This is a genomic window from Streptomyces tsukubensis, from assembly GCF_003932715.1.
GTDB lineage: Bacteria > Actinomycetota > Actinomycetes > Streptomycetales > Streptomycetaceae > Streptomyces > Streptomyces tsukubensis.
Window position 1 is genome coordinate 6,612,364 of record NZ_CP020700.1, and the last position, 114,024, is coordinate 6,726,387.

Consider the following 114,024-nt stretch of genomic DNA (forward strand, 5'->3'; position numbering starts at 1 on the left):
AACGTCTTCATCGACACCATCACCGTGATGTACGGCCTGGACGGCCACCGGGGCATCGTCGCGACCCGGCTGCTGGCCTTTCTGCTCTATCTCGTCGCCCTGGTCATCGGGGCGGTGGTGCTGCCGCTCGCGGCCGTCGGCCCGGACCGGGTGGTCGAGCTGGTGCCCTGGGGCACCACCCTGGTCATGATCGTCTACTGGCCGGTCGTCATCCTGCTGAGCGTCGCCTTCCTGACGACGCTCTACCACGTCTCCGTACCCGTCCGCTCCCCGTGGATCGAGGACGTGCCCGGCGCGCTGGTCGCGCTCGCCATGGGCGTTGCGGGCAGTGCCCTGCTGCGCGTCTACATCACCAGCACGGTCGAGGGCCCGACGATCTACGGCTCCCTGGCGGCGCCCATCGCCGTCCTGCTGTGGATCGGCGTGTCCGCCTTCGCCGTGCTGGTCGGTGCCGCCGTCAACGCGGCCATCGACCGGGTCTGGCCGTCCGTGGCCACGGCCGCCGCGCGGGCCGCCAACGAACGGCTGCGCGAGGCCCAGGCCGTGGAGGTGCTGGCCCGGGCGCAGGCGGCGCGGTTGTACGACAACGACAACGACTACGCGTCCGAGTCCGACGACGATGCGGACGGCGGGTCCGGGGACATGCCGTCGGAGTTCCCGGAGCGCTGGTCCCGCTTCCTGCCGCCGGACGATCTGCGGGCCCGGCTGCACACGGCCAAACCGGCGCCCGGCGGGCGGCCGGGGGCCGCGGAACCGAAGGCGGGACCGGCGTACCCGGGGGAGCGGCCGTCGTATCCCGACCGCCCGCCCTATCCGGCACGGCCGCCGTACCCCGCGGGCCGCCCCTATCCGGCCAGGCCGGAGCGGCCGCCGTCGGCGGGCAGCCGGGGCAGCGGCCAGGACGGGCCGCCGTACGAGGGCCGCTCGCCGTACGGCGACCGCGGGTAGCCCCGTGCCCATGTACCCCACGTACCCCACGTACCCCACGTATGAGGAGCGGGCCTCGGCGCTGGCGGGTGCGGTCGTCTGGGCGAAGTCGCCCGCGCCCGGAGCTGCGGCCGCGGCGGTCCGGCCGGTTCTGCCCGACGGGTGCATGGACCTGCTGTGGACCCCGGGGCGGCTCTTCGTCGCGGGTCCCGACACGCGGGCGCAACTGCCGCAGGGCGGGCCGGGGGACCGGTTCGCGGGCATCCGGTTCGCCCCCGGCACGGCGCCCGCCGTCCTCGGGGTCCCGGCGTACGAACTGCGCGACCGGCGGGTGGAGCTGGCCGACCTCTGGGGCGCGGCGCGGGCCCGGCGGCTCACCGAACGCGTCGACGCCGCCGCCGACCCGGTGGCCGCACTGGAGTCCGTGGCGCTGGAGACGGCCGAGCGCCGGGCCGCCGACGGCGTACGCCCCGATCCGCTGCTGACCCGGGTGGTACGGCTCCTCGACGGCGGCGCTCCGGTGGCCGCCGCGGCCGATGAGGTGGGCCTCGGCGCCCGTACGCTCCACCGGCGGGCGCAGGCCGCCTTCGGCTACGGCCCCAAGACCCTGGCCCGGGTGCTCCGCCTCCAGCGGGCCCTCGCCCTCGTCGGCCGGGGCGCCCCGTACGCGTCCGCAGCGGTCTCGGCGGGCTATGCGGACCAGGCGCACTTCACCCGGGAGATGCGGGCCCTGTCGGGGATGACGCCGAGCGGATACGGGGCGGGCGGGGCTCCGGCGTAGGCCGGTCGGGCCGATGGCGCCCGGTCCGCGCCCGGCTGCTTCCGGAAGGGGCGGTACCGGGCCCCGCGGCGCGTTCAGGCGGCGGCGAAGAGGGAGACGCCCATCCCGTCGGGGTCGAGCACCACGGCGTAACGCTGCCCCCACACCGCGTCCCACGGCGCCAGATGGGTCCGGTGCCCGGCGGCGATCAGCGCGTCGTGGAGTGCGTCCACGGCGGCCGGGCTCTCGCAGAGGAAGGCCAGCCCGATCCGCTCGCCGCCGTTCGGGCGGGTCCAGGACGGATCGTAGGAACGGATGACCTCCTCCGTGTCCCACAGCACCCGCAACCCGGACGGAAGCGCCGCCTCCACATGGGGGGCGGTATCCGCGTCCGCGGGGATGTCGAGGCCGAGAAGGCGGTAGAAGGCGAGGGATGCGGCCATGTCGGAGACGACGAGGCTGATGGCGTCGAGGCGTACGGTCATGGCGTCACGGTAAGCGGGAGCCCGGCCGCCGGTCTTGAAGAAATCGGACACCCGGACCGGACCGCTCCCCGAACGGGTGATCCCACGGCAGACGGCCGCGGCCCCGGGACCGCCGTTACGGTGCCGGGGGCCGCGGCCCGCACGGACCTGTCCCGTACGGGCCGCGGCGCCCGGAAGCCGGTTCAGTGCGCGGGCACCGCCTCCGCCCGGGCCGGAGCGGACGCCCGCCCCGGAGTCAGCAGCCGCTCCGTGAGATGGCCGAAGACCAGGCCGAACACCGCCCACAGCGCCGTCTGCACGGCGAGCGTCGCCAGCCGGAATTCCCAGAGCACCGCCGCCGGGAAGCCCTTCGGTACCTCGTCGAACGACGGCAGGAAGGCATAGCCGACGGCCGTCACCAGTACGAACCCCGCCACCACGGCGACGGTCGCGTTCCAGTTCCCCCAGCGGACCGCCAGCCGCCGGCCGACGATCACCGCCGCCACCGTCAGCAGCACGCTCGCCAGCACCATCAGGAAGTAGAGCGTCGTGCGCTGTCCGATGGTGTCGGGGTCCCCGACGGCGGGCGGGTTCGGCGGGTACTTGAGGTACGGGACGAGATATCCGCTCACCAGCGCGCCGCCGGCCACCAGCAGGGCCGTGGCGCGCGGTCCGAAGCCGCCGATGCGGCCGAGGGCCGCGCAGAGGACGAGCGCCGCGATCCCGCCGACGGCGACCCCGTACACGAGGACGCCGGTGGCGAGTCCGGCCGTCGACTGGACGGCCCGGCTGACGAGTTCCTCGCCGCCGTCGTGATGGCCGTGCGCACCCGCCTCCTCGAACGCGATGGCCGCGTCCACCGGCCCCTCGCCCAGGAAGTACGCCACGGCGAGGGCGAACACCCCGGCGATCAGGCCCGCCAGCATGCCCCGTACCAACAGGGCCCGCACGGCGGCGGGACCGGTGGGCACGGGGGTGTGGTGATGTGTTGTCATCCGTGCTCTTTCTCCCTGTGCGGTCGGGTCAGTGGCACGGGAAGCCGAGCAGATGACGGCCGTCGTGCACCCATTCGTGCACGGTCTCGCCGGAGAGTACGGCGACGGCGCCCTGCTCGGCGCCGACGAAGTAGAGCAGGATCAGCATCAGGATTCCGCCGAACACGGCCCAGGGGGCTATCTCCTTGAGGGAGATGGGGGTGAGGGCCTCCGGAGCGGCGGCCGGAGCCGACGGAAGCGGAGCGGCGGGTACGGCCGACTGGGCCATGACAACCTCCAGAGGGAACGACGCGTCCCGGTCGTGGTGCCTGAGACGGAGATGCCGGGTCTGACTTCCCGTGGAGATACGGGTACACAGTGGCGCGACCGTGCCGGATTCACACCGGACTTCCGTCACATCTTCGTCATGTCCACGCGACCGTACCGCTTAGTCGGGTCCGCCGCCATGGCGCGTATCCGACCCGTCCGGCCGGATCGTGTGCTTGGGTACGGGGGCGTCCGGGACACCGGCGCGGGCAGAGGCGGATGGCCGGGAACGTCCCGGCGGGGCAGGGGAGTCGAGGCCGGGATGACCACACGGGTGCTGCTGCTGACGGCGGCGGTGACGGCCGCGGCACGCGCCGTCCGGTTCGACTCCGGGGCGCCGCTGGACGAAGCGGGCCGGGCGGCGGCGCTGGCCGCGGCCGGCCGGACACCGCGCGCCGCACGGGTGCTCACCGCTCCCTCCCGGCGCTGCCGCGAGACCGCCGCCGCGCTCGGGCTCGGCGCGGAGCACCAGGTCGAGGCGGCCATCGCCGACTGGGATCTCGGCCGCTGGGAGGGGCGCGGGCTGGCCGAGCTCACCGGCAGCGATCCCGCGGCGGTCGGCGCCTGGCTCACCGACCCCGCCGCCGCGCCGCACGGCGGCGAATCGCTGCTCGCGCTCCGCGACCGGGTCGGCGGCTGGCTGGCCGAGCTCGCCGGGCGGCCCCCGGAGCGGATCCTCGCGATCGCGGAACCCGCCGTGGTCCGCGCCGCCGTGGTCCATGCGCTGGCGCTGCCCCCGGAGGCCTTCTGGCGGTTGGACGTCCCGGCGCTCACCGTCACCGAACTGTCGGGGCGCGAAGGCCGCTGGAACCTCCGCCTGGGCACCCGGCCGGTCCCGGAACCGGCCGAGGCCGCGGAACCGGTGGTGGCCGCGGAACCGGCCGAGGCCGCGGAACCGGTGGTGGCTCCGGCTGCGGCTCAGGCTCAGGCCGCGGTCCCGCGGTAGCCCACGCCGGTCCTCGAACAGCCCGCGGCCCGGACCCGGCTTCGGAACAGCCCGCGCCGGTCCCGGCCGGATTTTTTCCGTGGCGGGACCCGTGCCCCGGCTCCTACGCTGCGGCCCATGAGCGAAGCGACCCGCCTCCCCGAGCTGTACGTCGCCGTGGACGTCGAGGCCGACGGGCCCATCCCCGGGCCGTACAGCATGCTCTCCCTCGGCATGTCCGTCGCGGGCCGTCCCCACCTGGCCTTCTACACCGAGCTGCGGCCGATCTCCGACGAGTTCGTGCCCGAGGCCCTCGCCGTCTCCGGGCTCGACCGCGACCGGCTGCTGCGCGAGGCCCCCGCGCCCCAGGCGGCGATGGCCCGGGCCGCGCAATGGGTCGAAAGGCTGCGGACCACCGGCCGGCCGGTCTTCCTCGCCGCGCCCGCGGTCTGGGACGGCATGTTCGTGCACTGGTACTTCGTCCGGTTCACCGGGCGCAGCCCCTTCGGCGCCACGGGGGCCGGGATCGACCTGCGCAGCTACTGGATGGGGCGGACGGGCTGCGAATGGCGCCGCTCCCACAAGAGCACCATCAAGGCCGCGACGGGCCTGAAGGACCTGCCGCACACGCACCACGCCGGTGAGGACGCGGCGGAGCTGGCCGCCGTCTTCGACGCCGTGCTGAAGGGCCGCGCGGGGGAGTAGCGGGCCGCCCGGGGCCGTACCGGGCCGTCGCCGCCCCGGCCGTACCCGCTCGCCGGGGACCGCGTACCTTCGGTGGGTACCCAGGGGACGGCGAGGAGAGCTGACGTGTGACCGAGGAGGAGTTCACGGACTTCTACACCCGATCCGTTCACCGCCTCACCGGCCAGCTCTATGTGATGACCGGCGATTTCCACGAGGCGCAGGACGTGGTGCAGGAGGCCTTCGTCCGGGCCTGGGGGCACCGACGCCGACTGGAGCAGGACCTCGGCCCGGAGGCCTGGGTGCGGACCGTCGCATGGCGGCTCGCGGTGAGCCGCTGGCGGCGCATGGTCAGGGGGCAGCGCGCCTGGCGGCGGCGCGGCGATCCGGAGGTCAGCGAGGGGCCCGACGCCGGAGCGGTCGATCTGGAGCGGGCGCTGCGCGGGATGCCCGCCCGGCAGCGGCAGTGCGCCGCGCTCTACTACGTCTGCGATCTGCCGGTGGAACAGATCGCCGCCGAGACCCGTCTGTCCACGGGGACCGTGAAGACCCACCTCCACCGGGCGCGCGCCAGGCTCGCCGGACTGCTCGACCGGCAGGGCAGGGTACGGACGACGGACGGGGGACGGCTGTGAGGACCGACCACGACGAGCTGATGGCGGACCGGCTGCGGACCGCCGCCGACCGGGCGGCCGGGCGGGTACGGCCCGTGGACGCGAGCGTCATCGCGGGGCGGGCGCGCGCCCGGGGGCGCCGCAGGGTGCTGGCGGTCACCGGGGCCGGGGCGCTGGGTGCGGCGGCGACGCTGGTGGCGCTGGCGGTCACGGGAGGCGGGGCGGGGACGGCGCCCGGACCGGTGACGCCCGCCGATTCGTCCGGCGGTACGACGGCCCCGGCCGTCCCCGGGCCGCTGCTCACCCGCCCCCCGGGAGCCACGGGGGACGGGCCGGGAACGCCGCCCGCCGCGGCCGCCACGGCCGGCCTGCCGCCGGAGACGGGCGCCACCGCTCCCCGGCGCAGCCCGCTCCCGGGCGCCCCGGTACCTCCGACATCCCCGGTACCGAGCTTCTCGCCGCGGTAGTTCGTACCGTTCGGATCAGGTGGGGCTCGCGTGCGTCCTCCGCCTGCCGCCGGGCTGCCCCGGGCACCGCGCCCTGCGCCTGGCGGGCAGGGGTTGGCAGCCCGGGGGCGTACCGCCGAGCCGCGCTGTCGTCGGTCGCCGACGGCCCCGGGCCCGAAGGGCGCGGGTGGGGTACCACCGGGCGAGCCCAGGGGGCGTGCCCCCGCCCACCGATCCGGGCTGAGCCGCAGGACAACCCCCCAGGCGCGGGCGCAGCCCAAGGATCCGTACCCCCTGCGTACGAGGACCATCGGCCCCGGCCGCGCCGCGGCGCACCGCATCCGGGGGCCCGCCCGGCCGTAGGGCCGGGGAGAGCCGCGGGCCCGGCCTCCTGGAACGTCCGGACAGGCCCTGGGGGCAGCCCGCTGCGAGGCGCTCCGCGGGTGGGCTCTCCCGGAGCACCCGCCCTCGGCGGCCGGGGCCCGCGGCCGACCCGCGGTGATCCGGATCACACCCTGTCAACCTACGGGTGACGAACATGCGTATGGGCGGTGAGTACCATCCGACCGTGCGAGGAGCCCGATGGCCGACCCGACCCTGACCGACGCCCGAACGTCCGCCGTCGGTCCGCTGCCGGTGCCCTCCCCCCGCGGCGGGCCGGGGGCCGCCGCGGCGCTCCGGAGCGCGCGGGGGTCCGGCGACGGGGCCCGGCAGCCGTCCCGCGACGAGGCGGACGCGTCCGCCGGGCACCACTGGGACGCCCGCCGTGCGGTCGCGCCCGTGCTCGGGGTCTCCGCCCTGAACACGCTCGTCCATCTGCTCGTCCTCACCGCGATGCTGCCGCCCGGCTGGTCGCTGCGGGACCGGCTGCTCTCCTGGGACGCCGCCCTCTACCGGGACATAGCGACCGAGGGCTATCCGCTCGGCCTCAGCTACGGCGACGACGGCGAGCCGACCGGCAACAACCTCGCGTTCTTCCCCCTCTACCCGCTGCTGATACGGGCCGTGCACGGGCTCACCGGCCTCGACGCGGGCGGGGTCGCCGTCGCGGTGGCCCAGCTGTCCCTGCTGGGTGCCCTGTTCGCCGTACACGCCCTGCTCACCCGGTTGTACGGGCCGCGGACCGCGCTCGCCGGGATCGTGCTGGTCGCAGGGGCGCAGCCGATGGCCGTCACCTTCCTCATGGGCTACAGCGAATCCCTGTTCCTCGCCCTCGCGGCGGGGGCGCTGCTGGCGGCGCACCGGGAGGCCTGGGCCGCCGCCGGTGTCCTCGGGCTGCTGGCAGGGCTGACCCGGCCCGCGGCCTTCGCGGTCGCGGTCGCGCTCGCGGTGGCCGCCGTACTGGCGATGCGGCGCGGCGGTTTCTCGTGGCGCCCGGTCGGGGCGGTCGCCCTGGCGTGCACCGGGACCCCGGCGTATCTGCTCTGGGTGGGCTGGCGGTCCGGGCAGCTGAACGCCTGGTTCGTGATTCAGGAAGCCGGCTGGGGGACTCGCTGGGACAACGGCGCCGCCTTCTTCTCCTTTCTGGCCCACACCTGGGAGCACGCCGACGGCTGGGTGCCGGTGAGCACCGCAGTCCTGCTGCTCGCCGCCGTCGGTGCGACGGCGGTGGCCTGGCGGCGGGGCACCTGGCCGCCGCTGCTCGTGTACGGGACGGTGATGGTCGTCCTGACCCTGGCGCAGAGCAACTACTACCACTCCAAGCTGCGGCTGCTGGTGCCCGCGCTGGTGTTCCTGCTGCCGTTCGCGGTGGCGCTGGGCCGGGCCCGTACCCGTACCGCCGTCGCCGTACTGGCCGCCGCCACGCTCTTCGGCAGTTGGTACGGCGCCCATATGCTCACGGTCTGGCGGTACGCGATCTGACCGGCGGCCCGGAGAACGGGCCGCCCGCCGGACCCTGTTGATCGTCCGCCCGGTCAAACACCCGCACGAACGGCCCCCGTCGGCGATGATGTCCCCGGCACCTCTCGTACGCCCGCACCGCCCGCACCCCCATGCAACGCCCCGTACCGCCCCGCACAGAACGGCACCACGGCACCTCCCCGGTAGAACAGGGCCCCGACAGCGACGACGGGCACCCCTCGACGGCGTCACCCCCACGACGGCACCCAGAGGAGAACCATGATCACCAACCCCCGGCAGCCCCGCCGCACCCCCCTCCCCCTCCGCGCGGCCGCCCCCGCCGCACTCGCCTGCGGTCTGGCGCTCGTGTTCGGGACCGCGCAGCCGGCCGCCGCCCACGCGGGCGTGACCGCCTCCGACCCCCGCGCCCTCGCCAAGAACGTGACCGTGACCCTCACCTCCGAGGCGGAATCGGCGAAGGCGGGCATCACCAAAATCCAGGTCGTCCTGCCCCAGGGCCTGTCGCCCGCCGCGGTCACCCTCAAGAACGCCCCCAAGGGCTGGAAGTTCATCCACTCCCAGGGCGGCTACACCGTCCACGGCACCGCCCTCCCGACCGGCAAGGACGCGGTGCACAGCATCGCCGTCCAGCAGCTCCCCGATGCGAAGGAGCTGATATTCCGGGTCCTGGAGACCTACAGCGACGGTTCCGTCTCCCGGTGGATCGAAGACCCCGGCGTGGACGGCTCGGACAATCCGGCACCCGTGCTGAAGCTGAAGGCCAAGGCGCCCGGCGCGGTCCGGGTCCCGATCGACCCGGCGCGGGTGGAGACGGACCCGCCCACGGCGCTCACTCCGGCACCCGCCCCCTCGGCCGCGGCGCCCTCGGCCCCCGCCGAGGCACCCACCGCCACCGCGTCGACGCTCCCCTCCGCACCCCCCACCGACGGCGGCAGCCCGACCGGGGTCGCGGTGAAGACGTCGACCGGGGACGACGACGGTGGAAACGGGCCGGTCATCGCCGTCGTGGCGGGTGTTGCCGCCCTGCTGGCGGCCGGTGGGTTCGTGGCGTACCGGCGCCGCTCCTCCGGGAGCTGAGCCGGGGCCCGGCCCCCCGGTCGGGCCTTACGCCCCGGTCAGGGGCTGTTCCGTCCAGATGACCTTGCCGTCCGGGGTGTAGCGGGTGCCCCAGCGGTCGGCGAACTGGGCCACCAGGAACAGCCCCCGGCCGCCCTCGTCCGTGCTCGCGGCCTGGCGCAGATGCGGCGAGGTGCTGCTGTGGTCGGACACTTCGCAGATCAGGGCGCGGTCGCGGATCAGCCGTACCCGGATCGGCCCCACCGCGTACCGGATCGCGTTGGTGACCAGCTCGCTGAGGATCAGCTCCGTCGTGAACGCCTCGTCCTCCAGCTCCCACTCCTTCAGGGTGCCCGCGACCCGCGCCCGTACCTCGGCCACCGCCGACGGGTCGGACGGGACGTCCCATTCGGCCACCCGCGAGGCGTCCAGGACCCGCGTCCGCCCCACCAGCAGGGCGATATCGTCCCGCGGGCTCTCCGGCAGCAGGGCCCGCAGCACCGCCTCGCAGGTCTCGTCCGGGGTGCGGCCGCCATGGCCCGAGAGGGTGTCGCGGAGCAGCGTCAGGCCCTCGTCGATATCCCGGTCGCGGTCCTCGACCAGCCCGTCGGTGTACAGCACCAGGGTGCTGCCCTCGGGGAGCCGCAGCTCCAGGGTTTCGAACGGCAGCCCGCCCAGGCCCAGCGGCGGACCGCCGGGCACGTTCGCGAACGCGGCCGTCCCGTCCGGATGGACGACCACGGGCTGGACATGGCCGGCCCGGGCCATCGTGCACCCCCCGGTCGCCGGGTCGTAGATCACGATCAGACAGGTGGCGCCGGTGACCCCGGCCTCCGCCGCCGCCTCCGCCTCGCTGTCCTCCTGGTCGATCCGGACCACCAGCTCGTCCAGATGCCACAGCAGCTCGTCCGGCGGCAGGTCGAGGGTGGAGAAGTTGTGCACCGCCGTCCGCAGCCGGCCCATGGTCGCCGCGGCGTGCAGCCCGTGGCCGACGACGTCCCCGACCACCAGCGCGACCCGGGAGCCGGGCAGCGCGATGATGTCGAACCAGTCGCCGCCGACCCCGCCGAGCCCGCCCAGGCCCGCCTGCGCCGGACGGTAGCGGAACGCCGTCTCCAGGGCGCTCTGCTCCGGCAGCCCGCGCGGCAGCAGACTGCGCTGCAGCGTCACCGCCATGGTGTGCTCGCGGGAGTAGCGGCGGGCGTTGTCGACGCTGACCGCGGCCCGTGCCACCAGCTCCTCCGCGAGGGAGCGGTCCTCCTCCTCGAAGGCCTCCGGCCGGTCCGAACGCCAGAACATCGCCACCCCGAGGATCGCGCCGCGCGCCCGCAGCGGTACCGCGATCATCGAGTGGAAACCCGCCTCGACCAGCCGCCGGGCCCGGGCCTGGGACTGCTGCTCCCAGCCGGTGTACGCGCCCAGATCGGTTTCCAGGACGCCCTCGCCCTTGCCCAGGCCCTCACCCAGCGGTGTGCCGGGCAGAAAGCGGATCGTCGTCCCCAGCGGGAACAGCGCGGTGTCGTCCCGCGGACCGCTGAACGCGGTACGCCGCATATCGGCGCCCGCGCCCGTGGCCGTCGGCTCCTCACCGCGCAGCACCGTCTCCACCAGATCGACCGTCGCGTAGTCGGCGAACCGGGCGGCCGCGAACCCGGCCAGCTCCTCGCAGGTGCGGACCACGTCCAGGGTCGTGCCGATCTCGTCGCCCGCGTCGTACAGCAGCCGCAGCCGCTGCTGGGCCACGTCGACCCGGCCGCTGAGCGCCGCCAGCTCGGTGGTGTCGCGGATCGTCGCGACCGTACCCGGGGGCCCGCCGTCCTGATCGGTGGCCCGCTGGTTCACCGCCAGCAGCCGCCGCCCGACCCGGTAGACCTCGTCGCTGGCGATCCGGCCCGACGACAGCAGCCGGGCCGTATGCGGGTCCAGGTCCAGCTCGTCGACCGTACGGCCCTCGACCTCGGCGGGCAGCCCCAGCAGCCTGCGCGCCTCGTCGTTGACGAGCAGCAGCCGCCGCTCGCCGTCCAGGATCAGAACGCCTTCCCGCACCGCGTGCAGCACCGCGTCGTGGTGTTCGTACATCCGGGTCATCTCCTCGGGACCCAGCCCATGGGTCTGGCGCCGCAGCCGCCCGCTCACCAGGGCCGTGCCGACGGTGGCGAGCAGCAGAACGCCCGCGGCCACCCCGAACAGCAGCGGGAACTGCTCCTCGACGACCCCGCTCACACGTTCCAGTGTCACGCCTGCCGACACCAGACCGATGACCGAGCCGTCGGCGCCGTGCACCGGAACCGTGGCCTGCACCAGCGGGCCCAGCGGCCCGCCGACCTGCTCCTCGACCACCCCGCCGCGGAGCGCGGGCCCGGTGTCGCCGGTGAACTGCTGACCGATCAGACCGGGCAGGGGCGAGGTGAGCCGCCGGCCTTGGGTGTCCAGGACCACCACGAAGTCCACGCCCGACAGCTTGCGGGCCGTCTCCGCCTTCGGCTGGAGCACCGCCGTCGGATCCGGGCTCTTCAGCGCCTCTTCGAGACCGGGGGCGTTCGCGAAGGTCTCGGCCACCGCGAGGGAACGCCGGGTGGCCTCCCGCTCGCTGTCCGAATGCGACTGGAGCACGAGCGCGGCCATCCCGGCGGCCACCAGCAGGATCACAATGACGACCTGGAGGAGGAAGACCTGGCCCGCGACGCTGCGCATATGGAGCGGTCCCTGCGCCCGGCGCGTACGCGGGTGGCGGGGCGGGCGACCGGAGCGTGCGGTCATGTCCTCTTTCTACACCCGTCGGATGGGGCGGGCTATCCGCGCACGGCAGAGCGCGCGGTGCGGTGGCGCCGGGCGTTCGGGGGCACCACGCGCATGACCCGGCGCACACCGGAGGGCCCGCACGCGGTCGGCCCGTCCGGGGCCGCCGCCGTACGCTCCCCGGCCTGCACCGGCACCCCGCGCGCCGGGCGCGCGCGGGGGACACCCGGTGGCGGAGGCACCGCGGTCATACGCCCGACGGACTCGGGTCCCCGGCCTGCGCCGGGCCCTCCGGCGCGGCGGGCGCCGCCGGACGGGCGGCCCCGTCCAGCATCCGGGCCTCCTGCTCCGGGCTGCGGGTGTCCAGGCTCAGGACCGTCGTCAGCGCCTCGGCCACGGCCGCCCCGGGTGCCGGTACGGGCCCCTCCGCCCGCCAGGCCACAAAACCGTCCGGGCGCACCAGCAGCGCGCCGCCCGGCTCCACACCGTGCGCCACCGACCAGTCGGCGCCCTCCTCCGGCACCAGATCGGCGTCCGGGCCGCGGCCGAAGGTGAGCACCTCCAGCGGCACCGACAGCCTGGCCGCGTCCTGGTGCGCCACCTCCCGCCAGACCGACCCCTCCGCGCAGAGCAGCACCGGCACCCGCTCGTAGAGGTCGATGGTCGAGATCCGCTCGCCCGCGCGGGTGACCCACAGATGCGGCGCCCGGGTGCCCGGCGCGCCCGTGATCCGCATGGCGTCCGGGACCACCGGCGCCCCCGGGTCGGCGCCCGCGACCGCGCCCTGCGGATAGCAGTACCCCATCGCCACCGTCAGCACATTGCCCCGGCGGGTCGTCGCCGTGGGCCCCGGGGCGTACCCCGGATGGCTGTGCTCCGCCGAACGGGCGGACGCCCGGGCACTGGTGGCCCGGGCCACCGGCAGCCGCTCGGCGCCGTAGGTCTCCAGCAGCCCGGGACCCGCCCAGCCCTTGAGGACCGCGGCCAGCTTCCAGCCCAGGTTGTGCGCGTCCTGGATGCCCGTGTTGGAGCCGAAGGCGCCCGTCGGCGACATCTCGTGCGCCGAGTCGCCCGCCAGGAACACCCGCCCCGACGAATACCGCTCGGCGACCCGCTCCGCCGCATGCCACGGCGCCTTCCCGGTGATCTCCACATCCAGCCCCGGCACCCCGACCGCGGCCCTGATGTGGTCCCGGCACCGCTCGTCCGTGAACGCCTCCAGCGGCTCCCCGACCTCCGGATGCCAGGGGGCGTGGAAGACCCACCGCTCCCGGTTGTCCACCGGCAGCAGCGCCCCGTCCGCACCCGGGCTGGTCAGATAGCAGACGATGAACCGGCGGTCCCCGACCGCCTCGGCGAGCCCGTGCGAGGTGAACGTCATGCTCACGTTGTGGAACAGCTCGCCGTTGCCGCTCTGGCCGATGCCGAGCGCCTCCCGCACCGGGCTGCGCGGACCGTCCGCCGCGACCAGATAGTCCGCCCGTACGGAGAACCGCACCCCGGTCGCCCGGTTCTCCACCAGCCCCGTCACCCCCTCATCGTCCTGCTCGAACGAGACCAGCTCATGGGAGAAGCGCAGATCGGCGCCGTACTCCCGGGAACGGGCGTCGAGCACCGGCTCGATGTCGTTCTGGCTGCACAGACACCAGCCGCTCGGGCTGATCGCCCGGTGCCCGCCGCCCGGGTCGATCTCGCGGAACAGCCACTCCCCGTCGTCCCCCAGCAGCCCCCGCGCCTGGAGGATCCCGTGGTTGCCCGCCAGGACCGCCGACGCCTCCCGGATCTCGGCCTCCACCCCGGCCACCCGGAACAGCTCCATCGTGCGCAGGTTCATCCCCCGCCCGCGCGGATGCTCCGAGGTGCCCGAATGCTTCTCGACGAGCAGATGCGGAATGCCGTGGCGGCTGAGGAACAGAGAGGTCGACAGGCCCACCAGGGACCCGCCCACGACAAGGACCGGGACCCGGAGCGCGGGGGCCCCGGAATGCTGTGCTGCGGTTGCGGTCGCGGAGTGCTTCACGGGCTCGTCCATGGCTTCTCTGTGCCCGGTGCAGGAACGGTTCCCCCGCTCATTCACCCGCATGGTGCCCATCTCTCGCGCCACTTGCGCGGGCCGACCACGATCGGATCACGGGAGCGCCCCGCGCTCCGCGGGACCGGCCGGTGCGGCCGGACGGACCGGGCCGGGCCCGGCCCGCCCGGCTCGTCGACCGTCCCCGGCGGGCCGGCCGGAGCATCCCGTACCGAATCCGGAAACGGAACATCAGCCAAGGCACAGGCGACGGACGTGACGACGGAGCGGCGGGCCACCGCGCCCGCGACCGCCGGGCGTGGTCGCGAAGGAGTGTGAACACCGATGACCACCCTGTCGGAACGCATATCGCAGTCCGTCTTCGACGGCTCCCGGCTCCGCGTGATCCTCCTGCTCGACCTCTACGAAGGAGCCCAGAAGGAGTTCCTGGAGGCGTACGAGCACATGCGCAACAGCGTGGCCTCGGTCCCCGGCCACATCAGCGACCAGCTCTGCCAGTCCATCGAGAACCCGTCGCAGTGGCTGATCACCAGCGAATGGGAGAGCGCACCGCCCTTCCTGGCCTGGGTCAACAGCGAAGAACACGTCCAGACCGTCCAGCCGCTGCACTCCTGCGTCCGCGACACCCGGTCGCTGAAGTTCAACGTGCTGCGCGAGACCGGACAGGCCTTCAGCATCAGCCCCGACCAGCGGCGCAAGCCCGCCGACGCCCGGGCGTCCGTCCGGGTCGGCGACGGCGTCGTCCGCCACGCCCTCACCTTCACCGTGAAGCCGGGCAGCGAACAGACCGTCGCCAAGATCCTCGCCGGCTACAGCTCTCCCGCCGCCCGCGTCGACGACCACACCAGGCTGCGCCGGACGTCCCTGTTCATGCACGGCAACCGGGTGGTCCGGGCCATCGAGGTCCAGGGCGATCTGATGGCCGCCCTGCGGCATGTGGCCAAACAGCCCGAGGTACGGGCCGTCGAAGAGGCCATCAACCCGTATCTGGAGCAGGACCGGGACCTCGACGACGCCAACTCGGCCCGGGTCTTCTTCACCCGGGCGGCCCTGCCCGCCGTCCACCATGTGTCGGCCGAGGGCAGACCACCCGCCGAAGTCAACCGGCACGCCCTCTTCTACCAGGCAAAAGAGGGCTGCGGACTGGCCGTGGCCCGGCTCCTCGCCCAGCAGGACGAGGAAGCCGCGGAACACGACCGGGACCCGATCGTCTCCTCCACCGTCTTCCACCGCGACGACGTCGTCGTCCGGCTGATCGACGTCAGCGGGCCGATCGCGGACCACACCGTCCTCGCCCTCGGAGTCCAGGGCGCCCGCAAGACCGCCACCCTCGCCAAGCTCCTCGCCGACGGCGACGAGCTGCCGCACACGGCGGCCGAGATCGCGGAGGGCGACCCGGGCGTCGCCCGCTTCGTCAACCGCGCCGATATGCAGCTCATCACCGACCGGTTCGCCCCGGACGAGACCTGACCGGCGCCGACCGCACCACCTGCACGCAACGCCCCGGGACCGGCCCGGGCGGCGCGCACCGGCCGACGCGCCCGGAACGCCCGGACCGGCACCCCCATCTGGAGGAAGACAGCATGACCACGCACAGCCCACGCATCGTGGACCTCAGCGAGACGCAGCCCAACACCCGGCGCGGCGGCGATCTGCGCGCCATGCTCACACCCACCGCGGTGGGCGCCACGAGCGGCTTCATGGGCGTCGCCATCGTGCAGCCGGGCGAGTTCATCGCGGAGCACTACCACCCGTACTCGGAAGAGTTCGTGTACGTCGTGAGCGGACTCCTCGAAGTCGATCTGGACGGCGAACCCCACCCCCTCCGGCCCGACCAGGGGCTCCTCATCCCCAAGGAGCTGCGGCACCGCTTCCGCAACGTCGGCAATGTCGAGGCCCGGATGGTCTTCCACCTCGGCCCGCTGGCCCCCCGCCCCGACCTCGGCCATGTCGACACGGAGGTCAATCCGGCGGGCGCCCCGGCCGGCGGCCCGCCGGAACGGTCCGGAGCCGTCTCATGACCCGGCGGGTGGCGGTCACCGGGGTCGGCGTCGTCGCCCCCGGCGGGGTCGGCGCCCCGGCGTTCTGGGACCTGCTCGCGAACGGGCGTACCGCGACCCGCGGCATCACCCTCTTCGACCCGGCCGGGTTCCGCTCCCGGATCGCCGCCGAGGTCGACTTCGAGCCCGCGGCCCACGGGCTCAGCCGCAAGGACACCGAACGGCAGGACAGGTACATCCAGTTCGCGCTGGTCGCGGCCGCCGAGGCGATACGCGACGCGGGGCTCGACCCCGACCGGGAGGACCCCTGGCGGACCGGTGTCTTCCTCGGCAGCGCGGTGGGCGGCACCACCCGGCTGGAGCACGACTACGTTGCCGTCTCCGCCTCCGGCACCCGCTGGGGCGTCGACCACCGCCCCGCCGCACCCCATCTCCACCGGGCGTTCTCCCCCAGCACCCTCGCCTCCGCCGTCGCCGAGCAGTGCGGCGCCAAGGGGCCGGTGCAGACCGTCTCCACGGGCTGCACCTCGGGCCTCGACGCCGTCGGCTACGCCTTCCAGGCCATCGAGGACGGCCGCGCCGACGTCGTCGTCGCGGGCGCTTCGGACTCCCCGATATCCCCGATCACCGTCGCCTGCTTCGACGCCATCAAGGCGACCTCCCCCAACAACGACGACCCCGAGCACGCGTCCCGCCCCTTCGACGCCGACCGCGACGGATTCGTCATGGGGGAGGGCGGCGCCGTCCTCGTCCTGGAGGAGCTGGAGCACGCCAGGGCCCGTGGCGCCACCGTCTACTGCGAGATCGGCGGGTACGCCACCTTCGGCAACGCCTACCACATGACCGGGCTCACCCCCGAAGGCCTGGAGATGGCCCGCGCCATCGACACCGCCCTCGACCACGCCCGTATCGCCGGCACCGCCGTCGACTACGTCAACGCGCACGGCTCCGGCACCAAGCAGAACGACCGCCACGAGACCGCCGCCGTCAAACGGTCGCTGGGCGACCACGCGTACAAGACGCCGATGAGCTCCATCAAATCCATGGTGGGCCACTCCCTCGGCGCGATCGGCGCCATCGAGCTGGTGGCCTGCGTCCTCGCGATGGACCGCCAGGTCGTCCCGCCGACGGCCAACTACAACACCCCCGACCCCGAGTGCGACCTGGACTACGTGCCCCGCACCGCCCGCCCCCGGAAGCTGCGCACCGTGCTCTCCGTCGGCAGCGGCTTCGGCGGGTTCCAGTCCGCGGTCGTCATGACCCGGCCCGGCAGCCGGACCAGTGGGAGGACCTGATGGGCAGCGCGAGCAGGCCGGCGAACCGCCGCCGGACGGCACCGGAGCGCCGGACCGTCGTCACCGGCATCGGGGTCGTCGCCCCCAACGGCATCGGCGCCGACGTCTTCTGGAAGTCCACACAGGAGGGCATCAGCGTCCTCGACCGGGTGACCCGGGAGGGCTGCGAGCAGCTTCCGCTGCGGGTCGGCGGCGAGGTCCGCGATTTCGAACCCGGCGCCATGGTCGAGGACCGCTTCCTCGTCCAGACCGACCGCTTCACCCATTTCGGGATGGCCGCGGCCGATCTCGCCCTCGCCGACGCCCGGCTCGGCCGCGCCGACTACGAGAAGTTCCCCTTCGGCGTCGGCGTGGTCACCGCCTCCGGCTCCGGCGGCGGCGAGTTCGGGCAGCGCGAACTCCAGCAGCTGTGGGGCCGCGGCTCCCGGTTCGTCGGCCCCTACCAGTCGATCGCCTGGTTCTACGCGGCCAGCACCGGCCAGATCTCCATCCGCGGCGGCTTCAAGGGCCCCTGCGGGGTGGTGTGCAGCGACGAGGCGGGCGGCCTCGACGCCATCGCCCATGCCGCCGGGGCCGTCGTCCGCGGCACCGACGCCGTCGTCGTCGGTTCGGCCGAGGCGCCGCTCGCCCCGTACTCCGTCGTCTGCCAGCTCGGATACGAGGACCTGAGCCGGGCCGACGATCCGGAGCGCGCGTACCGCCCCTTCACCGCCGAGGCCTGCGGTTTCGCCCCCGCCGAGGGCGGCGCGATGCTGGTGGTGGAGGAGGAGAGCGCGGCGCTGGCCCGCGGGGTGCGCCCCCGGGCCCGGATCGCCGGGCACGCCGCCACCTTCACCGGCCCCGGGAACTGGGCGGCGTCCCGGGAGGGGCTGGCCCGCGCCGTCCGGGGCGCGCTGGAGGCCGCCGGAGCCGCCCCGGAGGAGATCGACGTGGTCTTCGCCGACGCCCTGGGCACCCCCGAGGCCGACCGGGCGGAGGCCCTCGCCATCGCCGACGCGCTCGGCAGCCACGGCACCCGGGTGCCGGTGACCGCCCCCAAGACCGGTATCGGCCGGGCCTACTGCGGCGGTCCGGTGCTGGACGCGGCCGCCGCCGTCATGGCCATGGAGCACGGCCTCGTACCGCCCACACCGAACGTCTTCGACGTCTGCCACGACCTCGACGTCGTCACCGGGAAGGCGCGGCGGATGCCGCTGCGGACGGCGCTGGTGCTCAGCCGGGGCCTCATGGGGTCGAACGCGGCGCTGGTGCTGCGCAGCGCGGCCCCGGAGTGACCGCGGAGGCCGGCCTGTCGCGCGGGGCCGCGCACGGGCCCGGAGCGGCCGGCACCGGCTGAGGACCGGCCCCGAACCACCGGATTTCCCCACAGCACGAAGGAGTACCCCCATGGACAGCCTGACCTCCGGCGCACTGGCCGAACTGATGCGCAAGAACGCCGGTGTGAACGTCGACCCGGAGACCTTCGCCGGCGCGCCCGACACCCCCTTCGAGGACTACGGCCTCGATTCGCTCGGCCTCCTCGGCATCGTCGCCACGCTGGAGAACCAGTACGGCCGCCCGATGCCGCAGGACGCGGAGCGCTGCAGGACCCCCCGCGAGTTCCTCGCCCTCGTCAACGACACCCTTCTCAAGAGCGGAGCCTGAAGTGCCCGGACACACCGAGAACGAGATCACCGTCGCCGCACCCCTGGACCTCGTCTGGGACATCACCAACGACCTGGAGAACTGGCCGGAGCTGTTCAGCGAATACGCCTCGGTCGAGGTCCTCGACAGGTCTGGCGACACCACCACCTTCCGGCTGACCATGCACCCGGACGAGAACGGGAAGGTGTGGAGCTGGGTCTCCGAGCGCACCCCGGACCGGGCCAACCGGCAGGTGAGGGCCCGCCGGGTGGAGACCGGGCCGTTCCAGCACATGGACATCGAGTGGGAGTACACCGAGGTCCCCGGCGGTACGAAGATGCACTGGCGGCAGGATTTCGCGATGAAGCCGGACGCCCCCGTCGACGACGAGTGGATGACCGACAACATCAACCGCAACTCCAAGATCCAGATGGCGCTGATCCGCGACAAGATCGAGGCTCGCGCGCGGGCGGGGGCGCGACGATGAGCGCGGGCACCGGCACCGGCACCGGCATCGGCCGGACGGCAGCGGAGGCGGGTACGGGCTCCGCCCACCGGGCGCTGATCGTGGCGCGGATGGCGCCCGGTTCGGCGGACGGGATCGCGGGTCTGTTCGCCGCCTCCGACCGGGGCGAACTGCCCCATCTGGTCGGCGTCAAGCGGCGCAGCCTCTTCCAGTTCGGCCCCGATCTGTATCTCCATCTGATCGAATCGGACCGGCCACCGGGCCCGGAGATCGCGAAGGTGACCGAGCACCCCGATTTCCGCGAGCTGAGCGACCGGCTCCAGGCGTACGTCTCCCCGTACGACCCGGCGACCTGGCGTTCGCCGAAGGACGCGATGGCCCGTCAGTTCTACTCCTGGCAGAGCGACTGACACCACCGGTCCGCGGATGCGGTACGGCCCCGGGAACCCGTCGGACGGGTTCCCGGGGCCGTACCTGTGCGCCGCCGGCGTCGTGCACTATTCGGCGCGTTCGGGCACCACGGACTCGAAGGCGTGCAGATAGGCGTTGACGGGCCGGATCTCCCCGACCGGCAGCCCGGCCTGCGTCATCCGCTCCACCATGCTGTCGCGGGTGTGCTTCGCGCCGCCCACGTTCATCAGCAGCAGCAGGTCCATGGCGGTGGTGAACTTCATGGACGGGCTGTCGTCGACGAGGTTCTCGATGACGACGACCCGGGCGCCCGGCCGGGCTGCGGAGATCACGTTCCGCAGGGTCGCGAGCGTGCTGTGGTCGTCCCACTCCAGGATGTTCTTGATGATGTAGAGGTCGGCCGAGACCGGGATCTCCCGGCGGCAGTCCCCGGGCACGATGTCCGCCCGGTCCGCCAGCTCGCCGCCCTCCCGCAGCCGGGGATCGGCCTTGGCGACGACATCGGGCAGGTCCAGCAGGGTGCCGCGGAGCTGCGGGTGCTTCTCCAGCAGGCTCGCCAGGACGTGCCCCTGGCCGCCGCCGATGTCGACGACGGAGGAGACCCCGGTGAGGTCGAGCAGATCGGCGACCTCCAGCGCGGACTGACGGCTGGAGGTGGTCATGGCCCGGTTGAAGACATGGGCCGATTCATGGGCGTCCTGGTGGAGGTACTCGAAGAAGCCCTTGCCGAAAAGCTCGTCGAAGACGTTGTCCCCGGTGCGCACCGCGTTGTCGAGATGCGGCCAGGCCGCCCAGGTCCACGGTTCGGTGCACCACAGGGCGATGTACTTCAGCGACTGCGGATCGTCCTCGCGGAGCATCCGGGACATCTCCGTGTGGACGAACGTGCCGTCGGGGCGCTCGGTGAAGATGCCGTAGCAGGAGAGGGCCCGCAGCAGCCGCCGCAGCGGCTTGGGTTCGGCGTGGACGACGGCGGCGAGCTTCTCGACGGTGGTGGGCGCGTCCCCGAGCGCGTCGGCGACGCCGAGCCTGGCGGCGGCGCGTACGGCCGCGGCGCAGGCCGCCCCGAAGACGAGTTCGCGCAGCCGCATCGCCGGTGGGGGCAGTGCGGTGGCGTCGGCGAGCTGGGTGGTGGGTCTGGTGCCGAGGGTTGTCATGGCGTTCGCTCGTTCTCCTGCTCTCCCGGCGCGGGGGTGCGGCGGGTTCGGCGGTTCGGTACGGAGTCGGGGGCGGGGGGGCTCGTAACGTGGGCTCAGCAGAGGCCCGCGGGCTTGGACGAGGCGCAGGAGTTCTTCCGGAACGTGTTGCCCGTGCCGTTGCCGCGGTCGACCAGATCGGCGGCGACGTTCTCGGTCACCGTGTTGTGCTCGATGACGTTGCCGGTGTTGGTGGCCCCGACATAGCTCTCGGCCAGCACGATCCCACCGGCCAGCAGGGTGTCGCTGTGGTGGCCGCGGACCGAGTTGCCCTTGATGAGGGTGGCGTCCGAGCCGGTGAGCACGATCCCGGAGCCCTGGATCGCGGGCAGCCGGGGCGTCGCCGCGCAGAACTTGTTGTTCTCGTGGATGGTGTTCGAGCGGATGGTGATATCGCCCGAGCCCGGCTTCGACTCGTCGCTGACGACGAAGATGCCCGCGCAGTTGGCGGTGATCTCGTTGGAGTGGGTGGAGACGTTCCTGATCCGCTTCAGCATCACCCCGAGCCGGTTGTCGGTGAGGGTGTTGTCGGCGACGACCGTGCCGAGGCTGTCGGTGGCCGCGGCCTCGTGCCCGACGATGTTCGTGAGCATGATGCCCGCGTCCTTGTTCTCCCGCGCGGTGTTGCCGCGGAAGACGGCCCGGGTGGACTTCTCCTGCCCCAGCCCCCAGGTGCCGTTCTTCTCGGCGGTCACTTCCCGGACGGTGAGCCGGTCGGTCCTGGACGCCCACAGACCGCCCTTGGCGGACCCGGAGATCGTCAGGGAGCGGATCGTGACCCCGGTGACCCCGGCGCTCTCCGTCCCGGTGATACAGACCCCGTTGCCCGCCTTCGCGCAGGCACTCTCGGCCCGGTTCTTCGTCTCCGCGGCCGCCGGGGGCGCGATCACGGTGCCGGGGCCCGAGCCCCGCAGGGTGATACCGGAGGTGGTGATCTCCACGCTCTCGCGGTACGTCCCCGGGGACACCAGGATCACATCGCCCGGTGCCGCGGCGTCCACAGCGGCCTGGATGGACTCACCGGGCCGGACCGTGTGACGGCCGCCGTGGTGCGCGGGGGCGGCGGCAACCCCCGCGACGACCGCGACGACCACGCCCGCCACGACGGCCGGCGCACCCGCGCGTCTCCGGTACTGATGGAGTGAATGGTGGTTTTTGTCAGGATTGTTCATACGGCGAAGCTAGGGGGCATCGCAGGGGCCTGCCACACGGAGTGAGCCGATGGTTTCCCGGTGTGCTGCGACCGGGTTGTTTTCGGCGCACCCCCGGCCGCCGCGGGCCGGCTCCGCCCGCGTCCCCCGATCGGCGCCGGCGGGCTGCGCCCCCGGCGCCCGCGTGCTGATCCTGGGTCATGAGGATCTATGTGACCGGCGTATTCGTCGACGACCAGGACAAGGCCCTGAGCTTCTACACGGATGTCCTGGGCTTCGTGAAGAAGACGGAGATCCCCCTGGGCGCGGCCCGCTGGCTGACCGTCGTCTCCCCGGAGGACCCCGACGGAACCGAACTGCTCCTGGAACCCGACGGCCACCCCGCGGTGAACCCGTATAAGACGGCCCTGGTCCGCGACGGAATCCCGGCCGCGTCCTTCGCCGTGGACGACGTCCGCGCGGAGTACGACCGGCTGCGCGGCCTCGGGGTCCGCTTCACTCAGGAGCCGATGGCGATGGGCCCCGTCACCACGGCGGTCCTGGACGACACGTGCGGAAACCTCATCCAGCTCATGCACACCGACTGAGCTTGTCGGCGGCAGACAGGCCGCGAAAGGGATTCGCTCCGTCCCGGCCGGCTGCCGGGGCGGAGCGAAGGGGGTTTACCGGGCCGGGATCAGCGGGTGCTTGCGATCCGGCGCCGGTAGAGCACGGCGGCTCCGCCCGCGAGGACGAGTGCCGTGCCGGAACCGCCGGCAAGGAGCAGAGGGGAGGGTGAGGAGTCGTCCGCCGGGTGGCGGAGGCCGTAGCCGCTGGAGTAGCCCGTGGTGTCGTACTCCGAGCCGGGGAGCTTGTCGGCGTAGCGGGCCTTGACCAGTTTCTGGTAGTCGCTGAGCGACACCGACGCCTGGCCGCCCAGCCCTTCCCGGGCCTGTTCGTTGAGCGGCTCGACGGTGGAGAGCTTGAGCTGGTACCAGCCGCGGATCTGCGGTTCGGTGAAGACCAGCGTGCCCAAGGTGGCCTTGCCGGCATAGGCGGCGTCGCTGTCGCCGTCGCGCACGCCCGCCAGATGCCAGCCGCCGCCCTGGGTGGGGGCGAGCATGACGGTGGCGTTGCGGCCGTTGACGGTGGTGCTCAGCGAGGACACCAACTGCGTCAGCTTGACCGCCTCGGAGGGCAGCGGCCGGGCGGTGCCCGCAACGAACTCGGGGGTGATCTCGTTCCGGGCCACCGGGTCCTTGATGGTGAAGACCGGGAGGTCCTGGCAGGGCTCGGCCGTCTCGGGGAGCATCTGAACCGGCTCGCCGGCGTTGCCCGAGGGCAGCGGAGTGCGCAGGAAGCGGCAGACGGCGTTGCGGACATCGGTGGACTTCACCGCGTTGAGGGCGGCCTGGTAGTCGGGGATATCGGCCGGGAGAGGGTCCTTCGCCGGGGCCGCGTGCGTCGGACCCACGACGGACAGCAACGCGGATGCACTCACTGCGAGGACGATGGACAGACGGGAGAACCGGGAGGCTGCCCGCTTGCTGGACGTTCTGGTGTCGCTGGTGTCGCGCATGTCGCCTGCCTTAGCGGGAGATCCCGATGCGGGAGTGGGTCCACTTGGACGAGCTGTTGCTCACGTAGTCGTTGTAGTTCCACCAGGTGTACGTGGTGGTGTCCGGCCAGGGGTCGGCCACGGCGATCGTGTTGTTCGACGTGTCGAAGCCGTAGACCACGTTCATATGGCCGCCACCGGACGACCAGCCGATGCGGGCACCGATCGGCCGGGCCGCCTTGACGTCGGTGTACACCTGGTTGAACGTGGCCGCGCTGTTCAGGCCCGTGCCGGTGCGGGTCAGGCCCAGGCTGCTCCAGCCCTTGGCCATGTCGTCGAGCGTGGCGGGCTGGTTGTTGCAGCCGTAGTAGGGCTGAGCCCGGTTGCAGAAGTCCGCCTGTGTGGAGCCGAAGCCTTGGAACTTGGCAATGGTCAGCCCGGAGGCGACCCAGCACCACTGGGTCTTCTCCTGCTTCAGCATGGTGATGGTGTCCTGACCCGCTTCCGCGTGGGCCGTGCCTCCCGCGGACGCGAGTGATGCCAAGGCAGCCAGCGCGATGGCCGACGCCGAGGTTCCGTACCTGAATCTGCCCATTTTCCTGCCTTCCCCTGATGGGTGCAACGAGATGAACGGGGCAATCTGGCAGATATATGGCAACGCATAATGATGACGGGCAGATATGTGACTTGCGGAAAAGTGCCCCGTACTGATGAGGCATAGGGCAATTGTGCGAATCGGCCTCGTGTGCGAGGCCGCCACAAGCCGGGTGCGGGCACCGGGCCGGTAAATGGCTGGCGCGCCCTCGTCGAGCGGGTCTACTCTTCAACCCGTTCCGCCGGGAGCGCCGCGTGCGCCGCCCGGAGTGGGCACAGGTTGGTCGGTTCGTCGAGGAAGCAGGAGGTGAGGACAGTGATGACGGTCACGGTATCGGGCGCTGCCCGCACTCAGGAGTTCATCCATCCCACCCCTGTGGCCTCCGGCTGATACCCACCTCACCCGCGCGCACAGAGCGCGCCGCCGGGGCCACCCTTTGAAGGGTTTCCCCACCTTGTCCAGCAGTCTGCTCGACTCCTCTTCCGATGCCCACGGTGTCCTCGCCTCGTACGGCTGGGACGACGACTGGGACCACGCGTTCGCCCCGTACGCCGCCGAAGGCCTTCTGGCGGGCCGGGTCGTGCGCGTCGACCGGGGCATGTGCGATGTCGTCACCGCCGACGGCACCGTCCGTGCCGATACCGCGTTCGTCACACCGCACGACCCGCTCCGGGTCATCTGCACCGGCGACTGGGCCGTTCTCGAACCCCCCGGCGGCGACCCGCGCTACGTCCGGACGTACCTCCCGCGCCGTACCGCCTTCGTCCGCTCCACCTCCTCCAAGCGCTCCGAGGGACAGATCCTCGCGGCCAACGTGGATACGGCGATCATCGCCGTGTCGCTCGCCGTCGAGCTGGACCTCGGGCGGGTCGAGCGCTTCCTCGCGCTGGCCTGGGAGAGCGGCGCCACCCCCGTCGTCGCGCTCACCAAGTGCGACCTCGTACCGGACGCGACCGGGCTCGGTTATCTCGTCTCCGACGTCGAGGCCGTCGCGCCCGGCGCCCAGGTCCTGACGGTCAGCTCCTTCACCGGCGAGGGCATGGACGTCCTCGCCGCCGTTGTCGCGGGCGGCACCAGCGTGCTGCTCGGTGTCTCCGGCGCCGGGAAGTCCACCCTCGCCAACGCCCTCGTCGGCGAGGACAGCATGCTGGTCGAGGCCGTCCGTGACGTCGACGGCAAGGGCCGGCACACCACCACGACCCGCAATCTGCTGCCGCTGCCCGGCGGCGGTGTGCTCATGGACACCCCCGGACTGCGGGGCGTCGGCATGTTCGACGCGACCACCGGCGTCAACCAGGTGTTCTCCGAGATCGAGGCGCTGGCCGCCGACTGCCGCTTCCACGACTGCGCCCACCAGGCCGAACCGGGCTGCGCGGTGCTCGCCGCCGTCGACGAGGGGACGCTCGCGGAGCGGCGGCTGGAGAGCTTCCGCAAGCTCGTACGGGAGAACCGGTACATCGTGGCGAAGACCGACGCGCGGGCGCGCGCCGAACTCCGCCGCGAATGGCGGCTGAGGGGCGCGGAGGGACGCGCCGCGATGGAGGCCAAACGCGGCCGGCAGGGGCGCTGACCCCGAGGGCCGGGCGGCGGACGACCGCCGCCCGGCCGCCCCCGCGGCCTCGTGGCCCCGCCCGGTCACTTCTCCTGGTCGAGGCCCCAGCTGTGGATTTTCTTCGGGTGGATCCGGATGAGTTCCTCGCTGAAGTGCGGCCCCAGGTCGTGGGGCCCGGTCAGCAGTTCGGCCTCGCCCCGGATGTCGACGCCGCGCACCCGCCACGGCCGTACGCTCACGATGTCGTCGACGACCAGCCCGACCTTGGGATTCGACTGCAGATTGCGCCACTTCTTCGTCGTCGCGAGGGCATGGCCCCCGATCAGGATCGTGCCGTCCTCCTGCGGGAAGAATCCGACGGGATTGGCCTGCGGCTGCCCCTTCGGATCCACGGTCGCCAGCCGGCCCAGGCGCTGGGTCGCGAGATAGGCGCGCTCGGCCTCGGTGAATTCGGTCATGATCACAGCCTCACACGAGCTGGGCCCCTGCTGAACCGCCGGGCGACGTGCACCGGGTCAGGAACCGCCCGCGATGACGGCGCCCAGCCACGCCCCCGTGATCAGCAGACACCCGAAGAGCTCCACCAGGACGCTCGCCCCGGCCGCGCGCATCAGCTGACGTGTCGCCGCCACCGCCTGGCCGTGGCCTCCGAGGCGGCGGCGTTCGCAGACGTAGACGCCTGCCACGAATCCCGGGATTGCCCCGATCACCGGCACCAGGACGAACCCGGCCACCGCGCCCGCCCCCGCCCACACCGCGGTACGGCCGGTGGCCCCGGAGTCGTGGATCCGGCGGGTGGGCATCAGCCAGATCGCGACCTGTACGAGCAGGAGTACGGCGGTGGAACAGACCAGCAGCGTCCAGGCGAGGCCCGTCTGCTCGTGCAGCGACCACCAGAGCATCGCGGCCCAGACCAGCCAGCGGCCGGGGATCCCCGGCACCAGCACCCCGGCGCACCCGAACGCAAAGACGCACCCCAGGAGCACCTGCTGCCACACACCACCCACGTTCACCAGGTTCCCTCATGGTGTGCGGCCCCGCCTGTCGTGGGTCGGGGCCGCTTTTCGGAAAGCCCCGTTCCGCCGTCCCGCCCGGGGTGGAACATAGGGGCATGAGTCAGCAGGGGGAGACACCCGCCGCCACGGACGACTGGTGGAACCGGCTCTACGAAGAGCCCCCGCCGCCCCCGGAACGGCCCGCGGGGAGCCCGCCGCCGGTGGACGGCGACAGCCTCGACGAGCACTTCGCCACCGCGACGCAGGCGGTGTCGGACGGGGTGCCGGAAACGGCCGGTCCGCCCGCGGTGCCGGAGCAGCAGTCCGTACGGCCCCGGGCCTGGTGGGAACCGGAAACGGAACCGGAGCCGGAGCCGGAAGCGGATTCCGGTGCGGTACGGGACACGGGCGCACCCCCACCGGACGCGCCGGGGGCACCCGTACCCGTACCCGCTCCGCTTCCCCGGCGCGAGCCCACCGAACGCCCCGGCCCCGCCACCACCGGCCGGTCCCGGCCGAGGACCGCCGAGTGGGTGCAGCCGCCGGATCCACGCGCGGCGCCCGCCGGAGCGCCCGAGCTCCGCCCCGGCCATATCGGCGACGGGCCACCGACCTACGAACCGGAGCCCACCGCCCTGCCGCCTGCCGACCCCGAGACCCTCGGCGATCCGGTGGCCGACACCGTCGCCGACGGCGCCCGGTACGGCCGCTGGACCCTGCGGGCCGCCTCCGTCCGCGGCGATTCGGCACGCTTCCGTGGGGAGCACCGCAAGGACGCCCTGCTCACGGTCCGATTCGGCGCCGGGGACGCCGCCCTGGTGCTGGTCGCCGTCGCCTCCGGCGGCCGCGGCGCCGACGACGCCCACCGCGCCGCCGCCGACGCCTGCCGCCGGGTCGCGACCGCCGTCGGCCGGGCCCGCACGGGACTGGCCGAGGACATCAGGGCCGGACGGCACGGTGTCCTCGGCGCCGGGCTGCACCGGCTGGCCGACCGGGGCGCGGGCCCGCTCCGGGCCTTCGGCCCCGGCGCGGAGACGGCGGGCCTGCGCTGTCTGCTGCTCCTTGCCGACCCCCTCTGCCGTACCAGGGTGTCCTTCGGCACCGGACCGGGCGGACTGTTCCGGCTCCGGGACGGCATCTGGACGGACCTCGACCCCGCCGCGACCGCCGACCCCGCAGCGACCGCCGAGCCGTTCCGCTTCCACGCGGCGGAGTCCCTGCCCGGGGACACGCTGCTGCTGGCCGGTCCCGGCTTCGCCGCACCCCTGCGCGGAGCGCCCGGGCTGGCCGGCGAACTGGCGCGCCGCTGGCACCCGGACGGCCCGCCCGGACTGGCGGCCTTCCTCGCCGACGTACAACTGCGGGCCAAGGGGTACGCGGACGACCGCACCGCCGTCACCGTCCGCGAGGACCCCGGCTGACCGGGCCGGCCCACCGGGGCTCCAGAGGAGGCGGGAAACGGGCTTCCGTGGGTTGATGGATTCTTGAGGACGTCAGGAGAGCCGAGAGCGCTGAGGACGTCACGACGCAGGAGGGTGTCCGTTCCATGGCGAAGCAGAACGTGGCGGAGCAGTTCGTCGACCTTCTCGTCCGCGCGGGAGTCCAGCGGCTCTACGGAGTCGTCGGTGACAGCCTCAACCCCGTGGTCGACGCCATCCGCCGCAATTCCGGTATCGACTGGATCCAGGTCCGCCACGAGGAGACCGCCGCCTTCGCGGCCGGGGCCGAGGCGCAGATCACCGGGAAGCTCGCGGCCTGCGCGGGCTCCTGCGGACCCGGCAATCTCCATCTCATCAACGGGCTGTACGACGCCCACCGCTCCATGGCCCCCGTACTGGCCCTCGCCTCCCATATCCCGTCCAGCGAGATCGGTCTCGGCTACTTCCAGGAGACCCACCCCGACCAGCTGTTCCGTGAGTGCTCCCACTACAGCGAGCTGATCTCCAACCCCCGGCAGATGCCGCGGCTGCTCCAGACCGCCATCCAGCACGCGGTCGGGCAGAGCGGGGTCGCCGTGGTCGCCCTGCCGGGTGATGTCGCGGCCGAGCAGGCGCCGGAGAAGACCGCGCAGTCCGCCCTGGTCACCTCGCGCCCGTCGGTCCGCCCCGGCGACGGCGAGATCGACAAGCTCGTCCGGATGATCGACGAGGCCGACCGGGTGACCCTCTTCTGCGGCAGCGGCACCGCGGGCGCCCATGCCGAGGTGATGGAGTTCGCCGAACGGGTGAAGTCGCCCGTCGGCCACGCCCTGCGCGGCAAGGAATGGATTCAGTACGACAATCCCTTTGATGTCGGTATGAGTGGTCTGCTGGGCTACGGCGCCGCCTACGAGGCCACCCACGAGTGCGATCTGCTGATCCTGCTCGGCACGGACTTCCCGTACAACGCCTTCCTCCCCGACGATGTGCAGATCGCCCAGGTCGATATCCGCCCGGAGCACCTGGGCCGCCGCTCCCGGCTCGATCTCGCCGTCTGGGGCGATGTCCGGGAGACCCTGCGCTGTCTGAATTCCCGGGTCAGGGTCAAGAGCGACCGGCGCTTCCTCGACCGGATGCTGAAGAAGCACGCCGACGCCCTCGAAGGGGCCGTCAAGGCGTACACCCGCAAGGTCGAGAAGCACGTACCGATCCATCCCGAATACGTGGCTTCGGTCCTCGACGAGCTGGCCGACGACGACGCCGTCTTCACCGTCGACACCGGGATGTGCAACGTCTGGGCCGCCCGTTACATCTCGCCCAACGGCCGCCGCCGGATCATCGGCTCCTTCAGCCACGGTTCGATGGCGAACGCGCTGCCGCAGGCGATCGGCGCCCAGTTCACCGACCGCGGCCGGCAGGTCGTCTCGATGTCCGGCGACGGCGGGTTCACCATGCTGATGGGCGATTTCCTCACCCTGGTCCAGTACGACCTGCCGGTGAAGGTCGTCCTCTTCAACAACTCGTCGCTGGGGATGGTGGACCTGGAGATGCTGGTCGCCGGGCTCCCGTCGTACGGCACCCACAACCAGAACCCCGACTTCGCGGCGATCGCCCGCGCCTCGGGCGCCTACGGCGTCCGGGTGGAGAAGCCGCGGCAGCTCGCGGGCGCGCTGAAGGACGCCTTCAAGCACGACGGTCCGGCCCTGGTGGACGTGGTCACCGATCCGAACGCCCTCTCCATCCCGCCGAAGATCAGCGCGGAGATGGTCACCGGCTTCGCCCTGTCGGCAAGCAAGATGGTCCTCGACGGCGGAGTCGGGCGGATGCTCCAGATGGCCCGTTCCAACCTGCGCCATGTGCCCAGGCCCTGAAGGGCCCGACTCCGGCAGAAGGCGTAGACCACATCCGCCCGCTGCGGGAAAAATCCCCTCCCGGCCCGGCTTGACCCCTTCCTCAGGCGTGGCCCGCGGTCCTGAGGGGCAGGGCAAGAGTGGAAGGTACGTACGCGCGGCGCGGTCGTGACCACGACCGCGACACCAACGGGTGGGGATGATGACAGGGCGTCAGGGATGGGCCGGTTCGTCCGCGGACGGACACGGCCGGTACGGGGGAGTGCCCGGACAGACCTGGGGAAGGGAGCAACTGCACCGGCGCATGGGGTGCGGCGATCTGGAATCGGTTCCCGAGGTCCGGCACGGGCTGCGGGAGATGCTCGGGCAGTGGGGCAGCCGCGGTACCGCGGACGTCGCGGAACTGCTCGCCAGTGAACTGGTGACGAACGCCCTGATCCATACGGATCACGGAGCGGTCGTCACGGCCACCGTCGGCAGCGAGACCCTGCGGGTGGAGGTGCGGGACTTCGTGGAGGGCTTCCCGGAGCCGCCGGTCACCCGCTCGGAGGCGCGGCAGGAGGCCGACCTCCTCGACACCCACGGCAGGGGGCTGGCGCTGGTCCAGAGCCTCGCGGACTCGTGGGGGGTACGGACCCAGCGCGCGGGCAAGGTGGTCTGGTTCGAGCTGAACGCACTGCCGTAGCCCGCGCCCGGGCCCGGGACGGGCCCGGAGACGACGGAACGGCGGTGGGGGCGGACCGCTCACCGGTCCGCCCCCACCGCCGTATCCCACAACCGACAACCCGGCAAACGCTCAATGCATCGGCGTCGGTCCCGTCCGGCCTCAGCCGAACTGCTGTTCCAGATCCTTCAGCTTCCGCTCCAGGGAGTCCAGCCTCGGCAGGGTCATGGTGTCGTCTTCCGCCGTCAGGTCGACGACCTTAGCGTCGGGGGACGACGGCATCCCTGCTTCGAGGGAGCGCGTGGATCGAAGCGGCAGCTGTCCGGTTTCTATGGCAGGCTCCGCGACGGTGGCCGAACTCTCCGTCAGCGCCCCCGCGGAGCTGCCCGAGTTACTGGACCCGGCCCCGCCCGCGGGGCTGGAGGTCAGCGCCGGAAGGTCGGGCTCGGGCATCACCCGGCCGCGGCCCCAGGCCCGGTGCTGCCGGTTGAGCGCCTTTATCCGGGCGCGCTCCAGCTTGGCCTGGTCCCGGCTGCGCAGCCGGTTGGCCTTCTTGGCCGCCTGGTCCTCACGGACCTCCTCGACCGCCTCGTCCAGCGTCCGCACACCCTCCAGGAGCATCAACGACCAGGCGTTGAAGGTCTCGCGGGGGGCCCGCAGCCACCGGACGACCCGGATCTGCGGCAGCGGGCGGGGCACCAGGCCCTGCTCGCGCAGCGCGGCCCGGCGGGTCTGCTTCAGCGCGCGGTCGAACAGCACCGCGGCGGACAGCGACATGCCGGCGAAGAAGTGCGGCGCACCGGCGTGGTCTATGCCACGGGGGGCGTGCACCCAGTTGAACCAGGCGGCCGCGCCCGCGAACGTCCACACCAGAAGGCGGGAGCCGAGGGCGGCGTCACCGTGGCTGGCCTCGCGGACGGCGAGGACCGAGCAGAACATGGCCGCACCGTCGAGACCGAAGGGTACGAGGTACTCCCAGCCTCCGGAGAGGTTCAGGTTCTGCCGGCCGAAGCCGACCAGGCCGTGGAAGGAGAGGGCGGCGGCAACCGCGGCACAGCAGAAGAGGAGTACATAGGAAGCCGTGGCGTACATGGCTTCCTTGCGCCTGCGGCGCTCCTCGCTGCGTTCCCAGGAATCTTCCTGCTCCGGCTTCGCGGCACTCTTCTTACCGCGCTGGAGCACGACGATCGCGACCAGGACTCCCACGAGCATCACGCCGCCGGGAAGCAGCCAGGATAGCGATATGTCTCTCATGTTGTTGGCGTCCCTTTACATCTGCATCGCGGTAGGGCGTTCGGCCGCCATAGTGACCGAAGTCCGGGCGATCCCAGGGGGTTTCGTGGCAAGAGAACGCCAATGGGGCCATAGGGCATACGGATAGGTGCGTTTTCCTCGAACTGTCTTTCAGACAGCGAGAGTTGCGTACGATTTATATCACTCGGAAGGGGGGAGTGACATCCGGAGCGTGACATCGGTTCCGGCCGTGCGGAGCGGCCCCCGCCGGGAGGTGGGAAAGCCCTCCCCGCGGCCCCGTACGCCGGTGGGTCAGGCGTCCGGAAGGAGCTGGGTCACCCGGTCCGCGTCGCAGGTCCGGGGGCAGGTGACACAGGTGTCGTCCGGCCGCAGTGTATAGAACAGACAGCAGCTCGCCCGGTCCCGGGTGGGCAGTTGTTCGCCCGCGGGGCCGGAGAGCAGGCGGAAGCCGGGGGTGCCGACGTACGGCTTGACCGTTCCCGGCAGCAGTTCCTGAAGCTCCGTCATGGCCCGGGGGCCCTCGCCGAGCGCTCCGCCGACGTACCAGAGGCCCTCGACGATTTCGTCGGTCACCATGCCCCACAGCGCCCGCCGCCCGCGCCGCATCCGCGGTCCGAAGCCCGCCAGCAGCGGTTCGGCGTGCGCGGCGACCGCGGCGCGCACCTCGTCGCGCAGGGCGGCCTCGTCCGGGACGGCCCGGGCGCCCGGCAGCCGTACCGCCGGGTCGTCCGGCAGGCAGGCGAATTCCGTGATCCGGAAGGCGATCTGACCGGGCGTCCGCCGGAACGCCGTGAGGGAGGGGGAGAGACGGGGCACCCGGCGGTGCAGAAACCAGGGGACTGTGATCAGCAGACAGGTGGGCCAGAGATAGCGGTGCAGCCCGAAGGTGGCGATGACATCGGGCCGGGCGTCCTCGCCGTAGTCCCGGCGCACCTGCTCCACGTCCCACGCCAGAAAGGCGTCGAGCCGGGATCCCCCATCGGCCAGCTCCGCCGTGCCGAACCAGCCCTCGCCCGCGGGTACGGCCTCGCCGGGGCCCAGCTCCCGCAGGGCCAGGCCGGGATAGGCCTCGGCCAGCCGGGCGTACGCCTCCGCGACGGGCGAGGCGGGGGCGGGCAACAGCGCGGGCAGGGTCATACGGGCCGCCGAATCCACGATCGACTTCAGGTAAGGCTAACCTTACCCGAGGGGCGGGGTGTTTGACGTGACGCCCGGGCCGCCTATGGTGCATCCAGGACGCCCGGGGAACGTCAACCGGGTGCCGGCAGGCCGGAGGAGGACCCGAGTGGAGCAGGCCCCGACGCGGGGCGCGGCCGCATCGCGCCCCGGATCCGGTCCCGTGGGGCCGGGCTCCGCCCGGCAGTCGCCACGGGCCGTATCCGCGCCGGGCGGCCGGGTTCCCGAACAGGCCGCCGGCGGACGGCTCCGGGACCGCCTCCGGCCCGAGGCCCCGGCCACCGGCCCGCGTCCGACGGGCGTGGGGCCGTCCACCGGCTCGCACCTCGCGGACGGAGACCTGTCCGGCGGCCTGTACCGCGCGGTCCGGGGCGCGTCCGGCGGTCCGTATCCGGCGGGCGGGGATGCGCCGGACGGTCCGTACCCGGCGGACGGGCACGGACCGGCCGGCCCGGGTCCGACGGACGGAGACCCGGCGGCAACATCTCGTACGGCCGGAAGCGCGGCACCAGGAGGCCCGTACCGGCCCGGCGGAGACGTATCCCGCGGACCGCGGCCGGGGAGCGGCGGCGGACCCGGCCGCGACACCGGCGGACCGCCCGTACCTTCCGCGAGGCCCGCCCCGGACGGTTCACGCGCGGTGCCGGTGCCGGAGACGGACGCGCCGATCGCCCACCGGGAGATCCGCCGGCACTCGGTCCGCGGCCAGATCCTCCAGGCGCTCCGCACCGCTCTCCTCGACGGCGATCTCACCCCCGGCGAGGTCTACTCGGCCCCCGCGCTCGGTCTGCGCTTCGGGGTGTCCGCGACACCGGTACGGGAGGCGATGCAGCAACTGGCCGCCGAGGGCGCCGTCGAGGTCGTGCCCAACCGGGGCTTCCGGATCGCCGTCCGCAGCGCCCGGGAGCGCGCCGAACTGGCGCAGGTGCGGTCCCTCGTGGAGGCCCCCGTCGTCCTGGAACTGGTCCGCACGCTGCCCGCCGCGGCCTGGGGCGCGCTGCGTCCTGCCGCCGAGACGACGGCGGCCGCGGCGGCGACGGGGGACCGGGGCCGGTACGCCGAGGCCGACCGCGCCTTCCACCGCGCGGTGCTGGCGCTTGCGGGCAACGAGCAGTTGGTGGCCGTCGCGGACGATCTGCACCGGCGCTCCCAGTGGCCCCCCGACGGGGTCTCCCTCACCGCCGACGCGGGTGAACACCTGCGGCTGCTCGACGCCCTCGAATGCGGTGACACGGCGACGGCCCGCCTGCTCGTCGAGGGCCACTTCGGCCGTGCCCCCGGCGGCTGACGCCCGTTCCGTCAGACCAGCGGCACCTTCGGCGCCGGGACCGGCCGGGGCGGCGGTACGGGCAGTCGGCCCGCCAGCCAGATCGGGACCCCGCCCAGCAGTCTGAACAGCCGTCCCGCCTCGGCCCGCAGCCGGTCGGCCTCCGGCTGGGGCTCGCAGTCGGCCAGTGCCGCCAGCGCGGGTGCCGCGCCGATCAGATAGCCCAGCTCCTCCCGGAGCCGCAGCGCCTCCGAGAAGCCGTGGCGGGCCTCGGCGGTCTCGCCCTCCCGCAGGGCGAGCCGGGCCTGGTGGTGGAAGGTGAAGGAGAGCAGCAGCCTGTCGCCCCCCGCTTCCGCGCCTTCGTGGGCCCGGCGGTACGCGGCCCGGGCGGCCTGCGGCGAATCGGCGATGTGCTCGGCGAGCAGACCGCGGCGGAAGTCGAGGAGCGGGCGGCTGGGGGAGTCCGGTGACAGCAGGGCGGCGGCCCGGCCGAGTGCGGTACGGGCCTCGTCGGCCCGGTCGCGCACCCCGAGGACCGTCGCGGCGTAGGCGAGCCGGCCCCGTTCGCACGCGGCACCCCCGCGTTCCTCGTCGCTGACGGCCCCGGCCTCGGCGGTCCGCAGGGCGTCCTCGGCCTCGGCCCACCCCTCGCCCGTGTACATGCACCGCTCGACGAGCAGCCCGACGCGCTCCAGCGCGGCGGCGGGATCCGCGGCGTGCGGAGCGAGCAGGGCGGCCGCGTCGGTCCAGCAGCCGCGTGAACGCAGCCGCCATACCGCGGTCTGGAGTGGATCGTCACCGGATGTCGTTCCGAAACCAGACATGGCGGTATGCGCCACTACGCCCTCCCCGAGCACCCCGTCGAGCTGTTGAGTATGGGGAATCTCAGCATGGATCGGGGCGCCGGGCCAAGGGGTTGAGTGAATCAATTCACAAACTTTCGGCGCTGAGGCGCACGAAGATCCATGATATTGGCCGGTGGGACACCCTCGGGAGGCCTGTGGGCCCCGTCAGCAGGAGAGACGCCTTCCGGGCCGCTGGGGCAAGGGGAGTTGGCGGGCCGGATTGGATCATGGCCGTCAACTGTCAGCAAGGCGTGTGTCGTTGCCCATGGGCGATCACCCGCGGGCCGGTCGGTGTCGGCCCTGCCGGGGGTCGGGAGAGGCGGGAGGGGCAGGAGAGGCCCGGCCGGTGTGGTGTATAGGGCGTGTTCGATCCGGCTGTTGCCCCGGGGCCGGGCCGGGAGGCCCTGTCGCCGGTGACCCGGTGACCCGGTGACCCGGCGGTGACCCGCTCAGCGCGTGCCGACGGTACGCCTTGAGCCCGAGCCCGGCGACCGGGTCCCCCGCCGGAGGCGGTCACGCGGGGTGGAACGTCGCCGTGCCCGAGGCCGTGACGGCCGCTTCGTCGCCCGGGCGGAACTCCGGTGCGCCCGGGGCGCGGACCATGATCCGGCCGGTCTCCGGGATGTCGAGGAGGATCAGCGCGTCGTGGCCGTGGTAGCGGACCTCGGTGACCCGGCCGCGTACCCCCGAATCCGCCGTCACCGGTGCCAGGCCGAGCTGTTCGGGGCGGAGGACGACCGTCCCCGGGCCCTTCGCGTCCGCCGCGACCGAGACCGGCCCGAGGGCGGTTTCGGCACGTCCGCCGGTGGCCTGCGCGGGCAGGACGACCGCCTCGCCGACGAACGACGCCACCCAGGGATCGGCGGGGGCCGTGTACAGCTCGTCCGGCCTGCCGCACTGGGCGACCCGGCCGTCGCGGATCACCGCGACGCGGTCCGCGCAGGACAGCGCCTCCTCCTGGTCGTGCGTGACCAGGACCGCCGTCGCCCCCGCGGCCCGCAGCGCGGCCCGGATATCGGAGCGCAGACCCGCGCGCAGGGCGCTGTCGAGGGCGTTGAACGGCTCGTCGAGGAGGACCAGCGCGGGCCGGGGCGCCAGGGCGCGGGCGAGGGCGACGCGCTGCTGCTGGCCGCCGGAGAGCTCGTGCGGCATCCGGTCGCCGTACTCCGCGAGGCCGACGAGTCCGAGCATCTCGGCCGTACGGGCGCGGCGTTCCGCACGGCCGGTCCCGGTCAGTCCGAAGGCGACGTTGCGGGCGACGCTGAGATGGGGGAAGAGGGCGCCCTCCTGGGCGACGATGCCCACGCCCCGCCGCTCCGGCGCGATCTGGATGCCGGGCCCGCTGATCACCCGGTCGCCGAGGGCGACCTCGCCCGCGTCGGGCGCGATGAAACCGGCGATGATCCGCAGCAGGGTCGTCTTGCCGCAGCCGGAGGGTCCGAGGACGGCGGCGAGTTCCCCGGCGCCGACGGTGAGATCGAGCCCGTGGAGCACCCGGTCACCACGGCCGTACGAACTGGTCACGCCGCGGATGCTCAGTCCGGCCGGTCCCTCGCCGGACGAAGTTCCCGCGACGGAGGCGGAGGGGTCGGTCACGCCGGTCATGAGCGCCTTCCGAGCAGATAGGAGGGGACGGCCGCGATCAGCACGATGGCCGCCGCGTACGGTGCGGCTCCGGCGAACGCGCCCGCGCCGGTCTCGGTCCACAGCCGGGTCGCGAGGGTGTCCGTACCGGTCGGCCGGAGCAGCAGGGTCGCGGGGAGTTCCTTCATGATGACGACGAAGGTGAGCGCGGCGCCCGCGCCGATACCGGGCGCGGCGAGCGGGACCGTGATCTCCCGCAGCACCTGGAGCGGCCTTCGGCCGAGGGAGCGGGCGACGTCCTCCAGAACGGGCGGCGCCTGGAGCACGGCGGCCCGTGCGGAGGCGACGGCCACCGGCAGGAAGAGCACCACGTACGCGGTGATCAGCAGCGGCAGCTCCTGGTAGACCGGGTAGGCGTAGCGCACGGCGAAGAAGACGAGGGCGAGCCCGACGGTGATGCCGGGCACCGCGTGGCCCGCGTACACCGACTGCTCCAGCAGTCCCGCGAGACGGCCGCGGTAGCGGGCGGACAGCACCCCGACCGGCAGGGCGAGCAGCGTGGTCACCGCGGCGCCGACGGCGGCCACGGTGACCGTGGCGAGGGTGGCGTCCCAGAACTTCTCGGCGTCGAAGCCGGAGTTGCCGACGGTCAGCCAGTAGCCGAGGGTCGCCAGGGGGAAGACGACGGCGGCGCCCGCGACGGCGGCGCACCAGCCGAGCGCGGGCCCGGTGCCGTGGCCCAGCCGCAGGGTTACGGGCGGACGGGCGCTGCCCCGGCCGGTGCGGGCATGCCCGGCGCGGCCCCGGGTGCGGTTCTCCGCGAGCACCAGCAGAACAGTCATCACGACCAGGACGCAGCCGAGGACCGCGGCCGGGGTGCGGTCGAAACTGGCCTGGTAGGAGGTGTGGATCGCCCGGGTGAAGGTGTCGTAGCGGGTGATGGAGACGGAGCCGAAGTCGGAGAGCACGTACAGCGCGACGAGGATCGCGCCGCCCGCCGCGGCGGGCCGCAGCTGCGGCAGGGTGATCCGGACGAAGGTGCGGAACGCGCCGCTGCCCAGGGAGCGGGCGGCCTCCTCCTGGGCCGGGTCGATCCCCCGCAGGACCGCCGCGACCGGCAGGAAGACATAGGGGAAGCAGGCGAAGGTGAGGGTGATCGCCGCCCCCGGCAGCCCCTCCAGCGACGGGAACGCCGAGATCCAGGTGAACGCCGCGACATAGCTCGGCACGGCCAGCGGCAGGGTCGCGAGGACCGCCCAGGCCCGGCGGCCGGGGAGATCGGTGCGGACCGTCAGCCAGGCCAGCGAGATGCCGAGCAGCAGCGAACCGGCGACGACGATCGCGGTCAGCCAGAGGCTGCGGCCCAGGAGTTCGAGGGTGCGCTCCTCGGTGACGATGTCCCAGGCGAAGCCCCAGCCGCGTTCCATGGCGCGCACGCCGAGATAGCCGAGCGGCAGCAGCGCGATCAGCGCCGCCGCCGCGGCGGGCAGGAGCAGGACCAGGGGCGGGGTACGCCGACCGGCTGCCGCGCGGGGCGCGGCAGCCGGGGTGCGCACGGACCTGGTGGTGTCGGTGCTCAAGGGGGTGGTGTTCTCGTCTCCGGGGACGTGGCTGGTGACCGGTTCGGTCAGACCATGCCGGCTTCGCGGATCAGCTCCAGGGTCTTCTGGAGGGAGTCGAGCTTGCCGAGGTCGATCTTGGGGGCCTTCAGGGACGCCAGCGGCGGCAGCCCCTCGACGGGCGAGGCGACCCCGGCGACCAGCGGGTACTCCTTGGTCTCGGTGGCGAAGTACTTCTGGGCCTCGTCGGAGAGGAGGTAGTCGACGGCCTTCTCGGCCGCGGCGCTCTGGCCGCCGTCCTTGAGGACACCGACGCCCGCGACGTTGACCAGGGCGCCCGCGTCACCACCGGGCAGGAAGTGGATCTTGGCCTTGAGCTTGTCGGCGCCGACCTCGGACGCCTTCTCGTACCAGTAGTAGTGGTTGATCAGACCGAGGGCGACCTCGCCCTTGTCGACCGCGTCGAGGATCGCGCCGTTCTTGTCGTACGCCTTGGCGCCGTTGGCCTTGAGGTCCTTCAGCCACTTCTTGGTGGCCTCGTCGCCCTCCAGGACGCGCATACCGGTGACGAAGGCCTGGAAGGAGGCGTTGGTGGGCGCGTAGCCGACCTTGCCCTTCCACTCGGGCTTCGTCAGGTCCTTGACGCTGTCCGGGGCCTTGGGGGCCAGAGCCGGGTTGTAGGCGATGACGCGGGAGCGGCCGGAGACGCCGGCCCAGTCACCCGCGCTGCCGCGGAAGGCGGCGTCGACCTTGTTCAGGGACTTCTCGGGCAGCTTCGCCAGCAGACCGGCGTTGGAGAGCGCGCCGAGGGCGCCCGCGTCCTGGGAGAAGAAGAGACCGGCCTTGGTCTTCTTGCCCTCCTCCAGGATCTGCGCCGCGAGTTCGGCGCTGTCGCCGTAGCGGACCTCGACCTTGGTGCCGGTCGCCTTCTCCAGCTTCTCGATGATCGGGGAGATCAGCTTCTCGTTGCGGCCGGAGTAGATCACCAGCTCGTCGGCGCTCTGCGCCTTCGCGCCGTCCTTCTTGTCGCTCTTGTCGCTCTTGTCGTCGGAGCCGCAGGCGGCGAGGACGGGAACGAGCAGCGCGGCGGATATGCCGAGGACGGTGGCCCGGCGGGCGAGCGGACGGCGCATGGGTGCCTCCTGGAGGACCGTGATGACCGGACGGGCAGGAGCCGGGCCGTCGCACGGGAAGAGAATCTGACGTCCCTATAAATATGGTGAGCCTTGCCTTAGTGTCAATTTCAGGCCAAGGGGTGGGCGGTCCGGGACCGGGCTGCCGTGGGTCTCGGCTGGTCGTCGCCGTCGGATGCGATCGTGCCCGGTCCGGCCCCCGGAGGTCGAGAACCGGCCAACCCTGCCCGGGGCGGTGGCTCAGCTCATCCGCAGCGCGAGGAAGAAGTCGAGCTTGTCCTCCAGCCGTGCCAGATCGCGGCCCGTGAGCTGTTCGATCCGGCCCACCCGGTAGCGCAGGGTGTTGACGTGCAGATGGAGCTGGGCCGCGCAGCGCGTCCAGGAGCCGTCGGAGTCGAGGAACGCCTCCAGCGTCGGGACCAGTTCGGCCCGGTGCCGCCGGTCGTACTCCCGCAGCGGGTCGAGCAGCCGGGCCGTGAAGGCCCGGCGGACGTCGTCCGGGACGAACGGCAGCAGCAGGACGTGCGAGGCCAGTTCGTGGTGACCGGCCGCGCAGACCCGGCCGGGACGGGCCGCGGCGACCCGCCGGGCGTGCCGGGCCTCCTCCAGCGCACCGCGCAGCCCCTCGGCCGACGAGACCGCGGCGCTGACGCCGAGGGTGAGCCGCCCGTCGCCGTCGAGCCCGGCCGACAGCGGCTCCCGGACGGCCGCCAGAAGCGTCTCCGCGTGGAGGGCCTCCTCGACGGCGGGCCCGTCACCGGTGGGCGGCAGCACGGACAGCGGTACGAGGGCGATGGCCTCGCCGCCGGTGTGCGCGACGGCGATCCGGTCCGCCGGCTCGGCGCCCTGGGCCGCCGGGTCGACGAGGATCTCCTCCAGCAGCGCCCGGGCGACCCGACCGGCGGCCGTGTCGTCGCCGTCGGCATCGACGCCGCCGTTGCCGTCCCGGCTCCAGTCGACCCGGGCCACCACGACCTGCCAGTGCGGCGCGGTGTCCGGGCCCGGCAGCAGCACGGGCGCGGCGACCCGGAGCCGGGCCGCGATCTCGGCGGGCGCCGCACCCGACTGAACCAGCTCCAGCACCTCCGCGGCGAGCCTGCGGCGGACCGTACGGGCCGCGTCGCGGCGGTCGCGCTCGACCGCGATGAGCTGGGTGACCCCCTGGAGGAGGTCGAGCCGGGCGGCGGGCCAGTCCGCCGCGTCCGCCTCGACCGCGAGCAGCCAGTCGGAGAGCACGGCCCCGCGGGCCTCCCCTGGGGTCCCCGCCGGGGTGTCCGCCGCGGCGCCGATCGGGAAGAGGGAGTACGCGGTCCCCTCCACGGTCACCTGGTGGGGCGGGCGGCGTCCGGCCCGGGAGGCCGCGAGATGCTCCGCGGCGAGAGCGGTGCCCACTGCCGCGGGCAGCGCTCCGGCTGCGATCGCCGCGGTCCCGGCGGTATCGGTGATCTCTGTGGTTGCGCCGGTCCCGGCTGTGGATGCCGCGCCCGGATCCGTACCCTCGGAGGCATCGGCGCCGGGCCCGCCCGGCGCGCCGACGCCGGGGCCCGCGATCCGCCGCCCGGTCGGCGAGAGCAGCCAGGCCCGCAGGTCCAGATCGGAGCCGAGCAGCCCGAGGACGACCTCCGGCCCGCCGCCCGCCGCGCCCGAGGTCATCATCCGGCGGTGCCGGTCCACGACCGCGGCGAGATCGCCCGCCCGCTCGCCGGAGACCTGGCGCACCACGTACTCGGTGATCGTCGCGAAGGCCACCGACTCGTGGACCGCGAACAGCGGCATCCGGTACCGGGCGCACGCCTCCACCAGATCGTCCGGCACCCGGCCCAGCTCCGCCTCGCCGGCCGCAAGCCCGGCCACCCGGGCCTCCGCCAGGATCCGTACGAAAGGTTCCGAATCCTCCGGCGCATGCCGCCACGCCAGGCCGGTGAGCACCAGCTCGCCGCCCGAGAGATAGCGGCTCGGGTCCCGCAGGTCCGTGGTCATGACCCCGCGTACCGAGCGGTCCAGCTCGTCGTCCCCGCCGAGCAGCCGCAGCCCCAGCGCCTCGTTCTCCAGCAGTGCGCGCAGCCGCATTCCGTAGCCGCCGATCCGTTCGTCGTAACCCCGTCGCCACGGCAGGCCGCTGTGCGCGGCGCCTGCGGCGTACCGTCCTGTCTTTCGTCTGAATCTACAAGAAGTACGGGCGGACCAGCCAACTCCTTCAGGCGTTCGGTGACTGCACCGGGGGCGCCCCGCTTTGTGTACTGGGCCTGCGCGGCGTGCAATCGGAAGCGGGGAGGGGCGACGGAACAGTCGGCACGGCAGACACGGCAGGAACAGCGGCGGACGCATCGCACCACCGGACGTACCGCACCACCGGACAGAAGGGACCCCGGCGCATGGAATTCCTCCGGCCCGCCACCTGGGACGAGGCCCTCGCCGCCAAGGCCGCGCACCCGGCGGCGGTCCCCGTCGCCGGCGGTACCGACGTCATGGTCGAGATCAACTTCGACCACCGCAGACCCGGCCACCTCATGGACCTCAACCGCATCGACGAGCTGGGGCAGTGGGAGGTCGGCGAGACCGCGGTACGGCTCGGCGCCTCCGTCCCGTACACCCGGATCATCACGGAGCTGCGGGACGAGCTGCCCGGCCTGGCGCTCGCCTCCCGCACCGTCGCCTCCCCCCAGATCCGCAACCGCGGCGGCGTCGGCGGCAATCTGGGCACCGCGTCCCCGGCGGGCGACGCCCATCCGGCGCTGCTCGCCGCGGGCGCCGAGGTCGAGGTGGCCTCCGTACGCGGCAGTCGCCGCATCCCGATCGACGCCTTCTACACGGGCGTCAAACGCAACGCCCTCGCGCCCGACGAACTGATCCGGGCCGTCCATATCGCCCGCGCGGGCGGCCCCCAGCAGTTCGGCAAGGTCGGCACCCGCAACGCCATGGTGATCGCGGTCTGCGCCTTCGGACTGGCGCTCCACCCCGACACCCGGACCGTCCGCACCGGCATCGGCTCCGCCGCGCCCACACCCGTTCGGGCGAAGGCCGCCGAGGAGTTTCTCGCCGCGGCGCTGGCGGAAGGCGGCTGCTGGGAGAACGGGAAGGCCGTGAGCCCCGCGGCGGCCGCGGAGTTCGCCGCCCTGGCCGCCGGGGCGTGCAGCCCGATCGACGACGTCCGGGGTACGGCCGCCTACCGGCGGCACGCCGTCGGCGTCCTGGCCCGCCGCACCCTGACCTGGGCCTGGGAGGAGTACCGCGGCGGCGGGGGTGCCCGGAGCCGTACGACCGGAAACACCCGGCCCCCCGGCCCCGCCCGGGGCGCCGAAGGAACAGAGGGAGCAGCCTGATGCGGGTCACCTTCACCGTCAACGGCCGGCGGGCCGAGGCCGACGACGTCTGGGAGGGCGAGAGCCTGCTCTACGTCCTGCGCGAGCGGCTCGGGCTCCCCGGCTCCAAGAACGCCTGCGAACAGGGCGAATGCGGTTCCTGTACGGTCCGCCTCGACGGGGTGCCGGTCTGCTCCTGCCTGGTGGCCGCGGGACAGGCCGAGGGCCGGGACGTGATCACCGTCGAAGGGCTCGCCGCCCTCGCCCGCAGCCGCGCCCGGCCGAAGACGCCGGAAGCGGCAGGACCGGACGCCGGAGGACCGGCCCTCGCCCCCGTCCAGCAGGCGTTCGTCGACGCCGGGGCCGTCCAGTGCGGATTCTGCACCCCCGGCCTCCTCGTCGCCGCCGACGAACTCCTCGAACACACCCCCGACCCGTCCGACGCCGATATCCGCGAGGCCCTCTCCGGCAACCTCTGCCGCTGCACCGGCTACGAGAAGATCCTCGACGCGGTCCGCCTCGCCGCCGTCCGCCAGGGCACCGCGGACGACCCGGAAGGACCCGTACGATGACCGCCACCGGCGCCCCCACGGGGCTCACCCAGGGCTCCCGCACCCGCGGCGGAATAGGCGAGTCCACCCTCCGCCCCGATGGAATCCTCAAGGTCACCGGGGAGTTCGCCTACGCGTCGGACATGTGGCACGAGGACATGATCTGGGGCCACACCCTGCGCTCCACCACCGCCCATGCCGAGATCCGGAGCATCGACACCGCCGAGGCCCTCGCGACCCCCGGGGTGTACGCGGTCCTCACCTACGACGACCTGCCCGCCGCCGTGAAGCACTACGGGCTGGAGATCAAAGACACCCCCGCCCTCGCCCACGGCAAGGTCCGCCACCACGGCGAACCCGTCGCCCTGGTCGCCGCCGACCACCCCGAGACCGCCCGCCGGGCCGCCGCGAAGATCCGTGTCGACTACGCCGAACTGCCCGTCGTCACCGACGAGGCCTCCGCCACCGCGCCCGGCGCCGTACTCCTCCACGAACACCGCACCGACCACCACAGCGGTCGGGTCCCGCACCCCAACATCGTCCACCGGCAGCCGATCGTCCGCGGCGACGCCGCGGCCGCCGCCCGCCGCGCCGATGTGATCGTCACCGGCGAATACGTCTTCGGCATGCAGGACCAGGCCTTCCTGGGACCCGAATCGGGGCTGGCGGTCCCGGCCGACGACGGCGGGGTCGACCTCTATGTGGCCACCCAGTGGCTCCACTCCGACCGCGGCCAGATCGCCCCCGTCCTCGGACTGCCCGAGGAGAAGGTACGGATGACCCTCTCCGGCGTCGGCGGCGCCTTCGGCGGACGCGAGGACCTGTCGATGCAGATCCACGCCTGTCTGCTCGCCCTGCGGACCGGAAAACCGGTCAAAATGGTCTACAACCGCTTCGAGTCCTTCTTCGGGCACGTCCACCGCCACCCGGCCAGGCTCCACTACGAACACGGCGCCACCCGCGACGGAAAGCTCACCCACGTCCGCTGCCGGATCGTCCTCGACGGCGGCGCCTACGCCTCCTCCTCCCCGGCCGTCGTCGGCAACGCGGCGTCCCTCGGCATCGGCCCCTATGTCGTCGACGACGTCGACATCGAAGTGTTCGCCCTCTACACCAACAACCCGCCGTGCGGGGCCATGCGCGGCTTCGGCGCCGTCCAGGCCTGCTTCGCCTACGAGGCCCAGATGGACAAGCTGGCCGCCGCCCTCGGCACGGACCCCGTCGAACTGCGGCGGCTCAACGCCATGGCCCAGGGCGCCACCATGCCCACCGGACAGACCGTCGACTCCCCGGCGCCGGTCGCCGAACTGCTGCGCCGGGTCAAGGCCCTGCCCCTGCCCCCGGAACGGCAGTGGGAGGTCGCGGGCGGCGGCCCCGATGTGCGCGCCCTGCCCGGCGGACTGTCCAACACCACCCACGGCGAAGGCGTGGTCCGGGGCGTCGGCTACGCCGTCGGCATCAAGAACGTCGGCTTCTCCGAGGGCTTCGACGACTACTCGACCGCCCGGGTCCGGATGGAGGTCGTGGGCGGCGTCGCGGTGGCGACCGTCCACACCGCGATGGCGGAGGTCGGCCAGGGCGGGGTCACCGTCCACGCCCAGATCGCCCGGACCGAACTCGGTGTCGCCCAGGTCACCGTCCAGCCCGCCGACACCCGCGTCGGCTCGGCCGGCTCCACCTCCGCCTCCCGCCAGACGTATGTCACCGGCGGAGCCGTCAAAGCCGCCTGCGAAACCGTCCGCGAGCGGGTCCTCGACCTCGGCCGCCGCCGGCTGGGCAGCCGACACCCGGCCTGGGCGACCGCCGGACTCCGGCTGGAGGACGGCAGGGTGGTCACCGACGGCGGCGAGGTGCTCGCCGACCTCACCGACGTCCTGGAGGACGACGCCGTCGAGGTCGAACAGGAGTGGCGGCACCGGCCCACCCAGGCCTTCGACCCCGTCACCGGACAGGGCAACGGACACGTCCAGTACTCCTTCGCCGCCCACCGGGCCGTCGTCGAGGTCGACACCGAACTCGGCCTGGTCAAGGTCGTCGAACTGGCCTGCGCCCAGGACGTCGGAAAGGCACTCAACCCGCTCTCCGTCGTCGGCCAGATCCACGGCGGCTCCACCCAGGGCCTTGGTATGGCCGTCATGGAGGAGATCCTCGTCGACCCCGTCACCGCCAAGGTCCGCAACCCGTCCTTCACCGACTATCTGATCCCCACCATCCTCGACACGCCCACCATGCCCGTCGACGTCCTCGAACTCGCCGACGAGCACGCGCCGTACGGACTCCGCGGCGTCGGCGAGGCGCCCACCCTGTCCTCCACACCCGCGGTGCTGGCCGCGATCCGCGCCGCCACCGGCCTGGAGCTGAACCGCACCCCCGTCCGCCCGGAACACCTCACCGGGACGACACAGACCGGGCTCCGGTACGGCTGACGACGGTACGGACGGGAACCCCACGCAACCGTCGCCGTACCCCACCCGTACCGGAGCCCAGCCCCCGGCGAACCGGCCAACCGGCGAACCGGAGCATCGGAGAGAGGAGCGCCCGCCGTGCTCGACATCGCCGAACAACTGCACCTGTGGTCCCGGCAGGGCCGGAAGTACGCCGTCGCGACCGTCGTGTCCGTCAGCGGCAGCGCGCCCCGGCAGCCCGGCGCCGCCCTCGCCGTCGACACCGCCGGTACGGCCGTCGGCTCCGTCTCCGGCGGCTGCGTCGAAGGCGCGGTCTACGAGCTGTGCGTCCGCGCCCTGCACGAAGGACGCGCCCTGCGGGAACGCTTCGGCTACAGCGACGACGATGCCTTCGCCACCGGCCTGAGCTGCGGCGGAGAGCTGGAAGTCCTGGTCACCCCGGTCGGCCCCGAAGGACCCGAGACCGAAGCCGTCGCCCGCGCCGCGCGCGGCGAGGCCACCGCCCTCGTCCGGATCGCCGACGGACCCGAGGGCCTCATCGGCCGCGCCCTGCTCGTCACCCCCGGCGGCGCCTACCGCGGCACCCTCGGCGGCGGTACGGAGTTCGACCGCACCGCCGCCGCCGAAGCCGGGGCCCTGCTGGCGGCGGGCCGTACCGGCACCGTCCCCGTCGGACGGGACGGCAGCCGCTGCGGCAGCCCGCTCACCCTCCTCGTCGAGTCCAGCGCCCCACCCCCACGCATGATCGTCTTCGGGGCGATCGACTTCGCCGCAGCGCTGGTGCGCCTGGGTAAATTCCTCGGCCACCACGTCACCGTCTGCGACGCCCGGCCGGTCTTCGCCACCGCCGAACGCTTCCCCGACGCCGACGAGGTCGTCGTCGACTGGCCGCACCGCTACCTCCGGTCCACGGCGACCGACACCCGGACGGTGCTGTGCGTCCTCACCCACGACGCCAAGTTCGACATACCCCTGCTGGTCCACGCCCTGCGGCTGCCCGTCGCCTATATCGGCGCGATGGGCTCCCGCCGCACCCATCGCGACCGGGAGCGGCGGCTCCGCGCGGCCGGGGTGACGGAGCGCCAGCTGGCCGCCCTGCACAGCCCCATCGGGCTCGACCTCGGGGCGCGCACCCCCGAGGAGACCGCGCTGTCGATCGCCGCCGAGATCGTGGCCCGCCGCCGGGGCGGCAGCGGAGCGCCGCTGACCGGGGCGGACACCCCGATCCACCACGACGCGCCGAGGCCCGGCCGGATCGGCTCCGTCGCCTGACCGGCCGGGGCGCGAGCCTCGTCGCCGGAGGCCGTGTCGTCAGAATCCTGCCTGGCCCGCGACGCCCGGCACGCACACTCTCCCCCTGTGCCCTTCGGGCACGGGTGGAGGTTCACCCTCTGGGCTACCGCCCCCCGGCTTCGCCAGGGGGGACCTCCACCGCCTTGCGATGGCACGCACCTGGAGGGCCTCCCCCGTAGCCCTTCGGGCCCGGGGGCACCCCCACCAGCCGCAGGGCTGCGGGAGTTGCAGGCCCCCGCCCTACGGGCAGACGACGCTATGTGTCGGACACGGCCTACGGGCCGCTCGGCTCAGCCGCGGCGGCGGGCCACCACCAGCCGGCAGTTCGGACTGCCGTCGGGCCGCCGGCCCAGCTCCTCCAGAGCCCGCAGCTCCACCGCGAACCCGGCCCGCTCCAGATCCGCCCGCACCGGACCCAGCGGGAAGGTGCGGTAGTACATGACGAACGGCGGCCGCCACACGGCGTTCCGCACCCGCATCGCCGCGTCGAAGCCCCACAGCGTCCAGTACGGCAGCGAGCCCACCGGCGGCGGCGCCGGCAGCGGGAAGGCGAACACCCCGCCCGGCCGCAGGGCCCGGCACACCCCGGCGAAGAGCGCCGGACGCTCCTCGGGCAGGAAATGTCCGAACGCCCCGAAACTCACCGCCAGATCGAAGCCCGCCGCGAACGGCAGCGCCCGGGCGTCGGCCCGTACCCACTCCACCGCGGGCGCCGCGGCCGGATCCGGCCCCGGCGCATGGGCCGCCCGGGCCCGGTCCAGCATGCCCCCGCTGAAGTCCACGCCGACGACCCGTTCCTCACACAGCCTGCGCAGCACCCCTACGCCCGCACCCGTACCGGTGCAGACGTCCAGACCGGTACCGAACGGACCGAGTGGACGGACGGCCGCGACGAACGGATCGAGGAAACGGCCGGGCGTACGGAACGGGGTCTCGTCGAACTTCGGGGCCAGCAGGTCGTAACCGCGCTCCACCGAGGAGAGCGCCTGGACGGCCAGTTCGCGCAGCGTGGGTCCGGATGAGGTGAACACCGTCCTCACCCTACGTCCCCGGCCCGAAGTTCCGTTGAACCGATTCCCGGTCCCGTACGTACTACCGGTGAGGCCGCCGGAGCGCGGTGGAGTCGGGCGCGCGGCGAACGGATCCCTGTGGGGTGCATTCCGGCCGGATCCCCGACGACCGGGTGAGTAAACGGTAAGCAAATGCGAACATCGGAGCAGGGGCGGCAGCTACCTTCGCCCCCAACAGCCCGAGGAGGCCGACCCGAGGAGTGCGACGCGTCCCCCGAGCCCGAGGTGTGCGGCACGTCCGGCCCTCCTGATCCGGCCCGGTCGCCCGCGTCCCTCCGTACGACACCGTATTCCCGGCCCCTCCGCATCCCCGTCCGCCATTCCCCGACGAAAAATCCTCCATGGTGTGTCACATGCCGATCCGCAACATCGCCCCCGTCCGCATTCCCGTACGGATTTCCCTTCCCGGCACGGGAATTCGACGAAGAGGTACCGTCGGGGTCGCCCATTCCTCGATGGTCACGCCCGCCCCGGGAACCCCGGTGGACCCGGCCGCGACGCGTGTCCCGCGGACCATTGGCGCCGGTGCTCCGTCCGGTCGTATGGTTCGGTAACGCCGGATGTTCGGGCGGCGAAACCCATGGCCGACAACAGGAACAGAGATGACCGACGAGCCTCGGATTCCGGCACTGCTGGGCAGGCCCGAGCGCATGTGGCAACGCGCCGTCGTGCTCGTACTGATCGCTGTCACCAGAACGACCAGACCCGTATTCCGGCTCGGTGACCGGGAACTGTCCTGCGCGCATTCCAACGGCGGCTGGACCCTGGCCCTGCTCTCGGACGGAAAGGCCGTGTTCTACGGTCAGGACGTCGACTGCAGCGACACCACCTATGTCGGCGACAAGCCCGTCGACCTGCTGGCCGACGCGCCCGACTGGCTGCCCCACCAGAAGCTGCGCGAACTCAACGACGGCTACGACCTCGGCTATCTGTACTGGTGGGAGGAGGGCCGCTGGCAGCGCGCCCCCTATCCCGAGTACGTCGACGACGACGGCCTCGCGGCCTCCTGCGACGGCTACGCGGGCATCTTCGACGACCGCTCCCTGGCCGACAGCTTCGCGGACGCGGGCTACCGGGACCCCGCGGCGGCCGAGCGGTTCGTCGCCCGGGTGGCCGCGGGCACGGTCAACGCCGACGTCCTGGAGGAGCTGATCGACTCCGCCTCCGAACCGGGTCCGCTGCCCCGTGAGTCGCGGGTGCCCAATGCCCTGGAGTGGGCGGCCCGTCTCGGCGTCGCGGAACGGCCGGGGGCCGGGCACCCGCGCTGACGGGCCGCCGGAGTGCGGGCCCGGCTCAGCCCGCGTGGACGAGCTGGTCCGCGAGCTTCGCCAGCCGCCGGACCGTACGCTCCCCGGTCGCGCCCGGCGCGGGTTCGGCCCGCAGGTCCCGGTCGTAGTAGGCGCCGTTGACGACGGCTGTCGCCGGGTCGCAGAGCCGCACCACATGGGCGGCGCCCTCGGCGGGCGGGGCACCCCGGTACGCGTACAGCGGCAGCAGCTCCGTCGAACAGACGCCGGGGTGCACCGAGACCGCGGTGATCCGGGGGTCGGCGGCGAAGGCGGTGAGGGCGAGCTGGGACTGGGCGTAGGCGGCGATCCGGGAGTAGCGGCGGGCCCGCTGCGGGTCGGTCCACTGGATGGACCCGCTGCGGTGCAACGAGGACGACACGTTCACGACCCGGCCCGCCGGAGCGGCGAGCAGCGCCGGGGCCAGCAGATCGGTCAGCAGATAGTGGGCGAGGAAGTTGACTTGGAACGCGATCTCGTTGCCGTCCCGGGTGAGCGTATGACGTTCGGGAGCGGCGAGACCGGCGTTGTTCACGAGGACGTCGACCCGCGGATGGGCCGCCAGGACGCGGGACGCCATCACCGTCACCTCCGCCAGCCCGGTGAAGTCCGCCGCGTACGGGTGCAGCCGGGTTCCGTCGGCGCCGCCGGTGGCGATCAGCGCGTCCGCCGCCGTCCGCGCCTCGTCGGCGGTACGCCCGTGCAGCAGCACGGTCGCTCCGCGTTCGGTGAGCAGCCGGGCGGTCTCCAGGCCGATACCGGAGGTCGCACCGGTCACCAGGACGGTCAGGGACGAGAGGTCGGAGCCGGACATGGTCCATCCAAGAGGAAGAAGTGACGGGAAGAGGTGAGCGGGGGCCGGGCCATGGCGGCGGACGCCCGGCCGGGGGCGCCGGAACGGGACTCGCGGCGCCCCCGGAGGGCGGTTCGGCCGCCGAACGGCCCTGGCCGCGCGCCGTCAGGCGACGCGCGGGGGGAGGGCGGCGGACGGCTCCCGGCAGCGACGCGGCAGGGACCGGTGCTCCTGACGAGGCGGCCGGCCGAGGAGGAACCACGCGCTGTTCACGATCTCCATCGAAGTGGGGGGAGGTGGCCGGGACAAGAAGGCGCACGGTTCTCTGACGCGCCCTTGCCGCCGTCCTGACGCCCCTTTGACGAGAGGGGACGGCGCGCTGACGGCACAATTCGGCGGCAGCGGATTTTGGTTGTCCGTTCAAATTTCTGGAGTGCGCCGGAAGGTCGGCGGCGGGGAATGGAAACTCCGGGGCAATTCCTCCCGCCGGTACCCCGGGCGGCCGTGCCGTTCCGGTGAGGTCGGTCACTGCCGTGAGTGCCGGGAAGTCCGCTCGGCCGGTGCACGGAGGCAAAGAGTCCGGCCGGACAGGGTGTTCGCCGGACCGGAATGCAAAACAGCGGACGGCCTTCCGCTGTCCGGTGAGCCGTCGTCCGGGCGCGGGGGAGCGCCGGTTCCGGAAGCACCGCGCGGGGCCGGCGGACATGACGGAATCCGGGGCCGTCCGGCCGGGGGAGTGGACGCCGGGATTCGCGGCCGGGAAGCCCGCGGCCGGTGCCTACGGCGGATGTCGGCCGGACGACGGCTGTCGCACCCGCGGCCTCAGTCGCGTGTGGAACCCCCCGGCACCAGCGCGCACGGCACCGAGACCGGCTCCGGCGCACGGCCGTTCAGCAGGTCGATCAGCATGCCCGCGCAGAGCGCCCCGATCCGGCGCGGAGAGAGCGTCAGCAGGGTCAGGGCCGGGCGGGCGCCCGGCTCCGCGTCCCCCGCCGCGGTCACCTGGAGACCGCCCGGAACGGCGATGCCCAGCTCCGCCGCGGCCGCCAGCAGGGCCTCCCCGTAGGTCTCGTTGAGCGCATGGACGCCGTCGGGCCGGTCGCCGCAGGTGAGCAGCCGCCGGGCCGCGTCCCGCGCGGGCTCCCCGTCGCGCACCCGCTCGATACGCGCGGGCAGCCCCCGTCCGGCGCACCAACGCGCGTAGGCCTGCTCGCTGTCGAGGGTGTACGAGTCCAGTTCGGGACCGGTCAGCAGCCCCGTGCGGCGGGCCCCGCGGCCGTACAGATGCTCCATGGCCAGCGGCAGGCCGGCCGTCATATCGCTGTGCACATAGGGGATCCGGGCATGCCCGGGGTCGAGCGGCCGGCCGTCGGTGACGAGGGCGAGCCCGCGCCGTACCGCCTCGGCGATCACGGGATCGCCCGCCACCGGGTCGACGACGATCAGCCCGTCCATCGGGATCCGGGTCCAGAGATCGGTGCCGGGCCTGGCCGGGACCACCACCAGGGCGTAGTCGCGGTCGACCGCCTCCACCATGGCACCGGCGGTCAGCGACGCGTAGTACGGGCGGTAGGTCCGCTCCCAGGCCTCGGCGCTCTGATGCCCGGCGGCCAGTCCGACGATGCCGGTACGGCCACTGAGCAGCACCTGAGCCGCGGGGTTGGGCCGGTAGCCGAGTTCGTCGGCGATCTCCCGCACCCGCTCCCGGCTGCGGGCGCTGACCTTGCCCTTGCCGTTGAGGGCGTGCGAGACGGTGGTGATGGAGAGCCCCGCGGCGCGGGCGACGTCCTTGATGCCGACCGAGCGCGCGGTCTCCGGAACGTGGTGCGGTCCGGCCGGTCCGGGCATCGCGTATCCCCTCCTGCTGATCGGTGGTGCGGTCCGCCCGCCCGGCCGGTTCACGGCCGTGGGGCGGACCCGGCGTCCTCGGCAGTCAATCTTCGGGCACCCCTTGACTGCCAAAACCTTTTGGTTGAGCATATCGGCCAGCTCTATCGCTCAAAAGGTTTTGGTTCGCACCGCTCCCGGCCGTGGGTCCGGATCCGGGCGGGCTTTCTCCACCGGGGCTCCGTCCCCGGCGGAGGGCCCGCCTGAACCGGACTTCGGCGAACCCCGCGAGGAGCGCACCAAGGCGTTCCTCCAGCAGACTGCGGAGGCAGGACGACTGTGACCACATCGCAGGTCACCCCGCGGATCCTGGTGATCCAGCACGAGGACGGCACCGGCCCCGGCCTGGTGGGAGAGGAACTGACGGCGGCCGGGCTCGCGCTGCACCCGGTCCATCCCTGGGACGGGGACGAGCTGCCCGCGTCCCTCGACGGCTGTGCCGGACTGCTGGTGCTGGGCGGCGCGGCCAACGCGGACGACGAGGAGGCCCTGCCCTGGCTGCCCGCCGTGCGGGTCCTCGTCCGCGAGGCCGTCGACTCCTCGGTACCGCTGCTCGGGATATGCCTCGGCGGCCAGATCATGGCCTCCGCGCTCGGCGGCTCGGTCCGGGTCCGCGACCGGGGTCCCGAGGTGGGTGCCGTACCGCTGCGCAGGCTGCCCGCGGCCGACGGGGACCCGCTCTTCGGCTCCGTACCCGACGGGGCCCGGGCCGCCCAGTGGCACTGGGACGAGATAGGCGCCCTGCCCCCGGGCGCCGTTCCGCTGCTGACCGGTGACGACTGCCTCCACCAGGCCTTCCGGGTCGGTCCGCGGGCCTGGGGAGTGCAGTTCCACCCCGAGGTACTCGGCGACGCGGTCGCGGACTGGTCGCTCTCCGACGGCCCGGCGGTCGCCCGGGCGGGCGGTGACCCCGGCGCGGCCGTCGCCTCGGTCCGGGCCGCGGAGGCGGAGCTCCGCACGGTGTGGTCGCGGACGGCCAGGGCCTGGGCGGACGTGGCGCTCGCCGCCGGCCCCGGGGCCCGGCGGGATCCCTGAGGACCCCGGGGGGCCCTCGGCGGGAGGTGCCCGTCAGGGTTCCGGCGGGCCGTCGATCAGCCTGCCCCCGGCGTCGTACACCCAGGGGTTCGCCGTGCAGCCCTTCAACCCCTTTATCTGCTGCATCATCGCCGGGGCCGGGCGGCCCCGGCCCGGGCAGCCTCGGTGGCCGTGGCCCAGGACATGACCGGCCTCGTGGTTGATGATCAGGGCGTGGTAGTCGTCCGGCCGGCCGAGGTACTGGGGGCTGAGCTCTATCCACCGGCGGACGTTGACCACCAGATGCGGGGCGCCGGCACAGTTGACCTGCCCCCTGGTCTTCAGACCCCACTGGCCGCAGAGGCGGTCGGTGGTGCCGGGGGAGACGATGTGGATCAGCATGTCGTACGGGGGCGATCCGACCCGCTGGAAGGAGGCGGCGCCCTGCCGGGTCCAGCCGCGGGGGTCGCGGAGGATGCCGTCGATCTCGGCGGCGACGTCGTCGACGTCCAGCCCCGTGCCGTGCTCCAGTTTCACCCCGTACCGGACGAGCCGCCCCTTGGTGCCCGCCCGGGGCCCGGTGCCCTTGGCCCAGGTGTACGTTCCGGGCCCGTTGACCGCATAGCGGATCCGCTCGGCCGGCCGGTCCTCGCCGCGCGAGCGCGTTTCGCCGGAGGCCGCGACGGAGGCGGAGGCGCGCGGCGGGGGAGCGGACGCGGTGCGCGCGGGTCCGCCATCCACCGCCGGGGGCGCGGCCCGGTCCTCCGTCGGTTCGTCGGCCGGCAGCAGGGTGAGACCGGCCCAGCCCACCGCGGCCGTACAGAGGATCAGCAGCAGTACCCGGAGCGCCGTCGCGGTGGACGAGCGGCGGCCCCGCCGGGCCCGCCGGCCGCCCCGGGGCGCCGTCGCGGTGGAGGAGCGGCGGCGGCCGGGACGGGAAGCGGTCGTGAGCCGGCGGTCAGCCATGGGAGTTCAGCCTTCGTCGGGGACGTTCGGAGCGGGCCGGATCCGTCCGTACGGCGCCCGCCGGACCGCTGCGACCCCGGCCGGTGCCCGATGCGGCGGAAGCGCCGCGGCCCTGCTCTCCGGTCGGTGTACGGCGCCGGGCGGCGGTCACGGCCCGCGCACAGTCCACGCGAAGAAGCGTGCGATCACGGTGAGCGTATCCGCTCACCTGCTTTTCACATCGGACGCGGATACTTGATCCGGACCAACGCGGTGAGGAACGGTGGGAACGCATGAGGGTGCTGGTGGTCGAGGACGAGGAGCTGCTCGCCGGGGCGATGGCCGAGGGGCTGCGCGACGAAGGGCTGGCGGTCGACGTCGTCCACGACGGGGAGGCCGCACTGGAGAACCTGGCGGTGCACGCGTACGACGTGATGGTGCTCGACCGGGACCTCCCCCTGGTCCACGGTGACGAGGTGCTCCGCCGTACCGTCGCGTCCGGCGCGGAGGTACGGGTGCTGATGCTGACGGTCTCCACCACCGTCGCCGAACGGGTCGCGGGTCTCGGCCTGGGCGCCGACGACTATCTGACCAAGCCGTTCGCGTTCGCCGAACTCGTCGCCCGGATCCGGGCGCTGGGCCGCCGCTCGCGGCCCGCCGTACCGCCCGTACTGGAGCGGGCCGGCATCAGACTCGACCCGCATCTGCGGCAGACCACCCGCGACGGCCGGTACATCGCCCTGTCCCGCAAGGAGTTCGCGGTGCTGGAGGAGCTGCTCCGCGCCGACGGCGCGCCCGTTTCGGCGGAGGCGCTGCTGGAGCGCGCCTGGGACCAGAACGTGGATCCGTTCACCACCGTCGTCCGGGTCACCATGCGCTCCCTGCGGCGCAAGCTCGGCGGCGATCCCGTCATCGAGACGCTGACCGGCGTGGGTTACCGCATCCGATGATCCTGCGCGCGCTCGGCGGCAGCCTGCGGGTCCGGCTGACGGCCGTCTTCGGTCTGATGTTCTTCGTCGCGGGCGCGGCGATCTTCGGCGGGGCGCTGATCCTGGTGGGGAACAGCATGCAGTACACCTTGTCGCTGCCGTTCCCCACCGTGGAGCGGACGGCGGGCTCTTCGGTGTCGCAGACGCCGCAGGGACCCGGCCCCCGTCCCGAAACGTCGCCCGAAACGTCGCCCGAGACCCCGCCCCCGGCCACGATCCGGCCGACGGACCTCCCGACGGACCTGTCCACGGACCGGCCGACGGATCTGCCGACGGAGAAGCTCGGCGGAGGGTTCGCCGTCCCGGCCGACGGCCGTCCGGAGAACCAGGGCATCACCATCGACCCGGCGTCACGGGACCATGTCCTCGCCACCATGCAGACCAATCTCATGGCCAAGGGCGGGCTGACGGTGCTCGTCGTCGGGGTGATCGCCACCACCATGGGCTGGCTGGTGGCCGGACGGCTGCTGCGCCCGCTCAACCGGATCACCTCCACCGCGGAGCGGATCGCGGGCCGCACCCTGCACCAGCGCATCGGCCTCGACGAGCCGCCCGGTGAGGTGAAACGGCTCGCCGACTCCTTCGACAGCATGCTGGACCGGCTGGACCAGGCCTTCGCCGGGCAGGACCGGTTCATCGCCAACGCCGCCCATGAGCTCAAGACCCCGCTGGCGGTGGGCCGGACCCTGGTCGAAGTCGCGGTCGCCCGGCGCAACGCGCCCCCCGAGGTACGTCAGCTCGGGGAGAACCTCCTCGCGGTGAACGAGCGCCACGAGCGGCTGATCGACGCGCTGCTCACCCTGGCCCGGGCGGAGAGCGCCCCGGCCGAGAGCCACCCCGTCGACCTGGCGGCCGTCGCGGAGTCCGTCCTCACCCACACGGCCGCCGACGCGCAGCGCCGCAGACTGCAGGTGCAGCGGATCCTGGCGCCCGCGCCCGCACTCGGTGATCCGGTGCTGCTCGAACAACTCGTCCGCAACCTCGTGGACAACGCGGTCAAGTACAACGTCCCGGACGGGGTGCTCAGCGTGCACACCGGGACCGGACCGCTCGGCGCGTACATCGCGGTCGGCAATACCGGTGCCGTCATCGAAGCCCATGAGATCCCGGTGCTGTTCGAGCCGTTCCGGAGACTGACCGACCGGGTCGGTTCGGCGCGCGGCAGCGGGCTCGGGCTCTCCATCGTGCGGGCGGTGGCCCGTGCCCACCAGGGCGACACCACCGCCGAACCCAGGGCCGGAGGGGGACTCACCGTCACCGCGACGCTGCCCCTGCCGAAGGGCGCGCACCACGGTCCGGCCGCGGCAACTGGGCGTCACCGGCGGTGAGCTGACCCCGGGGCGGCCGTGGTGGACGTTCCGGCGCCCGCCGGGCCGGGCGGTTCGGCCGGCCACGGTCCGGCTGCGGCAACGTGCCTTCGGATGGACCCCGGCATCACCCCGCATGGCCGGAGTGGCACATGGCACATCGGGTGGACGTGGTGTTTAGATCCGTATGCGTACTTTGCGCACCTCGCCCGTACGCCCGCTTCGTCCCTGGCGTCACTGCGTCAGGTTGAAAGCGGTCCGGACGAAGGGGTCCGGGCCGGTAGCGGGCCGGCGGGCGGCGAACCCGCTCAGGTGCGAGGGCGTATGTACGCACGACGAATCCGGCTTTTATCACGACCAGGCGACAGGTGTGTCCTGCCGTCTCCGCAGTAAGGGTTCTTCACGTGAGCACGACAATTGTTGCGTCCGAGCGCCGTTCCTACCGCCTCGGCCGGGCGCCGGGCGGCGTCCCCCTGCTGGGCAACGCCCTCCAGCTCTTCCGCACCCCCCTCGACTATCTGCCCGGACTGCGCCACGAGGGAGACCTCGTCCGGCTGAAGATCGGCACCAGTACGGCGTACATGGCCTGTACCCACGACGTCGTCCAGGAAGTGCTGCACAACCCGCGGACGTTCGACAAGGGCGGCGAGTTCATCGACACGATGAAACTGCTGCTCGGCGACGGCGTCGGCACCTGCCCCGCCGCCAAGCACCGGCGGCAGCGGCGCTTCATCCAGCCCGCGTTCCAGCGCGACCGGCTCGACCACTACTGCAGGCTGATGCACGACGAGGTCACCGCCCTGGCGGGCTCCTGGCGGCCGGGCGCCGTCATCGACGCCGGTACGGAAATGAGCAGGCTCACCACCCGGGTCACCGCCCGCATGATGTTCTCCGCCGATATCGCCGCCGACGCCGTCACCGCGGTGCAACGCAACTTCCCCGTCGTCTGGAAGGGCGTCTACCGGCGGATGGTCATCCCCCTGCCGCTGCTCCACGCCCTGCCCACCCCGGCCAATATCCGGTTCACCAGGGCCCTTCGGCGGCTCGACGACGTCATCATCCGGATGCTCGACACCTACCGCCGTGACACCGCCGACCGCGACGACCTGCTGACGGTCCTGCTCACCGCCCGCGACGAACGCGGCATCGGACTGACCGACACCGAGATCCACGACGAGCTGATGACCGTGCTCGCGGCCGGAGTCGAAACCCCCGCCTCCGGTCTTACCTGGGCCTTCCATCTGCTGGCGGAGAACCCCGACGTGGAGCGGAAGCTGCTGGCCGAGGTCGATGCCGTCCTCGGCGGCCGCCCGGCCAGCGCCGCGGACCTGTCCGCCCTCCCGTACACCCAGCGGGTCGTCGCCGAAGCGCTCCGCCTCTACCCGCCGGTCTGGTTCATCACCCGGCGGGCCGTCACCGACACCCGGCTGGCCGGACACCCCGTACCCGCCGGTTCCAGCATCGTGTTCAGCCCGTACGCGCTCCACCGGGACCCGGACGTCTTCCGCGACCCCGAACGCTTCGACCCGGACCGCTGGCTGCCCGAGAACGCGTGCGAACTGCCCCGCAACGCCACCATCACCTTCGGCGGCGGCAGCCGCAAGTGTCTCGGCGACGTCCTGGCCAACCAGGAGGTCACCCTCGCCCTCGCCTCCATCACGGCCGCCTGGCGGCTGCGCCCGCTGCCCGGCCACCGGATCCGCCCGGTGGCCAAGGCCGAACTGACCACCGGTCCGCTGCCCATGACGACGGAGGCCCGCTCATGACCCCCACCCTCGCCGCGGCGGGCGGTCCCCGCCCGCTGCACCCCGCGCAGCCCCCGTACGCCCCCCACCCCGGGTACGCCCCCGACCACTTCCGGGGCCCGGACGTCCCGCCCGTCCATCCCTTCCAGCCGGCCCACCACCTCCCCGACGGGCACCCCGCCGACGGTCCCGCCGCGGCCGCGCACCCCGACCCGGGCAACGACCCCACCCGGGTCGCCGACCCCGCCACCGGCGCCCTCCTCGACCTCTGGCCCGGACCCGACCACCCCCTGCTCGCCCTCCAGCCCCATGTCTCCCCCTGGCTGGAGCACCTCGAAGCCTCCGTCATGGGCTGGGCCGACGCCTACGACCTCCTCGACAGCCCGGCCGCCCGCGACCGGCTCGCCCGCAGCCATCTCGGCGCCCTGATCGCCCGCTCCTACCCCGCCATGGGACTGCACCGCGCCGACGCCGTCGCCGGCTGGTTCACCTGGGCGTTCGTCATCGACGACTGCCACGACCGGCAGCCCGAGGGCCAGATCGACTACGACTCGTCCGCCTTCCGCATGCTCCGGTTGCTCACCCCCGACGCCACCCTGCCCGCCACCACCACCGCCAGCAGGCTCGACGCGATACTGGCCCGGGTCTGGCACGACCTGGCCCGCGACCGGAGCGCGGCCTGGCGAATGCGCTTCACCCTCCATATGACCCATTTCCTGGCCGCGTTCAAATACGAGTCCCTCAACCGCCGCCACCACCACACCCCCGGCCTCCTGGGCTACACCCAGCTGCGCCGCGCCTCCGGCGGGATCACCCCCTCCCTCGACCTGCTGGAGGTCGCGTCCGACCGGGAGATCCCCCCGCTGCTCCATGAGACCGACCAGTTCCAGACGATGTTCAAATGCGCCTCCGACGTCGTCGTCTGGGTCAACGACATCGTCTCCCTCCGCAAGGAACTCGTCGCGGGCGAGACCACGAACGGGGTCCTCGTCCTCGCCAGGGAGCGCGGCGGCGGCCTCCAGGACGCCATCGACGCCGTCTACGGCCGGGTGGGCGGCTGGGTCGCCGCATTCCGGCAGGCGCGCGAGGAACTGCGGGCGCTCTCCGGGCAGTGGCTCGGCCTCACCCGCGGCGAACGGCACGCCGTCGAGTCGTACGCAGACGGTATGGAGGCCTGGATGCGCGGCAACCTCGACTGGTCCTTCTCCTCCGACCGCTACCGGCGGGCCGACGGGGTGCGGCTGACCAGCGACACCGATCTGGTACGGGGCGGGGCACCGGGCCACCCGGACGGTACGGCCACCGGATACGCCCGGCCGTACGCGTCCGCCCACGGCCAGCAGCGGCCCGGGCCCGGCTACGGCCACGGGCTGCCGGCCGGGCCCGGCCACGGCCCCCTCCAGACCCCGGTGCACGGCACCGGCCGGTCCTGGTACGAACCCGCCCGCCGGGACCACGTCGAGGCCTCATGACCGCCCGGCCCTGAAGCGGGGTCCGGGAAGTAGCGCCGCCCCCGGAGGGCGTTGCGGGCCGGACGGGCCCGGAGCCACCGCCGGGGCGAGGACGGGCAAAGAGTGTCCAACCACGCCCCGGCGGCGTTTCCCATGGCATACGATCCTGCCCCTCCACCCAGAACGGGAGCCGACTGTGACCCGTATCGCGGTACCCGGCCCAGCAGGTGCGGAGCCGGGCGGGGCCCGATTACGCAGACGAGAACCGGTACCCCCCGCGGCCAGCGACGCCTGCCGCTACCTCTGCGCCGGAGTACACGCCGACGACCGCTTCCGCTCCGCCGTCATCGACGAACTCTCCGTCCACGAGGAGCGGTTCACCGCCCCCTCCTTCGGTATCGACGCGGCCCGCATCCTGGCCCATGCCACCTACGCCCGCCGCCGCGAACTGGGCTGGGCCCTCGCCGTCCTGGCGGTCTGGGTCCTCGCCGTCCCCCTGGCCGGCGGCTACTTCGTCGTCCTCCTCTGCCCCGGGATCGTCCTCGCACTGCTCGCCTGGGCCGATTCCGCGATCGCCAAGTCCTCCGCGCTCGCCCGGGGCGCCGTGGCCCTGGTCCGCTGGTCGGCCCGGCTGCTGCTGGCCTACGTCCTGGCGCTGCTCCTCTGGGACGGCATCGCCGACCAACTGGACGACGGCAGCTACCGGAGCGGCTTCGGCATCCCGACCGCCCTCTCCCTCCCGTACCTCGTCTTCGACGAGCGGCCCCGCAGCTACGGGCTGCTGGCGGTCTTCTTCTACGCCCTGCTGGTGTTCCTCGTCGGGCTGCGCCACGGCCAGTCCGCCCAGGTGCTGACCGGACCGCTGTCGGCCACCGGATTCCGCGATCAGGAAGCCGACCCCGCGGAGCGCTCCGCCCCGCCCCACACCCGGCGGCGGATGGCGGAGATCCGCCACGAACAGCACGCGAAACTCGTCATGTACCACTCCGACAACCCGTTCCGGGGCGCGGGGCGGGCGTTCCAGCCGTGGACCCTCTCCGTGGAGCTGCGGCCCCGGAAGGACACCACCCCGGAGGCGCTGGACAACCGGACCGTACTGGACCGGGTCCGCCCGCTCGTCGACGCGCTCACCGTCCCCTCGCCGCACGATTCGCCCCGGGCCGCCGACGCGGTCCGCGACCGGCTGCGGGAACTCCGCACCGACGAGGTCGTCTTCCTCCCGGCCGACGGAATCGACAGCAGGGAAGCCGCACCCTACGATCCGGCCGAGGCCGAGGATCACCACCTGGCGGCCGTCGAGGAGGGCGGCGAGGCCCGCCGGCACTTCCTGCGGATCCGGGTCGGCGGCTGGTACGAGGACGTCGTCGTCACCGTCTTCGTCCGGGTGCACACCCAGGGCGGCATGCTGGTCCTGGAGGTCGCCCCGCACGTACTGATGCCGGTACGGAACACCTTCCGCGAAGCGGAACGCGAGGCCCACCGGTATCTCGCGGGCGGCACCCTCGGCCGGGTCGCCTGGGCGGTCGCCCATACGCCCGCCGGTCTGACCTCGTCCGTGCGGACGGTCTACCGCGCGGCGCTCGCCGCCTGGGAGCGGAGCACCGGCGGCCACCGCTGGGCCCTCCCCGAGGGTCCGGCGGTGGCCGTGCGGGAACTGGGCGCCCAGGGCGTCGGCTCGCTGTTCCAGCAGATGGACGTATTGCGCTATCTGCAGAGCATCCAGGACCGGATCAGCGAGGGAGTCAAGGACGCACTGCGGGACGCGGGCTGGCAGACCGACGAGTTCGAACAGAAGATCGTCCACGTCAACGGCGGCGTGTACATCGAGTCGGCGCACAACAGCGCCTTCGGCTTCGGAGAGCAGAGCACGGCACACGTCGGCAACGTCGGCAACGTCAATGACGCGAGTGGCTTCGGCAAGGGGGAACGGCATGGCCGCAAGGCGAACGACTGACGGCGGCGGGGACACGGAGCCCACCGGCACCCCGGGCCCTTCGGTCCATATCGGTACGGTGTCCCACAGCGCCATGACCTTCGGCGCCGGCAGCACGGCGTCGACCGTCAACCACACCGCCGGTGCGGTGGTCGACGACCCGGTGCAGCGCGAACTGCTGGCGGCGGTCCGGGCGCTCCGCGCCGATCTGGAACGGCTCGTCGCCACGGCGGGCACCGAAATCCTGGACGCCGAACTCGTCGCCGCCGAGGACGAGATCACCGCATCGGGCGCGGCGGGACCGGCCCGGCTGGAACGGCTCCGAGGCGCGCTGACCACCGCGGGCGAATGGGTCGGGGTCCTGGGCTCCGGAGTCGCCGTGGCGGAGCTGGTCACGGCCCTCACCGGAGGCTGAGATGTCCGGTGGGACGTACTGGAACCCGGAGACACAGCGCTGGGAGGAGAGCGAACCGCCGCCGTACGGGCCGCCGCCACCGTACGAGCCTCCTCCGTACGGCCCTTCGGAGGCCCCCGGCGACGGCCCGCCCGTACCGCCGCCCCCGCCGCCGTCCTTCCCGCCTGCCGTACCGGGCCCCGGGCCGGACCCCGAACCGGAGTTCAGGATCGGGGGTACGACCGGACGGCCCTTCGGCGGCGCGGACGGAGCCGTGGGCACGAAGGACACGGGTGCGGTACGGCGGCGCCCGCCGGCCGTGGTCGTCGTCGCGGCCGCGCTGGCCGCCCTGGCCGTCGCCTCGGTGCTCTGGTTCACGGCGGGCCCCGGCGCGGACGACGACGCCAAAACGCCCGCCGCCGAACCCTCGACGTCCGAGACATCCGGTTCCTCCTCCGCTCCCTCGGCGTCCGCCGACCCCTCTCCGAGCGGTTCGGCGGCGGTCCCCGACGGCTACGAGGTGCTGACCGACCCCGTCGGCTTCACCCTCGCCGTACCGGAGGACTGGTCGCGCACCACCCGGGGCAGCAGCGTCTTCTACCTCTCCCCGGACGGGCGCAGCCTGGTGCAGGTCTTCGAGATCACCGAACCGGGCTACACGCCCGTCGAGGCGGTCGAGAAGGCCGACGAAGGGCTCGCCGCCCAGGCCACGGACTATCTGAAGCACGGTCTCGGACCGGTCGCCGGCGGCCCCGAGAATCCGTCCGGGGACGCCGCCGAACTCCTCTACGCGTACAGCAGCACCGATGCGGGCGGAGCGCGGCAGTGCATCGAACGGGTCTTCACCGCAACCGACTACACCCTCTACGCCGTACTGACCTGTGCGCCCGCCGAGGAGAACCCGGACCGGCGCACCCTGCTGGACAATGCGCTGGCCCATTTCGCCCCCTGACCGCGTCCCGGGATCCGGGTCCGGTGCCGGGATGTCGGACCGTTCTCGTATGCTCCCGGCCATGAGCGGCGGAAACGGCATCGACAGCGGCGCCGACAACGGCATAGGGACCGGTACGGGCAGCGGTACCGGGCCCGGCGGGGCCGGTGAGGCGACCCGGCCGGCCCCGGCGGGGCACGAGCGCGTCGTCGACGGGCGGTTCGTCCTGGAGGCGCGTCTCGGCGGCGGCGGGATGGGCACGGTCTGGCGCGCCCGCGATCTGGTGCTGGACCGGGCGGTGGCGCTGAAGGAAGTGCGCCCGCCGGACCCGGGGCTCGCCGAGTACGACCCGGAGGCGGCCCGGCTGCTGCGGGCCCGGGTCCTGCGGGAGGCCCGGGCCCTGGCCCGGGTCGACCACCCCAATGTGGTCACCATCCACCATGTGGTGGACGGCGGCGGCGACACCTACCCCTGGCTGGTGATGGAGCTGGTCACCGGCGGCTCGCTGGCCGATCTGCTGGCCCGCGGGCCGATGGACCCCGCGGCGGCCGCCCGCCTCGGCCGCGAGGTCCTCGCCGCACTCGGCGCCGCCCATGCGGCGGGCATCCAGCACCGGGACGTGAAACCCGCCAATGTGCTGCTGCGGCCGGACGGACGGCCCGTGCTCACGGACTTCGGCATCGCCGCGATCCGCGAGTCGACGGTGCTCACGGCGACCGGCTCCATCATCGGCACCCCCGACTACATGGCCCCCGAGCGGATCACCGGCGAGTCCGGCGGCCCCGCCTCCGATCTCTGGTCGCTGGCGATGATGCTGTACGTCGCCGTCGAGGGCCGCCATCCGCTGCGCCGGGCCACCACGCTCGCGACGCTCGCCGCCGTACTCAACGAACCGGTGCCGCCGCCGCTCCGGGCCGGTCCGCTCACCGCCGTACTGAACGCGGTCCTCGTCAAGGACCCGGCCGCCCGGCCCGCATTCGGTGCGCTGGAACGGATGCTCGCGGGAGTCGCGGAGGGCGCCGGGGACGCGGGGGCCGCGAGGGGCACCGCCACGGTCCCGGCGGGCCCGAACCGTGGCGCGGTGGCTCCTGCCGTGGACGGCGCGCCGGGAGCCGTACCGCCCGCGGGGACGGGGGAGTCCGGTGCGCGGACCGCTGCCACCTCGTATCCGCTGGCACCGCCCACCCCGGCTCCCGCACCGGTCCCCGCGACCGGCCCGGGATCCGAGCCCGTGACGGTGCTCGGCGCCGGCGCCCCGGTGCCGCCGCGGTCCGCGCTGAGGATCCGGCTGGCGGTCGGTGCCGTGCTTCTTTCCGCGGCGGTGACGGCGGCCGTGGTGACGGACGCCCTGCCCGACTGGAAGAGCCTGGAGAGGAAGGTCACCGGGGCGGCCCCGGATGCCTCCGGTACGCCGGGCTCCGCGTCCCGCGGTACGGCGACGGGCGGTACGGGGACGGGCGGTACGGGCACCGGGCCCGGCGCGGGCAAGAGCACGAAGAGCGGGAACGTCCTCACCCCCGAAGGCATCCGGAAGGCCGTCGCGGCGCTGACCGCGAAGACCGGTTCCAACCGGGTGTTCGGCGCCACCGTCTATCCCGAGTACGCGCACTTCCGGGTCGCGGTCAAGGGCAGCGACACCCGCTACGAGTCCTACAGCTACTACCCGGACCGCGGTCTGGAGACCGGCATCATCCGCGGGAGCATCATCGGCGGGGACCGCCCCGTCGAACTGAGCCGCTACGACTGGGACGTCGTACCGGCACTGCTGAGGACGGCCGAGAAGGATCTGAAGGTCAAGAACCCGACCACCCGCTATCTGATCGTCAGACCGCCGAACACGACCTTCGACACCCCGGCCGGATTCAGCGTCTATCTGACCAACGAGTACTCCGAGACGGGCTATCTGTTCGCGGACGCCAAGGGCAAGGTGGTCTCCAAGCACCCGCCGTTCCGCTGATCCGTACCGGTGTCCCCGACCCGGTGTCCCCGACCGGTTTCCGGCCAGCGGCCGTCGGTACCGGCGCCGGTGCCCCCGTGGCGGCCGGTGCCCGAGCGACGGTTGGGGCGAGCGGCCCGCTGCCGGTCCGCCGGGTCGGGACACCCCGAATCCCTTGCGTCGCATTTATAGGATTGTCATGGTCCGCAGATTCGATTCACCGGGAAATTCCTCGAACGTCTGCTCCTGAATTCCCGGATTCTCGAAAAGGGGAATGGCTGGCCGACTTCTCCCTTCAATGCGGTGCCGCTCTCCGGTCAGCATGGAGACGTCCGGTTGCGGTGGAAACGCCACCGGTCGGACGGGGGATATCATGAAAATCCGAACCATGCTGGGAGCTGCGGTTCTGACGCTGGGTACGATCCTGGCCGCGATCCCGGCCGCGGGGGCCACGGACACCGTCCCCCGGGACGGCCGGCCGGTGGTCGAGAACCGGGGCGAGTTCACGGTGGAGCGCTCGTTCACGACCTGGGCGACGAATGTGAACGTCCGCCACAACAACGCCGACTACGCCCGCTGCAACAACTCGCCGTCGGTCGCCAACTGTCCGAACGTCCGGGGCAAGGTCAACCCCGGGCAGTCGTTCGAGGCCTGGTGCCAGAAGCGGGGCAGTCAGACGGTCGGCGGCAACCCGTACTGGGTGTACATCATCCGGCCCGACTTCAGCGGCTGGATGGCCAGCTACTACGTCGACTACCCGGACCATGTGCTCCCGGACACGCCGTTCTGCTGACCTCCGCAGCGCCGTAACGGCCGCAGGCCCTCTCGGATTTCGCCCCGAGGGGGCCTTTCCGTTTCTCCCGCCCATCAGTCCGCGGCGGAAAGGGGCATGCCCATTCTTTGCCCGTTCTTCTGTATTCCGGCGGCCATTCATTCCGGGGGCCGGGCAGTGCCGCCGTGTCCTTGCCGGGGCGCGGCCGGGTATCCGGACCCTGGCCGCCGCCGTGTCGGAACGGCCGCCGGTGCCGGGCCTGAGATGCTGCGGCCCATGCGGCTGACCGACTTCCTCTCCGTCGCGGGTGTGCTGCTGTGGGCCGGGTACGAGCTGCTGCTGCGCAGCCGCGCCGACGCGGATTCGGCCTCCTGGCGCGGAGGCGCCGCCGATCGCGGTACCACCCGGCTGCTCCTGGCCGCCTATGCGGCCGCCGTCCTCGTCAACGCGGTGCTCGGCGCCGTCGGCGTCGGCGAACTGCCCCCGTGGCCGCGCTGGGCGGGGATCGCGATGATCGCCGCGGGCCTGGCGCTGCGGGCCTGGGGCATGCACACCCTCGGCGTCCACTACACCCGCACCCTGCGCACCACCGGCGGTCAGCGGCTGGTCACGGACGGGCCCTACCGGCTCGTCCGGCACCCGGGCTACTGCGGCAGCCTGCTGGTCTGGAGCGGCTACAGTCTCGGCCTCGGGAACGCGATCGCCTGGGGCGTGGTGACCGTCGGCCTCCTGTTCGTCTACGGCCGCCGGATCGCCGCCGAGGAGGAGATGCTGGTGGCGGCGTTCGGCACCGAGTACGAGGAGTACCGGAGCCGCACGCGCAGACTGGTGCCGTTCCTGTACTGAATCCGCCGGGCGTCCGCGGCACAGCCGGGCGTTCCGGCCTTTACCTCCCGCCACGGGACGGGAGGGGCAGGCCGGAACGCGGCTGTGCCGCACCCCGGGCGGGGTGTGCCGGTGACGGGCCGTCGCTCCCGTCAGTAGTCGGTGCCGACGCTCCAGACGGTCGCGGCGCCGGTGGTGGAGCAGGTGGCCACCGACCAGCCGGCGACCCTCCAGACCCCGTAGATCGTGAACAGGGTGCCGTTGGTCCGTCTACAGGTCACCCGGACGCGGTACGACGAGACGGTGCCCAGATTGGTGCAGGCGGTCCGGCCCGTATAGCCGTCGACGTTCTCCGGGGTGCAGGAGATGAGCGGGCGTACGGTCGTCGGAGCGGGGGCCGCCGCAGCGGCCGGGGCACCCAGGGCGGTCAGCCCGCCGAGGGCGAGGGCGGCGGCGCCGAGCGCGGAGACGGACTTGCGTAAGGGCATGACTCTCCTTCAGTTGGCGAATGCCGTACTGGTACGGAGGCCGGGCCGGTCGCACGCGCCGCGCACCCGCCGTGGGATGGAACGGCGGGTACCGGTGTGCTGAAACGTTTCTTCCGTTTCGGTGTCGGAAACGGACTGCCGGTCTCTCACCGGCGCGCGAACGCGCGGAGGGTAGGGCGGTGGCCGTCCCCCGAGCGGCCCTGAACCACGGGATGCAGCAAGTGTGGCCAGGCGCGTCGGCGCTGTCTCCCCAAGCGCAGGCAATGGTTCACCCCAGTGACGCCCCGCGGTCCATCCGCCCCTTCCCCGCCATCGACCCCACCCTTCCCCGCGGCCCCGGCCCCGCGGGCCGCCGAGTAGGGTACGCCGGGCCCGCCGCGGGCCGGACCGGTGCCCCGGCCCATGACCGGTGCGGTCGGCCGGGCTGGTGAACAATGTCCGGTCTGAAGGTGCCCGGTGGTGCCGGGTGCCGGGAAGGAGGAGGGCCGTCATGTGGTCCTGGGTGTCCCATGACACCGTCGCAACGGCGGACAAGGCCGAGTGGTTCAACGACATGATCAGCCGTACGGTCGCCCCGCACCGGATGGCACTGCTGGATCCGGCGACCTTCCACGCCCGGACCGGGGTGCTGGAACTGGGCCGGGTCTCCGTCGCGTACCACGATTTCGGGGCCCAGGAGTCCTGGCGGACAGCGCAGCACATCCGGCGCAGCGACCCCGGGCACTACTTCCTCGGTCTGGTCACCGGCGGGGGGATGCGCGTCCAGCAGGGCCGCAATCACGCCGGGCTGGGACCGGGCGACGGAGTCCTCTTCGACACCTCCCACCCCTACAGTGCCGGAACCACCTCCCCGGAAGGGAGCCGGGTGCTGCTGATGAGCATTCCGCGGACGGCGGTGAGTCTGCCCGCGGGCCGTCTGGACGCACTGCTCGCCGGTGGTTTCCCCGCCCGGTACGGCATCGGCGCCATTCTGGGGAACTTCCTCGGCTCCCTGCGGCACCACGCGGCCGACTGCTCCCCGCGGGAGGTGGAGGCGCTGGAGCGCAGCGCGGTGGTCCTCGCCTCGGCGCTGCTGGCGCAGCAACTCGACATCGGGGACGCGCTTCCCGTGGAGACCAAGGAGGAGGTGGCGCTCCGGCAGATCCACGCGTTCATCGAGAACCATCTCGACGATCCCGACCTCACTCCGCAGACCATCGCGGCCCGGCACCATATGTCCCTCAGCGGTCTCTACGGTCTCTTCCGCACCCAGGAGGAGGGGGTGGCCGCCCGGATCCGGCGGCGTCGCCTGGAACGCTGCCGCGCCGAACTCGTCTCCGCCCGCGGGCCCCGGCCGATCCACGCCATCGCCGCGCGCTGGGGCTTCACCAGCAACACGGCCTTCAGCCGGACCTTCAAGGCCGCCTACGGCATGAGTCCCCGTGCCTACCGTCAGCAGGCCCGGCAGACGGCGGCGCCGCACGGCGGGCAGCCGGGCCCCGGAGCGACTTGCCCGTATGGCCAGGGCTTGAGAGAGATTCCCCCGGACACGCCGCATTGATGGTAATCAGGGGGTAAAAGGGCAGGTCCCCTGGGGTGTGGCCACGGTGATAGCATGCCCGAATCCGCGATCATGAATCTCACAACTCGGGCCGAATGCTGCGTAGTTGACGCGGACGCCAGGCGGCCGGGTTGCGGACCCTCATAGAGGTGCTTCCGTCAATGTGTTCAGGTCATGCGTCGGGAAAGGTTTGTCGTGAATCAAGACGCACTTACGTGGTGCCTGGTCGCCGTGGCGGCGATAGCCATCGCCGCGGTCGTGCTGCTCATCGGCCGCAACAGAGCCCTGGGAGTGAGAAAACGTGAGTCCGAGGCCGCCCTGGGGCAGCAGATACGGACGGCCGAGAGCCAACTGGCGGTAGCGCAGGCCGAGCTGCGACGGCTCCATGACGAGCACGACACCACGGTCCGGGAAGCCGAGGAGTCTTCCGAGGACAGTACCAAAGCGGTGCTGAAGGGCGCGGCCCGCTTTCTCCAGTCCCTGGCGGCGGAGCAGATGGCACTGCTTGAGGAGGTTCAGCGGAAGTACGGTGGCCATTCCGTACTCGGCGATCTCCTCGAAGTGAACCACGCCAATGCCCAGATGGCCCGCAAGGCACAGGGCATCGCCGTGATGTGCGGTGCGCCGATCGGCCGCCGCAGCCGCCCCGCCAGCGTTTACGACGTGGTGCGCAGCGCGCAGGGGCAGATCCGCAACTTCCGGCGCGTCGAGATCATGCAGCAGACCGGATTCGCGCTGAAGGCCTCGGCGGTATCGCCCGTCGCCCTCGCCGTCGCCGAACTCCTCGACAACGCGGCGAGCTTCTCGCAGAGCGACGCTCCCATTGAAGTGACGTTCCAGCACATCCAGAGCAACCTCTGCATCGTCATCGACGACGCGGGCGTCAGCATGAACGACGAGGAACGGCAGAAGGCGACCTCGCTGCTGTCCGGCGACATCCGCCCGCGCCTGTCGCACCTGGGCAACCAGCCCAAGTTCGGTTTCCCCGTGATCGGCCTGCTGGCCCGTCAGTACGGGTTCAAGGTCGACGTCACCGGAATCTCCCGCTACGGCGGCGTCCGCGCCGTCGTCCTGCTCCCGGAGGAGCTCTGGACGATGGAGGAGACGCCTCCGGTGACCGAGGCCCCCGTGATGGACATCCGGCAGGCCGAGGGCCGGACCCAGAACGGCGGCCGCACCGTGCACGGGCTGCCCAAGCGCGGCGCCCGCAAGAAGCCGCTTGGGGACGCCGGGTCGCGCGACGCCGTCCGGCCCGCGCCCCGCAGCTCCGACGAGGCCGCCCGCGCCACCGGCCGCAGCCTGGGCGCCTTCCAGCGCGGCACCATATCCGGCCGCAACCTCGACACCCCGGCGTTCGAAGGGGCGGAAGACACATGACCTCTGATCTGTCGTGGATGCTGGAGGACATCGTTCGTAACGTGCCCAAGGCGCGGCACGCCGTCCTGCTGTCGGCCGACGGTCTGCCCCGAGGGGCCACCGAGGGGCTGCCGGCGAAGGACGTACGCACCATCTCCGCGGCCATGGCGGGGATGCAGTCGCTCAGCCGGGCCATCGCCCATTTCGCGGGCGATGCCGACGACCGGCGGTGGAGCCAGACGATCATCGAGTTCTCCCACGGGTGGATCTTCCTGATCGGTGCGGGCCAGGGGGCCTATCTGGCCGCCGCCGCGGCGCCCGAGGTCGATATGCAGCAGATCTCCTTCCGGATGCACCGGCTCGTCGCCCGGCTCGGCGACAACCTCACCTCGCCGCCCCGGGTCGAAGCCGGCCGCGCGGGCGCCGGTGGCCCGGTCCGCGACCGGCAGACGGACGCCTTCCCCGGCGGATTCACGCTGACCGCCCTCGACGAGGCCGTCGCCGATGTGCACGGCGCCCGGCACGCCGTCCTGCTCGGCGCCGACGGACTGCCCCGCGGAGCGACCTCCGGTCTCGGCCGGGATCTGGCGGACACCATCTCCGCCGCGATGACCGGCATCAACGCCTACAGCCGGGTCACGGCCCCCTTCGCCGGGGATCTGCCGGATGCCGAATGGCGGCAGACCGTCATCGAGTTCGAACACGGGTGGATCTTCCTGATCGCCGCCGGGAACGGCACCTTCCTCGCCGCGGCGGCCGACCGGGACGCCGATATCGAGGAGTTCAGCACCCGGCTGCACGCCGTGGCGCCACGGCTGAACGCCGAGCCGGTACGGGCGGGGGGCGCCGATGCATGACGATCCGGAACACGAGCTGGAACTGACGTCCTCACTGGTCCCCCTCTTCGTCATCACCAACGGCTGGAACCTGCCGCCGGACCACGAGTACGAACGCACCACCCTGATCTGCGCCCAGCCCGGCGCCGCGACCGCGGTACGGACCCTGTCCCCGGAAGCGCGCATCGTGATGGACCTGGTCGCCGAGGGCTTCCTGTCCGTCGCCGAGGTGGCGGGCCATACCCATCTGCCGCTCGGCATCGTGCGCATCCTGCTGGCGCAGCTGGAGGACGACGGTCTCATCCTGGTGAGGCAGCCGGTCCCGAGCGCCGAACGTGTCGACAGAGAACTGCTCAGCGCCGTGCTCGATGGCCTGAAATCCCGATTCGGAGCGTGATACGTGTACCTGGATCCAGGCGTCTCCACCGCGGTGAAGATCCTTGTGGTGGGACACTTCGGGGTCGGCAAGACCACCTGCATCGGCAGCATCTCCGAAATCGAGCCCCTCCAGACCGAGGAAGAGATCACCGAGGCCAGCGAGGGCTTCGACGATCTGTCGAGCACCCCCGACAAGACGACCACCACCGTCGCCATGGACTTCGGCCGGCTCACCCTCAGCGACCAGGTGGTGCTCTACCTCTTCGGGACCCCCGGACAGGAGCGCTTCAAGGAGATGTGGGAGGAGCTGTCCCGGGGAGCCCTGGGCGCGCTCGTCCTCGTCGACCCCGAACGGCTCTCCGAGTCCTTCCCGGTCCTGGACCTCGTGGAGAGTTTCGGACTGACGTACGCGATCGGCGTCAACCACTTCCAGACCCACCCGGCCTATCCGATGGAAGAGGTGCGCGAGGCCCTGAACCTCAGCGCGGACACCCCCGTCGTCGCCTGCGACGTCCGGGACCAGCGCTCGTCCGCCCAGGCCCTCATCACCCTCGTGAACCACCTACTCTCACTTCTCGACTAGGAGACTCGGCATGCAGCAGCACCCCGAATCCGGGATACCCGCCGGCTGCCCCGCGCACGGCAACGTCCCGCTCTACGGGCCCGCCTTCGGCTCCGACCCCGAGGGCCACTACGCCTCCCTGCGCGCCTTCGGGCCCAGTGCCCCCGTCGACATCGCCCCGGACGTCCAGGTCGAGCTGGTCACGAGCTACGACGCCGCCCTGTACATCCTCCAGAACCCGGCCACCTTCGTCCGGGACTCCCGCCGCTGGAACGCCGTCCACGAAGGGCGGCTGCCCGAGGACAGCCCCGCGGTGCCGATGATGGCGTACCGCCCCAACACGCTGTTCACCGACGGAGCGGCCCACGCCCGGCTGCGCCAGGCCGTGACGGACAGTCTGGCCACGGTCAACGAGCTCCAGCTCGTCCGCCAGACCCAGCAGTCCGCCGCCTATCTGATCGGGCAGTTCGGCTCCGCGCCCGAGGGCCAGGCCGAGCTGATGGCCGACTACGCACAGCCGCTGCCCCTGCTGGTCTTCAGCGACCTGTTCGGCTGCCCGCCCGAGATCGGCGACCGGGTCATCTCCGGGGTCACCGGAATCTTCAGCGGCACCCCGAACGCCGACCACATCCTCGGCGGCGCGATCACCGAGCTGATCGACCTCAAGCGGCGCCACCCCGGTGAGGACCTCACCACCCGGCTGATGAACCACCCCGCCCGGCTGACCGACGAGGAAGTGCTGCACCAGCTGGTGGTGCTGCTGTCCGGCGGTACGGCTCCGCTGGCCGCCGCCATCGGCACCAGCACCGCGCTCTATCTGGGCGAGTCCTGGCAGGCCGGCCTGCCGGTCGAGGACGCGGTCTCCCACACCCTGTGGAACTACGCCCCGATCGCCAACTACGCGACGCACTTCCCGGTCCACGACGTCGAAATCGGCAACCGGACCATCCGGGCCAACGACCCGATCACGATCTCCTTCGCGGCGGCCAACACCGATCCGCGGCTGACCGTGCACCGGGAGCAGCTCAGCGCGAAGGCCCATCTGGCCTTCGGCGCGGGCCCGCACACGTGCCCCGCGAAGGACCCGGCGTTCATGATCACGGTCGCCGCGGTCGAGTCGCTGCTGAACGGGCTGCCCGATGTCGAGATGCGCGTTCCGTTCAAGGATCTGAACTGGGCGTCGTCGCCCTGGACCCGTACCCTGCTGGGACTTCCGATCCGCTTCACCCCGCGGGCCGCCGTTCCGCCGCGGACCGAGCCCGCGCACGCCGTGCCCCGTCCGCACGCGGCCCCGCACCGGTCCGGAACCGCACAGGGGACGGCCCGTCAGCAGCAGCCAAAGGCGGGCCTTTTCAGCCGTTTCTTGGCGTGGACGAGGGGCGAGTGACGTAAGTAACGTTTTGTAGTCCCTTGCTGACGGATGGAATTTGGACGGCATGGGTACTTATGGCGGCTGACCCTGCAGAAAGGATCCGTCACCGTGAAGGCCTGCCCTCCTTCTCCGGTCAGCCGCCGTACCGCCGTCACACTTTTCTCCCGACTACGGACCGCGAAGGGGCAGAGCAACCCATATCCGATCTACACGGATCTCGGTTCGCTGGGGCCCGTTTTCCCAGCTCCGTGGGGTGGTCACATGATCACCGGGTTCGATCTCTGCGACGAAGTGCTACGCGACCGCGCATGGCTGGAACCCGACCGTCGCTGGCGTCGCCGCCAAGGCGGTGGAACCCGCTGGGACACGCCCTCGTCCACCGAGATGGGCTACACCCTGCTGGTGCTCAACCCACCGGACCACACGCGGATGCGCCGCGTCTTCGGTTCCTTCGACCGCACCACAATCGGCCGGATCGGCGAGACGGTCGAGACTGTGACCGGCGGACTGCTCGACTCCGTCGCCGACCGGGTGTACGGCGGCGGTGAGGCCGATCTGGTCGACCTGGTCTGCGAGGAGTTGCCGGTCCGCACCATCGGTGCGTGGCTCGGTCTGCCCACCGCCGATCTGGCGCGGCTGCGCGAGCTCACCCACGACCAGGTCTTCACCCAGGAACTGCTGCCGTCCGCACGCCAGCTGGCGCTGTCCGACGCGGCGACTCCCGAGCTGCGGTCCTACTTCCGGAATCTGGTCCGGGAGCGGCGGGCCCGCCCCGGGGACGACCCCGTCTCCCGGTGGATTGCCGCCTGGGACGAAACGGAGCCCGACCCCGACCGCTCCGACGAAGCGGTCTACTACCTGACGCTGTCCGTCTTCCTCGCCGCCCTGGAGACCACCTCCTCCCTGCTGTCCACCACGGTCCGGCTGCTGCTCGAACACCCCGAGTGGTGGGAGCGAATAGCGGCCGAGCCCGACTTGGCGCCCGGCTTCGTCGAGGAGACCCTCCGCTACGACCCGCCGACCCCGGTGGTCACCCGGGTCGCCCGTGACGACATGTCCCTCGGGGGCGTCGAGATGCGCCGGGACGAGGTGGTCCATCTGATGCTCGCGACGGCCAACCGCGACGCCGCGAAGCACGGGGACCCGCACCGGTTCGACCCGCTGCGCAAGCCGGGCGGCCATCTCGCCTTCGGGGGCGGCATCCACTACTGCCTGGGAGCACCGCTGGCCCGTCTCGAAGCCCAGACCGTACTCCGCCAACTCACCCAGCGCCTGCCCCGTCTCGCCCTCGCCCGCCGCCCGACCTGGGCGCCGAGGGTGGCGTTCCGGCGCCTGCTGAATCTGGATGTCGCCCTCGTATGACGACCATCAGCCGTACGCCCCACCCGATGGCGGACCCGGTATCCGGCCCGCCGCCCGAACCGGTATCCGGCCCGGTGCCCCAACCGCCGGGTGATCCGGCGCCCCTCCCCCTGCCGGCCGTTTCGGAGGACGGACCGGTGCTCCGCGTGGACCTCAACCCCGGGGGCGGCGAGAGCATCCTCGGAGTGGCCGCGCTCGACCGTCTCGTCACCCTCTTCGACACCCTCCACGAGCGGCCAGCTGTCCGCGCCGTCGTCCTGTCGTCGTCGGGTGACGACTTCAGCCTCGGCGGGGACCGCCGGGAGTACCAGGACGCCCTGGACACGGATCCCACCGGAACGTCCCTGCGCCGCATCCTGGACCGCGGACACCGGCTCTGCCAGGCGCTGGAGAACAGCCATGCCGTGACGATCGCGCGTCTGCACGGCAGGGTCGTCGGCCAGGGGCTCGCCCTCGCCTCGTTCTGCGATCTGCGCGTGGCTGCGGACACCACCCGGTTCCGGCTGCCCGAACTCGGGCTGGGCATGCCACCGGCCTGGGGCGGCGTCCTGGGCCGGCTGATCTCGGAGGCGGGCGCGGCCCGGATCCGTGAACTCATGCTCACCAGCGAGGCCTTCGACGCCGGGACCGCGCGGGAGCTCGGTCTGCTGCACAAGGTCGCCCCGTACGACGGACTGGACGCCGCCGTCGCCGCCTGGACCCGCCCCATCTCCCGCCGCTCCGCGGAGGCCCTCACGCTGACCAAGCGGATGTTCGCCGGGTACGCGAGGGCGGACCGGACGGCCGATATCGGACTGCTGGACGCCCATCTCATGGCCGCTCAGCTGCGGCAGTAGCACGGGTACGCCGGGTGGTGGGGGCATCCCGCTCCCGCCGCCCGGCGCCCACCCGAGCCTCAGACCAGCAGACGCAGCTTCAGCCCGGCGAGGCCCAGCCGGACCGTCTGGCCCCAGGTCAGTTCCAGGGCGTCGCTCTCGACACCGTCCCCGAACGCGACCAGACGGTCCGACTCCACCGTGAGCCGGAGCCGTTCGCCGTGGGCCAGGGCGCCCTCGATCAGGGAGGTGCCGGTGGCGGGCGACGGCCACGCCTCCCGGACGTACCAGATCAGCCGGGGGTCCGTCGGGGCCGGGAGGGCCGTCCCCCCGCCGCGCTCCCGCCACAGCGAACGCAGCCAGCCGGTCGCCCCCGTCCCCGTACCGACGAGCACACCGGAGGACGCCTGGACCTCCTCGGGGCCGGGCTCCCGCCCCCGTTCCGGGGTGCCCAGACGGTAGCGGGCCGTCTGATGGCCCGGTGCGCCGAGGTAGATCTCGTTGAGCGCGCAGAGCCGCTGGCCGTCGTCGGTGACCGCCTCCACCATGCTCAGCTCCTCGCACACCGCCCGGCCGGAGACCGCCGACGCCAGCAGTGCCGCCGTGTCCCCGGAGCCGTGGCGCACCAGCACTCCGAGGCCCCGGCCCGGTTCGGGGTCGACGCCGACCACGGGCTGACCGGTCAGATACTTCGCGGTGTTGGCCACCAGACCGTCCGCGCCGACCACCACGACCACGTCCTCGGGGCCGAAGAGGAAACGGTCGAGCTGCCCCCGCTCCACCCGCGCCCGGCGCCAGTTCAGCGGAATCCCCGCGGCCGTCCGGGCCAGCGCCCGCCGGGCCGTCTCGTGCCGTTCGGCGACCTCGGCGAGGCTCCGGCCCCGGGAGGAGAGGAAGAAGCCCGCCTGCCCCGCCGTGCCGTGCCGGGCCAGCAACTCCTCGTACTCCGTGGTCCGGTGGACCAGGACCGCCCGCGGGGCCAGGCTCACGCCCCGGCCTCCCGCCCGTCGCCGCCGTCCCGGCCCAGCCTCGCCAGCAGACCCGTCAGCACATCCGGCGCGACGGTCAGACTGTCGATCCGCGGCAGGTTCTCCGCCAGCCGGGCGGCGGTCAGCGCCCGCAGCGCCGCCGGGTCGGCCCCGCCGTGCGCCCGCAGCCGGGCCGCCTCGGCCGCCGCCCGGGCCTCGCCGACCTCCCGCAGGGCCGCCGCCTCCGCCCCGGCGAGCCGTACCGTGCGCGCCGCCTCGGCCTCCGCCCGTACCGCATCGGCGGCCGCCTGCTCCTCGGCCTCCCGGCGGGCGTTGGCGCCCCGCTGCTCCACCAGACGCTCTTCCTGGCGGGCCAGTTCGATCCGGCTCGCCAGTTCGTTCTCGGCGATGGTGCGCTCCCGCTCGACGGCCACGGCCCGGCGTTCGTACGTGGCCCGGTCGGCCTCCTGCTGGATGCGTTCGCGGGCCGGGGTGCGCAGCGCGCGCTCGACCTCCGGCTCCGGGCGGATCGCGATCACCCGCACCCCCACCACCGTCAGCCCGGTCTCCGCCAGCCGGGATTCGGCGGCGAGCCCGGCCGCCATCCGCTCCCGTACCGCGGACACCCCGTCGACCAGGGCGGCGGCGAGCGGGGTACGGGAGAGCACGTCGAGAGCGTGCTGCTGGGCGGTCTCGGAGAGCAGGGTGGAGAGCTGCTCCAGCGGGGCGCCGCGCCAGACGCCCGTGTCCGGGTCGACGGAGAAGTCCAGCCGCTCGGCCGCGACGGCCGGATCACCGATCCGGTAGACGACGGTGGCCTGGACGGTCACGTCCTGGAAGTCGGCGGTCCTGGCGTGGAACGCCATGGACTCCTCGCGGTCTCCGACCGGGATCTCTTCGAGCGCGGCGGACAGGGCCCGGTACCAGAAGCCGAGACCCGGGCCGTCGTGGACGAGCCTGCCGCCGCGGTGGTGCCGGATGTGCGAGGTGGGCGCGGAGCGCAGATGGCGCCAGCCGAGTCGCCGGGTGATGTCGGCCATACGGGAACCCCCTTTTCGTCCTCTTGACATTAAGCTCCCCTTCGGTATTCGTCAAGGTGACGAGATGGGGGCGTGGCTGCGGACTCGCGGGCCGAGTCCACCGGACCCGCCGCGCGAACGCGGGCACCGGGGCCCGGGATCCCGTACCCGAGCGGTATCGCGCAGGTCGGAGCCCCGTAGAGTGCCTCCCCGATGCCCGTACGGACTCCGAGGTGCCGCGCAGTGACCCCCGCCCCACCCCCATCGACCGCCGCCGCCACGGTCGCGACCGCGGCCGTGACCGTCGTCGGCATCGGCGCCGACGGCTGGGACGGCGTCCCCGGCGCCCACCGGGCGGAGCTGCTCGACGCGGAGGTCCTCATCGGCGGTCCGCGCCAGCTCGGACTGCTGCCGCCGGAGTGCGCGGGGGAGCGGATCCCCTGGCCGTCGCCGCTCCGGCCCGCCGTACCCCGGCTGCTCGCCGCCCACTCCGGCCGCCGGATCGCCGTACTGGCCAGCGGCGACCCCATGTTCTACGGCATCGGACGCGCCGTCACCGAAGTCCTCGGCGCCGGAGCCGCCCGGATCCTGCCGCACCCCTCCTCCGTCTCGTACGCCTGCGCCCGCCTCGGCTGGCCCGCCGAGGACATCGAGGTCGTCACGGTCGTGGGCCGTCCCACGGCCCGGATCGCGGCCGCCCTGCACCACGGCCGCCGGCTGCTGGTGCTGAGCGCGGGCGCCGCCACCCCCGGAGAGGTCGCCGCCCTGCTGCGGGACCGCGGTTTCGGGCCGAGCCCGATGCGGGTCCTGGAACGCCTCGGCGGCCCCGGGGAGCGGACGACCGATGCGGTGACCGCCGACGACTGGCCGGCCGAGGCCCCGCCGGGCGACCCGCTGAACATCGTCGCCGTCGCATGCCGCCGCGCCCCGGACGCCCTGCGCCTCGGCGCGGTACCCGGCCTGCCGGACGAGGCGTACGAACACGACGGCCAGCTCACCAAGCGGCACATCCGGGCCGTCACCCTCGGCGTGCTGGCCCCGGCCCCCGGCGAACTGCTGTGGGACGTCGGCGGCGGCTCCGGCTCCATCGCCGTGGAGTGGCTGCGGACCCATCCGTCCTGCCGGGCCGTCACCGTCGAACGCGATCCGGTGCGCGCCGAGCGCATCGTCCGCAACGCCGAACGGCTGGGCGTCCCCGGGCTGCGGGTGGTGACCGGCACGGCGCCCGGTGCCCTCGCCGGACTGCCCCGGCCGGACGCGGTGTTCATCGGCGGCGGACTCACCGCCCCCGGACTGCTGGAGGCCTGCTGGGAGGCGCTGCCGCCCGGCGGACGGCTGGTGGCCAACACGGTGACCCTGGAGTCCGAGGCACTGCTGGCCGCCGCCCACCGCCGCCACGGCGGCGAGCTGGTGCGGCTGGCGACGGCGCGCGCGGTGCCGGTCGGCGGTTTCACCGGCTGGCGGCAGGCGATGCCGGTGACCCAGTGGGCGGTGGAGAAGACCTCCCGTCCCGCCGACAAGACCGGGGCCGGGGCCGCGGCCCCGGGTGGCTCAGGGGCCTCCGACGAGCCCGGATCCTCGGCCGGAACAGGCAGTACGGCAGCAGCGCCGGAGACGGCAGTCACCGCGGGAGCGGCAGGAACGGCAGGAGCAGAGATATGACCGTGTACTTCATCGGCGCCGGGCCCGGCGCCGCCGATCTGATCACGGTGCGCGGTGCCCGGACGCTCGCCGCCTGCCAGGTCTGTCTGTACGCCGGGAGCCTGGTGCCCCGCGAACTGCTGGCCGAATGCCCGCCGGACGCCAGGCTGGTCGACACCGCGCAGCTCGACCTGGACGCGATCACCGCCGAGTTCGTCCGCGCCCACGAGGCGGGGCACGACGTGGCCCGGCTGCACTCCGGCGACCCGTCCGTGTTCAGCGCGGTAGCCGAGCAGATGCGGCGGCTCGACGCGGCGGGCATTCCGTACGAAGTCGTGCCCGGCGTTCCGGCCTTCGCCGCCGCCGCCGCGGCGCTGAAGCGGGAGCTGACCGTCCCGACGGTCGGCCAGACCGTCGTCCTCACCCGTATCTCCCAGCAGGCCACGCCCATGCCGGAGGGCGAGGACCTCGCCACCCTCGGCCGCAGCGGCGCCCTGATCGTGCTGCATCTGGCCGCACGGTACGCGGACCGGGTGGTGGCGGAGCTGCTGCCGCACTACGGTGCCGACTGCCCGGCCGCCGTGGTCGCCTACGCCTCCCGGCCGGACGAGCTGATCATCCGCGGCACGCTCGACGAGATCGCCGGGAAGGTGAAGGAGGCGGGGGTGCTGCGGACGGCCGTGATCATGGTGGGCCGGACGCTGGGCGCGGAGCAGTTCCGCGACAGCCACCTCTACTCGCCGGAGCGGGAACGGCACAGCTGCTGAACCCCCGCGGTCCCGCTGTTCACACCTCGCCCCGGGAAGGAAACCTGAATGTCGGGAACGGGTCTGTCGTGCACGTGCTGATCCTGGGCGGCACCACCGAGGCCCGCAGGCTGGCCGAACTGCTGGCGGAGACCCGCGGGATGCCCGGGCTGCGCGTGACGAACTCGCTGGCCGGGCGGGTGGCCGCGCCCCGGCTGCCGCCCGGTGCGGTGCGGATCGGTGGTTTCGGCGGGGCCGACGGGCTCGCCGACTGGCTCCGTACCCACGCGGTCGACGCCCTCGTCGACGCCACGCACCCGTTCGCCGGGACGATCAGCTTCAACGCGGCCCGCGCCGCCGCCGGTGCCCGGGTGCCGCTGCTCGCCCTGCGCCGCCCCGGCTGGGAAGCGGGCGACGGCGACGACTGGCACGAGGCGGGGTCCCTGGAGGAGGCCGCGGCGCTGCTGCCGGGACTCGGCCGCCGTATCTTCCTGACCACCGGCCGGACCGGCCTCGCGGCCTTCACCGGACCGCACGTCCCGGACGACCTGTGGTTTCTCGTCCGCTCGGTCGACCCGCCCGAGGGGCCGCGGCCTTCGCACTCGGCCGTACTGCTCGACCGGGGCCCGTTCACCCTCGACGGGGAGCGGGACGTGCTGCGCCGCCACCGGATCGACGTGGTGGTCACCAAGGACAGCGGGGGAGCGGCGACCGCGCCCAAGCTGACGGCCGCACGGGAGGCCGGGCTGCCGGTCGTGGTGGTCCGCAGACCCCCGGTGCCCGGAGCGGTGCCCGTGGTGGCCGGTCCCGAGGAGGCGGCCCGGTGGGTCGGGGAGGAGTACGGGCGCCGACCGCGCCCCGGCGGGCCGGGGCGCTGAGCGTCCGGGGCGCGGGCCCCACCGCGGGGCCGTTGCCCGCACCGACTGCCGCGCCGCGCGCCGCAATTCTCCCCTCCGGGGGTCCGCCCGGCACGGCCGCAGGGCCACGCGGGCACGGCCCGTACGGCCCGGGCCCGGCGCGAACCACGCACCGGGCCCGGGACCGCCGCCCGGGTCTCCGCGACCGGCTCGGAAGCGCGGGACTCCGGGACCCGCGCGGAAGCCCGCGACAGGCCCGCGGACTCGCGCGGAAGCCTGCGACGGCTCCGGAACCGGCCCGGAAGCGCGGGAGCCCGGGACCTGCGCGGAAGCCCGCGACAGGCTCGGGATTTGCGCGGAAGCCCGCGACGGTTCCGGGATCGGCTCGGAAGCGCGGGACTCCGGGACCCGCGCGGAAGCCCGCGACAGGCCCGCGGACTCGCGCGGAAGCCTGCGACGGCTCCGGAACCGGCCCGGAAGCGCGGGACTCCGGGACCGGCACCGCCGAGCCCGGGACCCGCCCGGGACTTCGGGACCCGCCCGGGACCCCGGAACCGCCCGGCTACTCCTCCGGATAGCGGCGCGGCGTCCATACGACTTCCTCGCCGTCGCCGCGCCGTACCACCTGCGTCTGCGAGGAGCCGACCAGCAGGATCGTCCGCATGTCGACCTCGGCCGGGTCCAGATCCGCCAGCCTCACGATCCGCACCCGCTCACCCTCGCCGCCCACGTCCCGGGCCACGACGACCGGGGTGTCCGGGGCCCGGTGCTCAAGCAGCAGTTCCCGCGCCTTGCCCACCTGCCAGTTCCGGCTCCGGGAACCGGGGTTGTACAGCGCCAGCACCAGATCCGCGGCCGCGGCCGCGCGCAGCCGGCCGGCGATGACCTCCCAGGGCTTGAGCCGGTCCGAGAGGGAGACCGTCGCATAGTCGTGGCCCAGCGGGGCGCCCGCCCGGGCGGCGGCGGCGTTGGCCGCGGTCACCCCGGGCAGTACCCGTACCGGCACCTCGGTGTACTCCTCCGCGGACGCCACCTCCAGCACGGCCGTGGCCATCGCGAAGACCCCGGGGTCGCCGCCGGAGACGACGGCCACCCGCCTGCCCTGCCGGGCCAGTTGCAGCGCGAACTCCGCGCGCTCCGCCTCGACCCGGTTGTCGGAGCCGTGGCGCCGCTGGCCGGGGCGGACCGGCACCCGGTCCAGATAGGTGGTGTAGCCGACCAGGTCGTCGGCCGCGGCGAGGGCGCCGCGGGTCTCCGGCGTCAGCCAGAGCGGGCCCGCCGGACCGGTGCCGACCACGACGACCTCACCGGGTCCTTCCGGTTCCCGCTCGGCCGCCCCGGTGCCGATCCGGCTCGGCACGACCGCCACCGAGAAGTACGGAACCGACTCCTCCGCCACCTCGGAGAGAGCGGCCAGCCGCTCCCCGGCCATGGTGACCCGTTCCGCGTAACGGGCCTCGGGCAGCCGCCCCGACCTCTCCAGGGCCCGGCGGACCTTGGGGAAGGTCCGCCCCAGCTTCATCACCACGGCCGCGTCGGTGGCGGCGAGACGGGCCGTCAGCTCCTCCTCGGGCAGGGTGCCCGGCAGGATCGTCAGCACCTCCTCGGCCTCCGCGAGCGGGGTGCCCAGCCGGGCCGCCGCCGCCGATACCGAGGTCACCCCGGGGATCACCTCGGTGTCGTAGCGGTCGGCCAGCCGCTTGTGCATATGCATGTAGGAGCCGTAGAACAGCGGATCGCCCTCCGCGAGCACCGCGACCGTACGGCCCGCGTCCAGATGCTCCGCGAGCCGGGCCGACGCCTCGGCGTAGAAGTCCTCCATCGCACCCCGGTAGCCGCCGGGATGGTCGGTGGTCTCGGTGGTGAGCGGATAGACCAGGGCCTCCTCGACGTGGTCCGCCCGGATGTGCTCCGCCGCGATGGAACGGGCGATGGACCGGCCGTGCCGGGCGCTGTGATAGGCGATCACCTGCGCCTCCGCGATGGCCTGTACGGCCCGGACGGTCATCAGGGACGGGTCGCCGGGGCCGAGCCCCACCCCGTACAGCTTGCCGCTCATTCGTCCTCACTCGCGATCGCGTTGAGCGCCGCGGCGGCCATGGCGCTGCCACCGCGACGGCCCCGGACGACCAGGTGCTCCAGCCCGGACGGGTGCGCGGCCAGGGCGTCCTTGGACTCGGCCGCGCCGATGAAGCCGACGGGCACGCCGATGACGGCGGCCGGGCGGGGCGCGCCCTCGTCGATCATCTCCAGCAGACGGAAGAGCGCGGTCGGCGCATTGCCGACGGCGACCACGGATCCCTCCAGCCGGTCGCGCCACAGCTCCATGGCCGCGGCGCTGCGGGTGGTGCCGAGCTTCGCCGCCAGGGCGGGCACGGCCGGATCGCCGAGGGTGCACAGGACGTCGTTGTCCGCGGGCAGCCGCTTGCGGGTCACCCCGCTGGCGACCATCTGCACATCGCAGAAGATCGGCGCACCGGCGTGCAGGGCCTCCCGGGCGCGGGCGACCACACCGGGGGAGTGGGCGAGGTCGCGCACCAGGTCGACCATGCCGCAGGCGTGGATCATCCGGACCGCGACCCGGCTGACGTCGGCGGGCAGGGCCGCGAGGTCCGTCTCCGCGCGAATGGTGGCGAAGGACCGGCGGTAGATCTCCGCCCCGTCCTTCTCGTAGTCGTAGCTGGTCACGGTGTTCTTCTCGCTGCTCTCGGTCGGGTTCGCAGATGGTCGCAGTACGGCGGTCGTACGGCTCATGGGGTGATCGCCGCCAGTGCGGCGGCGAGCTGGTCGGGGTCGGCCAGGACGGCGGTGCGCGGCGGAAGTCCCGCGGTGCTGCCGGTGAGCCGGTAACCGCCGCCGGGGGCGGCCACCAGGTCGATCCGGTCTCCCGGCGGGCGGCCGCAGCGGCGTTCGCAGCCGGACCAGTACAGCGGCAGGGGGGAGCGCCCGGCGGCGGCCAGACCGCGGACCGCGTCCGCCCGGACGTCGGACCGCGACTTGGCGCAGCCCGGGCGGCCGATGCAGGCGCCGGTCCGCAGCCAGGGCGAGGCCGGGTCGGCGGCGAGACCGGTACGGGCGAGCCGGGCGAGCGCGGCCGCTGCCTCCGCCGCGCTCAGTCCCGGTACGGGGACGACGAGTCCGCGCCAGGGGGTGAGCCGGAGTTCGCCCGCGGACGTGCCCGCGGCGATCTCCGTCGCCTCCTGCCACTGCCCGGCCGTCAGCAGGCCCAGCGGGGCCTGGACGCAGAGCGCGGACCCGGAGATCCCGGGGACGGGCGCCCCGGGTCCGGACAGGTCCCGGGGCAGCGGTTCGGGTACGGAGCCGATGCCGTGGTCCGCCAGGGTGCCGCGGACCCGCCGCAGCAACTCGCCCGGCGCCAGGTCGAGTTCGGCGATGCGCCAGACCCGGGCCCCGGACTCCCGTACCCACTGCAGGAACGCTTCTGCAGTGAGCAGTGCCGCCCGCGGTGCCTCGTCTCCCGCGATCCGCAGCGCCTCGTCCGCCCCGCCCACGGCGAGCAGCGCCTCCCCGGCGGCCCCGGCTACGGCCCGTACCGTCACATCGGCGCCCAGCGCCGCCGTGTCCCCGCGCCCGTCGTCGAGCGCGAACAGGAACCGGCCCGACAGCGCCCGCGCCGCCGGGCTCGCGCACACCGCCGCGTCCAGGGCCGTCAGCCAGGGCCGCACATCCCGTACGCCCCGGCCGTCCAGACCGGACAGCGGCGAGGCGACGACATTGCGGACCCGCTCGTGCTCCGGCGACGGCAGCAGCCCGGCGGTGTCCAGCGCCGCCGCCAGCTCCGTACCGCAGCCGCCGCGCAGCCCCCGCAACTGCACATTGCCCCGCGAGGTCAGATGGAGCGCACCGTCGCCCAGCCGCCGCGCCGCGTCCAGCAGCGCACCGGCCTGTGCGGCGGTCAGCACACCGCCGGGCACCCGGACCCGGGCCAGCGCCCCGTCGTCCGCCTCGTGCAGCCTCAGGGTCCCCGGGCAGGCGTCGCCCCGGTCCCGTGCGACCGCTGTGGCCTGGGACGACGGAGGGAGGGGGGCCGTGGACATGGCGGCGAGCATACCGACCATCACACCGGATGCACCCTCCACCCTTTCCGGCCGTGGCCCTTACTATGCTCCTCGGCGGACCATCCGGTCCGCCATCGCCGCGACGGCGACAGGGGAGGAAGCCCGGTGCGATTCCGGCGCGGTCCCGCCACTGTGAGCCCGGCCCCCAGGGGCCGGGTGAGCCAGGAACTCCCGCCGTCCGATTACCGCCCGGGGCGCGGACCCCGAGGAAGGCCAGGCGCCGCATGATCCTGCTCCTGTCGACGTCCGACACCGACCTGCTCAGTGCGCGGGCGGCGGGCGGCCCGGTGCCGTACCGGTACGCCAACCCCTCCCGGCTCCCGCTGGACGACCTCCCCGCCCTCCTCGACGGCGCCGACCTGGTCGTCGTACGCCTCCTCGGCGGGCTGCGCGCCTGGCAGGACGGACTGGACCTGCTGCTCGCCCCGGACGCTTCCGGCGCCGCCCGCCCGGTCGTGGTCCTCTCCGGAGAACAGGCCCCCGACGCCTCGCTGATGGCCGCCTCCACCGTCCCCGTCGGCATCGCCGCCGAGGCCCACGCCTATCTCGCCCACGGCGGCCCGGCGAATCTGGAGCACCTCGCCCGCTTCCTCTCCGACACCGTGCTCCTCACCGGCCACGGCTTCGACGCCCCCGCTTCCGCCCCCACCTGGGGGCCCCTGGAGCGCACCCCCGGGCCGGACGGCGCCGGACCGGTGATCGCGGTGCTCTACTACCGCGCCCACCACATGAGCGGCAACACCGGCTTCGTCCACGCCCTGTGCGACGCCGTCGAGGAGGCGGGCGGCCGCCCGCTGCCGCTGTACGTGGCCTCCCTCCGGGCCCCCGAGCCCGAGCTGATCGACGCACTGCGGGCCGCCGACGCCGTCGTCACCACCGTCCTCGCCGCGGGCGGCACCCGGCCCGCCGAAGCCTCCGCGGGCGGCGACGACGAATCCTGGGACGCGGGCCCCCTGACCTCCCTCGACGTACCCGTCCTCCAGGCCCTGTGCCTCACCGGCTCCCGGTCGGTCTGGGAGGAGAACGACGAAGGCGTCTCCCCGCTCGACGCCGCCAGCCAGATAGCCGTGCCCGAATTCGACGGCCGGCTGATCACGGTCCCGTTCTCCTTCAAGGAGATCGACGCCGACGGACTCCCGGTGTACGCCGCCGACCCCGAGCGCGCCGCCCGCGTCGCCGGGATCGCCGTCCGCCACGCCCGCCTCCGCCATATCCCGGCCGCCGACAAGCGGATCGCGCTCGTCCTCTCCGCGTACCCCACCAAGCACTCCCGGATCGGGAACGCCGTCGGCCTCGACACCCCCGCCAGCGCCGTCGCCCTGCTGCGCCGGCTCCGCGACGAGGGCTACGACTTCGGCGGCGCCGATATCCCCGGACTCGCCTCCGGCGACGGCGACGAACTGATCCGCGCGCTCATCGAGGCCGGCGGCCACGACCAGGACTGGCTCACCGAGGAGCAGCTCGCCCGCAATCCGGTCCGCATCCCCGCCGCCGACTACCGGCGCTGGTTCGCCGCCCTGCCCGAAGAGCTGCGCACCGCCGTCGAGGAACACTGGGGACCGGCCCCGGGCGAGATGTTCGTCGACCGCAGCGCCAATCCGGACGGCGATATCGTCCTGGCCGCCCTGCGCTACGGCAATCTGCTGATCGTCATCCAGCCCCCGCGCGGCTTCGGCGAGAACCCCGTCGCCATCTACCACGACCCCGATCTGCCGCCGTCCCACCACTATCTGGCCGCCTACCGCTGGATGGCCGCCCCGGCCGCCGACGGCGGCTTCGGCGCGGACGCCATGATCCACCTGGGCAAGCACGGCAATCTGGAGTGGCTGCCCGGGAAGAACGCCGGACTCTCCGCCGCCTGCGGGCCCGACGCCGCACTCGGTGATCTGCCGCTGGTCTACCCCTTCCTGGTCAACGACCCCGGTGAGGGCACCCAGGCCAAGCGCCGCGCCCACGCCACCCTCGTCGACCACCTCGTCCCGCCGATGGCCCGTGCCGACTCCTACGGCGATATCGCCCGGCTGGAACAGCTCCTCGACGAGTACGCCCAGATCTCGTCCATGGACCCGGCGAAGCTCCCCGCCATCCGCGCCCAGATCTGGACCCTCATCCAGGCCGCCCGGCTCGACCACGACCTGGGTCTGGCGAACCGCCCCGACGACGACGGCTTCGACGACTTCCTCCTCCATGTCGACGGCTGGCTGTGCGAGGTCAAGGACGCCCAGATCCGCGACGGACTGCATGTCCTGGGCGCCGCGCCCACCGGGAACGACCGGGTCAACCTGGTCCTCGCCATCCTGCGCGCCCGCCAGATCTGGGGCGGCACCACCGCGCTGCCCGGACTCCGCGAGGCCCTCGGCCTCGACGAGTCGGCGGCCACCCGCACCACGGCCGACGCGGCCGAGGAGCAGGCCAGGGCCCTGGTCCAGGCGATGGACGACGCGGGCTGGGACCCGGCGGCCGTACCGGCGGAGCACGGCGAACAGGTCGCCGCCGTGCTGGACTTCGCCGCCCGCGAGGTCGTACCGCGGCTGGCGGCCACCACCGCCGAACTCGACCACACCGTCCACGCCCTGAACGGCGGCTTCGTGCCCGCCGGTCCCTCCGGCTCGCCCCTGCGCGGGCTGGTCAACGTGCTGCCGACCGGCCGCAACTTCTACTCGGTCGACCCCAAGGCCGTGCCCTCCCGGCTGGCCTGGGAGACCGGACAGGCCCTCGCGGACTCCCTCCTGGAGCGCTACCGCGCCGACAACGGCGACTGGCCCACCTCCGTCGGCCTCTCCCTCTGGGGCACCAGCGCCATGCGCACCGCGGGCGACGATGTCGCGGAGGCCCTCGCCCTGCTCGGCGTCCGCCCCGTCTGGGACGACGCCTCGCGCCGGGTCACGGGCCTGGAGCCGGTCCCGTACGAGGAACTGGGCCGCCCCCGGATCGACGTCACCCTGCGGATCTCGGGCTTCTTCCGCGATGCCTTCCCGCACACCGTCGGCCTCCTCGACGACGCGGTACGCCTGGTGGCCGGGCTCGACGAACCCGCCGAGGCCAACCACGTACGCGCCCATGTCCGGGCCGATCTGGCGGACCACGGCGACGAACGCCGCGCCACCACCCGGATCTTCGGCTCCCGCCCCGGTACCTACGGCGCCGGACTGCTCCAGCTCATCGACTCCCGGGACTGGCGCACCGACGCCGACCTCGCGGAGGTCTACACGGTCTGGGGCGGCTACGCCTACGGCCGCGGTCTCGACGGCAGGCCCGCCCGCGACGAGATGGAGACGGCGTACCGGCGGATCGCGGTCGCGGCGAAGAACACCGACACCCGCGAACACGACATCGCCGACTCCGACGACTACTTCCAGTACCACGGCGGCATGGTGGCCACGGTCCGCGCCCTGCGCGGTACCGCCCCCGAGGCGTACATCGGTGACTCGACCCGCCCCGAGACGGTCCGCACCCGCACCCTGGTGGAGGAGGTGTCCCGGGTCTTCCGGGCCCGCGTCGTCAACCCCCGGTGGATCGAAGCGATGCGCCGCCACGGCTACAAGGGCGCCTTCGAACTCGCCGCCACCGTCGACTACCTCTTCGGCTACGACGCCACCACGGGGGTCGTGGCGGACTGGATGTACGACAAGCTCACCGAGGAGTACGTCCTGGACCCGGTCAACCGGGACTTCCTGCAGCAGGCCAACCCCTGGGCCCTGCACGGAATAGCCGAACGGCTGCTGGAGGCGGAGTCGCGCGGTATGTGGGAGAAGCCGGACCCGGCGGTGCTGGAAGCGCTGCGCCAGGTCTATCTGGAGACGGAGGGGGAGCTGGAGGGCGAGGACTGAGGCTCCCGCCCCCCGGGACCTGTTCCCCAGGGCCCGCCCCGCCCCCCGGCGGGGCGGGCACCTACCCGGGACGAGCGGGTCTCCGGCCGCATTGCAGGCGGCCGGAGACCCGCTCTCACACCGGGGGGCTCATGCCTCCGTCACCCGGATCGCCGCACTCCCGGACCCGACGGCCGCCGGTGCTTCCCGCGCGAAGGATTCCGTCTACGCATCGGGCCGCCAGTCGAACGGGAAGTGCTTGCTGGACCCACCGCGGTACTCGGCGGAGAAGTCGAAGCCCTCGGCGCGGTCGTCGTCCACCACACCCCAGGTCGCGATCTGACCGGGCCCCACCTCCGCCCCCGGGGCGTTGATCAGCTGCACCCGGCGGTTCGGGTCGGCGGTGGGCCCGGTCAGCGCGACGGCACCCACGCTCACCTTGTCGGAGACGGTCGCGCGCCAGTACGCGAGGTCGTCGGCGGCGTCCCAGCGGATCGGGGCGTACTTCACCTCGCGGACCTCGGTGATCAGCGAACCGAACTTGCCCGGCCAGCCGCCGACATTGCCGCGGAAGATCTCCTCCAGCGCATCGCGCTGCTCCTGCGTCCCCTTCGCGTCGATGTAGAACATCGCCGTCATGGTGGCGTCGGGGTCGTCCACCCACATGTTCCCGTGGAACTCTCCGAGCGCCACGATGCCCAGGCCGTCCAGGCGCACATCCCCGAAGTGCCCCTCGTGGATCTGCCAGACGAGCGTGAACCGGCAGGTGCCGCCGGTCGGAGCCTGCGCGAAGGTGCAGGGACAGGGCATCGAACAGCTGCAGACGTCGAACCACTCGCCCTTGAGATGCCAATTCGTTTCGCTCATCGGCCTTCCCCTCCAATCGTGATACCCCGGCGGGGTATGCATATGGGGAGGCTAAGCCGCTGTCCGTGACCGTGTCAAATACCCATGGGGGGTATGTAGTTGGCGGAAAATCCCCTTGCGGCGGACCCCGGTGCGATGAACCTTCCCGCACCGGCGGCCCGGTCCGCCGCCGGGACGACGAACGGCCCCTGGTCCTGGCCTGTCCGGCCGCCGCCGCCGTGGTCGCCGCATGCACGGCGTGACAGCCCCTACCGGTCGGCACGGGTACGGACCCGGGCGGGCTCACCCGCGCCCGGCGCCCGTACCCGTGCTGGTATGTGCACGGCGGTATTCGCCGGGCGTCATCCCGTAGGCCGCCCGGAAGGACCGGCTGAACTCCGGTGCCGTCAGACACCAGCGGGCCGCGATCGTCCCGATGGGGTGGCCGGCCCAGCGGGGGTCGGTGAGTTCGGCCCGGGCGTGTTCGAGGCGCTGTTGCCGGATCAGTGACCCGACGGTGGTGTCCTCGGTCCGGAAGATGCGGTGCAGATAGCCGGTGGAGATGTGGTGGGCCGCGGCGACGGCGGACGGGGACAGGGCGGGGTCGCCCAGGTTCTGCTGGATGAAGGCCCTGATCCGCAGGACGGTCGTGGCCCGGTTGATGTGCTCCGGCAGGGCCGCGCCGCTCTCCGCTCCCTGGGCCAGTACGGCGGCCACCAGGTCCGCGACGGCCGACCCGAGCCGCGGCCCGTCCGTGAGCCGGTACTCGGGGAGGTCCTGCACGAGCTGCCGGAGGAAGTGCGACAGCAGGGAGCCGACGCCGTGGGAGTCCGGTACGGGTATCCCCACGGAGCGGTCCGCGAGCCGCCGGGGCAGCGGCAGCACGGCCTTGGGCACCTCGACCCCGATCATCAGGATCCGGCCCCGTGCCGCTCCGGAACGGATCTCGACCGGGCGTGAGGAGTCGCTGGTGTGAAAGGTCCCCGGACCGGCCCGCAGCGTTCGGTCGCCCCAGTCGGCCACCCCCTCGCCGCGGAGCATCAGGGTCAGGTGGTAGCTCTCGGGGTCCGACTGCCGGATGAGCTTCCGGGTCCGGCGGAAGACCACGGGCGGGAAGGCCGCGGGCCACACCGTCACATCCCCCAGCGCGATGACGCGTTGACGCGCCAGGAAATCGTCGGAGCGCTCGCTGCTCAGGTCCATGGGCGCATGCGTGTGGCTCAGCAGATCGCGCCAGTGGGCGAAGCGGTCCGACGGGGCGAGGTGGCCGTTCGAGTACGCGACCGTGGGCAGCGGCACGGACGAGGGCGGGGGCGGGATCGTCCAGGACACGGCGGGCTCCTTTCCGGGGCGGTACGGGCGTGCGGTGCACCGGCGTCGAGTTCACTCTGGCGCAAGAAACGTGTCACCGGATGCCAATGACAGTACGGGCCGATGCGGGCGACCCTGGGGGCGACAGGGACGCGCCTCCGGCGCCCGCGGTCCGTCACGGTGTCACCGGCAGCATCCGGTATCCGACGACCTGGACCGGACCGGCGTGACCAGGATCTGCGGAGGAGGCACCGTGACCACCGATGACCGGAGAAGGAAGAGGGACGGGTGTCCGCACCGGTCCGCTCGCACTCTGCGCGGTGGCGGCCACCGCCCCCGGCCCTGGGAGCCGGGCCGGGCCGGGCACCCCGGGCGTCCCGGCCGGGCCACCCGGATCCCGGTGTCCCCTCCCGGCCCTGCCGCCGCCGGAGGGGGCGGGCCCGCCGAGCCGTCGGCGCACCCCTGGTCCGTGCGCATCCGGTCGTTCCACATCGCCGCCCTGGCCCTGATGTCCGTCCTGCTCACGCTGATCGCGGCGCCGCCCGCGGCCGCCGCGCCCGGAACCTGCTCCGAGCAGGGGAACTACGAGGTCTGCGTCACCTACGGCGGCCCGGGCAACGTCGACACCCTGATCCCCCGCAAAATCAAGGCGAAGATCGACGCGACGGCGACGACACCGCAGAGCGGCGACTACATCCGGGTCGCCATGTACACCTGGGACAACAGCGGATACGGCACGGAGATCGCCGACTCCCTGGTGCGGGCCGCGCAGAACGGCGTCAGCGTCCGCATCGTCGTCGGCTCGGTCGACCAGACCCTCCGCACCAAGTTCGTCAACGCCGGTATCGACCTGCGGACCTGCCCGGACGCCTGTATGAAGAACCCCGACGGCACCTGGAGCGGGGCCATGCACAACAAGTTCTTCGTGATCCGGAAGGGCGCCACCGAACTGGTCCTCCAGACCTCGGCAAACCTCAGCGACTGGCAGGCCCAGCACGCCCAGAACATGCTGATCGTCCGTGACGATCCGGCGCTCTTCGCGGGCTACGTCAACTACTGGCGCCGGCTGTACGACCAGGACTGGACCTGGTCCGGCACGACCTGGGGCGACGACGACAAGTCGCCGTACGGCACCAACGGGAACTCCCGCGCGTACTTCTTCCCCCAGTACACCAAACAGCCCCTGGTCGGGGTGCTGGCCGGGGTGACCGACTGCGCCGCGGGCAACGACCGGATCTGGATGGAAGCCAGCATCTTCGACAACAGCGACCACTCCCGGGACATCATCGCCCAGCTGAACCGGCTCCGCGGTATCGGCTGCGACGTCAAGGTCGTCGTCCAGGAGGCGTCCTCCCGGAACCTGCTGCTGGCGAACGGCGTGCCCGGCACCGACATCAGCTGCGACGGCTGGCACCACAACAAGCTGCTGGTGATCGACGCGAAGTACGGCGGGGCCTGGAACAAGGCGGTGTTCACCGGGTCGTACAACCCGACCGCGAACTCCAACTACCGCGCCAACGACGCGATGCTGCGGGTCATGGACGGCTGGGCCACCAACCGGTACATCGACCAGTTCCGGCAGCTGTGGACCAACCCCCGGACCTGCGACACGGCGTAGACCGCACCGAATCCCGCCCGGTCGCGGTCCACCGGACTCAGCCGCCCGCCCCGGCGCCGCCCCGCTCCCACCAGTCGGCGCAGTAGCGTGTACGGCATACGCGGAACGGTCGTACTCAGGGAGGACGGGGGGTCGGAGTGGCAGGCTGGTCGGTGCTCTGCGCGGAGATGGACACGGTCAAGCGGAGACTCAAGGCCCACGACAGGCGTGCCCTCTGGCCCCATGAGCCCCGCCGACCCCCTGCCCCGCCGGAACGCATCGCGGGCATCGCCACGGTGACGCTCTGTCCGGTGGACCCCGACTACGCGGCCTTCCTCCGGCACGCCGACGGCTGGCCGGGCATCCTCCAGGACATCGACCTCTTCGGCACCCGGGACTTCGGCACCAGCGCCTACGCCGATGCCGAGGAGTCGGTGAGGACGATCCAAGAAGTGGCCCGGATCGAACGGGACCGGGGCTTCTCCCGGCTGGTTCCCATCGGCGCGTCACGCGACGACATCGACGTCCTGGTCCTGCACGGCAACGGGAAGCCGGACCGCCGGAATCCCGTCAGCTGGTTCGCGGGCGGCGAGGTCGAAAGATATCCGACCTTCACCGACTTCTTCCTGGCCATGATCGCCGCGAACGAAGCGGAAGCCGATTTCCTGGCCCGGCCCGGCCGCCCCGGCCCGTGCTCCGCCACGGTGGGCAACCGCCTTCGGCCACTGCGTCGCTGACGGGACCGCGGCGGACCCGGGGCACGGTGGCCGCACACGCGGGCGCCGGCCGGCCGGCACCCCCCTTGCGGACCGAAACCGTCCGCAAGGCTCGCTACGGTGCAGCCATGGCCCCGAAGGCAACCACGCCCCCTCCCGTCCTCGACGACCGCGCCCTGAACCGTGCCGTCCTCGCCCGGCAGTTGCTGCTGCGGCGCGTTCCCCGGTCCGAGACCACCGTCGAGCAGGCCGTCGGCCGGCTCGTCGGGCTGCAGGCGCAGAACGTCAGGCCCCCCTACTACGCCCTCGCCGCCCGGCTCGCGGACTTCGCCCCCGCCGAGCTGTCGGAGCCGATGGCCGACCGCCGCATCGTCCGGATCGTCACCCTGCGCTCCACCATCCACACCCACACCGCCGACGACGCGCTCGCCCTGCGCCCGCTGCTCCAGGCGGGCGGCCCCGACCGCGAGCTGAAGGCGTTCCGCGCCCGCGGCGGGCTCGACGGGGTCGACCTCGACCGGCTCGGGGCGATCGCCCGGGAGCTGGTCGAGGCCGAGCCGCGGACCATGAAGGAGCTGCGGGACGCGCTGCTCGCCCACTGGCCGGACGCCGACCCGCCCTCGCTGTCGGTCGCCGCCCGCTGCCTCCTGCCGCTGGTGCAGGTCACCCCGCGCGGACTGTGGGGGCGGAGCGGACAGGTCAGACTGACGACCGTCACCCACTGGCTGGGGCGCGAGCCCGGACCTCCCGCCTCCCTGGACGACACCGTGCTGCGCTATCTCGCCGCCTTCGGGCCCGCCTCCGTGAAGGACTTCCAGAGCTGGTCGGGACTGACCCGGACCCGGGACGCCTTCGAGCGGCTCCGCCCCGGTCTTGCGGTCTTCGGCAGCGAGCACGGCGCCGAACTCTTCGACCTGCCCGAAGCGCCGCGCCCCGCCGCGGACACTCCGGCGCCGCCGCGCTTCCTCCCCGAGTACGACAATCTGCTGCTCTCGCACGCCGACCGGCGCCGCGTCGTCGCCGACGACCGCCACGCGGGCCTCACCTGGAAGGGCAACCAGTCCTATCCGGTCTTCCTCGTGGACGGTTTCCTCGCCGGGGTCTGGCGCCTGGACGAGGACCCGAGGACCGGGACGGCGGCGCTGGTGATGGAGCCCTTCGGTGAACCGTCCGCGGAACGGCGGGCGGAGCTGACCGAGGAGGCGGAGCGGACCCTCGCGGTGCTCGCCCCCGGCTCCGCCGCGTACGACGTCCGCTTCGGGACGGTACGCGGCTGAACCGGCCCGCCGGACCGGCCGCCGTCACTGGCGGATGTCACAGCCCGATGTCCCGCGCCCTCAGGTCCTCGTACGTCTCCCGCCGCACCAGCAGTCTGGCCCGTCCTTCCCGGACGGCGACGACCGGCGGGCGCCCCGCCGCGGGGCAGCCCGCCGCCGGTACCCCGCGGGCCCCGGACCCGGGGAGCGCCAGCAGATCCCCGGGCCGTACGTCCTCCGGGAGTTCGACGCCGTCGGCGAGTACGTCCCCCGGCCCGCCGAGACGGCCCACCACGGTCGCCGTCCGCATCGGCGCCGAGGACACCCGGCCGATCATCCGGACCGACGGCGCCGGTCCGGGGCCGTCGTCCCGGCCGCCGTCGACGGCGACCAGCGTCCGGCCGCCGGGCGTCCGCCCGGTCGCCAGGACCCGGTGGAGCGCCACCCCCGCGGGTGCGATCAGCGAACGGCCCGGCTCGACCGTGATCCGCGGTACGGGGAGATCCGACTCGGCACAGGCCCGCAGCAGTTCGCCCTGGATCCGGCGGGCGTAGGTGCCCGGCGCCCGGCCGGGGGCGAAACCGCCGCCGAGGACCAGCTCCGGCAGTGCGACACCGCACCGCTCCCGGATCCGTGCCAGCAGGGCCACCAGCCGGCGTACGGCACGCGCGTACGGCTCCGGGGACGCGGCGCCGGAGCCCGGATCGCAGTGGAGGCCGACCAGCTCCAGACAGGGCTGCCCCAGGACGCGGGCCGCGGCGTCCTCCGCCTCCCCGCCCGCCGCCGAAAGGCCGAACTCCCCCTCCGCCCCGTCCCCGGGCCGGACCCGGATCAGGACCTGCTGCGGCTCCGGCCCGGGGACCTGCGACGCCAGCCGGGCGATCTCGCACGGCGAGTCGATGACGATCCGGCCCACCCCGAGCCGTAGCGCGGTCCGCAGGTCCCGCGGCGACTTCGCGGCGCCGTGCAGCACCATCCGGTCCATGGGGAAACCGCGGGAGGCCGCCAGTTCCAGCTCGTCGGCGGAGCGTACGGCCAGACCGAGGCCCTCGTCCGCCATCCAGTCCACCACCGCCCGGCAGAGGAACGCCTCCGCCGCGTAGACCACGTCGGCGTCCGGCAGCGCCCGCCGCCAGGCCCGGGCCCCGGCCCGTACCTCCTCCTCGTCGAGTACGTGGACGGGGGTGCCGTACCGCTCGGCGGGCCCGGTCAGTGGTACGCCTGCCAGGGCGACGTCCCCGCCGGGCCGGGCCACGGCGGATGCGGGCCACACCGGGGGGCCGGCGAACTCGGGGAAAGACACGGGCGCGGGCACCGGTATCGCGGGTACCGCCGTCATCCGTACACCTCCGGAAGGGACACACAGGAACAAGGCAGGAACAGGCAGGAACAGGAAGGAAACAGGGGGGCCGTCAGTCCGAGAACGGGTGCACCAGGGCGGACACCGGTCGCGAAGGCCCCGCCGGGGCGGGGTCCTGGCCGTGCCGCCGGGCGCAGGGCTGTGCCGTGCGCGGGGGCCGGGAGGTGCCGGGGAAGGGGGCCGTGAACTGCGGGTCCACCGTCACCAGGGCCACACCGAGGGGCTCCGCCAGACCGCGCAGCGCCGGTTCCGCGAGCCTGATCCACCGGGCCCGCGGCCCCAGTGCGGCGGCGAGCCGCTCGGGGCTGGTGAAGCCGACGGCCGTGCGCAGGCCGACCGGGGTGCGCATGAAACGCAGCTGGTGTCCTCCGGCGGAGCCGATCCTGACCGGTACGTACAGCGGCCCCGCCGGGCGGCGTTCGTCGGGGTCCGCGCCGTCGCCGGACGCGGTGGTCTCAGAGGTGAGGGTGGTCATGGTGTGCGGTCCTCCAGAAAGGGTGTCTCGGCCACCGAAGCTATGCCCGTAACGGGACGGTACGGACGGTCCATGACGCGTCGCTGACCTTCAGGGGGCGACTTTTGACGCCTTCCTGGCGCGGGACGGGCCCGGCCCCGCCCGGACGGTCCTTCGAAGGGGCCGGGGCGCGGGGGGACCCGTACCGCTCCCGTGCTTGTTACCGTCTGCGTATGCCGGACCGATTCCTCGCCCCCGCGGACCTGACCGCCCTGCCTCGCGCCGAGTTCGCCTTCCCCGGCCCGCTGCGCGACCGGCTCGTCGCCGCGATCCTGGACGGTGCCAAGACCGCCACCACGGGCCTGCTGGCCGAGTACGAGCGGGAGGACGAGCCGCTGCCCGCGGCCGGGGAGCTTGCGGTGGTCGTCGACTCCGAGGACTGCCCCGTCGCCGTCATCGAGGTGACCGGGGTCCGGGTCGTCCCGCTGGGCGAGGTCGACCTCGGCCATGTGGTCGCCGAGGGCGAGGGCGACACCACGATCGCGCAGTGGCGGACCGCCCACGAACACTTCTGGCACGGCGACGGGATGCGCGCGGCCCTGGGGGACCCGGACTTCACCGTGGACGACACCACACGGACGGTCCTGGAGCGCTTCCAGGTGATCGCAGACCTCCGCCCTGCGGCGGCCCTGCCCGAGTAACGGCGTTACGGAGCAGGGCTGTTCGCGGGCGCAGGGGTACGGAAGCCGCCGGAACGACCTTCCGTGTCCGGCGGCGGCCCTGCCCGAGTAACGGCGGTACGGGCCAGGCCTGTTCGCCGCTCCAAGGACGAGGAACCCGCCGGAACGGCCTTCCGCTCCCGGGGGTGTGCCCGACCGGGACCCGTAGACCCGTACTCCCGGCTACGGCAGCAGACCCGCCCTGCGCGCCGCCACCACCGCCTCCAGCCGGGTGTGCGCGCCGAGTTTGCGCATCGCGCCGCGGAGGTAGCCCTTCACCGTCTCCGGGCGCAGCCCCAGCCGTTCCGCGGTCGCCCCGTTCGTCGCGCCCGACGCGACACAGGCGAGGACGTCCAGCTCGCGCGGGGCCAGCGTCGGCCGCGCCGGCGCCTGCGCCGGGGGGCCCGCCGGAACGGTCGCGCCGGACAGCCGGCCGCAGACCCCGAGGATCGTGTCCCGCAGCACCGGATCCGTCACCTGCGTCGCCAGGGCCCGCAGCTCCGTGTGGATCTGGCGGACCTCCTCCCAGCAGCCGCTGTCCGCGACCGGCTCCCGGGCGGACGCGAGGAGCACCTGCACCTCGTCCCGGACGACGAGGGCCTGTTCCACGTCCCGCGCCGCGGACACCGCCGCGTCGAAGACCCGGTCCCCCAGGACGACGGGCCTGCGCAGCGCCCCGTACAGCACCCCCCGTACCCGGCGGCGGACGACGACCGGCACCGCCAGCACCGACCGCAGTCCCTCCGCCGAGACCGCCGCGTCGTATTCGTGGCTGATATGCCGCGACTCCTGGTAGTCCGTGACCGCGCAGGGCCGGGAGAGCGCGATCGACTTTCCGCCCAGGCCACTGCCCGCCGAGATGCCCAGTCCGTGCAGTGCGGCCGTCTGCGCCCCGCTGACCTGGGCGATGCGCAATCGGTGGGGGTCGTTCAGCAGTCCGCCGAACACCACGGGCAATCCGCTGGTGCGGCGCAGTCGCACCAGCGCCCCCTGCATTTCCACCGACTCGGCCGGATCCGGCATGGCCCTGCTTCCCTCAAGACTCGCCTCGTGTCCTCACCACCCCCGATCGGGGGTGGTGAGACCTACGTCACTGATTACACGATGCTACTGAGTGGTGCGGCAAGGAGGAGGTCACATGGTGACAGGCAGCGCGACGCAGGAGTTCCGGGCGGCCCGGGACTTCCTGCTGCGGCACCGGGAGGACTACCGGAGCGCGTACGACGGCTTCGTCTGGCCGCGGCCGGAGCACTTCAACTGGGCGCTCGACTGGTTCGACGTGATCGCCGCCGGCAACGACCGCACCGCGCTCCACCTCGTCGACGAGGACGGCACCGAGACCCGGCTGAGCTTCACCGAACTGTCGCAGCGCTCCGACCGGGTCGCCAACTGGCTGCGTGAGCAGGGTGTACGGGCCGGACACCGGATGCTGGTGATGCTCGGCAACCAGGTCGAGCTCTGGGAGACCGCGCTCGCCGCGATGAAGCTGCGGGCCGTCGTCGTCCCCGCCACCCCGCTGCTGGGCCCGGTCGATCTGCGCGACCGCGTCCGGCGCGGGCGCGTCTCCCATGTCCTCGTACGCTCCGAGGACGTCCCCAAGTTCGCCGAGGTGTCGGGGGACTACACGCGGATCGCGGTCGGTGAACCGGTCGGCGGCTGGCTTCCGTACGACGACGCCTACGGCGCCGGGACGGGATTCGCCCCCGACGGTCCCACCCGTTCGGACGACCCCCTGATGCTCTACTTCACCTCCGGCACCACCGCTCGCCCCAAGCTCGTGGAGCACACCCACACCTCGTACCCCATCGGGCATCTGGCGACGATGTACTGGATCGGGCTGCGCCCGGGCGATGTCCATCTCAATATCTCGTCTCCGGGCTGGGCGAAGCACGCCTGGTCGAACCTCTTCGCCCCGTGGAACGCGGAGGCGACCGTCTTCGTCCACACCTACCGGCGGTTCGACGCGGCGCGGCTGATGGCCGAGATGAACCGGGCGGGCGTCACGACCTTCTGTGCCCCGCCCACGGTCTGGCGGATGCTCATCCAGGCCGATCTGAAGCTGCTGCGGAATCCGCCCCGTGAGGTCGTCGCGGCGGGCGAGCCGCTGAACCCCGAGGTCATCGAGGTCGTCCGGCGGGAGTGGGGGGTCACCGTCCGGGACGGCTTCGGGCAGACGGAGACCGCGGTCCAGGTCGCCAACAGCCCCGGCCAACTGCTGAAGGCGGGGTCCATGGGGCGGCCGAGCCCCGGCTATACGGTCGAACTGCTCGACCCGCTGACCGGCAGGCCCGGTGCCCGGGAGGGCGAGATCGCCCTCGACCTGTCGGCCCGTCCGGTGGGTCTGATGAAGGGCTACCACGGCGATCCGCGGCGCACCGCCGACGCCATGGCCGGCGGCTACTACCGCACCGGGGACATCGGAGCCCGGGACAACGACGGCTACATCACCTACATCGGCCGCTCCGACGACGTCTTCAAGGCCTCGGACTACAAGATCTCCCCCTTCGAGCTGGAGAGCGCGCTGCTGGAGCACGAGGCGGTGGCGGAGGCGGCGGTGGTGCCCGCGCCCGATCCGGTGCGGCTCGCCGTGCCCAAGGCGTACATCGTCCTCACGGAGGGCTGGGAGCCGGGTCCCGAGACCGCGAAGGAGCTGTTCCGGCACGCGCGCTCGGTCCTCGCCCCGTACAAACGCGTCCGGCGCATCGAGTTCGCCGAACTGCCCAAGACCGTCTCCGGCAAGATCCGGCGGATCGAGCTGCGCGAACGCACCGCCACCGGTGCCGTCACCACGGAGTACGACGAGGGGGACTACCGATGACAGTGATACAGGACCGGCCCGCGGCGGCCGGACCGGACGAAGGGACAGGGCTCTCGTACGACCATGGAACCGGCGGCGGACCGCTCATCGGTGACACCATCGGACGCAACCTCGACCGCGCGGTCGCCGCCTTCCCGGAGCGGGAGGCGCTGGTCGACGTACCGTCGGGGCGGCGGTGGACGTACGCGGAGTTCGGCGCGGACGTCGACCGGCTCGCCCGCGCGCTCCTGGGCCACGGCGTCGCCCGCGGCGACCGCGTCGGCATCTGGGCGGTCAACTGCCCCGAGTGGGTGCTGGTGCAGTACGCCACCGCCCGGATCGGCGCGATCATGGTCAATATCAACCCCGCCTACCGGTCCCATGAACTCGCCTACGTCCTGCGGCAGGCGGGGATCTCGGTGCTCTGTGCCTCGCAGCGGCACAAGACCAGCGACTACCGCGCCCTGGTGGACGAGGTCCGCGGCGACTGCCCCGGGCTGCGGTCCGTCCACTACATCGGGGACGCCTCCTGGGACGCGCTGCTGGCCGCGGGCACCGGAGTGACGGACGCGGCGCTCGCCGACCGCGAGGCCGCCCTGTCCTGCGACGACCCGGTCAACATCCAGTACACCTCCGGCACCACCGGCTTCCCCAAGGGCGCCACCCTCTCCCACCACAACATCCTCAACAACGGCTGGTTCGTGGGGGAGAGCCTCGGCTACACGGAGAAGGACCGGATATGCATACCGGTGCCCTTCTACCACTGCTTCGGCATGGTCATGGGCAATCTGGCGGCCACCTCCCACGGCGCGTGCATGGTGATCCCCGCGCCGTCCTTCGACCCCGGCGCCACGCTGGCGGCCGTCGCCGCCGAACGCTGTACATCGCTGTACGGGGTCCCGACGATGTTCATCGCCGAACTCGACCACCCCGGCTTCGCCGGCCACGATCTGTCGTCCCTGCGCACCGGCATCATGGCGGGCTCGCCCTGCCCGGTCCGGGTGATGGAGCGGGTCGTCGCCGAGATGAACATGGCCGGGGTCGCCATCTGCTACGGGATGACGGAGACCTCACCGGTCTCCACCCAGACCCGCCGCGACGACGATCTCGAACGGCGCACCGGCACCGTGGGCCGCGCCCTGCCGCATATCGAGGTGAAGATCGTGGACCCGGTGAGCGGGGTGACCCTGCCGCGGGGCGAGGCGGGGGAGCTGTGCACCCGCGGCTACAGCGTGATGCTGGGCTACTGGGGCGAACCGGAGCGCACGGCCGAGGTGATCGACTCCGGACGGTGGATGCATACGGGCGATCTGGCCGTGATGCGGCCCGACGGCTTCGTCCAGATCGTCGGCCGGATCAAAGACATGATCATCCGGGGTGGTGAGAACGTCTATCCGCGGGAGGTCGAGGAGTTCCTCCACCGGCATCCGCAGATAGCGGATGTGCAGGTGGTGGGGGTGCCCGATCCGCGGTACGGGGAGGAGGTCCTCGCCTGCGTGGTCCCCCGGGACCCGGCGGACCCGCCGACCCTGGACACCGTCACGGCCTTCTGCGACCAGCGGCTCGCCCACTACAAGATCCCGCGCAGGCTGGAGATCGTCGACGCCTTCCCGATGACGGTGAGCGGAAAGGTCCGGAAGGTGGAGCTCCGGGAGCGGTACGGGGCGGGCTGACGCCCGTCCGGACGCCGGGGCCGGTAGCGGTGCGTCGGTCTCCCGTGGCGCGGGCAGCACCGGCGGTCCGCGCCCGGGCGGGCCCGGGCGGGCCCGGAGAGGCGTCAGCGCGAGCCGGCCGGCGGCAGATCGCGGCGCATGCAGACCCGCGGCCAGCGGTCCAGGCCGTGTTCCTTCTCCGCGCGCCGGATCTCCCGCAGCCCGTCGGTGAGCTCGGGCTCGGCCAGCTCCCGGAAGCCGATCCGCGTGTAGTACGGGGCGTTCCACGGCACTTCGGAGAAGGTCGTCAGGGTCAGCCCGGTCAGTCCCTCGGCCGCCGCCCGCTCCCCGAGGTGGTCGATCAGCGCCCGGCCCAGCCCTCGGTGCGCGGCGTCCGGGTGGACCGACACCTGCTCGACATGAGCGGCCCCGTCGACGGTGTCGTGGATCAGATAGGCAATCGGCCTGTCGTCGCTGTCGCTGTCGCTGTCGCCGTCGACGGCGACCCAGGCGCGGCCGGCCGCGCGATAGCGCTCCAGGACGGCCGTCGCGGGCGGTTCGTCGTCCGCGATCTCCACCATGCCCAGCTCGCGGAACGGTTCACCGGCGGCCCGTTCGATGTCCTGGAGGCGGGGCAGATCGGCGGCCTCGGCCCGTCGTATGCGCATGGGCGACAGTATCCACCGGCAGGCCTCCCGCTCGGCCCGCCGGGGGCCGCTCCCGGCCCGCCGGTGGCGGGCGGGCGTCAGGGCGGCCCGGCCGCGGCGAGCCGCCGGGCCGCGCCGTTCACCGGCTGCGGTTCGCCCGCGAGGTCCACCACGAAGAGCGGTATCCCGAGGCCGTCCGCGCGGGCCAGGGCCTCGTCGGTGTAACCGGCGAGCGCGAAGTGGACCGGGGTCGCCGCCGCGGTCAGACCGTTGAGCCAGAGGCACTCCACATCGCGCAGCGTCGTACGGAGCGTGGACGGTTCGACCTGGGCGACGACGCCCCGGCCGCGGAGATCGGTGCCCGCCGGGAGGCGCGGCCCGGCGGGGAACCCGGAGCGCGGCTCGGGCTGGTGCACCACCTGCGGGACCACGTCGTCGAAGCCCAGCCAGACCAGATACCGCGCGGCCGTGTCGACCGCGTCCCGGGCGGTACGGATCGGGACCGGGCGGAAGGCGGGACGCGCGTCGGCGTTCCCGGAGCGGGGCGCGGGCACGCGTTCGGCCGGATCCGGCCCGGCGTCGCCGGCCGGCTGCGGGCCGGTGGCGGCGGGCCCCGGCCGGTCCAGATCCTCCGGCGGCGTATCCGCCGTCCGTACGCCGGGCCGGAGCAGCGTCCCGCAGGGGCAGCCCACTTCGGGCCGGGGCCAGTCGTTCTCCTCGCCGCACTCCTCGCAGCGGACGGTCACCCACTCCTCGTCCCAGACCCGGCGGTGCAGCACCGCGGGTTCGGCGGTGCTCAGCAGCGGGACGGCCACCGGGGCGCCGCAGGGACAGGGGTAGTGGGGGGAGGTGTAGCGGTGGTCCCGATGGCAGTCGGGGCAGCGCACTCGGACCGGCTCGGCCGCCGTCATGGCGTCCCTCTCCTTCGCAGCCGTACGTCCGCGCGGCGGGGGGTACGGGCTCCGCCGCGCGGCGGTCGTCGTCGCAGCGCCGGTCACGGCGCCGGTCGTTCGGTCGGGTCCATGGTCCCGCACCCGGAAGGCACCGCGGGAGCCCCTCCGCCCGCGCCTTGACGCTGTCCGGAGCGCCTTCTACATTGATTTCACATAACAGAATTCAACTTCCGCATCGTGGAAATCGTCGAGCCTGGGTGGCGGAGGCTCCGCGGTGGGGTCCGAGCAGAATCGGGGGGCACAGATGCCTCGTATGACCGCTGCCCGCGCGGCAGTCGAGATCCTCAAGCGGGAGGGCGTCACCCAGGCCTTCGGTGTGCCGGGGGCCGCGATCAACCCCTTCTACAAGGCGCTGAAGGAGGGCGGTGGCATCAACCACACCCTCGCCCGCCATGTCGAAGGCGCCTCCCATATGGCCGAGGGCTACACCCGGACCCGGCCCGGGAACATCGGGGTGTGCATCGGGACGTCGGGACCGGCCGGCACCGACATGATCACCGGGCTGTACTCGGCCATCGGGGACTCCATTCCGATCCTCTGCATCACCGGCCAGGCGCCCACCGCGGTGATGCACAAGGAGGACTTCCAGGCCGTCGACATCGCCGCGATCGCCCGGCCCGTCACCAAGGCCGCCACCACGGTCATGGAGGCCGCGCAGGTGCCCGGCGTCTTCCAGCAGGCGTTCCATCTGATGCGCTCGGGCCGTCCCGGCCCGGTCCTGATCGACCTGCCGCTGGACGTCCAGCAGACCGAGATCGAATTCGACCCGGAGACCTACGCCCCGCTGCCGGTCCACCGGCCCGCCGCCACCCGCCCCCAGGCCGCCAAGGCCCTGGCCATGCTGCTGGCGGCCGAACGGCCGCTGATCGTGGCGGGCGGCGGAGTGATCAACGCCGACGCGTCCGCGCTGCTGGTGGAGTTCGCCGAGCTGACCGGGGTGCCCGTCGTCCCGACCCTGATGGGCTGGGGCACGATCCCCGACGACCACGACCTCAACGCGGGCATGGTGGGCCTCCAGACCTCCCACCGCTACGGCAACGCCACCTTCCTGGACTCCGACTTCGTCCTCGGTATCGGCAACCGCTGGGCCAACCGCCACACCGGAGGCCTGGACGTCTACACCCGCGGCCGGACCTTCGTCCACGTCGATATCGAACCCACCCAGATCGGCCGGATCTTCGCCCCGGACTACGGAATCGTCTCCGACGCCCGCGCCGCGCTCACCCTCTTCGTGGAGCTGGCCCGTGAGCACCGGGACGCGGGCACCTTGCCCGACCGCTCCGACTGGGCGGCAGCCGCCCGGCGGCGCAAGGCGACCCTCCAGCGGCGCACCCACTTCGACGACGTGCCGATGAAACCGCAGCGGGTCTACGAGGAGATGAACCGCGCCTTCGGACCCGAGACGCGGTACGTGACCACCATCGGGCTCTCCCAGATCGCGGGCGCCCAGCTCCTCCACGTCTACCGGCCGCGCCATTGGATCAACTGCGGCCAGGCCGGCCCGCTGGGCTGGACCATCCCGGCCGCCCTCGGCGTCGCCACCGCCGACCCGGAGGCGTCCGTCGTCGCGCTCTCCGGCGACTACGACTTCCAGTTCATGCTGGAGGAGCTGGCCGTCGGCGCGCAGCACCGCATCCCGTACGTCCACGTCCTGGTCAACAACGCCTATCTCGGCCTGATCCGGCAGGCCCAGCGGAATCTGGACATCGACTTCCAGGTGAACCTGGAGTTCGAGAACATCAACTCGCCCGAGCTGGGCGTCTACGGCGTCGACCACGTCAAGGTCGTCGAGGGCCTGGGCTGCAAGGCGCTCCGCGTCACCGAACCGGACGCGCTGCTGCCCGCGTTCGAGGAGGCGAAGAAGCTCGCGGCCGAGTACCGGGTGCCGGTGGTCGTGGAGGCGATCCTGGAGCGGGTCACCAATATCTCGATGGGCGTGCAGATCGACGCGGTCAACGAGTGGGAGCCGCTGGCGACGGACCCGTCCCACGCCCCGACCTCGGTCCTGCCGCTGGAGCTCTGACCCCGCGACGGCCCCACGACGGCCCCGCGCCCCCGGCCTCGGATCCGCCGAGGCCGGGGGCGTCCGCATGCCACTGCCGCCCGCCGGAAAACCGGATTCGACGGAGGGGGGAAACCGTCTACGGTGGGGTCCGGACGGCAAGTACGAGGGAGGAGCCGCACCGATGGCTACGGCGGAGGAGAAGGCTCTCCCCGAGGGGTTCGTCCCCGTGAACGAGGAGCACTGCCGGGTGTGCGGCTGGACCGACGGCGGTCTGATCTGGGTCGACGGCTACGGTACGCACGACGTCTGCCCCTGCTGCGGCTGCGAGGCGGGGCTCACCGATATGGGCTGGCCGGGGGACGGCCGGGCCCTGGAATCGGTCCGTTCCTACCGGGGTTACTGGGTGGGCCACGGTGCTGTCTGGGACCGGCCTTACCGCCGGCCCCGCGGCTGGGACCTGGTGGAACAGCTGGCGAGCATCCCGCCGCACTGGCGCTGAGCCGGGGGCACGCCTCGTGCCGAGGGGCCCGCACTCCATGCAGGAGTGCGGGCCCCTCGGCGTACCCAGGAGATGGAAGGGACCGCGGCGGCCGGACGACCGGGCCGCGGCTGCGCCCCCCTCAGGCCGGGAGGTGCCGCCTGCGGACCTGGACCACCGCACTGGTGTCGTACGGCGCCCCGCGGTCCCGCCCCTGCCGTACGGACCACCCCTCAGGGGTCCGTACGGCGGGTTCGGTGGGCCGCCCGGGGCACGGCCTGGGTGTGCGTGCCCCGGGCGGGATCCGTGGAGGGCATCCGGGCGGCGGCGGTGCCTGGGCGCGACAGGACAGGTGTCGGCACCGTCGCCGCCCGGAATTCCGGGGGCCGGACCGGCGGAGCGGAGCCGCCGGGCCGGGGTGGGGCCGGACCGGAGGCACTGCGGCCGCCGGTCCGGGCGGGGGTCAGACCGGCTGTCCGGAGAGGCGTTCGACGGACCGCAGCAGGGCCGAGTGGTCGAGCCCGCCGTCGCCCTGGGCGCTCAGGGAGCCGATCAGCTGGGCCACGACGGCACCCACCGGGAGCGCGGCGCCGACGCTACGGGCCGCGTCGGTGACGATCCCCATGTCCTTGTGGTGGAGGTCGATCCGGAAGCCGGGGCGGAAGTCCCGGGCGAGGAAGTTGTCCTTCTTACGGCTCAGCACGGTGGAACCGGCCAGTCCGCCGTTGAGGACGTCCAGCGCCGCGGCCAGGTCGACCCCCGACTTCTCCAGGAAGACCACGGCCTCCGCACAGGCCTGGATATTGACGGCCACGATGAGCTGGTTGGCCGCCTTCACGGTCTGGCCGGCGCCGTGCGGACCGCACCGTACGACGGTCTTCCCCAGCGCCTCGAACAGCGGCAGCGCGGCGTCGAAGTCGGCCCGGTCCCCGCCGACCATGATGGACAGCACCGCCTCGACGGCCCCGGCCTCGCCGCCGGAGACCGGCGCGTCCAGCACCCGCAGCCCCTTCTCCTTCGCCGCGGCGGCCAGTTCGACCGAGGTACGGGGGGTGATGGACGACATGTCGATCAGCAGGGCGCCGGGCCGGGCGTTCGCCAGGATTCCGTCCGGACCGTAGGCGACCGCCTCGACCTGCGGGGACGCCGGGACCATGGTGATGACGACGTCCGCGTCGCGTACGGCTTCCGCGACCGAGGCGGCGGCGCTGCCGCCTGCTGCGGTCAGCCGCTCCAGCTTGGCCTGCTCCAGTGTGTAGCCGGTGACCGCGTAGCCGGCCTTGAGCAGGTTCTCGGCCATGGGGGAGCCCATGATGCCGAGTCCTATCCAGGCCACCGAGGGCAGTGTGCTCATGAGGGTGTGCCTTTCTGGCAGCGGGACGGTGGTGCGTCCGGGGGTGCGGGGCGGGGAAGAGGTGCGGGTACGGCGCCCGGGGTACGGGCCGGGGCCGCGCCGGGGTCAGCGGGCGGCGCGGGCCTCCCGGGGCAGCCAGTCGAAGCTCGCCGCGCTCGGCCCGTCGCCCGGCTTGTACTCCAGGCCGACCCAGCCGTCGTATCCGGCGGCCGCCAGCCGGTCCAGCAGCTGCTCCAGGGGGAGCGAACCCGTCCCGGGGGCGCCCCGGCCCGGATTGTCGGCGATCTGCACATGGCCGATGCGGTCCGCGTACGCGTCGATCGCCGCGCCGATGTCCTCGCCGTTCATCGACAGGTGGTACACGTCGAGGAGGAACTCCGCGTTCGCCAGCCCCGTCGCGGCATTCACCTTGTCGGCCACCTCGACCGCCGCCGCGGCGGTGACCAGCGGATAGTCGGGGGACTCCGGCCGGTTGAGGGTTTCGACCAGCAGGGTCGCGCCGATCCCGTCGGCCGCCCGGGCCGCCGACGCCAGATTCTCCAGCGCCAGGGCGTCCTGGACCGAGGCGTCGACCCCGGGCACCCGGTTTCCGTACAGCGCGTTGAGCGCCCGGCAGCCCACGGAGGCCGCGAAACCGGCCGCCACCTCCACATTGGCGCGGAAACGCGCGGACTCCTCACCGGGGACGGACAGCGCACCCCGGTCCGGCCCCGGGAGCTGCCCGGCGTAGAAGTTCAGCCCCACGAGCCGGGTGCCCGCCTCGTCGAGCGCCCGCTTCAGCGCGTCGAGTTCGGCGGCGGGCGGTGTCGGGGTGTCGGGCCACGGCCACCACAGCTCGACCGCCGTGAAACCCGCGGCCGCGGCGGCCGCGGGGCGGTCGAGGAGCGGGAGCTCGGTGAAGAGGATCGACAGGTTCACATCGAATCGGTGGCCGGAGTAGCCCATCAGGCGCCGCGCCCCTTCCGTATGGTGGAAGTAAGTTTCTGCTCAATGGAAGCGTGCTGGTGGTGCCCGGGGCTTGTCAAGGGGGCTCGCACCTCCGGCCCGCGGGGGCCGCCCGGGTCGGCTAGGGTCGGCTCGCGGTGGCCGGACGGGCCGGGCCGCACGTCAGGGCAGGTGCGGCGGGGTGGGGAGAGTGCGCGGGATGCGGCTGAGAGTGGAGTTCACGACCGAACCCTTCGACCTGGACGAAGCGCCCCCGCATGCCGTGGTCGCCAGGGAGGTGATCCTCGGCGCCGAGCTGGATGCCGTGGACGTCGGGCCCTTCGGCAATACGGCGGAAGGGCGGGCCGAAGCGGTGCTCGGAGCCGTGGACGCCCTGCTGCGCCGTTCGCTGGAGGCCGGTGCGACGCGGATATCCCTCCAGGTGAACGTGGTGCCGGGGGAGGGGCGGTGAAGCCGCGGCCCGAGGCGCGCCCGCCCGCGGCCGCCGGACCTGCGGAGTCCGCGGCGGGCTCGGGCGCTTCGGACGCCGCGGGCGCCCAGGAGGTGCCGGGCGGCGCGGCCCCTTCCGGCGGTCCGGGTGCTTCGGGTGCTTCGGGTGTGGAGCATCCGCTGGCGCGGGCGGTCGGACCGCTCGTCGACGCCATGGGCGCCGAACTGGTCCGCCCCGAACTGGCCGGGCCCGACGATGTGGTGCTCGCCTGGGAGGGGCGCGATGTGCTCGCCGTCAGGCTGCCGCAGCTCTCCGACTCCCTCGACCGCATCCTGGCCGCGCTGGAACGCACCCACGGCATGCCGCTCGCTCAGCTCGACCGCAAGGAGAAGCAGCGGGTGGTACGGAATCTGGAGGCACGCGGAGCCTTCGCCGTCCGCCACGGCGTGGAGACCGTCGCGGGGGCGCTCGGGGTCAGCCGCTTCACCGTCTACAACTACCTCAACAGGGAGAACGCCTCCAGAGGTGGCTGATCCGGGCCCGGAGATCGGGTGAACACCGGCCGTCGTCCGAGTCTTCGGACGGCGGCCGCGGTATGCGTCGGGACGGTGAACGCACGGCGAACGAACTTTTCAACAAACTGTTGACCTTCCGTGGTGGAGCGCGTTAGCTATGCGCAGCCCGACCAGAAAATGCTGCGAGCAAGAGCACGGAGGTACCCGTGACATCGCGTCCACAGCGCCTTCCGGATCCCGGCGGAGCAACCGGCTCCCCGGGCGGACCCGCCCAAGTTCCCGAGGGCCTCAACCGGTTCAACTCCGCTTCTGAACAGGCCGCGAGCGCCGCACTCCACGAGGTCTGCGCCGTGAGGGCCTGGGGCAGCGCGATGCTCGCCCGCCGCCCGTACCCGACCGTCGGCGAACTGCTCGCCGCCGGCGACGCGGCCACGGCGGCACTGACGGCGGACGGCCTCGCCGAGGCGGTGGCGGGGCATCCGCCGATCGGCCGACCCCGCCCCGGCGATCCGGTCTCGGCGCGCGAACAGCGCGGTACGGCCGGGGCATCGGACGCACTCAAGGCCGAACTGCTGGAGCTGAACCTCGCCTACCAGGAGAAGTTCGGCCAGGTCTTTCTGATCTGCGCCACCGGACGCACCGGGGAGCAGCTCCGGGACGCGGCCCGGGACCGGATCGGCAACACGCCCGAGCGGGAACGGGAGATCGTCCGCACCGAGCTGGCCGGAATCAACCGGCTCCGGCTCGCCCGGCTCGTACAGCCGCAGCCGCCTTCGGACAGCTGACGGCAAGGCGCCGGAGCCCTGCCCCGGGCCCGTACCGCAGGCAGGACCGGAACGGGCGCATGACCCGGCCCCGACCGAGCGCGTTACCGGAGCGGGCCGGGCACCCGCCCCGGACCCGACGGACGGGCGGTGCCCGCCGCGGCCACCACCCCTGCCCGCCCGGCGGCCCGTCGGTCCAGCAGCCCATCGACGGCCTACCGGAACCTCCGAGGGAAGCGAAGGCGCATGAGTACGCAGACCACCGCGTCGGTGTCCACCCACATCCTGGACACCAGTGTCGGACGCCCCGCGGCGGGCGTCCCCGTCCGGCTGTCGGCCCGGTCCGCCGAACAGGGCCCGTGGACCGAGGTCGGCGCATCGGCCACCGACGCCGACGGCCGCTGCAAGGACCTCCCGGCACCGCCGGAGGGCACCATCCTCGTCCGCCTCGAATTCGGCACCGAGGAGTACTTCCTGACCGGCCGAGCCGAGTCGCAGCGGCACGCCCCCGAGCACCGGACCGGCGGCCCGGGCCCGGTGTTCTTCCCCGAGGTGGCGATCGTCTTCGCCGTCGAGGCGGGCGAGCACTACCACGTACCGCTGCTGCTCAACCCGTTCGGCTACTCCGTCTACCGAGGGAGCTAGCAATATGCCCGCCATTCTCGGCCAGAACCAGTACGGCAAAGCGGAGAACCGCGTGGTGCGGATCGTCCGGGACGGCGACACCCACCACATCAAGGACCTCAACGTCTCCATCGCCCTCAGCGGCGCCATGGACGAGGTCCACTACCACGGCTCCAATACCGGCGTCCTGCCGACCGACACCACCAAGAACACGGTGTACGCGTTCGCCAAGGAGCACGGCATAGCGTCCGCCGAGCAGTTCGGCATACATCTGGCCCGCCACTTCGTGACCTCCCAGGACACCATCCACCGGGCCCGGATCCGGATCGAGGAGTACGCCTGGGAGCGGATCCCGCTCCCGGGCGCCGACGCCCGCCCCGACCGCGCCACGGAGACCGGGCACTCCTTCGTCCGCACGAGGCAGGAGACCCGGCTGGCCCAGATCACCTACGACGGCGACCGCTGGCAGATCGTCTCCGGGCTCACCGACCTGACCGTGCTGAACTCCACCAACTCCGAGTTCCGGGGGTACGTCAAGGACGCGTACACCACCCTCAAGGAGGCGTACGACCGGATTCTGGCCACCGACGTCTCGGCCCGCTGGCGCCACAACTGGACCTCGGACGAACAGGGCATGCCGGACTGGGAGCAGTCGTACGCCCGGACCAAGCAGCATCTGCTGGAAGCCTTCGCCGAGACCTACTCCCTCTCGTTGCAGCAGACGCTCTACCAGATGGGTTCACGGGTGATCGACAGCCGGAGCGAGATCGACGAGATCCGCTTCTCACTCCCCAACAAGCACCATTTCCTGGTCGACCTCGAACCCTTCGGGCAGAAGAACGACAACGAGGTCTACCTCGCCGCCGACCGGCCCTACGGGCTGATCGAGGCGACCGTCCTGCGGGACGGTACCGAGGCCGCCATTCCGGTGGATCTGACCAACCTCTGAAACGGGGCGAGCATGACGGTTACGCGCATCGTCATCGAGAACTGCGCCGTCGCGACGGTCGACGCGCACGACACCGAACACGTGAGCGGCCACCTCGTCGTCACCGGCAACCGCATCGAATCCGTGGGCCCGGGACCGGCTCCCGAAGGGCTCACCGGCGCGGTCCGCCGGATCGACGGCACCGGCTGTCTCGCCACGCCCGGACTGGTCAACACCCACCACCACTTCTACCAGTGGCTCACCCGGGGACTGGCCACCGACCACAACCTCTTCGACTGGCTGGTCGCGCTCTATCCCACCTGGGCACGGATCGACGAGCCCATGGTCCGCGCCGCGGCGCAGGGGTCGCTGGCGATGATGGCCCTCGGCGGTGTCACCACGGCGATGGACCACCACTACGTCCACCCGCGCGGCGCCGGGGACCTCACCGGCGCCCTCGTCGGCGCCGCCCGCGAGATGGGTGTCCGCTTCACCCTGGCCCGCGGCTCCATGGACCGGGGCGCCTCGGACGGCGGGCTGCCGCCCGACTTCGCGGTGGAGACCCTGGACGGCGCCCTGGCCGCCACCGAAGAGGCGATCGACGCCCACCACGATCCGGCTCCGGACGCGATGACCAGGATCGCCGTCGCCCCCTGCTCGCCCTTCTCCGTCTCCACCGAACTGATGCGGCAGGGGGCCGAACTCGCCCGCCGCAAGGGCGTGCGGCTGCATACGCACGGTTCTGAGACCGTGGAGGAGGAACGGTTCTGTAAGGAGCTGTTCGGGATGGGGCCCACCGACTACTTCGCCTCGACCGGGTGGCTCGGCGAGGACGTGTGGATGGCCCACTGCGTCCATATGAACGACGCGGACATCGCCGCCTTCGCCCGCACCGGCACGGGGGTGGCGCACTGCCCCTCCTCCAACGCCCGCCTCGGCGCCGGAATCGCCCGGGTCCCCGACATGCTGGCCGCGAAGGTCCCCGTCGGTCTCGGTGTCGACGGGACCGCGTCCAACGAGTCCGGCGAGCTGCACACCGAACTCCGCAACGCGCTGCTGATCAACCGTCTCGGAGCCCACCGGGAAGCCGCACTGAACACACGTCAGGCGCTGCGGCTCGGCACCTACGGCGGCGCCCGGGTGCTGGGACGCCACCACGAGACCGGTTCGCTGGAACCGGGCAAACTCGCCGACCTGGTGCTGTGGCGGCTGGACACCCTCGCGCACGCCTCCATGGCCGATCCGGTGGCGGCGCTGGTCCTCGGCGCCCCGGCGCCCGTCGCACTCTCCCTCGTCGACGGCCGCCCCGTCGTCGAGGACGGCCGGCTGGTGACCGTGGACCAGGAGGCGGTCGCCCGTACCACCCGCGGGGAAGCCCGGCGCCTCGCGGAGATCGCCCGCTCCGGATAACCGGGCGGGTCCGTCCCGTACCGCCGTACGAGCCCGGCGGTCCCGGCCTGTTGGCCGCCGTACCACCCTCGTCCTCCCCTCGCTGCTCCTGCTCCTGTGCCTGCTTCCGTTACCGCCCGGGCCCGCCCGGCGGTCCTTCGCCGTACCCGTCCTCCCCTCCGCCCGGTCCGCTCCTGCGGATCCCCGCCCCCCCCACACACACCCATGAACTCATTCACCACCGCGAAGCCCCACGAGATGAACACCACTGCCGCACCAGTGCCGCACCACTCCGTTCCGCCTCCCTGACCTCCACGTCTCCGCCGACGTGCAACCGACCGGAGGAACCGCCGTGGCCGCCGAGCCCAGGTTTCACAGCGCGACAAGCGCCGACCGAGCAACGGACTCCCCAGCGGACGGGGCGAGCAAGCACCCCGTCGACGAGACCCTCCCGCCCGTCAAGCTCTTCACCAGCGGACTCCAGCACGTGGCCGCGATGTACGCGGGCGTGGTCGCACCGCCGATGATCGTCGGCCCCGCGGTCGGCCTCGGCGCCCAGGACACGGCGTTCCTGATGGGCGCGAGCCTGTTCACCGCGGGTATCGCGACGCTCCTCCAGACCATCGGCTTCTGGAAGATCGGGGCCAGGCTGCCGTTCGTCAACGGCGTCTCCTTCGCCGGAGTCACGCCCATGGTCGCCATCGGCCGGGACCGCGGCGAGGACGGCATCGCCGTCATCTTCGGCGCGATCATCGTCGCCGGGATCGTGGGCTTCCTCCTCACCCCTTACTTCTGCAAACTCGTCCGGTTCTTCCCCCCGGTGGTCACCGGCACCGTGATCACCCTGATCGGCCTCTCCCTGCTGCCCGTCGCCTTCCGCTGGGCCCAGGGCGGCAACCCCGCCGCCGCCGAATACGGTTCGATGCGGAACATCGGCATGGCCGCACTCACCCTCGCCGTCGTGCTGGCCCTGCGGAAACTGCTCCGCGGCTTCCTCCAGCAGATCGCGATCCTCCTCGGTCTGGCCGTGGGCACCCTCGTCGCCCTTCCGCTCGGGATGTCCTCCTTCGACGCCATCCGGGAAGCGGACGTCATCGGCTTCCCCACGCCCTTCCACTTCGGCGGCCCGCAGTTCGAGATCGCCGCCATCGTCTCCCTGTGCGTGGTGATGCTCGTCTGCATGACGGAGTCCACCGCCGACATGCTGGCGCTCGGCAGGATCGTCGACCGGCCCGCGGACGAGCGGACCATCGAGGGCGGACTGCGCGCCGACACCCTCGGCAGCGCCCTGAGCCCCCTCTTCAACGGCTTCATGTGCAGCGCCTTCGCCCAGAACGTGGGGCTGGTCGCCATGACCAAGGTGCGCAGCAGGTTCGTCGTCGCGGCCGCCGGCGGCATCCTGGTCCTGCTGGGGCTCTTCCCCGTCGCCGCGTCCGTCATCGCCCTGGTGCCGCTGCCGGTGCTCGGCGGGGCGGGCATCGCCCTCTTCGGCACGGTCGCGTCCAGCGGCATCCAGACGCTGGCCTCCGCCGCGCTGGAGAAGGGCGAGAACGCGCTGATCGTGGCCGCGGCCGTCGGCATCGGGCTGATACCGATCGCGGCGCCCGACTTCTACCACGCCTTCCCCGAGGATCTGCTGGTCGTCCTCGACTCCGGGATATCGACCGGGTGCATCGTGGCGATCGTGCTGAACCTCGCCTTCAACCACCTGGGGAGGAAGGACGGGAACGACGGCGGTACGGAGCCGGGGGAGGACCGGGAATGCTTCCCGCCGCTTGCGGAGACCGCGGCCGACCGGACACCCCGAGCTTCCGGTTCCGGTGCGGCGGCCGAGGCGGTGTGACCACAGGGCGCGCCCGGCGACGCAGGCTCCGTCTCCGGACCCGGTGTCAGACCCCCGTGCGATGCTCGGTGTTATGGAACTCGACCGGCTTTTCGTGGATCTGGACTCCGTGCGCTGGGCCGATGTCGAGCACGCCTACGGCGGCGCGGAGGACGTCCCCGGGCTGCTGCGGGCCCTCGCGGGCGGTGCCGATCAGGCGTCCGAGGCCCTGGACGAGCTGTGGGGCACAATCGTCCACCAGGAGACGGTCTTCGCGGCGAGCGCGGCCGCGGTCCCGTTCCTGGCCCGGCTGGCCGCCGCGGGGGTCCGCCCGGCCGAACTGCTCGCCCTGCTGGGCACGTTGGCCGCGGGAGCCGAAGAGCCGGGGGCGGGGGAGCCGGGCGCGTGCCGGGCAGCGGTCGC

The 114,024-nt window shown here is 73.0% G+C and carries 102 protein-coding genes and 1 riboswitch (2 of these 103 cut by a window edge); of the genes, 65 read left to right on the plus strand and 37 right to left on the minus strand.

Going from position 1 to position 114,024, the window contains the following annotated elements:
- Together B7R87_RS27445 and B7R87_RS27450 are read left to right on the plus strand one after the other, a co-directional pair.
- Window positions 1-948, plus strand: the 3' portion of a protein-coding gene (locus tag B7R87_RS27445) for a YihY/virulence factor BrkB family protein (protein WP_233168943.1). 420 nt of this gene lie to the left of the window's left edge; 948 of the gene's 1,368 nt are visible here — the last part of the coding sequence; its start codon lies beyond the left edge, outside the window; it ends in the stop codon at window positions 946-948.
- Between the two features lie 10 nt (window positions 949-958).
- The gene (locus B7R87_RS27450; protein ID WP_130584691.1) at window positions 959-1,708 is read left to right on the plus strand and encodes a helix-turn-helix transcriptional regulator; all 750 of its coding nucleotides are present in this window, start codon (window positions 959-961) and stop codon (window positions 1,706-1,708) included.
- Window positions 1,709-1,782: 74 nt separating this feature from the next.
- Here B7R87_RS27450 and B7R87_RS27455 read toward each other — a convergent pair whose 3' ends face one another.
- The 3 genes from B7R87_RS27455 to B7R87_RS27465 form a co-directional block, all read right to left on the minus strand.
- Window positions 1,783-2,172 (minus strand): VOC family protein, encoded by a 390-nt coding sequence (locus B7R87_RS27455; RefSeq protein WP_078902068.1) that lies wholly within the window; start codon window positions 2,170-2,172, stop codon window positions 1,783-1,785.
- Window positions 2,173-2,354: 182 nt separating this feature from the next.
- Complete coding sequence (locus tag B7R87_RS27460; RefSeq protein WP_040913664.1) at window positions 2,355-3,077, minus strand: CbtA family protein; 723 nt, start codon at window positions 3,075-3,077, stop codon at window positions 2,355-2,357.
- Between the two features lie 97 nt (window positions 3,078-3,174).
- A complete protein-coding gene (locus B7R87_RS27465) occupies window positions 3,175-3,414 on the minus strand; it encodes a CbtB domain-containing protein (protein WP_040913662.1) in 240 nt (79 codons plus the stop codon).
- Window positions 3,415-3,714: 300 nt separating this feature from the next.
- On the opposite strand from B7R87_RS27465, the gene B7R87_RS27470 reads away from it, so the two are divergent.
- From B7R87_RS27470 to B7R87_RS27495, 6 genes are all read left to right on the plus strand, one after another.
- On the plus strand, window positions 3,715-4,398 hold the full coding sequence (locus B7R87_RS27470; RefSeq protein WP_130584692.1) for a histidine phosphatase family protein: 684 nt from the start codon (window positions 3,715-3,717) through the stop codon (window positions 4,396-4,398).
- A 117-nt stretch (window positions 4,399-4,515) separates the two neighbouring features.
- On the plus strand, window positions 4,516-5,082 hold the full coding sequence (locus B7R87_RS27475) for a hypothetical protein (RefSeq protein ID WP_006345765.1): 567 nt from the start codon (window positions 4,516-4,518) through the stop codon (window positions 5,080-5,082).
- 107 nt (window positions 5,083-5,189) lie between these two features.
- Window positions 5,190-5,696, plus strand: coding sequence for a SigE family RNA polymerase sigma factor (locus B7R87_RS27480; protein WP_006345764.1), 507 nt, complete (start codon window positions 5,190-5,192; stop codon window positions 5,694-5,696).
- A complete protein-coding gene (locus tag B7R87_RS27485; protein WP_130584693.1) occupies window positions 5,693-6,142 on the plus strand; it encodes a hypothetical protein in 450 nt (149 codons plus the stop codon). Before B7R87_RS27480 ends, B7R87_RS27485 begins: the two co-directional genes overlap by 4 nt.
- A 561-nt stretch (window positions 6,143-6,703) precedes the next feature.
- Window positions 6,704-7,984, plus strand: coding sequence for a hypothetical protein (locus tag B7R87_RS27490; protein WP_233168945.1), 1,281 nt, complete (start codon window positions 6,704-6,706; stop codon window positions 7,982-7,984).
- A gap of 258 nt (window positions 7,985-8,242) precedes the next feature.
- On the plus strand, window positions 8,243-9,061 hold the full coding sequence (locus tag B7R87_RS27495; protein ID WP_006345762.1) for a DUF1775 domain-containing protein: 819 nt from the start codon (window positions 8,243-8,245) through the stop codon (window positions 9,059-9,061).
- A gap of 27 nt (window positions 9,062-9,088) precedes the next feature.
- Here B7R87_RS27495 and B7R87_RS27500 read toward each other — a convergent pair whose 3' ends face one another.
- Window positions 9,089-11,800, minus strand: coding sequence for a SpoIIE family protein phosphatase/ATP-binding protein (locus tag B7R87_RS27500; RefSeq protein ID WP_040913653.1), 2,712 nt, complete (start codon window positions 11,798-11,800; stop codon window positions 9,089-9,091).
- 226 nt (window positions 11,801-12,026) lie between these two features.
- The gene (locus tag B7R87_RS27505) at window positions 12,027-13,811 is read right to left on the minus strand and encodes an FAD-dependent oxidoreductase (protein ID WP_130584694.1); all 1,785 of its coding nucleotides are present in this window, start codon (window positions 13,809-13,811) and stop codon (window positions 12,027-12,029) included.
- 324 nt (window positions 13,812-14,135) lie between these two features.
- Here B7R87_RS27505 and B7R87_RS27510 point away from each other — a divergent pair, with 324 nt between their 5' ends.
- The 7 genes from B7R87_RS27510 to B7R87_RS27540 all read left to right on the plus strand — a co-directional run bounded on the left by B7R87_RS27510 (window position 14,136) and on the right by B7R87_RS27540 (window position 19,605).
- A complete protein-coding gene (locus tag B7R87_RS27510) occupies window positions 14,136-15,281 on the plus strand; it encodes a SchA/CurD-like domain-containing protein (protein WP_006345759.1) in 1,146 nt (381 codons plus the stop codon).
- Between the two features lie 113 nt (window positions 15,282-15,394).
- Entirely contained in the window at window positions 15,395-15,832 is a 438-nt protein-coding gene (locus B7R87_RS27515) for a cupin domain-containing protein (RefSeq protein ID WP_006345758.1), read from the plus strand.
- Window positions 15,829-17,106, plus strand: a complete 1,278-nt coding sequence (locus B7R87_RS27520; protein WP_006345757.1) for a beta-ketoacyl-[acyl-carrier-protein] synthase family protein — start codon at window positions 15,829-15,831, stop codon at window positions 17,104-17,106. The genes B7R87_RS27515 and B7R87_RS27520 overlap by 4 nt, the downstream gene beginning before the upstream one ends.
- Window positions 17,106-18,380 (plus strand): beta-ketoacyl synthase N-terminal-like domain-containing protein, encoded by a 1,275-nt coding sequence (locus B7R87_RS27525; RefSeq protein WP_130584695.1) that lies wholly within the window; start codon window positions 17,106-17,108, stop codon window positions 18,378-18,380. Before B7R87_RS27520 ends, B7R87_RS27525 begins: the two co-directional genes overlap by 1 nt.
- A 112-nt stretch (window positions 18,381-18,492) precedes the next feature.
- A complete protein-coding gene (locus B7R87_RS27530; protein WP_006345754.1) occupies window positions 18,493-18,750 on the plus strand; it encodes an acyl carrier protein in 258 nt (85 codons plus the stop codon).
- Window position 18,751: 1 nt separating this feature from the next.
- Window positions 18,752-19,216, plus strand: coding sequence for an SRPBCC family protein (locus B7R87_RS27535; RefSeq protein WP_006345753.1), 465 nt, complete (start codon window positions 18,752-18,754; stop codon window positions 19,214-19,216).
- Window positions 19,213-19,605, plus strand: coding sequence for a TcmI family type II polyketide cyclase (locus tag B7R87_RS27540; RefSeq protein WP_006345752.1), 393 nt, complete (start codon window positions 19,213-19,215; stop codon window positions 19,603-19,605). The genes B7R87_RS27535 and B7R87_RS27540 overlap by 4 nt, the downstream gene beginning before the upstream one ends.
- 87 nt (window positions 19,606-19,692) lie before the next feature.
- Here B7R87_RS27540 and B7R87_RS27545 read toward each other — a convergent pair whose 3' ends face one another.
- Both B7R87_RS27545 and B7R87_RS27550 read right to left on the minus strand, forming a co-directional pair.
- Complete coding sequence (locus tag B7R87_RS27545; protein ID WP_006345751.1) at window positions 19,693-20,763, minus strand: methyltransferase; 1,071 nt, start codon at window positions 20,761-20,763, stop codon at window positions 19,693-19,695.
- Window positions 20,764-20,858: 95 nt separating this feature from the next.
- Window positions 20,859-21,905 (minus strand): right-handed parallel beta-helix repeat-containing protein, encoded by a 1,047-nt coding sequence (locus tag B7R87_RS27550; protein WP_006345750.1) that lies wholly within the window; start codon window positions 21,903-21,905, stop codon window positions 20,859-20,861.
- Window positions 21,906-22,153: 248 nt separating this feature from the next.
- Between B7R87_RS27550 and B7R87_RS27555 the strand changes: the two genes are divergently transcribed.
- Window positions 22,154-22,540, plus strand: a complete 387-nt coding sequence (locus tag B7R87_RS27555) for a VOC family protein (protein ID WP_006345749.1) — start codon at window positions 22,154-22,156, stop codon at window positions 22,538-22,540.
- Window positions 22,541-22,629: 89 nt separating this feature from the next.
- Here B7R87_RS27555 and B7R87_RS27560 read toward each other — a convergent pair whose 3' ends face one another.
- Together B7R87_RS27560 and B7R87_RS27565 are read right to left on the minus strand one after the other, a co-directional pair.
- Window positions 22,630-23,511 carry a hypothetical protein gene (locus tag B7R87_RS27560; RefSeq protein ID WP_006345748.1) on the minus strand — a complete coding sequence of 294 codons (882 nt, stop codon included), beginning with the start codon at window positions 23,509-23,511 and terminating at the stop codon, window positions 22,630-22,632.
- A 10-nt stretch (window positions 23,512-23,521) separates the two neighbouring features.
- A complete protein-coding gene (locus B7R87_RS27565) occupies window positions 23,522-24,085 on the minus strand; it encodes a papain-like cysteine protease family protein (protein WP_006345747.1) in 564 nt (187 codons plus the stop codon).
- A 454-nt stretch (window positions 24,086-24,539) separates the two neighbouring features.
- On the opposite strand from B7R87_RS27565, the gene rsgA reads away from it, so the two are divergent.
- Window positions 24,540-25,655, plus strand: coding sequence for a ribosome small subunit-dependent GTPase A (gene rsgA / locus B7R87_RS27570; RefSeq protein ID WP_006345746.1), 1,116 nt, complete (start codon window positions 24,540-24,542; stop codon window positions 25,653-25,655).
- Between the two features lie 65 nt (window positions 25,656-25,720).
- On the opposite strand, the gene B7R87_RS27575 is transcribed toward rsgA, so the two are convergent.
- Window positions 25,721-26,095 carry a PPOX class F420-dependent oxidoreductase gene (locus tag B7R87_RS27575; protein WP_045852793.1) on the minus strand — a complete coding sequence of 125 codons (375 nt, stop codon included), beginning with the start codon at window positions 26,093-26,095 and terminating at the stop codon, window positions 25,721-25,723.
- Between the two features lie 57 nt (window positions 26,096-26,152).
- A complete protein-coding gene (locus tag B7R87_RS27580) occupies window positions 26,153-26,650 on the minus strand; it encodes a DUF456 domain-containing protein (RefSeq protein WP_233168946.1) in 498 nt (165 codons plus the stop codon).
- Between the two features lie 98 nt (window positions 26,651-26,748).
- Here B7R87_RS27580 and B7R87_RS27585 point away from each other — a divergent pair, with 98 nt between their 5' ends.
- The 3 genes from B7R87_RS27585 (at window position 26,749) to B7R87_RS27595 (ending at window position 30,585) form a co-directional block, all read left to right on the plus strand.
- Complete coding sequence (locus tag B7R87_RS27585; protein ID WP_130584696.1) at window positions 26,749-28,053, plus strand: hypothetical protein; 1,305 nt, start codon at window positions 26,749-26,751, stop codon at window positions 28,051-28,053.
- Window positions 28,054-28,178: 125 nt separating this feature from the next.
- Window positions 28,179-29,921 (plus strand): pyruvate dehydrogenase, encoded by a 1,743-nt coding sequence (locus B7R87_RS27590; protein ID WP_006345741.1) that lies wholly within the window; start codon window positions 28,179-28,181, stop codon window positions 29,919-29,921.
- Between the two features lie 283 nt (window positions 29,922-30,204).
- The gene (locus B7R87_RS27595; RefSeq protein ID WP_006345740.1) at window positions 30,205-30,585 is read left to right on the plus strand and encodes an ATP-binding protein; all 381 of its coding nucleotides are present in this window, start codon (window positions 30,205-30,207) and stop codon (window positions 30,583-30,585) included.
- Between the two features lie 141 nt (window positions 30,586-30,726).
- Here B7R87_RS27595 and B7R87_RS27600 read toward each other — a convergent pair whose 3' ends face one another.
- Entirely contained in the window at window positions 30,727-31,818 is a 1,092-nt protein-coding gene (locus B7R87_RS27600; protein ID WP_040913629.1) for a DUF2637 domain-containing protein, read from the minus strand.
- A gap of 291 nt (window positions 31,819-32,109) precedes the next feature.
- On the minus strand, window positions 32,110-32,955 hold the full coding sequence (locus B7R87_RS27605) for a (2Fe-2S)-binding protein (protein WP_130584805.1): 846 nt from the start codon (window positions 32,953-32,955) through the stop codon (window positions 32,110-32,112).
- 679 nt (window positions 32,956-33,634) lie between these two features.
- Here B7R87_RS27605 and B7R87_RS33850 point away from each other — a divergent pair.
- Entirely contained in the window at window positions 33,635-34,282 is a 648-nt protein-coding gene (locus B7R87_RS33850) for a GntR family transcriptional regulator (protein ID WP_006345737.1), read from the plus strand.
- An 11-nt stretch (window positions 34,283-34,293) separates the two neighbouring features.
- On the opposite strand, the gene B7R87_RS27615 is transcribed toward B7R87_RS33850, so the two are convergent.
- The 5 genes from B7R87_RS27615 to B7R87_RS27635 all read right to left on the minus strand — a co-directional run bounded on the left by B7R87_RS27615 (window position 34,294) and on the right by B7R87_RS27635 (window position 41,452).
- Window positions 34,294-35,085, minus strand: a complete 792-nt coding sequence (locus B7R87_RS27615; RefSeq protein WP_006345736.1) for a hypothetical protein — start codon at window positions 35,083-35,085, stop codon at window positions 34,294-34,296.
- Between the two features lie 534 nt (window positions 35,086-35,619).
- Window positions 35,620-36,711, minus strand: coding sequence for an ABC transporter ATP-binding protein (locus B7R87_RS27620; RefSeq protein WP_006345735.1), 1,092 nt, complete (start codon window positions 36,709-36,711; stop codon window positions 35,620-35,622).
- A complete protein-coding gene (locus B7R87_RS27625; protein ID WP_130584698.1) occupies window positions 36,708-38,270 on the minus strand; it encodes an ABC transporter permease in 1,563 nt (520 codons plus the stop codon). The genes B7R87_RS27620 and B7R87_RS27625 overlap by 4 nt, the downstream gene beginning before the upstream one ends.
- A 47-nt stretch (window positions 38,271-38,317) precedes the next feature.
- Entirely contained in the window at window positions 38,318-39,382 is a 1,065-nt protein-coding gene (locus B7R87_RS27630; RefSeq protein ID WP_006345732.1) for an iron ABC transporter substrate-binding protein, read from the minus strand.
- A 240-nt stretch (window positions 39,383-39,622) separates the two neighbouring features.
- Entirely contained in the window at window positions 39,623-41,452 is a 1,830-nt protein-coding gene (locus B7R87_RS27635) for a PucR family transcriptional regulator (RefSeq protein WP_130584699.1), read from the minus strand.
- Between the two features lie 305 nt (window positions 41,453-41,757).
- Here B7R87_RS27635 and B7R87_RS27640 point away from each other — a divergent pair, with 305 nt between their 5' ends.
- From B7R87_RS27640 to B7R87_RS27655, 4 genes are all read left to right on the plus strand, one after another.
- Window positions 41,758-42,705 carry an FAD binding domain-containing protein gene (locus B7R87_RS27640; RefSeq protein ID WP_006345729.1) on the plus strand — a complete coding sequence of 316 codons (948 nt, stop codon included), beginning with the start codon at window positions 41,758-41,760 and terminating at the stop codon, window positions 42,703-42,705.
- Window positions 42,705-43,256 carry a (2Fe-2S)-binding protein gene (locus B7R87_RS27645; protein WP_006345728.1) on the plus strand — a complete coding sequence of 184 codons (552 nt, stop codon included), beginning with the start codon at window positions 42,705-42,707 and terminating at the stop codon, window positions 43,254-43,256. Before B7R87_RS27640 ends, B7R87_RS27645 begins: the two co-directional genes overlap by 1 nt.
- The gene (locus B7R87_RS27650) at window positions 43,253-45,661 is read left to right on the plus strand and encodes a xanthine dehydrogenase family protein molybdopterin-binding subunit (protein WP_006345727.1); all 2,409 of its coding nucleotides are present in this window, start codon (window positions 43,253-43,255) and stop codon (window positions 45,659-45,661) included. Before B7R87_RS27645 ends, B7R87_RS27650 begins: the two co-directional genes overlap by 4 nt.
- Window positions 45,662-45,778: 117 nt before the next feature.
- The gene (locus B7R87_RS27655) at window positions 45,779-46,912 is read left to right on the plus strand and encodes an XdhC family protein (RefSeq protein ID WP_006345726.1); all 1,134 of its coding nucleotides are present in this window, start codon (window positions 45,779-45,781) and stop codon (window positions 46,910-46,912) included.
- Between the two features lie 311 nt (window positions 46,913-47,223).
- Here B7R87_RS27655 and B7R87_RS27660 read toward each other — a convergent pair whose 3' ends face one another.
- Window positions 47,224-47,964, minus strand: coding sequence for a class I SAM-dependent methyltransferase (locus tag B7R87_RS27660; RefSeq protein ID WP_006345725.1), 741 nt, complete (start codon window positions 47,962-47,964; stop codon window positions 47,224-47,226).
- A gap of 641 nt (window positions 47,965-48,605) precedes the next feature.
- Here B7R87_RS27660 and B7R87_RS27665 point away from each other — a divergent pair.
- Window positions 48,606-49,271, plus strand: coding sequence for a hypothetical protein (locus B7R87_RS27665; RefSeq protein WP_006345724.1), 666 nt, complete (start codon window positions 48,606-48,608; stop codon window positions 49,269-49,271).
- 25 nt (window positions 49,272-49,296) lie between these two features.
- Here the strand turns inward: B7R87_RS27665 and B7R87_RS27670 are convergent, their stop codons facing one another.
- Together B7R87_RS27670 and B7R87_RS27675 are read right to left on the minus strand one after the other, a co-directional pair.
- Window positions 49,297-50,103: an SDR family NAD(P)-dependent oxidoreductase gene (locus tag B7R87_RS27670; RefSeq protein WP_006345723.1), complete on the minus strand. Its 807-nt coding sequence runs from the start codon at window positions 50,101-50,103 to the stop codon at window positions 49,297-49,299.
- Window positions 50,104-50,904: 801 nt separating this feature from the next.
- Entirely contained in the window at window positions 50,905-51,930 is a 1,026-nt protein-coding gene (locus B7R87_RS27675) for a LacI family DNA-binding transcriptional regulator (protein WP_006345722.1), read from the minus strand.
- A 318-nt stretch (window positions 51,931-52,248) separates the two neighbouring features.
- Between B7R87_RS27675 and B7R87_RS27680 the strand changes: the two genes are divergently transcribed.
- Window positions 52,249-53,004 (plus strand): type 1 glutamine amidotransferase, encoded by a 756-nt coding sequence (locus tag B7R87_RS27680; RefSeq protein ID WP_130584700.1) that lies wholly within the window; start codon window positions 52,249-52,251, stop codon window positions 53,002-53,004.
- A gap of 33 nt (window positions 53,005-53,037) precedes the next feature.
- Here the strand turns inward: B7R87_RS27680 and B7R87_RS27685 are convergent, their stop codons facing one another.
- The gene (locus tag B7R87_RS27685) at window positions 53,038-53,949 is read right to left on the minus strand and encodes a DUF3152 domain-containing protein (RefSeq protein ID WP_130584701.1); all 912 of its coding nucleotides are present in this window, start codon (window positions 53,947-53,949) and stop codon (window positions 53,038-53,040) included.
- 272 nt (window positions 53,950-54,221) lie between these two features.
- Here B7R87_RS27685 and B7R87_RS27690 point away from each other — a divergent pair, with 272 nt between their 5' ends.
- From B7R87_RS27690 to B7R87_RS27735, 10 genes are all read left to right on the plus strand, one after another.
- Window positions 54,222-54,878, plus strand: coding sequence for a response regulator transcription factor (locus B7R87_RS27690; RefSeq protein ID WP_006345720.1), 657 nt, complete (start codon window positions 54,222-54,224; stop codon window positions 54,876-54,878).
- Window positions 54,875-56,245: a sensor histidine kinase gene (locus tag B7R87_RS27695; protein WP_006345719.1), complete on the plus strand. Its 1,371-nt coding sequence runs from the start codon at window positions 54,875-54,877 to the stop codon at window positions 56,243-56,245. The genes B7R87_RS27690 and B7R87_RS27695 overlap by 4 nt, the downstream gene beginning before the upstream one ends.
- Before the next feature lie 383 nt (window positions 56,246-56,628).
- Window positions 56,629-57,990, plus strand: a complete 1,362-nt coding sequence (locus tag B7R87_RS27700) for a cytochrome P450 (RefSeq protein ID WP_006345718.1) — start codon at window positions 56,629-56,631, stop codon at window positions 57,988-57,990.
- Window positions 57,987-59,441, plus strand: a complete 1,455-nt coding sequence (locus B7R87_RS27705) for a terpene synthase family protein (protein ID WP_006345717.1) — start codon at window positions 57,987-57,989, stop codon at window positions 59,439-59,441. The genes B7R87_RS27700 and B7R87_RS27705 overlap by 4 nt, the downstream gene beginning before the upstream one ends.
- A 175-nt stretch (window positions 59,442-59,616) precedes the next feature.
- Window positions 59,617-61,374, plus strand: coding sequence for a hypothetical protein (locus tag B7R87_RS27710; protein ID WP_006345716.1), 1,758 nt, complete (start codon window positions 59,617-59,619; stop codon window positions 61,372-61,374).
- Window positions 61,352-61,768: a hypothetical protein gene (locus B7R87_RS27715; RefSeq protein ID WP_040913593.1), complete on the plus strand. Its 417-nt coding sequence runs from the start codon at window positions 61,352-61,354 to the stop codon at window positions 61,766-61,768. Before B7R87_RS27710 ends, B7R87_RS27715 begins: the two co-directional genes overlap by 23 nt.
- A 1-nt stretch (window position 61,769) precedes the next feature.
- The gene (locus B7R87_RS27720; RefSeq protein ID WP_006345714.1) at window positions 61,770-62,699 is read left to right on the plus strand and encodes a hypothetical protein; all 930 of its coding nucleotides are present in this window, start codon (window positions 61,770-61,772) and stop codon (window positions 62,697-62,699) included.
- A gap of 61 nt (window positions 62,700-62,760) precedes the next feature.
- On the plus strand, window positions 62,761-64,635 hold the full coding sequence (locus tag B7R87_RS27725) for a serine/threonine-protein kinase (RefSeq protein WP_269847467.1): 1,875 nt from the start codon (window positions 62,761-62,763) through the stop codon (window positions 64,633-64,635).
- Between the two features lie 367 nt (window positions 64,636-65,002).
- Entirely contained in the window at window positions 65,003-65,407 is a 405-nt protein-coding gene (locus tag B7R87_RS27730; RefSeq protein ID WP_006345711.1) for a hypothetical protein, read from the plus strand.
- Between the two features lie 255 nt (window positions 65,408-65,662).
- Window positions 65,663-66,232: a methyltransferase family protein gene (locus B7R87_RS27735; protein WP_040913584.1), complete on the plus strand. Its 570-nt coding sequence runs from the start codon at window positions 65,663-65,665 to the stop codon at window positions 66,230-66,232.
- 131 nt (window positions 66,233-66,363) lie between these two features.
- Here B7R87_RS27735 and B7R87_RS27740 read toward each other — a convergent pair whose 3' ends face one another.
- Window positions 66,364-66,699, minus strand: a complete 336-nt coding sequence (locus B7R87_RS27740) for a hypothetical protein (RefSeq protein ID WP_006345709.1) — start codon at window positions 66,697-66,699, stop codon at window positions 66,364-66,366.
- A 490-nt stretch (window positions 66,700-67,189) separates the two neighbouring features.
- On the opposite strand from B7R87_RS27740, the gene B7R87_RS27745 reads away from it, so the two are divergent.
- The 8 genes from B7R87_RS27745 (at window position 67,190) to B7R87_RS27780 (ending at window position 74,941) form a co-directional block, all read left to right on the plus strand.
- On the plus strand, window positions 67,190-68,239 hold the full coding sequence (locus tag B7R87_RS27745) for an AraC-like ligand-binding domain-containing protein (RefSeq protein WP_006345708.1): 1,050 nt from the start codon (window positions 67,190-67,192) through the stop codon (window positions 68,237-68,239).
- Window positions 68,240-68,434: 195 nt separating this feature from the next.
- Entirely contained in the window at window positions 68,435-69,616 is a 1,182-nt protein-coding gene (locus B7R87_RS27750) for an ATP-binding protein (RefSeq protein WP_233168947.1), read from the plus strand.
- Window positions 69,613-70,452 carry a roadblock/LC7 domain-containing protein gene (locus B7R87_RS27755; RefSeq protein WP_006345706.1) on the plus strand — a complete coding sequence of 280 codons (840 nt, stop codon included), beginning with the start codon at window positions 69,613-69,615 and terminating at the stop codon, window positions 70,450-70,452. Before B7R87_RS27750 ends, B7R87_RS27755 begins: the two co-directional genes overlap by 4 nt.
- A complete protein-coding gene (locus B7R87_RS27760; RefSeq protein ID WP_006345705.1) occupies window positions 70,445-70,828 on the plus strand; it encodes a DUF742 domain-containing protein in 384 nt (127 codons plus the stop codon). The genes B7R87_RS27755 and B7R87_RS27760 overlap by 8 nt, the downstream gene beginning before the upstream one ends.
- Before the next feature lie 3 nt (window positions 70,829-70,831).
- The gene (locus tag B7R87_RS27765) at window positions 70,832-71,392 is read left to right on the plus strand and encodes a GTP-binding protein (protein ID WP_006345704.1); all 561 of its coding nucleotides are present in this window, start codon (window positions 70,832-70,834) and stop codon (window positions 71,390-71,392) included.
- A 10-nt stretch (window positions 71,393-71,402) separates the two neighbouring features.
- A complete protein-coding gene (locus tag B7R87_RS27770) occupies window positions 71,403-72,758 on the plus strand; it encodes a cytochrome P450 family protein (RefSeq protein WP_006345703.1) in 1,356 nt (451 codons plus the stop codon).
- A 246-nt stretch (window positions 72,759-73,004) separates the two neighbouring features.
- Window positions 73,005-74,105, plus strand: coding sequence for a cytochrome P450 (locus B7R87_RS27775; RefSeq protein ID WP_006345702.1), 1,101 nt, complete (start codon window positions 73,005-73,007; stop codon window positions 74,103-74,105).
- Window positions 74,102-74,941 carry an enoyl-CoA hydratase/isomerase family protein gene (locus B7R87_RS27780; RefSeq protein ID WP_006345701.1) on the plus strand — a complete coding sequence of 280 codons (840 nt, stop codon included), beginning with the start codon at window positions 74,102-74,104 and terminating at the stop codon, window positions 74,939-74,941. The genes B7R87_RS27775 and B7R87_RS27780 overlap by 4 nt, the downstream gene beginning before the upstream one ends.
- Before the next feature lie 59 nt (window positions 74,942-75,000).
- Here the strand turns inward: B7R87_RS27780 and B7R87_RS27785 are convergent, their stop codons facing one another.
- On the minus strand, window positions 75,001-75,909 hold the full coding sequence (locus B7R87_RS27785) for a hypothetical protein (protein WP_006345700.1): 909 nt from the start codon (window positions 75,907-75,909) through the stop codon (window positions 75,001-75,003).
- The gene (locus B7R87_RS27790) at window positions 75,906-76,928 is read right to left on the minus strand and encodes an SPFH domain-containing protein (RefSeq protein ID WP_130584704.1); all 1,023 of its coding nucleotides are present in this window, start codon (window positions 76,926-76,928) and stop codon (window positions 75,906-75,908) included. Before B7R87_RS27790 ends, B7R87_RS27785 begins: the two co-directional genes overlap by 4 nt.
- Before the next feature lie 222 nt (window positions 76,929-77,150).
- On the opposite strand from B7R87_RS27790, the gene B7R87_RS27795 reads away from it, so the two are divergent.
- From B7R87_RS27795 to B7R87_RS27805, 3 genes are all read left to right on the plus strand, one after another.
- A complete protein-coding gene (locus tag B7R87_RS27795; RefSeq protein WP_006345698.1) occupies window positions 77,151-78,569 on the plus strand; it encodes a bifunctional cobalt-precorrin-7 (C(5))-methyltransferase/cobalt-precorrin-6B (C(15))-methyltransferase in 1,419 nt (472 codons plus the stop codon).
- Window positions 78,566-79,315: a precorrin-4 C(11)-methyltransferase gene (gene cobM / locus B7R87_RS27800; protein WP_006345697.1), complete on the plus strand. Its 750-nt coding sequence runs from the start codon at window positions 78,566-78,568 to the stop codon at window positions 79,313-79,315. The genes B7R87_RS27795 and cobM overlap by 4 nt, the downstream gene beginning before the upstream one ends.
- A 68-nt stretch (window positions 79,316-79,383) precedes the next feature.
- Window positions 79,384-80,172: a cobalt-precorrin-6A reductase gene (locus tag B7R87_RS27805; protein ID WP_130584705.1), complete on the plus strand. Its 789-nt coding sequence runs from the start codon at window positions 79,384-79,386 to the stop codon at window positions 80,170-80,172.
- A gap of 541 nt (window positions 80,173-80,713) precedes the next feature.
- On the opposite strand, the gene B7R87_RS27810 is transcribed toward B7R87_RS27805, so the two are convergent.
- The 3 genes from B7R87_RS27810 to cobG all read right to left on the minus strand — a co-directional run bounded on the left by B7R87_RS27810 (window position 80,714) and on the right by cobG (window position 84,221).
- Window positions 80,714-82,210: a precorrin-2 C(20)-methyltransferase gene (locus B7R87_RS27810; RefSeq protein WP_006345695.1), complete on the minus strand. Its 1,497-nt coding sequence runs from the start codon at window positions 82,208-82,210 to the stop codon at window positions 80,714-80,716.
- A complete protein-coding gene (locus B7R87_RS27815; protein ID WP_006345694.1) occupies window positions 82,207-82,839 on the minus strand; it encodes a precorrin-8X methylmutase in 633 nt (210 codons plus the stop codon). The genes B7R87_RS27810 and B7R87_RS27815 overlap by 4 nt, the downstream gene beginning before the upstream one ends.
- A 62-nt stretch (window positions 82,840-82,901) precedes the next feature.
- Window positions 82,902-84,221, minus strand: a complete 1,320-nt coding sequence (gene cobG / locus B7R87_RS27820; protein ID WP_187144601.1) for a precorrin-3B synthase — start codon at window positions 84,219-84,221, stop codon at window positions 82,902-82,904.
- Window positions 84,222-84,324: 103 nt separating this feature from the next.
- Window positions 84,325-84,401: riboswitch (cobalamin riboswitch) on the plus strand.
- 53 nt (window positions 84,402-84,454) lie between these two features.
- On the opposite strand from cobG, the gene cobN reads away from it, so the two are divergent.
- Window positions 84,455-88,060, plus strand: a complete 3,606-nt coding sequence (gene cobN / locus B7R87_RS27825) for a cobaltochelatase subunit CobN (protein WP_006345692.1) — start codon at window positions 84,455-84,457, stop codon at window positions 88,058-88,060.
- A gap of 204 nt (window positions 88,061-88,264) precedes the next feature.
- Here the strand turns inward: cobN and B7R87_RS27830 are convergent, their stop codons facing one another.
- Complete coding sequence (locus B7R87_RS27830) at window positions 88,265-88,906, minus strand: DUF1326 domain-containing protein (RefSeq protein WP_006345691.1); 642 nt, start codon at window positions 88,904-88,906, stop codon at window positions 88,265-88,267.
- Window positions 88,907-89,188: 282 nt separating this feature from the next.
- The gene (locus tag B7R87_RS27835) at window positions 89,189-90,217 is read right to left on the minus strand and encodes an AraC-like ligand-binding domain-containing protein (protein WP_006345690.1); all 1,029 of its coding nucleotides are present in this window, start codon (window positions 90,215-90,217) and stop codon (window positions 89,189-89,191) included.
- Between the two features lie 448 nt (window positions 90,218-90,665).
- Between B7R87_RS27835 and B7R87_RS27840 the strand changes: the two genes are divergently transcribed.
- The 3 genes from B7R87_RS27840 (at window position 90,666) to B7R87_RS27850 (ending at window position 93,786) form a co-directional block, all read left to right on the plus strand.
- Window positions 90,666-91,814 carry a phospholipase D-like domain-containing protein gene (locus B7R87_RS27840; RefSeq protein ID WP_006345689.1) on the plus strand — a complete coding sequence of 383 codons (1,149 nt, stop codon included), beginning with the start codon at window positions 90,666-90,668 and terminating at the stop codon, window positions 91,812-91,814.
- A gap of 137 nt (window positions 91,815-91,951) precedes the next feature.
- Window positions 91,952-92,530, plus strand: a complete 579-nt coding sequence (locus B7R87_RS33240) for an SMI1/KNR4 family protein (protein ID WP_006345688.1) — start codon at window positions 91,952-91,954, stop codon at window positions 92,528-92,530.
- 107 nt (window positions 92,531-92,637) lie between these two features.
- Window positions 92,638-93,786, plus strand: a complete 1,149-nt coding sequence (locus B7R87_RS27850; protein ID WP_006345687.1) for a winged helix DNA-binding domain-containing protein — start codon at window positions 92,638-92,640, stop codon at window positions 93,784-93,786.
- 37 nt (window positions 93,787-93,823) lie between these two features.
- Here the strand turns inward: B7R87_RS27850 and B7R87_RS27855 are convergent, their stop codons facing one another.
- Together B7R87_RS27855 and B7R87_RS27860 are read right to left on the minus strand one after the other, a co-directional pair.
- Window positions 93,824-95,104: a diaminopimelate decarboxylase family protein gene (locus B7R87_RS27855; protein ID WP_006345686.1), complete on the minus strand. Its 1,281-nt coding sequence runs from the start codon at window positions 95,102-95,104 to the stop codon at window positions 93,824-93,826.
- Between the two features lie 73 nt (window positions 95,105-95,177).
- The gene (locus tag B7R87_RS27860; protein WP_006345685.1) at window positions 95,178-95,600 is read right to left on the minus strand and encodes an SAV_915 family protein; all 423 of its coding nucleotides are present in this window, start codon (window positions 95,598-95,600) and stop codon (window positions 95,178-95,180) included.
- Between the two features lie 212 nt (window positions 95,601-95,812).
- Between B7R87_RS27860 and B7R87_RS27865 the strand changes: the two genes are divergently transcribed.
- A complete protein-coding gene (locus tag B7R87_RS27865) occupies window positions 95,813-96,280 on the plus strand; it encodes an ASCH domain-containing protein (protein ID WP_006345684.1) in 468 nt (155 codons plus the stop codon).
- 201 nt (window positions 96,281-96,481) lie between these two features.
- Here B7R87_RS27865 and B7R87_RS27870 read toward each other — a convergent pair whose 3' ends face one another.
- Window positions 96,482-97,321 (minus strand): helix-turn-helix transcriptional regulator, encoded by an 840-nt coding sequence (locus tag B7R87_RS27870; RefSeq protein ID WP_130584707.1) that lies wholly within the window; start codon window positions 97,319-97,321, stop codon window positions 96,482-96,484.
- Window positions 97,322-97,436: 115 nt separating this feature from the next.
- On the opposite strand from B7R87_RS27870, the gene B7R87_RS27875 reads away from it, so the two are divergent.
- Together B7R87_RS27875 and B7R87_RS27880 are read left to right on the plus strand one after the other, a co-directional pair.
- The gene (locus tag B7R87_RS27875) at window positions 97,437-99,116 is read left to right on the plus strand and encodes an AMP-binding protein (protein WP_006345681.1); all 1,680 of its coding nucleotides are present in this window, start codon (window positions 97,437-97,439) and stop codon (window positions 99,114-99,116) included.
- The gene (locus tag B7R87_RS27880) at window positions 99,113-100,768 is read left to right on the plus strand and encodes an AMP-binding protein (protein WP_006345680.1); all 1,656 of its coding nucleotides are present in this window, start codon (window positions 99,113-99,115) and stop codon (window positions 100,766-100,768) included. The genes B7R87_RS27875 and B7R87_RS27880 overlap by 4 nt, the downstream gene beginning before the upstream one ends.
- Window positions 100,769-100,872: 104 nt before the next feature.
- On the opposite strand, the gene B7R87_RS27885 is transcribed toward B7R87_RS27880, so the two are convergent.
- Both B7R87_RS27885 and B7R87_RS27890 read right to left on the minus strand, forming a co-directional pair.
- Window positions 100,873-101,415 (minus strand): GNAT family N-acetyltransferase, encoded by a 543-nt coding sequence (locus B7R87_RS27885; protein ID WP_006345679.1) that lies wholly within the window; start codon window positions 101,413-101,415, stop codon window positions 100,873-100,875.
- A gap of 77 nt (window positions 101,416-101,492) precedes the next feature.
- The gene (locus B7R87_RS27890) at window positions 101,493-102,305 is read right to left on the minus strand and encodes an SIR2 family protein (protein WP_130584708.1); all 813 of its coding nucleotides are present in this window, start codon (window positions 102,303-102,305) and stop codon (window positions 101,493-101,495) included.
- 286 nt (window positions 102,306-102,591) lie between these two features.
- Between B7R87_RS27890 and gcl the strand changes: the two genes are divergently transcribed.
- Window positions 102,592-104,370, plus strand: coding sequence for a glyoxylate carboligase (gcl, locus tag B7R87_RS27895; RefSeq protein ID WP_006345677.1), 1,779 nt, complete (start codon window positions 102,592-102,594; stop codon window positions 104,368-104,370).
- Window positions 104,371-104,533: 163 nt separating this feature from the next.
- On the plus strand, window positions 104,534-104,851 hold the full coding sequence (locus B7R87_RS27900) for a hypothetical protein (RefSeq protein WP_006345676.1): 318 nt from the start codon (window positions 104,534-104,536) through the stop codon (window positions 104,849-104,851).
- 442 nt (window positions 104,852-105,293) lie between these two features.
- Here B7R87_RS27900 and B7R87_RS27905 read toward each other — a convergent pair whose 3' ends face one another.
- Together B7R87_RS27905 and B7R87_RS27910 are read right to left on the minus strand one after the other, a co-directional pair.
- A complete protein-coding gene (locus B7R87_RS27905; protein ID WP_006345675.1) occupies window positions 105,294-106,184 on the minus strand; it encodes a 2-hydroxy-3-oxopropionate reductase in 891 nt (296 codons plus the stop codon).
- 105 nt (window positions 106,185-106,289) lie between these two features.
- A complete protein-coding gene (locus tag B7R87_RS27910; protein WP_006345674.1) occupies window positions 106,290-107,129 on the minus strand; it encodes a TIM barrel protein in 840 nt (279 codons plus the stop codon).
- A gap of 199 nt (window positions 107,130-107,328) precedes the next feature.
- Here B7R87_RS27910 and B7R87_RS27915 point away from each other — a divergent pair, with 199 nt between their 5' ends.
- The 8 genes from B7R87_RS27915 to B7R87_RS27950 form a co-directional block, all read left to right on the plus strand.
- Window positions 107,329-107,580: a hypothetical protein gene (locus B7R87_RS27915; protein ID WP_006345673.1), complete on the plus strand. Its 252-nt coding sequence runs from the start codon at window positions 107,329-107,331 to the stop codon at window positions 107,578-107,580.
- A 191-nt stretch (window positions 107,581-107,771) separates the two neighbouring features.
- The gene (locus B7R87_RS27920) at window positions 107,772-108,092 is read left to right on the plus strand and encodes a helix-turn-helix domain-containing protein (protein WP_045852784.1); all 321 of its coding nucleotides are present in this window, start codon (window positions 107,772-107,774) and stop codon (window positions 108,090-108,092) included.
- A 188-nt stretch (window positions 108,093-108,280) separates the two neighbouring features.
- Window positions 108,281-108,859, plus strand: a complete 579-nt coding sequence (gene uraD / locus B7R87_RS27925) for a 2-oxo-4-hydroxy-4-carboxy-5-ureidoimidazoline decarboxylase (protein ID WP_040913539.1) — start codon at window positions 108,281-108,283, stop codon at window positions 108,857-108,859.
- A 225-nt stretch (window positions 108,860-109,084) separates the two neighbouring features.
- Complete coding sequence (gene uraH, locus B7R87_RS27930) at window positions 109,085-109,483, plus strand: hydroxyisourate hydrolase (protein WP_006345670.1); 399 nt, start codon at window positions 109,085-109,087, stop codon at window positions 109,481-109,483.
- A 4-nt stretch (window positions 109,484-109,487) separates the two neighbouring features.
- Window positions 109,488-110,411: a factor-independent urate hydroxylase gene (gene pucL, locus B7R87_RS27935; protein ID WP_006345669.1), complete on the plus strand. Its 924-nt coding sequence runs from the start codon at window positions 109,488-109,490 to the stop codon at window positions 110,409-110,411.
- 12 nt (window positions 110,412-110,423) lie between these two features.
- On the plus strand, window positions 110,424-111,800 hold the full coding sequence (locus B7R87_RS27940; protein ID WP_006345668.1) for an 8-oxoguanine deaminase: 1,377 nt from the start codon (window positions 110,424-110,426) through the stop codon (window positions 111,798-111,800).
- 331 nt (window positions 111,801-112,131) lie between these two features.
- Window positions 112,132-113,622 carry a nucleobase:cation symporter-2 family protein gene (locus B7R87_RS27945; RefSeq protein WP_006345667.1) on the plus strand — a complete coding sequence of 497 codons (1,491 nt, stop codon included), beginning with the start codon at window positions 112,132-112,134 and terminating at the stop codon, window positions 113,620-113,622.
- 73 nt (window positions 113,623-113,695) lie between these two features.
- Window positions 113,696-114,024, plus strand: partial view of a serine/threonine-protein kinase gene (locus B7R87_RS27950; RefSeq protein WP_130584709.1) — the beginning only. It continues 2,005 nt past the right edge of the window; only the first 329 of its 2,334 coding nucleotides appear in the window; it begins with the start codon at window positions 113,696-113,698; the stop codon falls past the right edge of the window.

Coding starts and splice junctions, on each gene's coding strand:
- B7R87_RS27915 (WP_006345673.1), top strand. CDS start 107,329: ATGCGGCTGAGAGTGGAGTTCACGACCGAACCCTTCGACCTGGACGAA.
- B7R87_RS27850 (WP_006345687.1), top strand. CDS start 92,638: ATGGCCCCGAAGGCAACCACGCCCCCTCCCGTCCTCGACGACCGCGCC.
- B7R87_RS27685 (WP_130584701.1), bottom strand. CDS start 53,949: ATGGCTGACCGCCGGCTCACGACCGCTTCCCGTCCCGGCCGCCGCCGC.
- B7R87_RS27885 (WP_006345679.1), bottom strand. CDS start 101,415: ATGCGCATACGACGGGCCGAGGCCGCCGATCTGCCCCGCCTCCAGGAC.
- B7R87_RS27870 (WP_130584707.1), bottom strand. CDS start 97,321: ATGCCGGATCCGGCCGAGTCGGTGGAAATGCAGGGGGCGCTGGTGCGA.
- B7R87_RS27645 (WP_006345728.1), top strand. CDS start 42,705: ATGCGGGTCACCTTCACCGTCAACGGCCGGCGGGCCGAGGCCGACGAC.
- B7R87_RS27620 (WP_006345735.1), bottom strand. CDS start 36,711: ATGACCGGCGTGACCGACCCCTCCGCCTCCGTCGCGGGAACTTCGTCC.
- B7R87_RS27770 (WP_006345703.1), top strand. CDS start 71,403: ATGCAGCAGCACCCCGAATCCGGGATACCCGCCGGCTGCCCCGCGCAC.
- B7R87_RS27635 (WP_130584699.1), bottom strand. CDS start 41,452: ATGCGGCTGCGCGCACTGCTGGAGAACGAGGCGCTGGGGCTGCGGCTG.
- B7R87_RS27555 (WP_006345749.1), top strand. CDS start 22,154: ATGAGGATCTATGTGACCGGCGTATTCGTCGACGACCAGGACAAGGCC.
- B7R87_RS27670 (WP_006345723.1), bottom strand. CDS start 50,103: ATGTCCGGCTCCGACCTCTCGTCCCTGACCGTCCTGGTGACCGGTGCG.
- B7R87_RS27900 (WP_006345676.1), top strand. CDS start 104,534: ATGGCTACGGCGGAGGAGAAGGCTCTCCCCGAGGGGTTCGTCCCCGTG.
- B7R87_RS27890 (WP_130584708.1), bottom strand. CDS start 102,305: ATGACGGCGGCCGAGCCGGTCCGAGTGCGCTGCCCCGACTGCCATCGG.
- B7R87_RS27540 (WP_006345752.1), top strand. CDS start 19,213: ATGAGCGCGGGCACCGGCACCGGCACCGGCATCGGCCGGACGGCAGCG.
- B7R87_RS27530 (WP_006345754.1), top strand. CDS start 18,493: ATGGACAGCCTGACCTCCGGCGCACTGGCCGAACTGATGCGCAAGAAC.
- B7R87_RS27705 (WP_006345717.1), top strand. CDS start 57,987: ATGACCCCCACCCTCGCCGCGGCGGGCGGTCCCCGCCCGCTGCACCCC.
- B7R87_RS27505 (WP_130584694.1), bottom strand. CDS start 13,811: ATGGACGAGCCCGTGAAGCACTCCGCGACCGCAACCGCAGCACAGCAT.
- B7R87_RS27755 (WP_006345706.1), top strand. CDS start 69,613: ATGACCTCTGATCTGTCGTGGATGCTGGAGGACATCGTTCGTAACGTG.
- B7R87_RS27760 (WP_006345705.1), top strand. CDS start 70,445: ATGCATGACGATCCGGAACACGAGCTGGAACTGACGTCCTCACTGGTC.
- pucL (WP_006345669.1), top strand. CDS start 109,488: ATGCCCGCCATTCTCGGCCAGAACCAGTACGGCAAAGCGGAGAACCGC.
- uraH (WP_006345670.1), top strand. CDS start 109,085: ATGAGTACGCAGACCACCGCGTCGGTGTCCACCCACATCCTGGACACC.
- B7R87_RS27455 (WP_078902068.1), bottom strand. CDS start 2,172: ATGACCGTACGCCTCGACGCCATCAGCCTCGTCGTCTCCGACATGGCC.
- B7R87_RS27565 (WP_006345747.1), bottom strand. CDS start 24,085: ATGGGCAGATTCAGGTACGGAACCTCGGCGTCGGCCATCGCGCTGGCT.
- B7R87_RS27560 (WP_006345748.1), bottom strand. CDS start 23,511: ATGCGCGACACCAGCGACACCAGAACGTCCAGCAAGCGGGCAGCCTCC.
- B7R87_RS27575 (WP_045852793.1), bottom strand. CDS start 26,095: ATGACCGAATTCACCGAGGCCGAGCGCGCCTATCTCGCGACCCAGCGC.
- B7R87_RS27775 (WP_006345702.1), top strand. CDS start 73,005: ATGATCACCGGGTTCGATCTCTGCGACGAAGTGCTACGCGACCGCGCA.
- B7R87_RS27595 (WP_006345740.1), top strand. CDS start 30,205: ATGGGGTGCGGCGATCTGGAATCGGTTCCCGAGGTCCGGCACGGGCTG.
- B7R87_RS27495 (WP_006345762.1), top strand. CDS start 8,243: ATGATCACCAACCCCCGGCAGCCCCGCCGCACCCCCCTCCCCCTCCGC.
- B7R87_RS27735 (WP_040913584.1), top strand. CDS start 65,663: ATGCGGCTGACCGACTTCCTCTCCGTCGCGGGTGTGCTGCTGTGGGCC.
- B7R87_RS27675 (WP_006345722.1), bottom strand. CDS start 51,930: ATGCCCGGACCGGCCGGACCGCACCACGTTCCGGAGACCGCGCGCTCG.
- B7R87_RS27880 (WP_006345680.1), top strand. CDS start 99,113: ATGACAGTGATACAGGACCGGCCCGCGGCGGCCGGACCGGACGAAGGG.
- cobG (WP_187144601.1), bottom strand. CDS start 84,221: ATGCTCGCCGCCATGTCCACGGCCCCCCTCCCTCCGTCGTCCCAGGCC.
- B7R87_RS27490 (WP_233168945.1), top strand. CDS start 6,704: ATGGCCGACCCGACCCTGACCGACGCCCGAACGTCCGCCGTCGGTCCG.
- B7R87_RS27510 (WP_006345759.1), top strand. CDS start 14,136: ATGACCACCCTGTCGGAACGCATATCGCAGTCCGTCTTCGACGGCTCC.
- cobN (WP_006345692.1), top strand. CDS start 84,455: ATGATCCTGCTCCTGTCGACGTCCGACACCGACCTGCTCAGTGCGCGG.
- B7R87_RS27920 (WP_045852784.1), top strand. CDS start 107,772: ATGGGCGCCGAACTGGTCCGCCCCGAACTGGCCGGGCCCGACGATGTG.
- B7R87_RS27640 (WP_006345729.1), top strand. CDS start 41,758: ATGGAATTCCTCCGGCCCGCCACCTGGGACGAGGCCCTCGCCGCCAAG.
- B7R87_RS27905 (WP_006345675.1), bottom strand. CDS start 106,184: ATGAGCACACTGCCCTCGGTGGCCTGGATAGGACTCGGCATCATGGGC.
- B7R87_RS27860 (WP_006345685.1), bottom strand. CDS start 95,600: ATGACCACCCTCACCTCTGAGACCACCGCGTCCGGCGACGGCGCGGAC.
- B7R87_RS27855 (WP_006345686.1), bottom strand. CDS start 95,104: ATGACGGCGGTACCCGCGATACCGGTGCCCGCGCCCGTGTCTTTCCCC.
- gcl (WP_006345677.1), top strand. CDS start 102,592: ATGCCTCGTATGACCGCTGCCCGCGCGGCAGTCGAGATCCTCAAGCGG.
- B7R87_RS27780 (WP_006345701.1), top strand. CDS start 74,102: ATGACGACCATCAGCCGTACGCCCCACCCGATGGCGGACCCGGTATCC.
- B7R87_RS27690 (WP_006345720.1), top strand. CDS start 54,222: ATGAGGGTGCTGGTGGTCGAGGACGAGGAGCTGCTCGCCGGGGCGATG.
- B7R87_RS27875 (WP_006345681.1), top strand. CDS start 97,437: ATGGTGACAGGCAGCGCGACGCAGGAGTTCCGGGCGGCCCGGGACTTC.
- B7R87_RS27715 (WP_040913593.1), top strand. CDS start 61,352: ATGGCCGCAAGGCGAACGACTGACGGCGGCGGGGACACGGAGCCCACC.
- B7R87_RS27515 (WP_006345758.1), top strand. CDS start 15,395: ATGACCACGCACAGCCCACGCATCGTGGACCTCAGCGAGACGCAGCCC.
- B7R87_RS27590 (WP_006345741.1), top strand. CDS start 28,179: ATGGCGAAGCAGAACGTGGCGGAGCAGTTCGTCGACCTTCTCGTCCGC.
- B7R87_RS27600 (WP_040913629.1), bottom strand. CDS start 31,818: ATGAGAGACATATCGCTATCCTGGCTGCTTCCCGGCGGCGTGATGCTC.
- B7R87_RS27460 (WP_040913664.1), bottom strand. CDS start 3,077: ATGCTGGCGGGCCTGATCGCCGGGGTGTTCGCCCTCGCCGTGGCGTAC.
- B7R87_RS27450 (WP_130584691.1), top strand. CDS start 959: ATGTACCCCACGTACCCCACGTACCCCACGTATGAGGAGCGGGCCTCG.
- B7R87_RS27910 (WP_006345674.1), bottom strand. CDS start 107,129: ATGGGCTACTCCGGCCACCGATTCGATGTGAACCTGTCGATCCTCTTC.
- B7R87_RS27810 (WP_006345695.1), bottom strand. CDS start 82,210: ATGAGCGGCAAGCTGTACGGGGTGGGGCTCGGCCCCGGCGACCCGTCC.
- B7R87_RS27500 (WP_040913653.1), bottom strand. CDS start 11,800: ATGACCGCACGCTCCGGTCGCCCGCCCCGCCACCCGCGTACGCGCCGG.
- B7R87_RS27695 (WP_006345719.1), top strand. CDS start 54,875: ATGATCCTGCGCGCGCTCGGCGGCAGCCTGCGGGTCCGGCTGACGGCC.
- B7R87_RS27465 (WP_040913662.1), bottom strand. CDS start 3,414: ATGGCCCAGTCGGCCGTACCCGCCGCTCCGCTTCCGTCGGCTCCGGCC.
- B7R87_RS27470 (WP_130584692.1), top strand. CDS start 3,715: ATGACCACACGGGTGCTGCTGCTGACGGCGGCGGTGACGGCCGCGGCA.
- B7R87_RS27520 (WP_006345757.1), top strand. CDS start 15,829: ATGACCCGGCGGGTGGCGGTCACCGGGGTCGGCGTCGTCGCCCCCGGC.
- B7R87_RS27830 (WP_006345691.1), bottom strand. CDS start 88,906: ATGAGCGAAACGAATTGGCATCTCAAGGGCGAGTGGTTCGACGTCTGC.
- B7R87_RS27605 (WP_130584805.1), bottom strand. CDS start 32,955: ATGACCCTGCCCGCGCTGTTGCCCGCCCCCGCCTCGCCCGTCGCGGAG.
- B7R87_RS27725 (WP_269847467.1), top strand. CDS start 62,761: ATGAGCGGCGGAAACGGCATCGACAGCGGCGCCGACAACGGCATAGGG.
- cobM (WP_006345697.1), top strand. CDS start 78,566: ATGACCGTGTACTTCATCGGCGCCGGGCCCGGCGCCGCCGATCTGATC.
- B7R87_RS27740 (WP_006345709.1), bottom strand. CDS start 66,699: ATGCCCTTACGCAAGTCCGTCTCCGCGCTCGGCGCCGCCGCCCTCGCC.
- B7R87_RS27665 (WP_006345724.1), top strand. CDS start 48,606: ATGACCGACGAGCCTCGGATTCCGGCACTGCTGGGCAGGCCCGAGCGC.
- B7R87_RS27745 (WP_006345708.1), top strand. CDS start 67,190: ATGTGGTCCTGGGTGTCCCATGACACCGTCGCAACGGCGGACAAGGCC.
- B7R87_RS27585 (WP_130584696.1), top strand. CDS start 26,749: ATGAGTCAGCAGGGGGAGACACCCGCCGCCACGGACGACTGGTGGAAC.
- B7R87_RS27630 (WP_006345732.1), bottom strand. CDS start 39,382: ATGCGCCGTCCGCTCGCCCGCCGGGCCACCGTCCTCGGCATATCCGCC.
- B7R87_RS27720 (WP_006345714.1), top strand. CDS start 61,770: ATGTCCGGTGGGACGTACTGGAACCCGGAGACACAGCGCTGGGAGGAG.
- B7R87_RS27525 (WP_130584695.1), top strand. CDS start 17,106: ATGGGCAGCGCGAGCAGGCCGGCGAACCGCCGCCGGACGGCACCGGAG.
- B7R87_RS27650 (WP_006345727.1), top strand. CDS start 43,253: ATGACCGCCACCGGCGCCCCCACGGGGCTCACCCAGGGCTCCCGCACC.
- B7R87_RS27790 (WP_130584704.1), bottom strand. CDS start 76,928: ATGGCCGACATCACCCGGCGACTCGGCTGGCGCCATCTGCGCTCCGCG.
- B7R87_RS27615 (WP_006345736.1), bottom strand. CDS start 35,085: ATGTCTGGTTTCGGAACGACATCCGGTGACGATCCACTCCAGACCGCG.
- B7R87_RS27545 (WP_006345751.1), bottom strand. CDS start 20,763: ATGACAACCCTCGGCACCAGACCCACCACCCAGCTCGCCGACGCCACC.
- B7R87_RS27865 (WP_006345684.1), top strand. CDS start 95,813: ATGCCGGACCGATTCCTCGCCCCCGCGGACCTGACCGCCCTGCCTCGC.
- B7R87_RS27730 (WP_006345711.1), top strand. CDS start 65,003: ATGCTGGGAGCTGCGGTTCTGACGCTGGGTACGATCCTGGCCGCGATC.
- B7R87_RS27940 (WP_006345668.1), top strand. CDS start 110,424: ATGACGGTTACGCGCATCGTCATCGAGAACTGCGCCGTCGCGACGGTC.
- B7R87_RS27475 (WP_006345765.1), top strand. CDS start 4,516: ATGAGCGAAGCGACCCGCCTCCCCGAGCTGTACGTCGCCGTGGACGTC.